Source organism: Vreelandella venusta (assembly GCF_015689495.1).
GTDB classification, from domain to species: Bacteria; Pseudomonadota; Gammaproteobacteria; order Pseudomonadales; family Halomonadaceae; genus Vreelandella; species Vreelandella venusta.
In genome coordinates this window covers 4,135,727-4,251,069 of sequence record NZ_CP065135.1, presented here as the reverse complement: position 1 = coordinate 4,251,069, position 115,343 = coordinate 4,135,727, and the positions used below count along the sequence as shown (strand labels likewise).

At 53.4% G+C, this 115,343-nt stretch carries 102 protein-coding genes and 2 pseudogenes (2 of these 104 running past the window's edge); 46 read left to right on the top strand and 58 right to left on the bottom strand.

Annotation, left to right across the window (positions count from 1 at the left end; translation table 11 throughout):
- The 4 genes from IR195_RS19530 to IR195_RS19515 form a co-directional block, all read left to right on the top strand.
- Window positions 1-1,555, top strand: partial view of a Mu transposase C-terminal domain-containing protein gene (locus IR195_RS19530; protein WP_206048392.1) — the 3' portion only. 281 nt of this gene lie to the left of the window's left edge; the window shows 1,555 of its 1,836 coding nt (coding positions 282-1,836); its start codon lies off the left edge, out of view; it ends in the stop codon at window positions 1,553-1,555.
- A gap of 9 nt (window positions 1,556-1,564) precedes the next feature.
- Window positions 1,565-2,455, top strand: a complete 891-nt coding sequence (locus IR195_RS19525; protein ID WP_206048391.1) for a TniB family NTP-binding protein — start codon at window positions 1,565-1,567, stop codon at window positions 2,453-2,455.
- Window positions 2,456-2,475: 20 nt separating this feature from the next.
- Window positions 2,476-3,537: a TniQ family protein gene (locus tag IR195_RS20635; protein WP_157698055.1), complete on the top strand. Its 1,062-nt coding sequence runs from the start codon at window positions 2,476-2,478 to the stop codon at window positions 3,535-3,537.
- A gap of 524 nt (window positions 3,538-4,061) precedes the next feature.
- The gene (locus tag IR195_RS19515; RefSeq protein ID WP_206048390.1) at window positions 4,062-5,114 is read left to right on the top strand and encodes a hypothetical protein; all 1,053 of its coding nucleotides are present in this window, start codon (window positions 4,062-4,064) and stop codon (window positions 5,112-5,114) included.
- 118 nt (window positions 5,115-5,232) lie between these two features.
- Here the strand turns inward: IR195_RS19515 and IR195_RS19510 are convergent, their stop codons facing one another.
- Genes IR195_RS19510 through IR195_RS19500 form a run of 3 tightly spaced genes read right to left on the bottom strand, consistent with a single transcriptional unit; the run spans window position 5,233 to window position 7,644 of the window.
- Window positions 5,233-5,676, bottom strand: a complete 444-nt coding sequence (locus IR195_RS19510; RefSeq protein ID WP_089040277.1) for a TIR domain-containing protein — start codon at window positions 5,674-5,676, stop codon at window positions 5,233-5,235.
- Window positions 5,677-5,685: 9 nt separating this feature from the next.
- Window positions 5,686-7,116: an SIR2 family protein gene (locus tag IR195_RS19505; RefSeq protein WP_206048389.1), complete on the bottom strand. Its 1,431-nt coding sequence runs from the start codon at window positions 7,114-7,116 to the stop codon at window positions 5,686-5,688.
- A gap of 33 nt (window positions 7,117-7,149) precedes the next feature.
- Window positions 7,150-7,644, bottom strand: a complete 495-nt coding sequence (locus IR195_RS19500) for a toll/interleukin-1 receptor domain-containing protein (protein ID WP_206048388.1) — start codon at window positions 7,642-7,644, stop codon at window positions 7,150-7,152.
- Between the two features lie 301 nt (window positions 7,645-7,945).
- On the opposite strand from IR195_RS19500, the gene IR195_RS19495 reads away from it, so the two are divergent.
- The 4 genes and pseudogenes from IR195_RS19495 to IR195_RS19480 all read left to right on the top strand — a co-directional run.
- Window positions 7,946-8,275: a hypothetical protein gene (locus IR195_RS19495; RefSeq protein ID WP_089040977.1), complete on the top strand. Its 330-nt coding sequence runs from the start codon at window positions 7,946-7,948 to the stop codon at window positions 8,273-8,275.
- A 381-nt stretch (window positions 8,276-8,656) separates the two neighbouring features.
- Complete coding sequence (locus IR195_RS19490; RefSeq protein ID WP_089040280.1) at window positions 8,657-9,658, top strand: DNA-processing protein DprA; 1,002 nt, start codon at window positions 8,657-8,659, stop codon at window positions 9,656-9,658.
- Window positions 9,659-9,698: 40 nt separating this feature from the next.
- On the top strand, window positions 9,699-10,835 hold the full coding sequence (locus IR195_RS19485; protein ID WP_206048387.1) for a hypothetical protein: 1,137 nt from the start codon (window positions 9,699-9,701) through the stop codon (window positions 10,833-10,835).
- Between the two features lie 123 nt (window positions 10,836-10,958).
- Window positions 10,959-11,109, top strand: a pseudogene (locus IR195_RS19480) (transposase); the annotation flags it as partial.
- Between the two features lie 51 nt (window positions 11,110-11,160).
- Here the strand turns inward: IR195_RS19480 and IR195_RS19475 are convergent.
- On the bottom strand, window positions 11,161-11,631 hold the full coding sequence (locus IR195_RS19475) for an antitoxin Xre/MbcA/ParS toxin-binding domain-containing protein (protein ID WP_206048386.1): 471 nt from the start codon (window positions 11,629-11,631) through the stop codon (window positions 11,161-11,163).
- 132 nt (window positions 11,632-11,763) lie between these two features.
- On the opposite strand from IR195_RS19475, the gene IR195_RS19470 reads away from it, so the two are divergent.
- Both IR195_RS19470 and IR195_RS19465 read left to right on the top strand, forming a co-directional pair.
- Entirely contained in the window at window positions 11,764-13,554 is a 1,791-nt protein-coding gene (locus tag IR195_RS19470; protein WP_089040283.1) for an ATP-dependent nuclease, read from the top strand.
- Window positions 13,551-14,813 (top strand): ATP-binding domain-containing protein, encoded by a 1,263-nt coding sequence (locus IR195_RS19465; RefSeq protein ID WP_089040284.1) that lies wholly within the window; start codon window positions 13,551-13,553, stop codon window positions 14,811-14,813. The genes IR195_RS19470 and IR195_RS19465 overlap by 4 nt, the downstream gene beginning before the upstream one ends.
- A 589-nt stretch (window positions 14,814-15,402) precedes the next feature.
- On the opposite strand, the gene IR195_RS19460 is transcribed toward IR195_RS19465, so the two are convergent.
- The 7 genes and pseudogenes from IR195_RS19460 to IR195_RS19430 all read right to left on the bottom strand — a co-directional run bounded on the left by IR195_RS19460 (window position 15,403) and on the right by IR195_RS19430 (window position 25,324).
- On the bottom strand, window positions 15,403-17,190 hold the full coding sequence (locus tag IR195_RS19460) for a hypothetical protein (protein ID WP_206048385.1): 1,788 nt from the start codon (window positions 17,188-17,190) through the stop codon (window positions 15,403-15,405).
- A gap of 86 nt (window positions 17,191-17,276) precedes the next feature.
- Window positions 17,277-18,125 (bottom strand): annotated as a pseudogene (locus IR195_RS19455) (YifB family Mg chelatase-like AAA ATPase); the annotation flags it as partial.
- Window positions 18,126-18,210: 85 nt separating this feature from the next.
- Complete coding sequence (locus tag IR195_RS19450) at window positions 18,211-19,116, bottom strand: ABC transporter substrate-binding protein (RefSeq protein ID WP_206048384.1); 906 nt, start codon at window positions 19,114-19,116, stop codon at window positions 18,211-18,213.
- Between the two features lie 182 nt (window positions 19,117-19,298).
- Complete coding sequence (locus IR195_RS19445; RefSeq protein ID WP_206048383.1) at window positions 19,299-21,425, bottom strand: TonB-dependent siderophore receptor; 2,127 nt, start codon at window positions 21,423-21,425, stop codon at window positions 19,299-19,301.
- Window positions 21,426-21,611: 186 nt separating this feature from the next.
- Complete coding sequence (locus tag IR195_RS19440; RefSeq protein WP_206048382.1) at window positions 21,612-22,586, bottom strand: helix-turn-helix transcriptional regulator; 975 nt, start codon at window positions 22,584-22,586, stop codon at window positions 21,612-21,614.
- A 61-nt stretch (window positions 22,587-22,647) separates the two neighbouring features.
- Entirely contained in the window at window positions 22,648-24,783 is a 2,136-nt protein-coding gene (locus IR195_RS19435; protein ID WP_241006768.1) for a TonB-dependent receptor, read from the bottom strand.
- Window positions 24,784-24,982: 199 nt separating this feature from the next.
- Complete coding sequence (locus IR195_RS19430) at window positions 24,983-25,324, bottom strand: accessory factor UbiK family protein (protein WP_125752888.1); 342 nt, start codon at window positions 25,322-25,324, stop codon at window positions 24,983-24,985.
- Between the two features lie 347 nt (window positions 25,325-25,671).
- On the opposite strand from IR195_RS19430, the gene IR195_RS19425 reads away from it, so the two are divergent.
- The 3 genes from IR195_RS19425 (at window position 25,672) to glnK (ending at window position 27,845) form a co-directional block, all read left to right on the top strand.
- Window positions 25,672-26,010 carry a P-II family nitrogen regulator gene (locus IR195_RS19425; RefSeq protein WP_125752885.1) on the top strand — a complete coding sequence of 113 codons (339 nt, stop codon included), beginning with the start codon at window positions 25,672-25,674 and terminating at the stop codon, window positions 26,008-26,010.
- A 45-nt stretch (window positions 26,011-26,055) separates the two neighbouring features.
- Window positions 26,056-27,303 carry an ammonium transporter gene (locus tag IR195_RS19420; RefSeq protein ID WP_206048381.1) on the top strand — a complete coding sequence of 416 codons (1,248 nt, stop codon included), beginning with the start codon at window positions 26,056-26,058 and terminating at the stop codon, window positions 27,301-27,303.
- 203 nt (window positions 27,304-27,506) lie between these two features.
- Window positions 27,507-27,845, top strand: coding sequence for a P-II family nitrogen regulator (glnK, locus tag IR195_RS19415; protein WP_009098335.1), 339 nt, complete (start codon window positions 27,507-27,509; stop codon window positions 27,843-27,845).
- 128 nt (window positions 27,846-27,973) lie between these two features.
- On the opposite strand, the gene IR195_RS19410 is transcribed toward glnK, so the two are convergent.
- Window positions 27,974-28,750, bottom strand: coding sequence for a ferredoxin--NADP reductase (locus IR195_RS19410; protein ID WP_038479478.1), 777 nt, complete (start codon window positions 28,748-28,750; stop codon window positions 27,974-27,976).
- A gap of 183 nt (window positions 28,751-28,933) precedes the next feature.
- Between IR195_RS19410 and IR195_RS19405 the strand changes: the two genes are divergently transcribed.
- Complete coding sequence (locus IR195_RS19405) at window positions 28,934-29,860, top strand: LysR family transcriptional regulator (RefSeq protein WP_125752879.1); 927 nt, start codon at window positions 28,934-28,936, stop codon at window positions 29,858-29,860.
- 4 nt (window positions 29,861-29,864) lie between these two features.
- On the opposite strand, the gene IR195_RS19400 is transcribed toward IR195_RS19405, so the two are convergent.
- From IR195_RS19400 to phnD, 8 genes are all read right to left on the bottom strand, one after another.
- Entirely contained in the window at window positions 29,865-31,721 is a 1,857-nt protein-coding gene (locus tag IR195_RS19400; RefSeq protein ID WP_206048380.1) for a methyl-accepting chemotaxis protein, read from the bottom strand.
- Window positions 31,722-32,055: 334 nt separating this feature from the next.
- Window positions 32,056-34,179: a methyl-accepting chemotaxis protein gene (locus IR195_RS19395; RefSeq protein ID WP_206048379.1), complete on the bottom strand. Its 2,124-nt coding sequence runs from the start codon at window positions 34,177-34,179 to the stop codon at window positions 32,056-32,058.
- A gap of 10 nt (window positions 34,180-34,189) precedes the next feature.
- Window positions 34,190-36,061 (bottom strand): methyl-accepting chemotaxis protein, encoded by a 1,872-nt coding sequence (locus IR195_RS19390; RefSeq protein WP_206048378.1) that lies wholly within the window; start codon window positions 36,059-36,061, stop codon window positions 34,190-34,192.
- A gap of 105 nt (window positions 36,062-36,166) precedes the next feature.
- The gene (locus IR195_RS19385; RefSeq protein ID WP_038479465.1) at window positions 36,167-36,598 is read right to left on the bottom strand and encodes a host attachment protein; all 432 of its coding nucleotides are present in this window, start codon (window positions 36,596-36,598) and stop codon (window positions 36,167-36,169) included.
- 136 nt (window positions 36,599-36,734) lie between these two features.
- Window positions 36,735-37,544, bottom strand: coding sequence for a phosphonate ABC transporter, permease protein PhnE (phnE, locus tag IR195_RS19380; RefSeq protein WP_125752865.1), 810 nt, complete (start codon window positions 37,542-37,544; stop codon window positions 36,735-36,737).
- On the bottom strand, window positions 37,538-38,347 hold the full coding sequence (phnE, locus tag IR195_RS19375) for a phosphonate ABC transporter, permease protein PhnE (RefSeq protein WP_146942331.1): 810 nt from the start codon (window positions 38,345-38,347) through the stop codon (window positions 37,538-37,540). Before phnE (IR195_RS19375) ends, phnE (IR195_RS19380) begins: the two co-directional genes overlap by 7 nt.
- The gene (gene phnC, locus IR195_RS19370) at window positions 38,334-39,140 is read right to left on the bottom strand and encodes a phosphonate ABC transporter ATP-binding protein (protein WP_206048377.1); all 807 of its coding nucleotides are present in this window, start codon (window positions 39,138-39,140) and stop codon (window positions 38,334-38,336) included. The genes phnE (IR195_RS19375) and phnC overlap by 14 nt, the downstream gene beginning before the upstream one ends.
- A 57-nt stretch (window positions 39,141-39,197) precedes the next feature.
- Window positions 39,198-40,187 (bottom strand): phosphate/phosphite/phosphonate ABC transporter substrate-binding protein, encoded by a 990-nt coding sequence (phnD, locus tag IR195_RS19365; protein ID WP_206048376.1) that lies wholly within the window; start codon window positions 40,185-40,187, stop codon window positions 39,198-39,200.
- A 157-nt stretch (window positions 40,188-40,344) separates the two neighbouring features.
- Between phnD and IR195_RS19360 the strand changes: the two genes are divergently transcribed.
- Entirely contained in the window at window positions 40,345-40,938 is a 594-nt protein-coding gene (locus IR195_RS19360; RefSeq protein WP_206048375.1) for a histidine phosphatase family protein, read from the top strand.
- A 123-nt stretch (window positions 40,939-41,061) separates the two neighbouring features.
- Here the strand turns inward: IR195_RS19360 and IR195_RS19355 are convergent, their stop codons facing one another.
- The 7 genes from IR195_RS19355 to hemE all read right to left on the bottom strand — a co-directional run bounded on the left by IR195_RS19355 (window position 41,062) and on the right by hemE (window position 48,645).
- Window positions 41,062-41,790 (bottom strand): amino acid ABC transporter ATP-binding protein, encoded by a 729-nt coding sequence (locus IR195_RS19355; RefSeq protein WP_009723183.1) that lies wholly within the window; start codon window positions 41,788-41,790, stop codon window positions 41,062-41,064.
- Window positions 41,791-41,876: 86 nt separating this feature from the next.
- Window positions 41,877-42,977, bottom strand: a complete 1,101-nt coding sequence (locus IR195_RS19350; RefSeq protein ID WP_206048374.1) for an amino acid ABC transporter permease — start codon at window positions 42,975-42,977, stop codon at window positions 41,877-41,879.
- A gap of 21 nt (window positions 42,978-42,998) precedes the next feature.
- Window positions 42,999-44,189 carry an amino acid ABC transporter permease gene (locus IR195_RS19345; protein ID WP_125752846.1) on the bottom strand — a complete coding sequence of 397 codons (1,191 nt, stop codon included), beginning with the start codon at window positions 44,187-44,189 and terminating at the stop codon, window positions 42,999-43,001.
- 91 nt (window positions 44,190-44,280) lie between these two features.
- Entirely contained in the window at window positions 44,281-45,306 is a 1,026-nt protein-coding gene (locus IR195_RS19340; RefSeq protein ID WP_125752843.1) for an amino acid ABC transporter substrate-binding protein, read from the bottom strand.
- Between the two features lie 265 nt (window positions 45,307-45,571).
- A complete protein-coding gene (locus IR195_RS19335) occupies window positions 45,572-46,582 on the bottom strand; it encodes an amino acid ABC transporter substrate-binding protein (protein WP_125752840.1) in 1,011 nt (336 codons plus the stop codon).
- Between the two features lie 90 nt (window positions 46,583-46,672).
- A complete protein-coding gene (gene speE / locus IR195_RS19330) occupies window positions 46,673-47,533 on the bottom strand; it encodes a polyamine aminopropyltransferase (protein ID WP_125752837.1) in 861 nt (286 codons plus the stop codon).
- Entirely contained in the window at window positions 47,533-48,645 is a 1,113-nt protein-coding gene (hemE, locus tag IR195_RS19325) for a uroporphyrinogen decarboxylase (RefSeq protein ID WP_125752834.1), read from the bottom strand. The genes speE and hemE overlap by 1 nt, the downstream gene beginning before the upstream one ends.
- 230 nt (window positions 48,646-48,875) lie before the next feature.
- Between hemE and ribA the strand changes: the two genes are divergently transcribed.
- The 3 genes from ribA (at window position 48,876) to IR195_RS19310 (ending at window position 51,390) form a co-directional block, all read left to right on the top strand.
- Entirely contained in the window at window positions 48,876-49,511 is a 636-nt protein-coding gene (gene ribA, locus IR195_RS19320; RefSeq protein ID WP_030071109.1) for a GTP cyclohydrolase II, read from the top strand.
- Between the two features lie 226 nt (window positions 49,512-49,737).
- Entirely contained in the window at window positions 49,738-50,967 is a 1,230-nt protein-coding gene (gene fmdA / locus IR195_RS19315) for a formamidase (RefSeq protein ID WP_206048373.1), read from the top strand.
- Between the two features lie 90 nt (window positions 50,968-51,057).
- On the top strand, window positions 51,058-51,390 hold the full coding sequence (locus tag IR195_RS19310; protein WP_206048372.1) for an FmdB family zinc ribbon protein: 333 nt from the start codon (window positions 51,058-51,060) through the stop codon (window positions 51,388-51,390).
- An 83-nt stretch (window positions 51,391-51,473) separates the two neighbouring features.
- Here IR195_RS19310 and IR195_RS19305 read toward each other — a convergent pair whose 3' ends face one another.
- The 5 genes from IR195_RS19305 to IR195_RS19285 all read right to left on the bottom strand — a co-directional run bounded on the left by IR195_RS19305 (window position 51,474) and on the right by IR195_RS19285 (window position 56,089).
- Window positions 51,474-52,094 (bottom strand): glutathione S-transferase family protein, encoded by a 621-nt coding sequence (locus tag IR195_RS19305; RefSeq protein WP_146942341.1) that lies wholly within the window; start codon window positions 52,092-52,094, stop codon window positions 51,474-51,476.
- Window positions 52,095-52,156: 62 nt separating this feature from the next.
- Window positions 52,157-52,918, bottom strand: coding sequence for a co-chaperone DjlA (gene djlA / locus IR195_RS19300; protein WP_206048371.1), 762 nt, complete (start codon window positions 52,916-52,918; stop codon window positions 52,157-52,159).
- Between the two features lie 29 nt (window positions 52,919-52,947).
- Window positions 52,948-54,873, bottom strand: coding sequence for a 1-deoxy-D-xylulose-5-phosphate synthase (dxs, locus tag IR195_RS19295; protein ID WP_206048370.1), 1,926 nt, complete (start codon window positions 54,871-54,873; stop codon window positions 52,948-52,950).
- A gap of 29 nt (window positions 54,874-54,902) precedes the next feature.
- Entirely contained in the window at window positions 54,903-55,799 is an 897-nt protein-coding gene (gene ispA / locus IR195_RS19290) for a (2E,6E)-farnesyl diphosphate synthase (protein ID WP_206048369.1), read from the bottom strand.
- Window positions 55,793-56,089, bottom strand: coding sequence for an exodeoxyribonuclease VII small subunit (locus IR195_RS19285; RefSeq protein WP_206048368.1), 297 nt, complete (start codon window positions 56,087-56,089; stop codon window positions 55,793-55,795). Before IR195_RS19285 ends, ispA begins: the two co-directional genes overlap by 7 nt.
- Window positions 56,090-56,371: 282 nt before the next feature.
- Between IR195_RS19285 and serA the strand changes: the two genes are divergently transcribed.
- Window positions 56,372-57,616: a phosphoglycerate dehydrogenase gene (gene serA, locus IR195_RS19280; RefSeq protein WP_125752810.1), complete on the top strand. Its 1,245-nt coding sequence runs from the start codon at window positions 56,372-56,374 to the stop codon at window positions 57,614-57,616.
- A gap of 73 nt (window positions 57,617-57,689) precedes the next feature.
- Here the strand turns inward: serA and IR195_RS19275 are convergent, their stop codons facing one another.
- Window positions 57,690-58,379, bottom strand: coding sequence for a pirin family protein (locus IR195_RS19275; protein ID WP_206048367.1), 690 nt, complete (start codon window positions 58,377-58,379; stop codon window positions 57,690-57,692).
- A gap of 223 nt (window positions 58,380-58,602) precedes the next feature.
- Between IR195_RS19275 and trhO the strand changes: the two genes are divergently transcribed.
- The 5 genes from trhO to ybiO all read left to right on the top strand — a co-directional run bounded on the left by trhO (window position 58,603) and on the right by ybiO (window position 64,501).
- On the top strand, window positions 58,603-59,562 hold the full coding sequence (gene trhO, locus IR195_RS19270) for an oxygen-dependent tRNA uridine(34) hydroxylase TrhO (RefSeq protein ID WP_206048366.1): 960 nt from the start codon (window positions 58,603-58,605) through the stop codon (window positions 59,560-59,562).
- Window positions 59,563-59,668: 106 nt separating this feature from the next.
- Window positions 59,669-60,475 (top strand): enoyl-CoA hydratase, encoded by an 807-nt coding sequence (locus IR195_RS19265; RefSeq protein WP_206048365.1) that lies wholly within the window; start codon window positions 59,669-59,671, stop codon window positions 60,473-60,475.
- 117 nt (window positions 60,476-60,592) lie between these two features.
- Complete coding sequence (locus IR195_RS19260; RefSeq protein ID WP_206048364.1) at window positions 60,593-61,414, top strand: IclR family transcriptional regulator; 822 nt, start codon at window positions 60,593-60,595, stop codon at window positions 61,412-61,414.
- A 46-nt stretch (window positions 61,415-61,460) separates the two neighbouring features.
- Window positions 61,461-61,892, top strand: coding sequence for a YqaA family protein (locus IR195_RS19255; protein ID WP_206048363.1), 432 nt, complete (start codon window positions 61,461-61,463; stop codon window positions 61,890-61,892).
- Between the two features lie 227 nt (window positions 61,893-62,119).
- Complete coding sequence (ybiO, locus tag IR195_RS19250; protein ID WP_206048362.1) at window positions 62,120-64,501, top strand: mechanosensitive channel protein; 2,382 nt, start codon at window positions 62,120-62,122, stop codon at window positions 64,499-64,501.
- 110 nt (window positions 64,502-64,611) lie between these two features.
- Here ybiO and IR195_RS19245 read toward each other — a convergent pair whose 3' ends face one another.
- Window positions 64,612-66,222 carry a BCCT family transporter gene (locus IR195_RS19245; protein WP_125752793.1) on the bottom strand — a complete coding sequence of 537 codons (1,611 nt, stop codon included), beginning with the start codon at window positions 66,220-66,222 and terminating at the stop codon, window positions 64,612-64,614.
- Between the two features lie 302 nt (window positions 66,223-66,524).
- Entirely contained in the window at window positions 66,525-67,271 is a 747-nt protein-coding gene (locus IR195_RS19240) for an SDR family NAD(P)-dependent oxidoreductase (RefSeq protein ID WP_125752790.1), read from the bottom strand.
- Between the two features lie 207 nt (window positions 67,272-67,478).
- Between IR195_RS19240 and folK the strand changes: the two genes are divergently transcribed.
- Both folK and IR195_RS19230 read left to right on the top strand, forming a co-directional pair.
- Complete coding sequence (folK, locus tag IR195_RS19235; RefSeq protein WP_125752787.1) at window positions 67,479-67,925, top strand: 2-amino-4-hydroxy-6-hydroxymethyldihydropteridine diphosphokinase; 447 nt, start codon at window positions 67,479-67,481, stop codon at window positions 67,923-67,925.
- Between the two features lie 74 nt (window positions 67,926-67,999).
- Entirely contained in the window at window positions 68,000-68,821 is an 822-nt protein-coding gene (locus IR195_RS19230) for a flagellin N-terminal helical domain-containing protein (RefSeq protein WP_277395554.1), read from the top strand.
- 43 nt (window positions 68,822-68,864) lie between these two features.
- Here IR195_RS19230 and IR195_RS19225 read toward each other — a convergent pair whose 3' ends face one another.
- Together IR195_RS19225 and IR195_RS19220 are read right to left on the bottom strand one after the other, a co-directional pair.
- Window positions 68,865-70,418, bottom strand: a complete 1,554-nt coding sequence (locus IR195_RS19225) for a BCCT family transporter (protein WP_206048360.1) — start codon at window positions 70,416-70,418, stop codon at window positions 68,865-68,867.
- 349 nt (window positions 70,419-70,767) lie between these two features.
- A complete protein-coding gene (locus tag IR195_RS19220) occupies window positions 70,768-71,511 on the bottom strand; it encodes a DUF481 domain-containing protein (RefSeq protein ID WP_206048359.1) in 744 nt (247 codons plus the stop codon).
- Window positions 71,512-71,718: 207 nt separating this feature from the next.
- On the opposite strand from IR195_RS19220, the gene IR195_RS19215 reads away from it, so the two are divergent.
- From IR195_RS19215 to urtE, 10 genes are all read left to right on the top strand, one after another.
- The gene (locus IR195_RS19215; protein ID WP_206048358.1) at window positions 71,719-73,404 is read left to right on the top strand and encodes an ATP-binding protein; all 1,686 of its coding nucleotides are present in this window, start codon (window positions 71,719-71,721) and stop codon (window positions 73,402-73,404) included.
- Window positions 73,405-73,437: 33 nt separating this feature from the next.
- The gene (locus IR195_RS19210; protein ID WP_125752775.1) at window positions 73,438-74,169 is read left to right on the top strand and encodes a response regulator; all 732 of its coding nucleotides are present in this window, start codon (window positions 73,438-73,440) and stop codon (window positions 74,167-74,169) included.
- Between the two features lie 193 nt (window positions 74,170-74,362).
- Window positions 74,363-75,358 carry a Bug family tripartite tricarboxylate transporter substrate binding protein gene (locus IR195_RS19205; protein ID WP_125752771.1) on the top strand — a complete coding sequence of 332 codons (996 nt, stop codon included), beginning with the start codon at window positions 74,363-74,365 and terminating at the stop codon, window positions 75,356-75,358.
- Window positions 75,359-75,464: 106 nt separating this feature from the next.
- Window positions 75,465-75,947, top strand: coding sequence for a tripartite tricarboxylate transporter TctB family protein (locus IR195_RS19200; RefSeq protein ID WP_038479364.1), 483 nt, complete (start codon window positions 75,465-75,467; stop codon window positions 75,945-75,947).
- 49 nt (window positions 75,948-75,996) lie between these two features.
- Window positions 75,997-77,496 (top strand): tripartite tricarboxylate transporter permease, encoded by a 1,500-nt coding sequence (locus tag IR195_RS19195; protein WP_125752765.1) that lies wholly within the window; start codon window positions 75,997-75,999, stop codon window positions 77,494-77,496.
- Window positions 77,497-77,882: 386 nt separating this feature from the next.
- A complete protein-coding gene (gene urtA / locus IR195_RS19190) occupies window positions 77,883-79,235 on the top strand; it encodes an urea ABC transporter substrate-binding protein (protein WP_146942375.1) in 1,353 nt (450 codons plus the stop codon).
- A 241-nt stretch (window positions 79,236-79,476) separates the two neighbouring features.
- Window positions 79,477-81,090 carry an urea ABC transporter permease subunit UrtB gene (urtB, locus tag IR195_RS19185; RefSeq protein ID WP_146942377.1) on the top strand — a complete coding sequence of 538 codons (1,614 nt, stop codon included), beginning with the start codon at window positions 79,477-79,479 and terminating at the stop codon, window positions 81,088-81,090.
- Window positions 81,091-81,093: 3 nt separating this feature from the next.
- Window positions 81,094-82,257, top strand: a complete 1,164-nt coding sequence (urtC, locus tag IR195_RS19180; RefSeq protein WP_206048357.1) for an urea ABC transporter permease subunit UrtC — start codon at window positions 81,094-81,096, stop codon at window positions 82,255-82,257.
- Complete coding sequence (urtD, locus tag IR195_RS19175; protein WP_206048356.1) at window positions 82,254-83,090, top strand: urea ABC transporter ATP-binding protein UrtD; 837 nt, start codon at window positions 82,254-82,256, stop codon at window positions 83,088-83,090. Before urtC ends, urtD begins: the two co-directional genes overlap by 4 nt.
- Window positions 83,090-83,797: an urea ABC transporter ATP-binding subunit UrtE gene (gene urtE / locus IR195_RS19170; protein ID WP_125752753.1), complete on the top strand. Its 708-nt coding sequence runs from the start codon at window positions 83,090-83,092 to the stop codon at window positions 83,795-83,797. Before urtD ends, urtE begins: the two co-directional genes overlap by 1 nt.
- A gap of 69 nt (window positions 83,798-83,866) precedes the next feature.
- Here the strand turns inward: urtE and IR195_RS19165 are convergent, their stop codons facing one another.
- From IR195_RS19165 to IR195_RS19115, 11 genes are all read right to left on the bottom strand, one after another.
- The gene (locus IR195_RS19165) at window positions 83,867-84,787 is read right to left on the bottom strand and encodes a metal ABC transporter permease (protein ID WP_206048355.1); all 921 of its coding nucleotides are present in this window, start codon (window positions 84,785-84,787) and stop codon (window positions 83,867-83,869) included.
- Window positions 84,784-85,878, bottom strand: coding sequence for a metal ABC transporter permease (locus IR195_RS19160; protein ID WP_206048354.1), 1,095 nt, complete (start codon window positions 85,876-85,878; stop codon window positions 84,784-84,786). The genes IR195_RS19165 and IR195_RS19160 overlap by 4 nt, the downstream gene beginning before the upstream one ends.
- A 3-nt stretch (window positions 85,879-85,881) precedes the next feature.
- Window positions 85,882-86,664: a metal ABC transporter ATP-binding protein gene (locus IR195_RS19155; protein WP_206048353.1), complete on the bottom strand. Its 783-nt coding sequence runs from the start codon at window positions 86,662-86,664 to the stop codon at window positions 85,882-85,884.
- Window positions 86,665-86,687: 23 nt separating this feature from the next.
- Complete coding sequence (locus IR195_RS19150; RefSeq protein ID WP_206048352.1) at window positions 86,688-87,656, bottom strand: metal ABC transporter solute-binding protein, Zn/Mn family; 969 nt, start codon at window positions 87,654-87,656, stop codon at window positions 86,688-86,690.
- Between the two features lie 285 nt (window positions 87,657-87,941).
- Window positions 87,942-89,312, bottom strand: coding sequence for a PepSY-associated TM helix domain-containing protein (locus IR195_RS19145; protein ID WP_206048351.1), 1,371 nt, complete (start codon window positions 89,310-89,312; stop codon window positions 87,942-87,944).
- Between the two features lie 84 nt (window positions 89,313-89,396).
- On the bottom strand, window positions 89,397-91,586 hold the full coding sequence (locus IR195_RS19140; protein WP_206048350.1) for a TonB-dependent receptor domain-containing protein: 2,190 nt from the start codon (window positions 91,584-91,586) through the stop codon (window positions 89,397-89,399).
- A 75-nt stretch (window positions 91,587-91,661) separates the two neighbouring features.
- On the bottom strand, window positions 91,662-92,051 hold the full coding sequence (locus IR195_RS19135; protein WP_206048349.1) for a DUF2946 domain-containing protein: 390 nt from the start codon (window positions 92,049-92,051) through the stop codon (window positions 91,662-91,664).
- A 238-nt stretch (window positions 92,052-92,289) separates the two neighbouring features.
- Window positions 92,290-93,405 (bottom strand): molybdenum ABC transporter ATP-binding protein, encoded by a 1,116-nt coding sequence (gene modC / locus IR195_RS19130; protein ID WP_206048348.1) that lies wholly within the window; start codon window positions 93,403-93,405, stop codon window positions 92,290-92,292.
- Entirely contained in the window at window positions 93,395-94,096 is a 702-nt protein-coding gene (gene modB / locus IR195_RS19125) for a molybdate ABC transporter permease subunit (RefSeq protein WP_146942396.1), read from the bottom strand. Before modB ends, modC begins: the two co-directional genes overlap by 11 nt.
- Window positions 94,093-94,881, bottom strand: a complete 789-nt coding sequence (gene modA / locus IR195_RS19120; RefSeq protein ID WP_146942398.1) for a molybdate ABC transporter substrate-binding protein — start codon at window positions 94,879-94,881, stop codon at window positions 94,093-94,095. Before modA ends, modB begins: the two co-directional genes overlap by 4 nt.
- A 92-nt stretch (window positions 94,882-94,973) precedes the next feature.
- Complete coding sequence (locus IR195_RS19115; RefSeq protein ID WP_125752717.1) at window positions 94,974-95,360, bottom strand: winged helix-turn-helix domain-containing protein; 387 nt, start codon at window positions 95,358-95,360, stop codon at window positions 94,974-94,976.
- Window positions 95,361-95,678: 318 nt separating this feature from the next.
- Here IR195_RS19115 and IR195_RS19110 point away from each other — a divergent pair, with 318 nt between their 5' ends.
- The 4 genes from IR195_RS19110 (at window position 95,679) to IR195_RS19095 (ending at window position 98,748) form a co-directional block, all read left to right on the top strand.
- Window positions 95,679-96,563 carry an urease accessory protein UreD gene (locus IR195_RS19110; protein ID WP_206048347.1) on the top strand — a complete coding sequence of 295 codons (885 nt, stop codon included), beginning with the start codon at window positions 95,679-95,681 and terminating at the stop codon, window positions 96,561-96,563.
- A 97-nt stretch (window positions 96,564-96,660) separates the two neighbouring features.
- A complete protein-coding gene (locus IR195_RS19105) occupies window positions 96,661-96,942 on the top strand; it encodes a DUF3649 domain-containing protein (RefSeq protein ID WP_193059649.1) in 282 nt (93 codons plus the stop codon).
- A gap of 19 nt (window positions 96,943-96,961) precedes the next feature.
- Entirely contained in the window at window positions 96,962-98,476 is a 1,515-nt protein-coding gene (locus IR195_RS19100; RefSeq protein WP_206048346.1) for a PepSY-associated TM helix domain-containing protein, read from the top strand.
- Window positions 98,473-98,748: a DUF3325 family protein gene (locus tag IR195_RS19095; RefSeq protein WP_125752704.1), complete on the top strand. Its 276-nt coding sequence runs from the start codon at window positions 98,473-98,475 to the stop codon at window positions 98,746-98,748. The genes IR195_RS19100 and IR195_RS19095 overlap by 4 nt, the downstream gene beginning before the upstream one ends.
- Here the strand turns inward: IR195_RS19095 and IR195_RS19090 are convergent, their stop codons facing one another.
- From IR195_RS19090 to IR195_RS19070, 5 genes are all read right to left on the bottom strand, one after another.
- On the bottom strand, window positions 98,749-99,798 hold the full coding sequence (locus IR195_RS19090; protein ID WP_146942408.1) for a FecCD family ABC transporter permease: 1,050 nt from the start codon (window positions 99,796-99,798) through the stop codon (window positions 98,749-98,751).
- Window positions 99,799-99,801: 3 nt separating this feature from the next.
- The gene (locus IR195_RS19085) at window positions 99,802-100,821 is read right to left on the bottom strand and encodes a FecCD family ABC transporter permease (protein ID WP_146942521.1); all 1,020 of its coding nucleotides are present in this window, start codon (window positions 100,819-100,821) and stop codon (window positions 99,802-99,804) included.
- Window positions 100,818-101,795 (bottom strand): iron-siderophore ABC transporter substrate-binding protein, encoded by a 978-nt coding sequence (locus IR195_RS19080; RefSeq protein ID WP_125752695.1) that lies wholly within the window; start codon window positions 101,793-101,795, stop codon window positions 100,818-100,820. The genes IR195_RS19085 and IR195_RS19080 overlap by 4 nt, the downstream gene beginning before the upstream one ends.
- A gap of 7 nt (window positions 101,796-101,802) precedes the next feature.
- Window positions 101,803-103,947 carry a TonB-dependent alcaligin siderophore receptor FauA gene (fauA, locus tag IR195_RS19075; protein WP_206048345.1) on the bottom strand — a complete coding sequence of 715 codons (2,145 nt, stop codon included), beginning with the start codon at window positions 103,945-103,947 and terminating at the stop codon, window positions 101,803-101,805.
- A gap of 127 nt (window positions 103,948-104,074) precedes the next feature.
- Window positions 104,075-105,010, bottom strand: a complete 936-nt coding sequence (locus tag IR195_RS19070; protein WP_164517122.1) for a helix-turn-helix transcriptional regulator — start codon at window positions 105,008-105,010, stop codon at window positions 104,075-104,077.
- Between the two features lie 374 nt (window positions 105,011-105,384).
- On the opposite strand from IR195_RS19070, the gene IR195_RS19065 reads away from it, so the two are divergent.
- The 6 genes from IR195_RS19065 (at window position 105,385) to ureG (ending at window position 109,741) form a co-directional block, all read left to right on the top strand.
- A complete protein-coding gene (locus IR195_RS19065) occupies window positions 105,385-105,687 on the top strand; it encodes an urease subunit gamma (protein ID WP_009098441.1) in 303 nt (100 codons plus the stop codon).
- Between the two features lie 102 nt (window positions 105,688-105,789).
- Entirely contained in the window at window positions 105,790-106,110 is a 321-nt protein-coding gene (locus IR195_RS19060) for an urease subunit beta (RefSeq protein WP_146942418.1), read from the top strand.
- A complete protein-coding gene (ureC, locus tag IR195_RS19055; RefSeq protein ID WP_146942420.1) occupies window positions 106,107-107,822 on the top strand; it encodes an urease subunit alpha in 1,716 nt (571 codons plus the stop codon). The genes IR195_RS19060 and ureC overlap by 4 nt, the downstream gene beginning before the upstream one ends.
- Window positions 107,823-107,836: 14 nt before the next feature.
- Window positions 107,837-108,370 (top strand): urease accessory protein UreE, encoded by a 534-nt coding sequence (gene ureE, locus IR195_RS19050; RefSeq protein ID WP_206048344.1) that lies wholly within the window; start codon window positions 107,837-107,839, stop codon window positions 108,368-108,370.
- Entirely contained in the window at window positions 108,360-109,067 is a 708-nt protein-coding gene (locus IR195_RS19045) for an urease accessory protein UreF (protein ID WP_206048343.1), read from the top strand. The genes ureE and IR195_RS19045 overlap by 11 nt, the downstream gene beginning before the upstream one ends.
- A 41-nt stretch (window positions 109,068-109,108) precedes the next feature.
- A complete protein-coding gene (gene ureG, locus IR195_RS19040) occupies window positions 109,109-109,741 on the top strand; it encodes an urease accessory protein UreG (protein ID WP_125752677.1) in 633 nt (210 codons plus the stop codon).
- Between the two features lie 61 nt (window positions 109,742-109,802).
- Here ureG and IR195_RS19035 read toward each other — a convergent pair whose 3' ends face one another.
- The 5 genes in view from IR195_RS19035 to IR195_RS19015 are tightly spaced (at most 11 nt apart) and all read right to left on the bottom strand, a layout consistent with a single transcriptional unit that may run on beyond the window.
- On the bottom strand, window positions 109,803-110,057 hold the full coding sequence (locus IR195_RS19035; protein ID WP_146942428.1) for a formate dehydrogenase subunit delta: 255 nt from the start codon (window positions 110,055-110,057) through the stop codon (window positions 109,803-109,805).
- Window positions 110,058-110,068: 11 nt separating this feature from the next.
- Window positions 110,069-110,896 (bottom strand): formate dehydrogenase accessory sulfurtransferase FdhD, encoded by an 828-nt coding sequence (gene fdhD, locus IR195_RS19030; protein WP_206048342.1) that lies wholly within the window; start codon window positions 110,894-110,896, stop codon window positions 110,069-110,071.
- Complete coding sequence (gene fdhF, locus IR195_RS19025; RefSeq protein ID WP_206048341.1) at window positions 110,893-113,784, bottom strand: formate dehydrogenase subunit alpha; 2,892 nt, start codon at window positions 113,782-113,784, stop codon at window positions 110,893-110,895. Before fdhF ends, fdhD begins: the two co-directional genes overlap by 4 nt.
- Window positions 113,781-115,337 carry a formate dehydrogenase beta subunit gene (locus IR195_RS19020; protein ID WP_206048340.1) on the bottom strand — a complete coding sequence of 519 codons (1,557 nt, stop codon included), beginning with the start codon at window positions 115,335-115,337 and terminating at the stop codon, window positions 113,781-113,783. Before IR195_RS19020 ends, fdhF begins: the two co-directional genes overlap by 4 nt.
- Window positions 115,334-115,343, bottom strand: the 3' portion of a protein-coding gene (locus IR195_RS19015) for a formate dehydrogenase subunit gamma (protein WP_146942436.1). The gene runs 485 nt beyond the window's last position; 10 of the gene's 495 nt are visible here — the last part of the coding sequence; its start codon lies beyond the right edge, outside the window; it ends in the stop codon at window positions 115,334-115,336. The genes IR195_RS19020 and IR195_RS19015 overlap by 4 nt, the downstream gene beginning before the upstream one ends.

Genomic DNA, 115,343 nt, shown 5'->3' with positions numbered 1-115,343 from the left:
TAAGGACTATCACGAGGCTGGCCATATTTCAGCATTGATACCAGCCCCGCGAGGCCGCAAGCCAGGTACGAAAAAGCTCGATAAGAAAGTCGAGGCAATCATCGAAGGGGCGATCAATGACTTATATTTGAGTCGGCAACGCTACAAGCCCAGTGACGTTATTGTTACTGTGAAAGCGCATTGCAAACAGGCTGGCTTACCTCTTCCGCACGCAAATACCATTCGTAACCGCATTAAACAGATTTCGACCCGTGAAACGATGAGACGCCGCGGGTTACGAGATAAGGCGCGTGACACCTTTGCTCCTATCAGGGGAGAGTTTCCAAATGCGGATTTCCCTCTTGCTGTTGTTCAAATAGATCATACGCCTGCTGACGTTATTCTAGTTGATGAAGAGCATCGCCTAGCGCTTGGCCGACCGTGGATAACTCTGGCTATTGATGTCTTTTCACGAATGGTGGTGGGAATCGCGGTTAGCATGGAAAAGCCAAGTGCTGTCTCAGTAGGTTTGTGTGTGTCCAATGCCATGTTGCCTAAGCACGAATACCTTGCAAACCTGGAGGTGGGGCTAGAGTGGCCAGTCTGGGGGAAAATGCGTGTTCTGCATGCTGATAACGCAAAAGAATTCCGGGGGAAAATGCTGAGGCGGGCTTGCGAGCAATATGGTATCGACCTGCAATTACGTCCTGTAAAGCGTCCCCATTATGGCGGACATATCGAGCGTTATATGGGCACTGCGGCAAATGAAATACACACGTTACCTGGCACAACATTCTCGAATGTAGAGCAGCGAAAAGGATATGACTCAGAAAAAGAGTCAGCGCTTACCATTCGTGATTTTGAACAGCACTTAGTTGAATTCATCGTTGGGGTTTATCACCAGCGTAAGCATTCTGAATTAAATATGCCGCCAATGCGCAAGTGGCAACTCGGTATATTAGGGGACTCAAAGCAGCCGGGCTTAGGGATGCCTCCTATACCGACTGACCCTACGCGTTTGAAACTAGATTTCCTTCCTCTATATTCGCGCAGCATCCAGCGTTATGGCATCCAGTTAGATGAAATTAATTACTACCATGAGGTGTTGAACCCTTGGATTGGTTCAAAAGACCCCGAAAATCAAACGAAGGCTCGTTCATTTACTATCCGTCGTGACCCACGCGATATCAGTAAAGTCTATTTCTTCGACCCTGAAAGTGAGATCTATTACATGGTCCCTTATCGGGATCCTACTCGCCCAGCGATTAGCGTATGGGAGTTACGGGCAGCAACGCGCCGCATTCGAGAGGAAGGACTGCGGCATGTTGATGAGGATGTGATTTTTGAGACCATTCTCAAGATGCGTCATCGTGTTGAACAGGCCGTCACGAAAACGAAGCAAGCAAGACGTCAGATGGCTCGTATCAATACGACGAAGAAACTCGCTAAGAAGGCTGAACCTTTTGAAAATCAATCACCTGCTGAGAGTTCTTTTCCTGATCCATCTCAAACAGAGGTGCAAAGTGAGATTGATATATTCGCGCTGCCGATAGAACCATTCGATGACGATGCCTAGGAAATGAATATGGCCCATTTTGATCACCTCAAGCCAGAGATTGCTGAGACACTCACCTGGACGACGGAAGACCGCATTTTTTTCGCTCAGCAAAACCATTGGATTTCCTATCCTAGGGCCAAAGAAATCATGACCCGGCTTGAGGATCAGTTAGCACATCCGCGTGTACAGCGGATGCCCAACACACTGCTGGTCGGAGAAAGCGGGAATGGAAAAAGTACGTTAATCGACCGTTTCAGAGAAAAGCATCCGGTGAAGATTCTTCCCTCTGGAGAACCATTAGCACCTGTCATTGTGATGGAAATGCCTTCCGAACCAAATGAAGGGCGTTTTTGGACTGAATTGCTTCTGTCTTTAAAAATTGCCCACAGAGATACGGATCCCGTGCAGCGTAAGGAGAACCAAGCTATTTCGGTATTAACTTACGTACAAGTCAAGATGCTCATTATCGATGAAATCCACAATGTGCTACATGGAAGTGCCAGACAGCAGAGGCATTTTCTAGGAATGCTAAAGAGATTGAGCAATAAGCTACAGCTTCCTCTTGTAGCCGTCGGTACACGTGACTCCATTCTCGCGCTGCACACCGATACTCAACTCTCAAGTCGCTTTGAGCCGCTGGCACTACCTCGATGGCAGTTAGATGTTAGCTTCTTGCGCCTCTTGGCCAGCTTTGAACGCTTACTGCCATTAGCTGAGCCCTCTCAGCTGTCTAGTCAGGATATCGCGATAAAGCTACATAGTATGAGTGGGGGCACCATCGGCGGAGTAGCGTCCGTCCTGAAAAGAGCGACCGTTAAGGCGATCCGAGAAGGTAAAGAACATATAGACGCTAAGCTTCTTGATGACATCGGCTGGGTTAAGCTCTCTGATTATGGCAAGGAGGCGCTCAAACTGTGATCAGAGGGGGCTGGGCTATCATGTTATCACCCGCCAAGAATGAGCTGTTTTCTTCGTGGTTGATGCGTAGCGCCTTTGCTCATGGCCTGACCCCCTATCGGTTTGCTAATTACTGGGCCCCATCTACTCCTATCTGGGACCGTGACATTGATCGTAGTGCCAGTGATGAACTCCTCTATATCATGTCGTGCCACTCTGGCTTTGATGTTGCGTCAGTCGAAAGAATGACGTTACGCTCAATTGAGCAGAGTTTGGTAAAAATTCATCGTCAGGGAAATATCCCCTTTCTTCTGTCCGCGGGGATATCTAATAAGGTGCGTACCCGGCACGGCCTTCAGTATTGCTCCGAATGCTTCAGGGATTATGGGGCCATCTATTATCGTGACTGGCGTTTAGGGTTTATGGTTGTTTGTCCTTACCATGGCGCCATGATGAGCGATGCTTGTCCACGTTGTGATGCGCCATTGATGCCACATCGAAGTACCGTGCAAAGAATGGATCGTTGTACGGTATGTGGGGTGTCGCTTCTTTCTCGCAAGTTACCAACCTTGTGCTGTTCTTCATTAGTGATAGCTTTTCAATCCCAGTTACTGAAGTTAGCGAATGGAACTCCAACTAATTTGCTTCCACAAGCGTCCACCAGTCCGGAAGCTGTGAGTGTCATTCGGGTAATGGCTGGTGTGCTCGCTAATTCGCTACAGCATAATCGACTGAGGCTTCATTACGGCTTGAAGCCCTTCCATTATCCATCAAATCAGCGTTGCTTGTATGAGCTTCAGCGTGTCGCCTATAGGGCTGCAGTTTTGGAAACCTTGGCATATTGGCTTCGTGATTGGCCATCGTCATTTCAAGAAGGTTCAAGTGTGCTTGGTCTAACTCAGAGGACATTCATAAAAAATATAATGCCTGCTTTTTTTGATGAGCAGCTTACATGTCTGCCAGTAGGGGTACGAAGAACGCGCAGCACGAATCAGCTGCCACAAGAGCCTTGTCTAAATCGGTGTCGGCGAACTGAGCTTGTACAGTTTCGCCAGGAAAGAGCTCAACATATATTAAGCTTTTTAGGATACCCCTTTTTGTGAGTCGTAAACCCCACTTGCAGTGTGATGACTGTGGTCGATCCATGCTTAAGGCACATAGGCGCTACAAAGGAAGCGCTTACTGCTCGACATGTTATGCCCGTGAGTTTAAGAAAAAGACTTGCACTAAGTGCGGCGCGTCAGTGAGAGCCCATAAGTATGAACAGAGCCCGGTATGCAGTGAGTGCCTCAGGCTGCACCGCGTCTGCGCACGATGCGAAAAGCCGCTGCCGAAAGCTGATTATGTGATTGGAAATGCTGCATTCTGCAAAAGCTGCTCACCTCATGTGCGAGAAGAGCGTACCTGCGCTCAATGTGGGAATCCTGATAGTAGATGCTCGCCCGCCACCATTGACGGTATGGCGGGGGGTGTCTGTCTGGCATGCGAAAGAAAAAACCGCTCATTTGTAACTTGTGCCGTTTGCCGGCGATATCGCCAGCTTGATCAATATGATGCTGAAGGTCGAGCGGTGTGTAGAGACTGCAGTGGTCCGTATCCAAAGGTTCATTCATGTCCTGACTGTGAGATGAGCACGCCTGGTGGTGGAAGTGCCCCCTGCCCAAGCTGTGCATTAGAACGCAGAATAAAAAAAAGGGTGAACCTGAATCTTGAATTATTCGAAGCTCATTGGTGTAGAACGCTTTTTCTTGAGTTTTGTTCTTGGGATAAACTTCCTAGGCAAGCGGGAAATATGACGATGCGAATAGATAACTATGCGCGTTTTTTTGTCATACTCGAACGGCATACTTTGTCCGTCAGAGGTATTGATCAGCAACACTTATTCAATTTATTCGGAGCTGAAAAGCTCCGCCGTTCTTTTCATGTGGTGAACTTCTTAGTAGAAAAAATTGGCATCGTGTGGGATAACGAAGAGCAAGAGCAATTAATTGAAAATAAAAGAATTAATGATATTTTGCAATGTTGTAAGGAGCAGCCTTGGCATCGTGAGATCGTCACCTATGCAAAAGATTTGGGTGAGAGAATTACTTACAAAGAGACGCCAATCAAACCTTTGACTGTTAGGAACTATTTGCGAGCAGCTATAGAGCTACTGATTTCAGCCAAGGTAACTTCCATTCAGGAACTTCCCGAAGATGCAATCGTGTCTCATGTTAATAATAGGCCAGGGCATCGTGCTTCCTTAACTATTTTTAGAACCTTTGCTAAAGAAAAGTACGCCGTTAATCTAGTGTTACCAGAGAAAAAAAATAAAGGGATAAGTAACAAGCAAAAAGTTAAGAAAATTAAGGCAGTAATAGAAAAACTCGTTTCCACGCCGAACGAGCGTGAGGCTAGAGCTTTAATGCCTGCAGCAATTTCAATGCTTTATCAGTTGCCATTAAAAAAGGTCCTCATGCTTCGCTACGAACACGTGTTGCACTCCAACCGAAAGGTATTCATTACTGTGGATGATGAGCGCTACGAGCTCCTCGGGCCATTGCCTCATTTAATGAAGGAATATCAGTTGGGAGTCGACCCTAAGGCCTTTATCTTTGCCGGCAGAAGCCGTATGCAGCCTATGAGTACTATGACTGTGCGTTATCATATAAGAAAGCTTGAAGCGCTAAAAGGAATGTAAGGTTGAGGGCTTGGCCAAAGTGAGATGATAATTCACATAGGAAGCCCGTAGTGTAAATGGCACTGCAGAGTCTGATGAATCCTATACTTGAGCATAGGGTGTGTCGCCTTAAAATCGTTCAAGGTTTACCAGCAGCCTTGGCAGCTTCTTCGACCCAGACTCCAAGGTTTTCACGACCATTATCTGTATTCCAGCGGTAGTGCTTGTATCCCTTAACCGTCATGCCGCAGAAGGCACTTGTTTGTCTATTGAAATCAGCGATCTTACTAATATCAATAGTCAGCAAGCCGTTTCCACGTTTGATACTCTGCTCTATCTCGTATTTGACCCATTTACTTTTATCAGTATTGGCACCTACAAGTACGACCGTCACAGTCGTGCCGATAAGCTGGGCATCTATCCATGCTTTGACCGTGCTTTCACCTGTGCGTTCTAACTTCTCGAACTCTGCTTTGTCGATGAAGCCAGCTTTAGGGTTGGCATGGATCACGTTACTGTTTCGGACATTCATCGCTCTCTGAACGTCGTCGTACTTGAAGCTGAAGAAAACCTTTCTAGCCATGGGGACTCCTTAGATGAGTCGCAAGAGGAGGAGGATGACTTCTTGAGCGCGTTCAAGCGACGTAGCTTTATCGCCTAGTTCGTGCAACAACGGTGTAATCTTCTTACCATTCTCGTACTGAGATTCTTGATAAGACTTCATAACATCGCTCCACAGTAACTCCGACATCGAGCCTGTGATACCAACAGGAATTACAAAAACTCCTTTCGCTACAGCGATATCGAATTCTTCGCGCATTCCTTCAGAAAGAATTAATTTACCATCTTCCAACTTATTGCCAAACAAAAAAATAGCAACGCCTGCATGAGCGAGCATATTGCGTCGATATTCTGTCCACAGTTCCTTCAGCGGCTTTTCTCCAGTCTTACTCTGTGGAAATGGCCTGAGAATCAACTGATCGTTGTCGAGGCGGCCACCATTCATAACAGTTTGTTCAAGCACACCCGTTATGATCGCGCTCCCTATACCGAGGCCAAACCCTGAAATCACTCGGTACTGTTCTTTGCAAATGGTTCTGCTCAGATGATAAACGAATTGCTCTGATTCGTTCTTGGACCACGGGCTATAGTCATGAGCCGCACCAGAGATGAAGATAGTATTTCTTTTATGACGATGCTCAATGGCACGCAGAATGTCTGTAATTTCAGAAAACTCGTCAACGTAAACTGCTTTGATCCCGACACGGAGCAGCTCTCCTCTGAAAAGCTCTTCCTTGCGTTGGCGGTACTCGAAGTCAGCTAGGTCTTCATTCTCTCCTTTGCTAGCTTTCCTCAGGATGCAGTAGTGCTGTCGTTGATTTCGATTAAACTGAATTCGGACGCGGCTAAGAATATATTCTAGATTAGGGTCGGTGAAACTGAAGCCGAGAAAGAGGAAGGTTTTAGAAACCAGGTCACCGCTTAAAGCGGTAATGAACGGCTGCATATCGACGTGGTAACGCTCATAGTCATCACGGGTCAACACCGCGTCAGCGGCATGCTCGATGTCTCCATGCATCTTATAAACAATTGCATCACGTTTCGGCCGTGTCGTTGCCAATTGCTTGTTGGTATGTTTGATGTCAGCTATCTTTTCGTTTTTTTCAAGAGCTGTTTCAATCAAACGATCGTAATTTGTTGTCCAGTAGGTTGGGATTGGCAGCCTTGCCAGAATCGTGTGGTTCTCTGTGGGCCCCGCCGTCATTGAGAACTCAGTCACCAGTAGCTGGTTGAGTTTTGCTCGGTTAGTCGCATTAACATTTGTGTGGTATTGCGCCAACGTAACCAGGTCCCATTCTTTATCAACGTCTAATTCAAGCTCGTCAGCAATTGGCTTGAGCAAGGACTTCCAGTCGACATAACCTGCTGCTCTCGAAAAGCCTGCACCCGCAAAAATTGCTAGATTTCCTTCTTCTAGCTCTTTTGAAAGGGTGTCAACGAGCCGTAGCTGATCACGTTTCATTCTGAGCTACCGTTTAGGTTGTTGTAGGGAATGTCAAAGATTTCTCAGCCAACGGCCGTTTCCTTGAAGGTCGTATAGCGCTAACCCTCCGTTTGTTGAAGTTTCGATACGGGAATAAAGCTGTAGATATTCATTGCCGTGATGACGACCGGATGAATCGACGGTAGGAACGATAACGATGTTATTGAGGTGCTTCTTTCCATCAGCGTAACCAATCTCCCAAGGGCACCATCGTGATGACATAGAGTTCTCAGTAGCAAGGAAAAGGAACCAATTGGCATTTACAATGGCGTTCTTGATTCGCCTTGCGGTTTCCGCATCAGGGCGTTCCGGCATCTTTTGATCTTGCCAATCGATGTAGAGATCCCATCCTTGTTCAATGAGCATTTGCTGAAGACCTAATGCCAGCTGGTTATCTTTATGGCTATGGCTCAAGAAAGCAGTCGGTTTACCGCTGCTCGGTGATGAAAAAACCCGTTGCTGCCTACGATATGAGGCATTGTTGAGGTCATATTGGTAAATTTCCATACGTTAACATTCCCTACTATTTCTTAGCGTTTCATGAAAAAGTGTCATTATTTTCGTTCATTCGCAAGCTGTTTCTGAGCGTATCCTTATCGCAGGACTGTTCAACGTAATAGGCGGCGATGAAAGGCTTAGTGAATTATGTTGGCCCTAACCGAATGCTGCACATGGGACAGCGGCTACCGAGCTCATTGGGGTTCCATCATTATCTTTTGGTAGGTAGCTAATGGTGTCACCGGATTAGTCAATTCATCAGGTCAATGGGTCTAGGAAATGGATGATTAAATAATGGTGGAGAATCAAAATGAAAATTACTGAAAAGGTGGAAATCGATACCGTTACTGATGTGATGTGCGATGTATGCCTATGTTCCACTCGGGGAGCGAATGATGGGCTTGAGTTTGCTACGCTCCAAGCTCATTGGGGATATGGAGCTAGACATGATGGCGAGCGCTACGAACTACATCTCTGTGAAAGTTGCTTTTTTGGCACAGTGACGTATCTAAAACAGGAGCGACGTATACCAAATTTATTCAATGACGAGGTTGGGAAAGAGGCTGGCGAGCAGAACGACACATTTGGCCTAGTCGCTACAGATGACTACTTTCGTGACGACGGAGGAAGCAAGCTTTAACCGTTATCTGTTCTAAAGTGCTCCAAAAAAGCACCAGGATGAATAGGCTTAATCAACGTCATTGCCTCACCGAATGCGCCTTCTTTGCCTAAGCTGCATGAAATGACTAGGCTGTCTTGCTGTAGCTATGAAGCTACCATCGTTATTTGAAATAGCCCAATGTACGTGCTCATAGTGCTTATGGAATAGGATCATTACTCGCATTCCCGAGAATACCAAAAGTTCTAGATTGACCGAGGAATGTCTTTCAGAGCGCGGTGAAGAAGAAAAAGTGGATGTGAAAGGCGCAGTAGGCGCAGGCAAGTTCTTCTGCGAAAGGCCGGATTCAAGTAGTCTCTGGCTATGGATAACGAAAAAAGCGGCTAACTGGGAATGTAAGGAATGGATCGTGGTTCCGATTTTTGGCGTAATGAAGTCGTAGCTTTTCTTGCGCTATCGACTATCAAAGGGGTTGGGTACTGGACGCTATTTCGTCTGATGTTGCCTGCCGGTGAAGGGTTCAAAGACTTTCTTAAAAATTCACCGATTTCAGTTCTTGAAAAAGAGCTGGAGGTATCACTTCTGCTGGACGAAGAAAGCCCTGAAGAGTGGCAGCATAAAGTCTGGGAAGCTGGCCTTCAGCTGGCTAGGGAGCTGGCCAAACATAGAACACGGCTGGTCTTTCGAGATCAGGAGGAATTCCCAGGTAGTCTCAAAGAGACTGAAGATGGGCCGCGTTGGCTATTTATCCAAGGAGATATTCGAGCTCTTCATAATCGTCCAATTGCTGTTGTGGGCACTCGTAAGCCGTCAAAAGATGGTGAGTTCTTGGCTCGCTACGTTGTTGCAGCACTGGCGCACTCAGAGAGAACAGTAGTATCTGGACTTGCATTTGGCATTGACCAGGTTGCTCATCAAGAATCTCTCAGATATGGCTTGCCCACAGTGGCTGTATTAGGAAATGGAATATTCCTTGATTACCCCAAAGGCTCTCAAGAGATCCGTGAGAAAATTTTAATGAATGGCGGGGCAGTCATAACAGAATACCTGCCACATCAAACCTACTCTGGTCAGAACTTTGTGAGGCGAAATCGAATCCAGGCAGGCCTTTCTGAGTTTGTGATTCCAGTTGAATGGAAAGTTAAAAGCGGTACGGCCCATACCGTTGAATATGCTTCGAAATACCAAAGAAAGGTAGTCAATGTATTTCTGCCAGGAACAGCAAAAGTTCGGCCAGAGCTGGATTTTTCGGAGCGTTCTCGCGGTGCAGTATCGTTTGAAATACCTAGGGAAACCGAGCAGCTTTTAGAGTTACTGGACTTGGATGCTTTCCCAGTGAGATTGGAGACCGAGCAATCAAAGGAAGTCGCGGCCGAACCAGTGCAACAGAGTTTGAAAATTTAGGTGAATCCTTGTCCTTTTTTAACAATATGAAAAGAAGCCTATGTTGATAGTAACCTCTCCCAGTGCGCTGCTAATTAACGGTGACCCCGACTCATCTATTGCGCAGGTGTTGATCGAAGCAGCTAAAGATGGCCATAAGGTTGGAATTGTTTCAAATAATGCAAAACCGAGCTGGTTTGATGAGCTTTTCGCTGAAACCGGCGTAATATTTAAGCAAGAGTTAGGCCGGCAAAATGGAGGAATTGTTAAAAGAACTGCCGAAAAGCTAAAAATTGCGCCGCAAGATGTCTTAGTGTTAGTTGGCTCGCAAGCTGACATTGCCATGGGCAAGAATGGTAAAGCGGTTATGATTGCTGCGGGCTGGTTAAATGATCCAAGAGTGGCTGAGCTCGGCATTCAGGTAAGCTGTGCAAATTCCTTTAAGGAAACCCTTCGATTAACCTTTGAGTGGGATGGTAAGTGGTGGTTTCACGGTGAAGGATCGTCCTATTCTGTTCACGCTTTTTCCGATCTATCTACTTTTGGAAAGGACTTTGATCAAAAACAGTTTCGCTCGCATTTAACGAATACCATAAAACAAGGAGGGCCTCGATTGAATGCTCTGCTTGCCATGGTCGCGAGATCCTTGTTGACTCAAGGTGTCGACTCGTTCCCAAAGCTTTTTTGGGGAGTGTTTCCTTCGTCAGCTAGCGATAACAGTGATAGCGAGGTGCTCAGTGATTTCACGCATCGCCTGAGGACAACCGTATCAACCGTTCGTATGGCGAGAAAGGGAGAGCCCTTATTTATTCGCCATAAGCCTTCTACTAAGCGGTCTACAGCTGGTTCCGGGATAAATCGTCTTGATCCCACCGAACAAGTAGAAACTATTCATTTGAATCCAAAGTACCGCTGCAATCTCATCGGACGTAACGTCATAGTGGTGGACGACTGTACTACCCACGGCGTGTCCTTTGGTGTAGCCGCCGCACTTTTACGCAAAGCAGGCGCTAATTCTGTCACATGTATTGCGCTGGGTAAGTTTGGGCGATCGCTGAGGGACTATCAAATTGATATTACTTCAGATCCATTTCAGCCGCTCAATATAGCGGGAGATGCTGTTCTAAAAGGAAACTCTTTTCTTGATGGGCAGGAAAATGCTTCTGCGCAAGAAGCGCTTAAGGGTTTGCTAGGTTAAAGAGTTTACATCAACGGGTTGTTTGCGGTGGGCACATAAAGGGTCAAGTGAACATGCAGTATGAATCACTCCGGGTTTCTTAGACACCTCCAGACCTTATAATCAAGGTACCCAAAAGGTCCAATGAGCAACCCACGTTATACCGAAGAATTCAAAATTGAAGCCTGTCAAACAGGTGGCCGACCGAGGCCATTCCGTTACCGAGGTTGCTGCTCGACTGGGAGTATCTGGACACAGCTTGTATCCGTGGATTAAGCGCTACTCCAGTGACGCGCATTACGTTAGAGCTGGCACTTGCTTCTTGCAGCTCACGTCAGGATCCGAGCTATGCTACCCCGCCCCAATTCATCGCATGCAGCACCCGGCGGGCCTGCTTAGCACCAATTTCTGTGTCGCACATCATAATAGGAGTCTGCCCGCCCAGTGCCTCATTAGGTCGAGACAGCCAGTCGATCGAGGCCTGTTTGTCTCCGAACATCTCCAAAACGAGCTGACTGGCAGTCGCAATCCGATCAAGGCGCTCAGAGGACACCGAATCCAGTCTCCTATGCTTTCGTAAATAGCGGTCTAGCTTCGTAGTAGATGCGGAGAACAGTAACTTAATCTGCTTATCTTGTAGTTGAAAAGTCACGCGCACTGTTTGGTAAACTCCGACTGAGAATCCATCATGAATACTCTTCAAACGCTGAGATTCGGTGCGTGACCCCTGAGTTTTAATGAATTTCCAGAAATTAGTAGTCTGGATTTTATGCTCAATATTTTTCAGGCTTTTAGGCGATGATTTTGCTTCCGCCATGATCTACCTCATGAAATAGTGATTCAAGTACCGTGAATTATAAAATGTTTAAGGTGTTACTTCTTTGCTAGTGTGGGGGGCGATCCTGCGGCTAGCGTCCTGACTCACAACACCACAACATAAGGGGATTCAATGAGAGTTGCCACACTTAAGCTTGAAAATTTTCGCGGAGTCCGCACTGGATCTATCCACTTTGGAAAGCACCCAGTTTTTGTTGGAGATAACAACACTGGTAAAACAACGCTAATTGAAGCACTTACCCTTCTTTTGGGGCGGGACAGGCTGGTTCGGGAGCTAACCGAGCATGACTTTTACGGTTCATGTCCCCAGCCAGCCGATCGCATCAAGCTTGTAGCCACCATCACTGATTTCCCAAATGACGATCCTGAACAAAGTAGTCAGTGGTTTCGAGAAGGAAGAGCAGTTGTCAAATGGCTGGATGAGGCCACTGGCATGGTACATCCTCTTCGAGAAAGCGAAGCCTATAAGCTATGTTGTCAGATCGCGGTCCAGGCTAGGTTTGATCACGACTCACTCGCAGTGGAGGTGCTTAGGTATTTTCATGACCACGATGAGCCCGTAGATCCATTCGCGGAGGACGCCCCGGCAGCAGTCCCAGGAAAGCTCATCCAGGAACTCAGCTTTTACCTCGTACGCGCAAGTCGTACTTGGGACAAAGTCTTTTCGTGGGGCAATGAGTTGTTCAAGCGCACTGTCCTTGCAGCGGCGGCCCAGCCTGCTGCTGCATTGCTGGCTGAGCGTGATCGTTTAAGGGCCCCCGACCAGCCAATCGATGCTGATCCAGGTATCGAACCGCTGATTCAGAATCTCAACGATGAATTAGCCCTTTCCTTTCCCAATTCGCCTCAGGTCCGCCTTCGGCTGACTAGAACTGATAGTCGCTCTGTAATGGAGGCAGTGTCTGCTCACTTCTCAACTGAAGATGGGTTCAACATACCCGCTGCAAGACAGGGTAGTGGCTTGGTTTCAATGCAAGGATTGCTTTTGCTGCTTGAGTTGGGACGAGCCCGTGCAGCAAGCGGTGGCGAATTTCTGATGGCGTTAGAAGAGCCTGAAGTTCATCTTCCTCCATCGGCTCAGCAGCGGTTGGTACAGCGTGTACAGGCACTTTCGACCCAAACTTTTGTGACCACTCATTCGCCGCTGGTGGCCAGCATGGCCGACCCCACATCTGTGTTGATTTTAAAGAAGCAAGGCGGCGTTCTATCAGCCGAGCCATTTCTCGAGGCCCCTCTCCCAGCTACGGCTCAGAACTGGCAGCGCAAGTTCTTCCAGCATAGCCGGATTGATGTTCTGAGTGCTCTTATGCAGCCGTCCCTGCTTGTTCCTGAAGGCAGATCCGACTTTCAGTTACTTCGATGCATCTTGAAACCCTTGATGATGACCGCTGGCTGGGTCGATTCAATGGCCCGGCCTTTTAGCATTGAGGTTGGCGTTGTTCCAACCGAGGATGCCAAAGTAGTTGAAACCCATCAGTTCATGGCCCGAGTGCACAGTCAAGTATGCTGTCTAGTAGATGGTGACGAGGAGGGACTGCGCTACGTAGATCGATTGCAGGCGACCTCAACACCCCCTGCTACGGTTATTCGATGGAACGATGGGGCCATGATCGAGGATGCGATCGGTTGGATTTTGGCCGCAGACGAAGCTGCAGCTGTTACCGAGCTGAATGCTCTAGGCCACGTAAAGTCTCAGACCGCAACGGACGTCGTGAATTACCTCAAAGCAAAGAAGATGGATATTATTGCTTATGAACTGGTAGCAGAGGCAATTGCAACTACGCCACCATGTAGAGCGCGCGCTGCCGACCTGCTCTCTGGACTTGCTTGCGCTTGTGTTGGGTCTAGTGCGACACAGCGTTTCAGCCAAGATGACAATAAAGTGTGGGTGTTTCAGCCATGACAGTTCATGTATTTACTGGAGGAGCCGGCTGTGGCAAGACGTATCATTTGATGAAATCACTGCGCGATCATCTGGAGGTAACACCTTTGAGCGAGGGGCAGAAGGTCTTGGCATTGACCTTTATGCATGGCTCCCGTCGGCGCCTGGAAGAGCGGCTAGGACAACTGCACCCCCTAAAAGTACGAACGGACTGCTCAACGATCGATAGCTTCGCTTGGCGTTTGGTTCGGCGCTGGTTGTCGCTCGCAAACGCACTTGGATTTGTAGACATTGAATCTGACCAATACGAACGAGTGTGTGATGCTGCCGGAGCACTTTTACGAATCAAGGAAGTCTGCAGTTGGGTGGCAGCCACTTTCCCTATTCTCTTGGTAGATGAAGCACAAGACTTGACGGAAAATCGACTTCACATCGTTGAAAGATTGGCCAGTAGGCTTGAGGTTTTTGCTGCTGCAGATGAGTTTCAATGCCTCAGAGAGGATCTTCGTCCGAATCCAGCCTGCGAGTGGCTCTCTCAGGTGGGTACTGTGAAAGAACTCACTCAACCGAGACGCACAAACGTCCAAGAGCTACTCGATGCGGCTAATGAAATTCGTAAGGGAAAACCTCCTGTATCTGGGAAGGTTTTCAAGGTTTCATTGACTGCGAAACCTCCGCTCGCTGGTGCTTGGATTAATGGAAATCTGCATTGGTACGGTGGAAGAAAGAGTGTTGCAGTGATCACGCCTACACTAGGCACATTCGCGAAGGGGGCGGTGAAATGGGCTGCTGAAAATAAGACTAAAAAGGGTTCCGGTCCTTATTCGATTTTGTGGGAAGAATCGGAGTCCAAGGCTGCATTGAATTTCCTGAGCGAAATTCCTCTGCAGGACGTAAATGATATCTCGTCCGCTATCGCTCTCCTAACTGCCGCAGGTGATCATCGAGCTACACGTGACTTGGCCGATTGGATGGATATGCAAAGAAGAGCTCGAGCAAAGACTTCTTTTTCCAAAAATGAAATTGAATTGGCGATTAAGCAAGGGTTCGCTCAACGACGTCACGCTAGAAAAGATAATGAAAGCGGCTGGAGAGGTATGACGGTTCACGGCGCAAAGAACCGTGAATTTGACAATGTAATCGTTCTTTGGCCTGCAGCTGTTGGTGGAAGCGACGATCAAAAACGTCGACTTTTATATAATGCAGTGACACGTGCGAAAAAGCGATGCTTGGTGCTCGTGCAGGCCAAGTCCTGTCTTGAACAAGCTCCATTTAAATGAACTTTAGATCGGTCAAAGTCGATTTGAAAGACAAGTCCTGTGAGCCAACTAAGCGTGCACCTTGCGGTAGGAGGCTACAATAGCCATGGGCGTAAAAAAACTATGTCAGATCCCCTGGGCAGTGGCTTGTTCAGTTTTTAAACGGTATCCTCTGCTAGATACACATTAGAAAGCAGTGTGCGTAACCATTCCTCAAAGTAATGGTGGTTATTCAATGTGAATGCTCTAAACCCTTGAATGAGTATGTTTTTAAAGATTCTTCATCTTCGATTTTTTGGGCTTTTGTGATCGGCGCTGCAGCTCTAATTTATATAACTTTTATTCCAAGACACGTACTCTAGTTACTAACGAACCACTAGGCACCTTTTTCAGAGCACCAATGTAAACCCTGTTAGTTATTGGAGCGTCGGTTCGTCGTTGAGCGAGTCGGCCAAAATTCTTTGACAGTACAAAAGAGCGGATTTGATTAAAAGGGATAACGGTTGTTGGCAAGGCTACTTGCGTAGCCATTTCCAAAAACCGTACCCTTGTATGCTGTATTATCGGTACGTTTCAACTTAATGGTATGTTGAAAAGGTGCTTTAGTGTTTTAGACACCTGTGAGCGTCTTTAAAGCGTTGGTGAAGCTTACATGGTTAAGGGGCTTTATAAATGAGCTACTATTTTGTTTTTTATAGTATGCGTGTACCCATGTTTTCATATCTAACACTCCCCTGGATGCTCGGATTTTTCTTTCAGCGCTCTTTAAGTTTCCTCGGTAAAATGCAATGTGATTTATAACTCGTTTAATAGTTTCTTGACAGTTGTCTTCTGCTGTTTTAAGCAATAACGTGCAGTATCCACCCTCATTTTCTCTACATTCAATTTCAAGAAGAAATATCTTTTCCGCGTTATATTCAAAATGATAAACTAAAATGCTTCTACGTACTAGACCTGTTAATGTGACCCATTTGCCTCTTTTATGTTCTTTTTGATGCTCGTCTATAACCCTTTTCGGTAATGGCCAAGTCAAAATATTATCTCTAAAAAGACCACCTTGTTGCGGCTGATAGCAATGCAGGTTATTTATTATTTTATTTTCGTGAAGCAGCTCTAACATTCTTCTTAACTGGATAAATCGATAAGGCATGTTTTTTTGAGCTACTTGTTCTGCAGAAACCTCTTTTGTTACTGTTATTCCATGCGTCGTTAATCCAGAAGTACCATGCTTAAAATCCTTTTTTTCAATGGGTGTTACTTTTCCTGAAAGATATTTATAACTAACTTCTTTTTCAATTTTTCTTAGCTCTGGTTTGTTTTTCCAGTCGACTCCTAAAGAGAAAGTTTCATCAAGCCCAGAATTGGCAGCAGGGTCTTCTTTAGAAGATATTGATACTTCATCATCTTTCGAGGCATTGTTATTCTGGTTAGCACTAGACCAAGGCTCACTTTTATCTGATTCTATAATATCTTTTGCCGTATCACCACTGTTGTCACGATGATGGTGGATTGTCAAGTTACTATAGGGCCACGTCGCGGAAATGATCTCCCAGCACAAATGCTTTTTGGGTTCTGATTGTATTTGAACTGAGCGGACTGAAAATCGGAAGTTTTTAACTAAAAAAGGAATGCTTGCATATATATAAGACTCACCAGTTGTCTTTAAAAAATTAGCGTAAATAGCATTGGCCGTTTGTTTGCCATGTTCAGAAATAGTGAGATTCGCTGCATGGTCAGCAAGCCCATCTTTGATTCTCTTTCTTAAAACCACCAACCATTCGTTATCAGAAATTTTTCCAGTTTTTTGGGTGTTAACAATATTTTCCATTGTTGTCGCCCATGGCCCTGTAGTTAGAGCTAGTGCGAACTGAGAAGAAGGCGCCATGAGAGCTCTAAAAACCTCGTGGCAAGGGATTATATAGGTACTTTGTGCTTGCTGAATTACAACGCAGTGGCTGTTGGAAAAGTCTTTTCCAAGACTGTATTCTGACTGCCCTATCCAACGGTATGGGTACTCATCTTTCCACCAACTTGGCCTTTCAAGCATGATGTCTTTTGCTTTAACAATTCTTGTACTTTTATCTGTCAAATCTGCATTAATATGGATGGTTTGAGCATTAGCGCGGCCAATTAGACGCCCATTTTTGTATATGCTACCTAAAACAAGCTCGGGCACCATTCCCGTGTGTACGCGTACTAGGATCTCTTCACTTAGGTTGGCAGGCTTGCAAATTTCTTGTTTGGTTGGATTCGAGCTGACTGGACACAACTTGACGCCAACAGAGGGGGTTGATGTTCGTCCCTCATAAGACAGGTACCCATCTACCCACCGTACCATCCAGTGGCGATCATCGTGGGGAAATTCTTCAAAATTAGTGATTATGTTACGACTAGACATGCAATTATTAGCACCTTTTTTTTCCTAAGTGCAGTATGCCAGTCGTGCAGTTTTTTGTTTAGTCGTTTTTATTAATGTAATTCACAGCCTCCACCTACTAACGCAGCGGCGCTGGCGCTGTGGTGGGGCTGGCGAAAGGGGCGCTGGCCCCAGTCTGCTTCAAGCGGTAGCCCACAGACTGAACGTACAGCGGCCACTTGTAGCGCATCGTCTTCGCAAAGCGGCGGCAAAATGCCTGGTAAGCGGCTGGCGAGCATGGTTTTTCCGGTGCCAGGAGGCCCTGCTAGCAGCAAATTATGGCCACCCGCGGCCGCCACTTCCAGTGCGCGGCGTGCCTGCTGCTGGCCGCGAACGTCGGCTAAGTCGGCAATGGGGGCCGTGGATCTCACCGAGGCAGACAGTTGGTGGGGCGGTATTTTCTCTTGTCCCAGCAAGTGAGCAACGACCTGCCATAGGGTGTCGGCAGGCAAAACCGGTAAGTCGCCCGCCAATGCGGCTTCGTCGGCACAGGCACGGGGAATAATCAGGGCTTTGTTGACGCGCCTAGTGGCGAGAGCAAAGGGCAGTACGCCGGGTACGGCGCGTAGTTTGCCATCCAATGCCAGTTCGCCTGCACACTCCATGCCTTCTAGCGCATCTACTGGAATCTGGCCAGAGGCGGCCAGAATGCCGAGCGCAATCGGTAAATCAAAGCGGCCGCCCTCTTTGGGTAGGTCGGCAGGGGCAAGGTTGAGGGTAATGCGCTTGGTATTGGGAAAATCAAACCCCGCATTGATGAGCGCGCTGCGCACCCGCTCGCGGCTCTCTTTGACGGCGGTTTCCGGCAGCCCCACCAGCGTTAGCCCCGGCAGGCCGTTGGCTAGATGTACCTCGACATGCACGGCGGGGGCTTCCAGTCCAACCCCTGCGCGCGTGGCCACAATGGCTAGTGTCATGGCGCTCACTCGCTAGTTTTTTGTTCCTAACGTAACCCTACGTCAATTGGAACGTTTAAAAATAGCGTGAGCTGAAAAACTGACCTTAGTTAACAGTTGAGCCGGTGACTTGTGCTGGGCTGTCTGCCGATAGTGCAGCAAACAGTTCCCTTGCAAAACGCTGGGCGGAAGGCAGTGCGCCAAAGCTCCATACCGGCGGCAGGCGAACTATCCTGTCATGCCTGACGCTGGGAAGTTGCTGCCACAGGCCGCTTTTTGCAAGTTGCTCTTCGGCTCCGATGGGCAGTGGGTCGATGATTACCAACGTTGCCTCTGGGTAGCGCGCTAGCGCTTCAATTCCTACCAGTGCAAATCCCCAGGAGTTGGTCGGCTGATCCCAGGCATTGGGCAGTTCGAGCTGCTCCAGCACGGCGTTGTATAAGCTGTTTTCCCCAAACACTCGCACGTGACGGGCATCCATAAACTGTACCATCAGCAGCGGGGCAATTTCTGCCTGAGAGAGGGGACGGGATTCGCGCAGCGTGGTCATCAACGTTTGGGTTTCTTCAATAAGCTGCTCGGCCTGGGGCTGGTGCTCGGTTAGCTCGCCCAGCTTACGGGTCAGGGTTTGCATCTCTTGCCAGGTATCGGTGCCGGGGGAGTAGAGCGAGAATAAACTGACAGGAGCAATGCGTTCCAGGCGCGGTTTCAAACCGGTGAACATGGGTGAAATAAGCGTCTGTTCTGGAGGCTCTTGGGCCAGCAGTTCTAAATTAGGCTGGGTGCGTAGCCCCATATCGGTGGCACTGTCGGGTATCTGCGGCTCGCTCACCCACTGGTGATAATCGCTTTGTTGAGCAACGCTGCTAACCGGTGCGTCAATGGCCAGTAGCGTTTCAGCGATTGTCCAGTCGACGGTTGCCCACTGCGCTTTGGCGGTGGAAAAAGCCATTAGGCAAACAGCCAATAGCCCGCAGCGCGTGACTAAGAAGAATAGGTTGGTGTGGCGCATGGTGGTGAGAGGCTATCCAGAAAATAAGAACTGTATTTAAACGATAATCTTTATTGTTTGCAAACCTGTGTTCAAGGAAAAATGCCCAGGCACAGCGGCCTGGGCAGGTGGGGCTACAATAACTTAATAACGCTTAGACAAGGGTTTAGATAAGTGCCTGGAACATCACTTAGTACAAGCGTTTAGAAACGGTAGTGAATACTGGCGGTCACACCGCGCTCGGCGCCGAAGTAGCAATACTCCAGCGAGTTACAGGAGGCCACGTACTCCTTATCCAACAGGTTGTTAACATTGAGGCGTGTTTCCACCCCTGCAACGCCGAGCTGGCTTAGGTCGTAGCCAATGGTGGCATCCACCAGGGTGTAGTCAGGAACGGTTTCAGTATTGGCGCGATCGGCGGCAATATCCGCATAGTGGCGTACCCCGACACCAACATCCACGCCGTTCAGCCAGCCGTCATTGGCTTCGTAATGGCCCCACAGCTGCACTTGGTGGCGTGGAGAGTAAATGGCGTTGTTACCCTGATTGCCGTCGTCACTTTTGGCGTAGGTGATGTCGGTGAAGCTATAGCCTGCCTGAACCGAGAGGGTGTCGGTTAGCTGGGTCTGTGCTTCCAATTCCAGTCCTTGGGATTCAATTTCACCCACCGCGCGATAAGGGTCGGATGGCTGCACCTTGGTCGCGACGTTCTCTTGACTGATATGGAACAGCGCTGCGCTGAATTGGCTGGCGCTGCCGTTAGGCTGGAGCTTTAGGCCGGCCTCCCACTGTTCGCCTTCCATTGGTTGAAGCAGGTCGCCACTTTCATCCACAAAGCTAGTGGGCGTGAAGGCAGTGGAGTAGCTCAGGTAGGGGGCTACGCCGTTATCAAACAGGTAGACCACACCAGCGCGGCCGCTGAACTGGGTATCGCTAAGTGAGCTGGTGTCACCGCTATCTCGGTTGGTATTGTCGATATTCACCCAGTCGTAGCGGCCGCCTAGCGTGAAGCGCCAGTTATCGACGGCGATTTGATCCTGTAGATAAACACCGGTTTGATCAATCTCGTGGCGCTCACGGGTAGGGGCGTAAAATTCAATCGGCCCGCTGCCATAGACAGGATTAAAGGCATTGATGGGATGGAAATACCCAGAAGGCCATGAGACGTCATTTTCCCGCTGTTGATAATCGACCCCGGCGAGCAAGGTATGATCCATAAAGCCGTTGCTGATAGTGGCTTCAAGCTGGTTGTCGATAGTCCAAGCTTCTAAAGATTCATCGCTGCCAGAATAGTAGCGGGTTAGTTCATCAGAGGTAGGCGACGTCCAGCCATAGCCGTAGACTTGATTCAGCACCACATCGGAATTGAGATAACGCAGTAACTGGCGGCCCGTTACGTTGTCGTTAAAGCGATGTTCCAGGGTATAGCCAGCCATACGCTGAGTACGTTCGTAGACGTCGTAGTCGGCTTCGCCATCAAAGAAATTGTTACTAATCTGCTTGCCGTTCCTGGGCACTACCGCTCCTTCATAGGGCACGCCGGAGTGGTAGCCGCCCTCGGGTTCATCCTGTAGATAGGCTTCAACCGTTAGACTGGTGTCGTCGGTGATATCCCAGGTTAGCCGCGGTGCAATGGCATAGCGCTCCTCTTCGGCCGGGCCAAACTGGGTGTCGGCGGTGCTGGCAATACCGGTCAGGCGAAACGCTACCCGCTGCTCTGCGCCAATCGGCCCAGTGAGGTCAAAGGCGGCACTGCGCTGGTTATTATTGCCTACCCGAAAGCGTAGCTCACCACCTTGTTCAAATTCAGGGCGCTTACTGTTTAGCGCCACCACACCACCCGGTGACGCGCGGCCATAGAGCACCGAGGCAGGCCCGCGTACCACTTCAATGCTATCTAAAAACCACGGATCGATGCGCATCGTGCTATGGGAGTTGGCATCGCCCATCACTTTAAGGCCATCTAAGAAAGTGTTGCTCAAGCTGCCGTCAGAAAAGCCCCGTAGTACCAGGTAGTCGAAGCGGTTGGAGGCACCCACCTGGTTGCTGTAAACACCAGGCGTATAGTCAGTGGCGCGCTGAACGGTGTCTACCCCACGGTGATCCATCTGTTCGCGGGTAATGGTAGAAACGCTTTGCGGCGTTTCGATAAAAGGGGTGGTGACTTTAGTAGCCGCCTGCTGGGCGGTTACCGTCACAGTGCCTAGCGCTGTACTTGCCAGAGTACTTTCCTGCGTACTTGCCTGAGCGTGAACCGATGGTGCCGCGAGCGCCGCAATAACAGCGGCACTAAGTGGAGAGCGTAACAAACGGCGAGGCATAAAAGACATGGGGGCGTACCTGCAATGAGAAGCAATTAACTAATGTGTTAATGAGAATTATTGCGTTTAATTGTTTTGAAAAGGTATGCGCTATGCCAAAGAGGTTATGCGCGCTGCCAAAAAATGCAGAGCAGGGGAACTTACGGCAAGCAGTGGTGGGTAGTGCGTTATGGACAGTACGTTATGGACAGTACGTTAGCGACACTTGAAGGCCTCATGCGGCGTGACACCAAAGGCCCGCTTATATGCCGTAGCAAAGTTGCTGGCGTGGCGGTAGCCGCAGGCGTGGGCAGTTTGCTGCACGCTATAACCTTTGCGTAAGTACGTCTGAGCTTGGGTCAGGCGACAACGCCGCAGGTAGTCGAATATCGAGCAGCCGTAACAGCGCTGGAATTTGGTGCGTAGGCTGCTAGGGCTCATGGCGGCATTTCGGGCCAACTGCTCCAAGCGGTAATGCTGGTTGGGATAATGTTCGAGCTGCTGGCGCAAGCGCTCTAGGCGTTGGTGATCGCGATGAGAAAGGCCCAGAGGGGGGCTATCTTGTGTGTGTTGGTCGCCGGGCTCCAGGCAAGCGGCAGGCAGGCCATGAGCTAGTAGCTGGAGCGCGAGCCCTTGCCATAATAGGCACAGCCGTTCTTCTGACCAGTTCGACGTCAGCGCGGTTTCTAGGCTATGGCGCAGGAGTGGCGGTACTTGCCAAGTGTGGAGCAGTGGGGCCGCTGGAGGGGCAACGTTGACGGGTGAGGAAGGAAGCGGTTCGAGGCCATCCAGAATCGACACGTTAAGAGTGCGTAAGCGTTGTGGAGCCGGCTGGAAGACCTCAAGCCCGGTCTGCTGGTTGAAATGCGCACTGAAGGCGTCGCCCGCCTGCAATTGAAATGACTGATGGCCGAGCCCCACGTGGATACAACCCTCAAGTATCACACTGAGAAACCACGGAGCGGTACGACAGGAGGTAGAGGCATAGGCGTGCAGGACATCAAGATCGGAGTGCGTTACGCGTAGGGTCGGGGTGATCTCGATATCCATCACCCGCCCGCGAGCTATGCAAGGCGATGGAGAGCGGTCGGGCGCTTCGGGAAAGCGGTAATCGATCCCGAAGCGCTGACCAAGGGCCAGCAGGTCATTGGTAGTGATTGGCGCGAGTGTGTCGAGAGTCGCCATTCCCATTCCCATTCCCATTCCCATTACCCCGCTTTTGAGCGGCTGCCTGCGAGTAGCGGGGCGGTGCTTAATAGGCCATCGACCAGTTCAGGGTATAGGTACGCCCACGCCCCTGGTAGTCGTAGAGGTATTCTGGGCCGTAGTAGGGCGAATAGAACATAGCGGCCCGCTGGCCCCAGACGGTGGAGTACTGATCATCAAGTAGGTTCTGGATGCCCAGACTCACGGTGCCAAAATCGGTCTCCTGACTGAGCGATAGGTCGAGGGTGGTGTTGCCGTCAATCTCACGATCCGCGTCGTCTTTCAGGTCGAAAGTATGGCTGGCTTGCAAACGCGCCGAACGCACGTAGTCGGTCCAGCCGATAAAGGCCGTTGAAGAGGAGAGCGAAGCATAGCGGGCGTCACGCTTCTCCCACTCCCCTTGGTCGTTCTCCTGCTCGGAGCGCACCAAGTGTAGGGTGCCGCCGACCTCCAGGCCGTTGTCGAAGTAGCGAGTTACCGCGCTCTCGAGGCCAAAGTCGCGCTTCTTTTCGTCCACTACGCTGACGCTCAGATCCTGGGCGTTCTCTACCGCTTTGTCCGACCAAGCGTAGTAGAGTGCCGTTTGAGCCATCCAGTTACCCCCCTGGTAGCGCCAGCCTAGCTCCACCTGGTCTGTCTCGATGGCAGATAGAGGGTTGTTATCGACACTCACCTCGGGGCTCTTGCCGTAGTATTTGGCCGGGTCTGGCAGCTCGAAGCCTTGGCTAAACTGCAGCCAGTTCTGGTGACCGTTGCCGTAATCGTAGAGGGCGCTGGCATTCAATAGCGTGGCTTCGTAATCGTTCTGACCGCCGGGAATACCCTTGAAATCACCCACTTCGACATCCATATGCTGCTGCCGCAACCCTGCGGAGAGCTTAAGCGCCTCGGTAGCTTGCCAGTCACCTTGAACGAAGCCGGAAAGCCCGTCCACTTGATAGCCTGGATAGCGGGGCTCAACGCCCGAAGCCTGCTGCACCAGCCCTCCGGTAGTATCTGATACATCGGTATCGAACAGCATCTGGCTGGCATCGAATTTTTCGCGATCCAGGTCGAGCCCATAGGTCAATGAGATGTCATCACCCAGGCGCGACTCAAACAGCGCTTTAATACCGCTTAAATCAGTATTTTGTTGCGATGCACGAAACTGCAGGCCATCCGAGATAGGGTAAGGAAAGGCCTGGAAGCTGGATTCCTCTTCTCGGTGGAAGGCCTGTAGATAGAAGTTTTGCCCCCACAGATTAGCGTGGTGATAGTTGACGTTGACCAGCTTGCGGTCGGTTTCCGGATCGCGCTGTGAACGGTAGCCGTCGCGAATCTCGGCATCGTTCAAGTTGGGCGTGGCTGCGTCGAGGTTGGGAAAGTAAACCCCCCGGTTACCTTCGTAGCCGGAACGATACAGCTGGGCGCCCAGTTCCAGGCTCTGTTCGTCAGTCAAACGGAACGAGAGGTTGCCCAATACATCAATGCTGCGATTGTCCTGAAGGTCGGTCTGGGCAATATCGGGAAAGATCTCTTGGCCGCCGCCGTCGTAGTGACGGCCGTTGTCCACAATGGAGGTGCCCAGGTAGCCTTGAACCCGCTCGTTGCCGCCGCTGATTGATTGCGACAGACGTCGATCCATATCATCGCTGTTGTTGAAGCCTGTAGTAATGCCAGCTTCGGTGCGCCAGTTCAGGCCTTCTTCGCCTTTGCGCGTAATGATATTGATCAAGCCTCCCGTAGCACCGCCGCCATACAGGCTGCTGGCGCCGGAAAGTACTTCTACACGCTCAATATTGAAGGGATCGATGGCATCGAACTGACGGGAAAGCCCACGCGAACTGTTCAGAGATACGCCATCGATAAGCACCTGTACGCCCCGGCCACGCATGTTTTGCCCATAATTGGTGCGCCCTTGCGGTGCCAGATCCAGCCCTGGCACAAGCTGACCCAATGCCGTCTTTAGGTCTGCACCATTGCGGGTCTGCTGTTGCAGCATCTCTTTGTCAATCACCCATACCGCGCCAGGTATCTGACTGATCTGGGTCGGAGTGCGGGAGCCGACCACCACCAGGGTATCTTCAGCGTTTGCGTTTAGCGTGGATCCAGACGTTGTGTTTTGGGCGAAAACAGCGCCGGAAAAGCCTAGTAATAGACCCGTGCCAATGAGTGTAGCCGTTGAAGAAGACCAGTCAGACATGGTGAACAATCCGCGAGCAGTTAGGGAATAAGAGGCGGAGAGTATCACCACAACAGTCAAAGTCAATGATATTGATTCGTGTTTATTGATTCATGTTTGTTGATTGGGCAGGACGCTCATTACGTCATCAACATCAACCTATTAAGCCACCACTTAGTCGGCAATAGGCGTCGTCAACCTATTGCCGTCCGTTGTGGATTTAGGCGGGCTTGCTATCCTCTGAACCATCACTGCTCGGTTCAGGCGTGGGGGCGGGTGGTGCTTCTGCTTCGATGGGGGATGGGTGCGTTGAGGTAGAGGCTTCAACGGCGGCTTCAAGGCTGGCCACTTGGCGCTCTAAGGCTTCAACGCGTGAGCGGGTGCGCTGCAATACATCCATCAAAATATCAAAGTCTTCCCGTGACACCAGCTCCAGCCTGTCAAAGGCACCGCGTACTACTTGCTGTACGCCTTTTTGAATATCTTCAGGGGCTTGGGACGCGTTCTGTAAACGATCCCCAATTTGCTGGGCTAAACGGCTAATGCGATCTTGAGGCGCCATCGCTCTCTCCTTAAATGACCACGCATAAATGTTCACTGCTTATTAATAAGGATACGCAACCCGCTGCCGATACGCATGCATCGTTTGCAAATTAGCCTCTGGTCTCTCTTTCTCGGCGGCGTGCATCGAAATAGAGCGCCGCGTTTTTATTAATGTTCTTTTATGGTGCAAGCGGGTGGTGGCGGCGACTGCTAAGTCTTCCTTGCCACCGAATAGCCTTCGTTTTTATAAAACAACCTGCTGACTTATAAGAAAAAAAAATTGGGTGGCACGGTATGCGCATTAACGAGATAAGCAGTTAAGTCGGGCGGCATTGCCGCTACCTAATCCAGCAGGGGAGATCCGGGATGAAACTCATCACCGCTATCATCAAGCCATTCAAACTAGACGACGTTCGTGAAGCGCTCGCTGACAACGGCGTTCAGGGCATCACGGTGACTGAAGTTAAAGGCTTCGGTCGTCAAAAGGGGCATACCGAGCTGTATCGTGGTGCGGAGTACGTTGTCGACTTTCTACCCAAAGTAAAAGTTGAAGTGGCCGTAGACGACACCCGGCTAGAGAGCGTATTGGACGCGATCTGTAGTGCGGCTAACAGCGGCAAGATCGGTGACGGCAAGGTGTTTGTGACACCGCTTGAGGACGTTATTCGGATTCGGACAGGCGAACGCGGTGCAGACGCCGTTTGAAGCTGTTTTTTCGGATCATTTCTATAGTTCAACGGGGAACTTAAAATGAATGAGTTGACTGATCTGAGCTACGCGCTCGACACGTTTTACTTCCTAATTTGCGGCGTGCTCGTCATGTGGATGGCTGCTGGCTTCTCAATGCTTGAGGCTGGTCTGGTGCGTTCGAAAAATACCGCCGAGATTCTGACCAAAAATATCGCGCTATTTGCGATTGCTTGCACCATGTACTTGCTGGTGGGTTACTACATTATGTATTCCAGCAGCGCGGGGGGCTTCCTACCCAATCTTGGTTTCTTAATTGGCGCTGAAAACAGCATGGATGCAGTAACCGCAGGCGGTGAGGATGCACCTTACTACTCTATGCGCTCTGACTTTTTCTTCCAGGTCGTGTTTGTGGCCACTGCCATGTCGATTGTGTCTGGTGCGGTTGCCGAGCGCATGAAACTGTGGGCATTCCTGGCCTTCGCGGTGGTGATGACAGCCTTTATTTATCCGGTGTCTGGCTACTGGACATGGGGCGGCGGCTGGTTGTCTGAAGTCGGCTATTCCGATTACGCGGGTTCCGGCATTGTTCACTTAGCCGGTGCCGCGGCTGCCTTAGCGGGTGTCTTGGTGCTTGGCCCACGTAAAGGTAAGTACGGTAAAGATGGCTCTATCCACGCGATTCCAGGCGCCAACATGCCGCTGGCCACACTGGGTACCTTTATCCTTTGGATGGGTTGGTTCGGTTTCAACGGTGGCTCTGAACTGAAAATGTCTGACATCAGCTCTGCCAACAACGTTGCTCAGGTGTTTGTTAACACCAATGCGGCCGCTGCCGGTGGCGTGCTTGCCGCACTGATTCTTGCCAAGCTGTGGTTCCGTAAAGCGGACCTTACCATGGCGCTTAACGGTGCACTGGCTGGCCTTGTCGCGATTACTGCGGATCCTCTGTCACCCTCTGCGCTAGGCGCTGCGGTGATTGGGGCGGTGGGTGGCTTGATCGTTGTCGTTGCAATCGTCACGCTGGACAAGCTGAAGCTTGATGATCCCGTCGGCGCTATCTCGGTACACGGTGTGGTGGGTATCTGGGGCGTGCTGGCGGTTCCGATGACCAATGGAGACGCTTCTTTCGGCGCACAGCTGATCGGTATCGTTGGTATCTTTGGCTGGGTATTCGTTGCCAGCCTAGTGGTGTGGTTGGTGCTGAAAGCGATCATGGGTATCCGCGTTAGCGAAGAAGAAGAGTATGAAGGTGTCGATATTGCTGAGTGCGGTCTTGAAGCCTATCCCGAATTTAGCGTTAAGAAATAAGCTTACGCTAATTAAATGAGCTGGCGTGCTCTTTTGGCCTCCCCTAGCGGGAGGCCTTTTTGCCTTCGGGCATTGTTACAATCCATTGGCGCTGATTTTTTATTCTCTGCCTGTAGCGGTGTATGCTTAATGCTAACGGGCTTGGCTATCAGCAGTGTCCCGCCAACCTTTAATAAAAGGCCACCAAGCTAGAGGATGTCGCAATGAAATTGATCTCAGCCATTATCAAGCCGTTTAAGCTTGATGACGTACGCGAATCGCTCTCTGATATCGGCGTGCAGGGCATTACGGTAACGGAAGTGAAGGGCTTTGGCCGTCAGAAAGGTCACACAGAGCTGTATCGTGGTGCCGAGTACGTGGTGGATTTTCTGCCCAAAGTGAAGCTAGAAGTTGCGGTGGATGACGATATGGCGGAGCAGGTTATTGATGCCATTACGCAGGTTGCCAATACCGGCAAAATCGGCGATGGCAAAATCTTTGTCATGCCGCTGGAGCAGGTGATTCGTATTCGTACCGGCGAAACCGGCAAAGACGCGGTTTAATCGCGACGGGTGTTCGCAGCTTAAGGTTACCAAAAGCCCCGCTAAACTATCGGTTTAGCGGGGCTTTTTACCATAGCTTAGCAAGTGATTTTCCTGCCTTCGACTTGCTACTCTTTACCGTTGACGCCTTACTTCTCAACAAAGGCGCGTTCAATCACGTAATCACCCGGCTCGCCCATCCGCGGGGAAATATTCAGGCCCAGTTCGTCTAACAGTGCGCTTGTGTCGTCGAGCATGGCGGGGCTGCCGCAAATCATCGCGCGGTCTTGGCGCGGATCAATCGGCGGAAGACCGGTGTCTTCAAACAGCTTGCCGCTGCGAATGTGATCGGTCAGTCGTCCCATGGTGTGGAATTCTTCACGGGTAACCGTGGGGTAGTACACCAGCTTTTCGGCAATCTCTTCGCCTAAATATTCGTGAGCAGGCAGCTCTTTGGTAATAAAGTCGGCATAGGCAAGTTCAGATACTTCGCGCACGCCATGCACCAGTACCACTTTTTCAAAGCGCTCGTACACTTCTGGGTCTTGGATCAGACTCATAAACGGTGCAAGGCCTGTTCCGGTGGAAAGCATGTAAAGGTTGCGGCCAGGCAGCAGGTCATCGCATACCAGCGTGCCCGTAGGCTTGCGGCTGACCATAATTTGGTCGCCAACTTGAAGATGCTGCAAGCGCGAAGTGAGTGGGCCATCGGGTACTTTGATGCTGAAAAATTCCAGGTGGTCTTCGTAGTTGGGGCTGGCAATGGAGTAAGCGCGCATCAACGGTTTGCCGTTCACTTCCAGGCCAATCATCACAAACTGACCGTTTTTGAAACGTAGGCTACGCTCGCGAGTGGTGCGGAAGCTGAACAGGGTGTCGTTCCAGTGGTGAACGCTGAGGACTTCTTCCAGGGCAAACTTGCTCATGCTAACTCCTCCAATGGGCAGAGTGGCCTAAGCCTTGTCTGCCATATTCTAAAAAAGCATAAAAAATAGCTAAATATGTTGCTACCAATTCTAAATAAACCGCAATATATCTGTTAAGCAAATTATACTGATAACACTTATCTAAAAAATAGATATGCTGTCAAAACAACAGAGGTTGCCTCTATGCATTACACCCTGCGCCAGTTGGAGGTTTTTGTAGCCGTCGCCCAGCATGAAAGTGTTTCTCAGGCGGCGCGTGCCCTCGCTATGTCCCAATCTGCTACCAGTACGTCGCTAGCGGAGCTTGAGCGTCAATTTGACTGCCAGCTTCTCGACCGCATGGGAAAACGACTGAAGCTTAATGCGCTGGGCTTCCAACTGTTGCCAAAAGCGGTGGCCCTGCTGGACAGAGCCGAAGAGGTAGAGGAGCTGTTGCGTGGTCAGCAGGGCGTAGGTGCGTTGGATGTGGGCGCAACGCTCACCATTGGCAACTATCTAGCCACTCTGTTAATCAGCGATTTTATGCAGCGCTATCCCGGCAGTCGGGTGCGGTTGGCGGTGCGTAACACGCGCCACATTATTGAGAGCGTGCGCCAGCACTCGCTTGATTTAGGGCTGATTGAAGGGCAGTGCGACGACGATATGATTATTAGCCAGCCATGGGTAGAGGATGAGCTGTGCGTCTTCTGCTCGCCGCGCCACCCGTTGGCAGGCCGTGAGCATCTGGAACTGGATCAGCTGCTGCGAGAAGACTGGATTATGCGCGAGGAGGGCTCTGGCACCCGCATGACTCTTGAGCACGCTGCCAGGCATCGGCGTAGTCGGTTTAATACCCTGTTGGAGCTTGAACATACCGAAGGTATTAAGAGGGCAGTAGAATCAGGCCTAGGGATTGGTTGTGTGTCCAGGCTAGCGCTACGCGATGCTTTCCGGCGTGGCAGCTTAGTGCCTCTGCCCACACCGGAATTAGACTTAAAACGTCAGTTCACTTTCATCTGGCACCGCCACAAGTACCTTACCACGGGGATACGAGAGTTCTTGCGACTTTGCCGAGAGATGACCGCAGGTGCCAAGCGCAGCGACGATATTCCACTGCCGCCGATTCCTTAGTCACTCAATACGATGGCAAAGCGCTGGTTGAGCTGATGGTTAGAGGAGCCGAGGGGTGTTGAGACAGCTTAAAGCTGCTGATGGTGCCCTTAAGGTGATCAGCTTGCTCTTTCAGTTGTTCAGCGGCAGTGGTTGACTCTTCCACCATGGCAGCGTTCTCCTGGGTCATACGGTCAAGCTCAGACACGGCGATATTGATCTGTTTGATGCCATCGCTCTGCTCACTCGTGGCGGAGTTGATTTCCTCTAACACATCGGTGACGCGAGTGATATGAGCAACGATATCCTGCATGGTTGCGCCCGCGTTTTGCACTAATACAGTGCCGTTATTCACTCTGCTTTGTGAGTCTTCAATGAGCTTTTGAATATCGTTGGCGGCTTCACTACTGCGTCCTGCTAATTTGCGTACTTCATCAGCAACGACCGCAAAACCACGGCCATGCTCCCCTGCCCGGGCGGCTTCTACGGAGGCGTTAAGGGCCAGTAAGTTGGTTTGGAAGGCAATACTGTTCATTAGCGTGACGATTTCGCCAATTTTATGGGAGGCCTGGGAAATATCTTCCATCGTGGTAACCACATTGGCGACCACTTGCCCGCCTTCCTTAGCTACGTTCGTGGCCGTTTGAGATAGCTTATTGGCTTCTTGGGCCGATGCGGCAGTGTGCTCCACGGTGCTGGTGATCTGTTCTATTGAAGCCGAGGTCTGCTGCAGGCTAGAAGCCGCATTATCGGTACGGCGGGATAGATCCTGGCCGCCCAAGGCAATTTCATTCGCGGCATGGTGCACCGAGTCACTGCTGGTGCGTACATCGACCAATACCGCTTCCATTTTGCCCACAAAGCGGTTGAAAGCACCGCAGATCTGAGCCACTTCATCACTGCCCTGTTCGGGAAGTCGGCGGGTTAGATCGCCTTCGCCGCTGGCAATGTCATCCAGAGCATCACGCGCCCGCTCCAGGCCAGCGAAAGCACGCTTGAGCCACAAGCTCAACAGCAGAGCCGTGACAGCAATGATGACGATTAGCGTCAACAATGAAGACTTGAGAATGGCACGTAACCCGGCAGTGGCTTCATGCTCGTCGAGTGCCACGCCGAGTTCCCAGTCGGTTCCTGCGATGGGAGTCACCGAGAGTCGCTTATCCAGGCCATCGACGTTGATAGGCTCCCACGTGTCTGGCGCAGCACTTAGTTGTTCGATGGACGCAGGGGATAGGGTATCGCTAATTCGACTCAGCGGTTTGAGCTTCAGCGCCGCGTCGGGGTGAGCAATGACTGTTTCGCCGCCGCTACTTAGAAAGGCAAAACTCGAGGGCGTTGGCCGAATAGCGTTGACCTGACTGACTAGGTTGTCGATGACGACATCGCCGCCGATTACCCCATACAAACGGCCATTACGCTTGACTGGCGTAGCAAAGCTAACCACAAGCTGATTGCTATTAGCGTCCACGTAAGGCAGCGAGACGATCGTACGATCCTGCTTTGTTGCTGCTTGGTACCATTCGCGCTGGCGTGGATCAAAATCACTGCCTGGTACCCAGCCATCGGACGAAAGGTGGCGTCCATCGGATTGGCCGAAAAATGCCGTTAGGAAACCGCCTGACTCTGCTAACTGGACAAGTGGCGCAAGCGGATCATTATCGATCACGGGTGTGCGAGCTGCTTCTAGTATGGCGACTCGGGCATCAACCCACTCCTCAATGGCCAGGGCGTTACCCTGTGCAATAGAGGCCAGCTGCTGAGTTACCTGCTGGTCATTATGTGTTTGCAGGGTTAGGTAGCTGACTGAGGCATTAATAGTCAGTGCTAGCGTAATTACCATTAACGTGATGATAAGAATACGCAAGCGTAGGGACGACAGCATGAATATAGTCTCGCTAGTTAGGAAAGCTAAGGCCTAAAACAGGCCACTTTTTAGGTACTATCTTTTACGTACTATCTGTTACGCACCATCTGTTGCGTACTATCTGCAGCCCTACTATCGGCACCAATGCCTACGACTTTAGGCGTATGCTTAAGATTGTGTTGTTATAAGCTCGCAACGGGGAAGACATGCTCTGGAGTAAACTGAGCTAAGGCAGGATGGATAACGAGGTGAGCCTCGCAATGAGACCGGGCAGGATAATGACCGCCGAAGTTCAGCAGAGCGATAAACCTGCGCTACTGCCGATCTCCTGGCGGTCTGGTTGAATCGCCGTTTAGTACTGTGACTGTGCCAGCATTGGCGCAGGCAGTGTGTGCTGGCTCTGTGTATGGCGGCTGTCATGTGCTTCAAGGGTGAAGCCACCCACCAGTGCATCGAGCCGATCCGCCTGATCTTTTAGCTGTTCGGCGGCGGTGGTGGACTCCTCCACTAGGGCTGCGTTTTGCTGAGTCATCTGGTCTAGATCGGTGACGGCAATGCTTACCTGACTAATACCATCGTTTTGCTCGCGCGCGGCCGTGCTGATATCGCCGAGCATTTGAGTAACGCGCGTCACGCTTTGAGCCAGTTCATGCATAGCCGCTTCGGCATCACGCACCATTTGGGTGCCGCTTTCTACCTTGCCTGCCGAGGCATCGATACGTTGGCGAATATCTTTGGCGGCGTCGCTGCTGCGCGAGGCGAGTTTGCGTACCTCATCAGCCACGACGGCAAAACCACGACCATGCTCCCCTGCACGTGCAGCCTCTACGGATGCGTTTAGCGCCAACAGGTTAGTTTGAAAAGCGATGCCATCAATAACACTGACAATGCTCTGAATTTCATCAGAGTTGGTGCGAATATCCGTCATCGTAGCGACCACCTGCTCAAACGCACTGTCAGTACGAGATGCTAGCTCCGAGGCGGTTTGGGAAAGCCCGCTGGCTTCCTGAGAGGCATGGGTGGTGTGGCCAACGGTACTGCTGATCTCTTCCATGGCTGAAGAGGTCTGCTGCAGGCTGGCGGCGGCCTGCTCGGTGCGCCGAGATAGGTCTTGCCCTCCTTGGGTAATCTCATTGGCCGCATGGTTTACGGCTTCGCTGCTGCGCCGTACATCCAGCAAAATGGTTTGGATTTTCTCTGCGAAGGCATTGAACTGTTCTGCTACCGCTGCGCTCTCGTCGCGGCCATGAACTGGCAAGCGTTGGGTAAGGTCTCCATGTCCGGTTGCGATCTCTTCCATCCGGTTGGCCAGGCGTTTAAGAGGGCGTGCGATTCGTCCACCAATCCACCACAGTGCGCCGACACCGATAGCTGCCAGTAATAAGCCCACCAGCGTCATGCCCAGCGTGTTTTGCTGACGCTGCTCGCTGAGCACGTCTTGCAAGGCGTTCAGTTCGGCCAGTACCACTGACTCGGGAAGCTGCAGTACCAGCACCCAGGGCTGATCGGTATTGCCAAGGGCAATAGGCTGATAACGCTGGAACATACCGTCGGCCATGCTGCTGTGTAGGCTGCCCTGCGTTGTGGCCTGCTCAATACCTGCCAATAGCGTGTCACTTAGCGAATCGCTAGCGGGTAAGCCCAAGGCTTCTTTGCCAGCGGTATCTGCTACCAAGCCGCCACGTCCTGCCACCAGTGTCATCCGGCCAGCGCCATTATAAAGCGCCTGGTTGGCGTCGTTTAACAGGGTTTGGATAAAGTTAAGCGCCAAATCAATCCCTGCCACACCACGAAATTCGCCATCTACCAAGATCGGCGCGTTGAACGAGGTGACTAGCTGGGTTTCACCGCCGAAGTCGTAAGCTGCGGGGTCGATAATACAAGGAGCTAAGGTTTCCTTCGGACACAGGTAGTACTCACCTTCGCGCACGCCGCTTGCCAGGAGTGCTTGGCTCTCGATGTCCTCACCTAGCGGTAGTATCGCCAGCTCACCATCATCAGTGCGGTACCACCAAGGCATAAAGCGGCCGCTGCCGTCATGGCCGTAACGCTCTTCACCCGCGTAGCGAGCGTCATCTCCAAAAGCGTTGGGCTCCCAGCCAATATAGGCATCCAATAGGTCAGGGTTGTCGGCGACGGTTTGGCGTACAAGGTTTGATAGCTGCCGGCGGCTTAAGTAGAGCGCGCGTTGGCCCTCTGCATCTTCCATGCCCATCAACGCATTGGTTGTGGCTAGCTGGCTGGCCAGCGTCATCGCTTTGCCCAGCTCGCGCTGAATGCGCTGGCCTTCCGCTTCGGCAATAGCATTTAGGCGGGCATCCAACGCGCTTTCCATAAGCTCACTGGTGTGGTCATCCACGGTTTGTTGGGTGTGAGAGGCGGCTACCAGGTTATACACCACTAGGGCGGCCACAATGGCTAACAGGCAAGGGCCTGCTAATGCCACGACAAAAGAGCGTAACGAGCGAAAATGCATAGTGTAATCCCTAGGCGATGTGGAGACGTTGGCTGTTAGGTGCTTGGTAGGGCACTTGCAAAGCAGGCGAAGCAGTATGGGACAGTTTAAAACTGCTGATAGTCCCCGCGAGATGCTCCGCTTGTTCTTTCAGCTGTTCGGCGGCGGTGGTGGACTCTTCAACCATGGCAGCGTTTTCTTGGGTCATACGGTCCAGCTCGGCAACGGCAATATTGACTTGATTAATGCCGTCGCTCTGCTCGCTAGTGGCTGCGTTAATTTCCTTCAATACATCGGTAACACGGGTGATATGGGCAACAATATCCTGCATCGTTGCCCCCGCATTTTGTACCAGAGAGGTGCCATTGTTGACTTTGCTTTGTGAGTCTTCGATAAGCTTTTGAATATCGTTGGCAGCTTCGCTGCTGCGGCCCGCCAGTTTGCGGACCTCGTCGGCCACTACCGCAAAGCCACGGCCATGCTCGCCTGCGCGGGCCGCTTCTACTGAGGCGTTGAGTGCCAGCAGATTGGTCTGGAAGGCAATGCTGTTCATCAGCGTGACAATCTCACCAATTTTATTAGAGGCTTGAGAAATGTCTTCCATTGTTGTGACGACATTGGCCACCACTTGGCCGCCTTCCTTCGCAACGTCTGATGCTACATGGGAGAGCTGGTTGGCTTGTTGGGCGGATGCGGCAGTGTGTTGAACGGTGCTAGTGATTTCCTCGATTGACGCAGATGTTTGCTGCAGGCTTGCGGCAGCGTTATCGGTACGGCGTGATAAATCCTGACCACCCATGGCAATTTCGTTGGCCGCGTGATGAACCGCTTCACTGCTCGTGCGAACATCAACCAATACGGCTTCCATTTTGCCGACAAAACGGTTGAACGCGCTGGCAATTTGGGTCACTTCATCGTTGCCTTCTTCTGGCAAACGTAGGGTTAAGTCGCCATCTCCCGAGGCAATGTTATCCATCGCGTTGCGCACGCCAAGCAGTCTACGCAGCATCAATGAAAGCAGGATTCCAAATATAACGGCGGTGATGGCCGCGACAATCAGCAAAGTGATAATCGAGGTAGTCGCAATGGCACGCAGGCCAGCGGTGGCTTCGTGCTCATCAAGCGCTACGACTAACTGCCAACCACTGCTGCCGCCCACTGTGCTGCCCATCAGCAGCTTGCCACTGTTTTGCAGTTCAAGCGCCTGAGGCTCTTCGGCCTGGATAATCTTAGCTAAGCTGTCGTTGGTTAGATCGCGGCTCAACACTGAGGACGGCTCAAGCGTTAACGCGGCGTCGGGATGCGCGACGAGCGTGCCATCTTGTGTTGCCAAGAAACCAAAGCTTGAAGGTGTCGGGGCGATACTGTCCACGATATCAATGACATCCTCAATGGTGATGTCTGCGCCAATGACCGCAGCAAGCTGCCCGTTACGGTAGAAGGGGCGTGCAAAGGTAACGATTAATCCCCCTGTTTGGGCATCGACATAAGGCGTTGTGATAATGGTGTCTTTGGCGTTGGCAGCGTCTTGATACCAGGGGCGTTGGCGAGGGTCATAATCACTAGGTGGCTGCCAGTTATCAGAAAAAATAGCATCGGACGTAGAGGGATAAGCTAGATAGGCAGTCATGAAGCTCCCAGAATCCGCCAACTGACGCAATGCGGCAAGCGGGTCGCTGCTGCTAACCGCATCGTCCATGCTGGCCAGCATGGTATAGCGAGCGTTAAACCACTCATTAATCGCCTGGGTGTTACCGTTAACGACGGCACTGAGATTGCGACTTACTTGTTGATTATTATGATGCTTGACGGTGGTGTAGCTGGCTATGCCATTAATGATGAGGGCTACAATAATGGCCGTGAGGGCGGCTAGTAAGATGCGGGCTCGTAGGGAGGAAAACATGGTCGCTCTCTAAATCGTCAGGGGTCTGACGACTATCGGCAAGAACGACCACTTCTTTAGTAGAAAAGCGTGCTTAATAGCGCAACATGAGTGACGTAGAGAGCATTAGCGTAGGTCGCTAACGGCGTTTTGAATATCGGCCAGGGAGGCTTTACTCAAATCTTTTGAAAGCGTGTGAATAACCAACTTGTGGGTGGTGTTATCAAGCTTCTCTCGCAGTAGCCCAAGAAATTTCGGCGGCGCGACCATAATAAGCTTTTCCATGCTGTTATCGACGCGTGCGTCATATAAGCGCTTGGCAACTTCTTTGGCAAACAGCTCATTTTCATGCTGCGAGGCGGCACCCTCCTCTCCTGACGAGCGCGATGAGGTTGACGTAGATTCATGAACATCGGCACCGCGGCGGTCGGTGATTAAATCACCTTCGTGCAGCCTGCCTGCTGCGTGTACAAGGCTCTCATGCTCAGTGAGATTCAACGCATCACGGGTGAAAATACGTGCGCGGGCGGCGTCAGCTACCACGATATAGGTGGTCATCGTCGTACGTCCTCCTTGTCGTTAGTTACTCTCTAACCATGGCAAGCATTTGCCGTTTGGTCAAACACTTGCGTAGCGTTAGAGCATCTCTGGGAGCGTTAAAGTACGGTGTTAAATTTAAAGCACTGTGTGGTGTTTAAAGTACCCTGCTGCGTAACAGACTCGTAATGGCTTCGCCAATCAGTACTAAGATGATAATCGCGATCAAAATAGTAGCGACTGTCGGCCAAGCAAAGGTGTCGATAGCGCCTTGCAGAATCACGCCTATGCCACCTGCGCCAACGAGCCCCAGCACCGTGGATTCCCGGATGTTGATATCCCAGCGCAGAATCACAATGGCAAAAAAGGCTGGCATCACCTGGGGCACAATGGCGTAGGCGACCACTTTTGCTTTTGAAGCGCCGGTGGCTTCCATCGCCTCTACCGGCCGGCGGTCAATTTCTTCAATGGCTTCACCCATTAATTTGCCAATAAAACCGACTGAGCGAAACACAATCGCCAGAATCCCTGCTAATACGCCGGGGCCAAAAATAGCCACGAATAACAGCGCCCATATAATCGTATTAACCGAGCGGCTGGAGACCAGAATAAAGCGCCCCAGCCATAGGCAGGCACGATTGGGGGTGGTGTTCTGGGCGGCGATATAGGCGACCGGCAAGGCGAGAAAAATAGTCAGAAATGTGGCTAATGTCGCGATATGCACGGTTTCCAGTAGCGCGTTCAGAATGTTGCTTAACCCGGCAGTGCTGGGTGGCCACATGCGCCCAGCCAAATTAGACATTTGATTGGGCGCATCCCAAACCCAGGGCCAGAAAATATCAATATCGCGAACCGCCCAGAACACCAGCATCAGTGTGCCTAGCAGTACAGCGTAGCGGATTAAGCGTTCTTTACGGTCGTAGCGATGCCAAACACGGTCGGCAAGTTGCTGAGCGTGATCTACCATATTTTTTTCCTCACCCAGCCGCTGATGCCTTCACTCAGTAAAATAACCGCAATAATGACCAGTAGAATCGCAAAGGCGAAGTCGTAATCATAGCGGCCAAAGGCATTCATTAATGTGCCACCAATACCGCCTGCACCGACGATGCCGACTACCGCAGAGGCGCGTAGGTTGCTATCAAGCTGGTACATCGATAGGCCGACCTGGCGGGGCAATATTTGTGGAAAGACGGCGTAATAAAGCGTGGCAATGTAGCCTGCTCCTGCCGCGCGCATGGCTTCTACCTGCCCCCAGTCAATCTCTTCGATCTCTTCTGCTAGCAGCTTTCCAACAAAACCGATGGAGTAGAGCGTCAGCGTTAAAATACCTGCCAGCGGTCCAAAGCCAACGGCCGCCACGAATAAAATAGCCACGATAACGGGGTGAAAGCTGCGCGAGATAATAATGACCGCGCGGCCAATCACGTAAATGGGCATCGGGGCAATGTTACGAGCGGCCATCACCGCAAAAGGAATCGATAAAAAAACGCCTAGCAATGTGGCGAGAATGGCAATTTGGAAGCTCTCTTTAAAGCCTGTCAGGAGTAGCTCGTAACGTTCCAGACTGGGGGGAAAGCCGCCGCTAAAGATACGCGCTGCCCGTGGTAAGCCTTCTGAAATGCGCGCCCAGTTAAACGGCAAAGAGCCGAAAGCCCACACCAGATAAATCGCAGCGACAATGAAAATGCCGTAGCGGATGATGGGGTTGGCAATGAATGGCGGTTTTTTCCAGGTGCGTGGGGGAGACGGGGCGTCAGACGGCGTCATGTCGTGGCTCCTCAGCATGGTCACCGGGCTGCTCAGTAGTAGCGTCATCAGGCGCTTCAATACCACCATAAATGGCATCAAGAGCGTCTTTGTTGAAGTCTGCAGGCACTCCATCAAAAATCATTTTGCCGTGGCGTAAGCCGACAATGCGCTCAGTGTAGGTTTTTGCCTGCGCAACGTTATGAATATTGATCAACACCGGTAGCGAAAGCTCACTGGCAAGGCTCTGCAGCAGTATCATTATTTGCTCGGACGTGCGCGGGTCGAGTGATGCCGTTGGTTCGTCGGCCAGCAACAGGTCGGGCTCTTGCATCAATGCCCGCACCACCCCGACACGCTGGCGCTCACCGCCAGAAAGCTCATCGGCACGTTTATTGGCGTAATGAGCAATCCCAACGCGCTCCATAAGGGTAAATGCGCGCTCTATATCGGCTTGAGGGTAGCGACGCGAGATTGCTTGATAGAGATTAACGTAGCCAAGCCGCCCGGCCAGTACGTTCTCCATAACGGTGAGGCGATCAAGTAAGTTAAACCCCTGGAAAACCATGCCAATTTTGCGCCGGGCACGGCGTAACTCAGCGCCTTTCACATTCACCAGTTCGGTGCCGTTGAGTTTGATAGAGCCCGATGTAGGTTCTACTAAGCGATTGATGCAGCGAAGCATGGTGCTTTTACCGGCACCGGATGCGCCGACAATCGAAACAACGCTGTTGCCCTCTACTTTAAGGTCGAGTCCTTTCAGCACTGCCTCGTTGTGGCCATAACGCTTGACCAGATTGGTAATTTCCAGCATGTAATTGTTTCCATCGAAAGGCGAATAATCGCGCCGCCGGAGGCGGCGCAATCGCTATTACTCTAGGTTTTCTCGTGTATAGCTCACGTCATTAGCTGCCTGGATGGTACGAATCACTTGCCAGTTATCTTGGTAATTAATCGGAATAAACTTTTCGACGCCTTCAAACTCTTCGCCAAGCTCGGTGCCGACGAAATCGAAGGTAAAGAAGGCTTCCTCGATTTTTTCTACAAGATCCGGGTGTAGGTTATGGGCGTAGTTATAGGAGGTCGTGGGGAATCGATCAGATTCGTAGATCAGACGTACATCCTCCTCATCGTAAAGGCCGCGTGCTGCCATACGTTCGACCACTTCAGAAGCCACCGGCGCGGCATCGTAGTCTCGTGCGACGACGCCCAGCATCGATTGGTCATGGCTGCCCGAGTAAACGATTTCGTAATCCTCTTCGGGGGTGATGCCAAGCTCTGGCAGTAAGGCACGCGGCGCTAGATTGCCGGAGTTGGATGTAGGTGAGGTGTGGGCAACACGCTTGCCCTTGAGGTCTTCCAGGCTTTCAATGTCTGAATCTGCGTGGGTAAAGAGCTGCAGGGTGTAGCCGAACTGACCATCATCAGACCCCATCAGTGCGAAGGGCACCGCGCCTGCCAAGTTAACGGCAAAAGGCGTCGGGCCGGTCGAGAAGCCAGCAATGTGTAAGCGCCCGCTGCGCATGGCTTCGACTTGTGCGGCGTTAGATTGAACAGCAAAGAAACGCACATCGCGTTCGGTGACCTCGGATAGATGATCAATAAAGGGCTGCCAGATATCCGAATAAATGGCCGGGTCTTCTACCGGGGTATAAGCAAAAATAAGCGTGTCTGGGTTCGCCCATTCAGACTCGTCACTTGGCCGATCAGCCACCATGTCGCCGTTTTCATCGCAGTACATTGGGTCCAGGTCGCCACGCTCGCACTCTGCTAAAGCATGGGTAGAGAGGAGTGCGAAGGGGAGCAGTGATGCAGCCGCTAGCATGGCAAGCGGGCGCTTGCAGAAACGTGATGTTTCCATAGTTAGCCTCTTATGTGCGTTATTTTTGTGTTGTGCTATCCACTATCGAATTCAGCGCTTCTTTTACTGCGCGTACGTTTCGCAAGTGGACATTTGTAGCGCTAGATGTTTATTTTTCGAAAACGATCTCTTTCAATCTAGGGTTTATTACGAAGATATGTCAAACACTTTCACAGCCGCCTTCTACCATTGGCGAAATCGCTATCTGTTGATGCGCCATGGCCATAGCCAAGCGAACGAACAAGGCCTCATTATTAGTTCGCCTGGGCGTGGTCTTTGCGACTTCGGCTTGTCGCCTCTGGGCGAAGAGCAGCTCTCAACAGTCGTTGCACAATGGTGTTGGCCGACGCCCACCAAGGTGCTGCACTCAGACTTTTTGCGGACAACACAAACCGCTGATCGAGTCGCTGCAGCGTTTGGCTTAACGCTGGAAAAAGAGGAGCGCCTTCGTGAGCGTTACTTCGGTGAACTCGATGGCCAATCGGATAAGCATTACCCTGACGTCTGGGCGTTAGATGCCCAAGATGCTGACCATCAACAGCGTCAGGTGGAGGCGGTTAGTCACGTCGCCAAGCGGATGTGTGCAGTGATTGAGGAGCTAGAGCGCCGCTGTGAAGGCGAGACGGTACTGGTGGTGAGCCATGGCGATCCACTACAGATACTGCTCACAGCTCTCGCCAATAAACCACTCATGCAACATCGCGAGCAACCTGCCCTGCAGCCTGCCAGTATCACTCCGCTGGGCAGTTAGTCAGTTTCTGGTGCGGTTGGCAGTGGTTATGGGAGAGCGGGCAATGAATCGGCATCGTTGCAGATAACAATGGGCCTTCGCTGAGGCCCATTGCTTTATTAACTACTTTACCAATTGCGTTACTTAGTGCCCCAGAATCTGGCTTAAGAATAGCTGGGTACGTTCTGACTGCGGGTTATTGAAGAACGGCTCAGGCGCGTTTTCTTCGATGATTTGCCCTTGGTCCATAAAAATCACCCGGTCGGCGACGGTTTTGGCAAAGCCCATTTCGTGGGTCACACACAGCATGGTCATGCCTTCATTGGCAAGCTCGACCATGACGTCTAGCACTTCCTTGATCATTTCTGGGTCAAGGGCCGACGTTGGTTCGTCGAAGAGCATGACGTCAGGGTGCATGCACAGTGAGCGGGCAATGGCGACCCGCTGCTGCTGGCCGCCGGAAAGCTGACCCGGGTACTTAAGCGCCTGTTCGGCAATACGCACCCGTTCCAAGTACTGCATGGCCATTTCTTCCGCCTCGCGGCGTGGCTTTTTTTGCACCCACATGGGCGCGATACAGCAGTTTTCCAGCACGGTTAAGTGAGGAAAGAGGTTGAAGTGCTGGAATACCATGCCCACGCTACGGCGAATTTGCTCGATACGCTTAACGTCTTGGGTAAGCGGTACGCCGCCTACCACGATATCGCCTTGCTGATGCTCTTCCAGGTGGTTAATACAGCGAATCAAGGTTGATTTGCCCGAGCCTGAAGGCCCGCAAATAACGATACGCTCGCCGCGTTTTACTTCCAGGTCGATATCGCGCAGCACGTGGAAATCACCGTACCATTTATTAACGCCGCGCATTTCAACCATCAGATCCGAAGTCGGGGTGCCAGAGATGTCGGTAGCTGCTTGAGTCATGTCTTTATCCTGCTAAAAAATCGTTAATAAAAGCGGCGTTAGCGCTTATGACCGGTGTGTAGCTTGCGCTCTAAATACTGGCTATAGCGCGACATGCTGAAACAGAAGACCCAGAACATGAAGGCGGCAAAGACATAGCCTTCCAGCGAGAAGCCCAGCCAGCGTGAGTCGGCTAGTGCCGCTTGCACGATCCCCAATAGGTCAAATAGCCCGATGATCATGACCAGGGTGGTGTCTTTAAACAGCGAAATGAAGGTATTGACGATGCCAGGAATCATCATTTTCAGCGCCTGGGGAAGCACTATCAGCCCCATGCGCTTCCAGTAGGTCATACCGAGCGCAGCAGCAGCTTCTTCCTGGCCCTTTGGAATGGCTTGCAGGCCACCACGAATAACCTCGGCCATGTAGGCGCTTTGGAATAGCGTTAGGCCGATCAGTGCCCGCACTAAACGGTCTACATTCATCTCAGAAGGTAGAAAAAGCGGCAGCATTACCGAGGCCATGAATAGCACCGTAATCAGCGGTACCCCACGCCAGAACTCGATAAAGACGACGCAGAAGCTTTTCACGATGGGCATGTTGGAGCGTCGCCCCAACGCCAGCACAATACCGATAGGCAGTGCGCCCACCATACCGACGGTCGCCAGCAGCAGGGTTAGCAGCAAGCCACCCCAGCGATGTGTAGGCACGCGAGGCATGTCAAAGTAGCCGCCGTGCAGCAGCACATAGGCAACGATGGGGAAGCCGATAAGAGCGAATATCGCCACCCAACGTTTGAGGGGCAGGCGTGGAATGGCGAGCCAGGCTATCAGCGTAAAGAAACCAGCAAAGACGATGTTGGCTCGCCAGATTTCCTCACGGGGATACAGACCGTAGATAAATTGGGTTAAGCGTGCATTAATGAAGACCCAGCAAGCCCCTTCCCGAGAACAGTCATCTCGTGTGGTACCGATCCAATCGGCATTCAAAAACGCCCACTGAACGGTGGGAACGACAAGCAAATAGAGTATGTAAAGCCCGATAAGAGTAAGGAGGGTATTGATCGGACCATTGAACAGATTGGCACGCAGCCAAGCAACTGCCCCAACAGAGCTACTGGGAGCTGGCCGCCCTTTAATGATTATTTGATTATGGATCATGGAAATATCCTCACCGTCGGCCTAGCGTTCAACCAGTGCCACTCGGGCGTTGAACCAGTTCATAAACATGGACACCAGCAGGCTGATGGTTAGGTAGACCGCCATGGTCATCGCAATAACCTCAATGGCTTGGCCGGTCTGGTTCAGCGTGGTACCTGCAAATACCGAGACAAGGTCGGGATAACCGATGGCGGTTGCCAGCGACGAGTTCTTAATCAAGTTCAAGTACTGGCTGGTTAGCGGTGGAATAATGACGCGCAGTGCCTGAGGAATAACCACCAGACGAAGTACCAAGTTGCGTGGCAGGCTTAGCGCCTGGGCGGCTTCTGTTTGCCCGTGCGAAATTGCCTGAATACCAGAGCGGACAATTTCGGCAATAAAGGAGGCGGTATAAATCGAAAGTGCCAGCCAAAGTGCGAGGAACTCAGGGATCACCGTAATACCGCCACGGAAATTAAAGCCGCGTAGTTCCGGCATTTCCCAGGTAACCGGCACGCCAGTAGCAACGAGCACTAATAGCGGTAAGCCAAAAATCAGCACAAATGATATCCAGTAAGCCGGCAGGCGTTTACCGGTGGCTTCGTGGCGACGCTTGTTCCATATCACCAGGGCAATACTGGCAACAATGGCGATAAGGAAGGTAAGCGGGATCAAGCCAAAGCCAGACTCAAACAGCGGTTGGGGTAAATACAGTCCGCGTACGTTGAGAAAGATGACTTCACCAAATGCCAGGCTATCTCTGGCGCTTGGCATCGTGCGTAATACCGCAAAGTACCAGAAGAATATTTGCAGTAGCAGCGGGATATTGCGGAAAGTTTCGATATAGGCAGTGGCTAAGCGCGCTAGCAGCCAGTTAGGCGACAGGCGGGCGATGCCCACAATAAAGCCAATGATGGTCGCGGCCAATACCCCTAGGCCACCCACCAGCAACGTATTCAGTAAGCCGACCAAGAAGGTGCGGCCATAAGTGCTTTGAGATGAGTAGTCGATCAGACTCTGCACAATCCCAAAACCTGCGGTGTTGCCCAAGAAACCAAACCCAGTGGTGATACCACGTGCGGATAAGTTGTCTTGGACATTACCGACAATGTAGAACAAAAAGGCTGCCACAGCGGCGACGAGGAGTAGCTGGAAAATAAGCGCACGTTTGGCGCGATCTCGCCAAAACGGCGGCTTGTGGCCAGCGGGACGAGTGTTAGGACTTACGGACATGGAAGGCGTCTCCGCGATACGGACGGTCAATCAAATGGCCCGCCGATGCCCTTGGAAGCATGGAGCGGCGGGCCGGGGTCAAACGAGACGCTTAGCGAATCGGCGGTGCGTACTGGAAGCCACCTTGGTTCCAGAGGGCGTTAACACCACGTTCAATTTCAAGTGGAGAGCCCATGCCGACGTTGCGCTCAAAGCTTTCGCCGTAGTTACCGACTTGGCTGAGGATGTTGTAGGCCCAATCGGCTTCTAAGCCCATGCCTTCACCATAGTTGCCATCTTGGCCAAGTAGGCGGGCAACATCAGGATTCTCAGAGTTGAGCATCTCTTCGGCATTTTCACTGGTGACGCCATACTCTTCGCCGTTAATCATGGCGAATAGCGACCACTTCACGATGTTAAACCATACATCGTCGCCTTGACGTACAACAGGGCCCAGAGGCTCTTTGGAAATAATGTCGGGTAGAATGACCGCGCTGTCCGGGTCATCTAGCTGAATACGCAGTGCCGCCAGCTGAGAGGTATCCGAGGTCAATACATCACAGCGCCCAGACTGGAAGCCGCCCACGGTTTGTTCAGAGGTATCAAATACAATGGGGTCGAACTGCATATCGTTGGCGCGGAAGTAGTCGGCTACGTTGAGTTCGGTCGTGGTGCCAGACTGAATACAAATAGCGGCACCATCCAATTCGCTGGCACCACTAAGCCCCAGATCGCGGTTAACTAGGAAGCCGATACCGTCGTAAAAGGTCACGCCAGTGAAGTTAAGGCCCAGGGTAGTGTCACGAGTGGTGGTCCAAGTGGTATTACGTGATAGTACATCGACTTCGCCAGACTGAAGGGCTGTAAAGCGCTCTACGGCGTTCAGGGAAATATAGTTCACCGCATCAGCATCACCGAGAACGGCGGCGGCAACGGCACGACATACATCAACGTCGAGTCCTTGCCAGTTACCTTCATCGTCCGGGGCAGAAAAACCTGGCAGGCCATCGCTGACGCCGCACTGAACAGCGCCGCGTTCCTTCGTGTCTGCTAACGTATCAGCCTGAGCAGTGGCGACACCGGCCAGCGTGATAGCACCCGCGGAGGCCAGCAGTACCAAGTGTTTCTTATTCATCATGGTCTTTCCCCTTACTCGATTTAATGTCGTTATGCATGCAGATGCATGACACTAAAAGCTAGCAAGGAAGGTGCCAGAAAGGATATGTCGTCAAATTCAGCGCTTTTCAACGCAAAATCCCTGCTGTATACGAAAGTATTGGTGCAAAAAGAAACATTAGCGACTAGTGATTGCTCTATTTTAATGCGTAGTCGCTAATGTGACTGCTAGCTTAAAAAAAGGTAGCTCAGCGTTATGAATTAACGAGCTTAAAGGATGGACAAGATTAACGAATAGGCGGTGCGTATTGAATGCCACCATCTTTCCACAAGGCGTTTAAGCCTCTGGCAATCTTGAAGTCGGAGTCGGCACCAACGTTTCTATCAAAGATATCGGCATAGTTACCCACCTGCTTGATGATTTGGTACGCCCAGTCAGAATTGATACCCATTGGCTCGCCGAAGTCACCATCTTGGCCAAGCAAGCGCATGACATCAGGGTTTTCCGAATTAAGCTGTTCATCTACGTTAGCTTGTGTAATGCCCAGCTCTTCCGCATTTAGCATGGCAAACAGCGACCACTTCACAAGATTGAACCATTGGTCATCATTTTGACGAACGGCTGGGCCCAGCGGCTCTTTCGAGATAATTTCAGGGAGCACGACCGCCATGTCGGGATCAGCAAGCTGCATCCGCTGGGCATACAGCTGGGAAGCGTCAGAGCTTAAAACATCGCAGCGGCCCGCTTCAAAGCCGGCAATCGACTGCTCGGGCGCATCAAAAACGACAGCATCATAAGTCATACCGTTGATGCGGAAGTAATCAGAAAGATTGAGTTCGCTGGTGGTGCCAGACTGGGTGCAAACTGCTGCGCCATCAAGCTCTTTGGCGCTTTGCACGCCTAGATCGCTGGCCACCATAAAGGCTTGGCCATCGTAGTAACTCACGCCGGTAAAATTCATCCCCATTGTTGTGTCACGGCTTGAGGTCCAAGTTGTGGTGCGTGATAGCACATCGACTTCGCCAGACTGCAGCGCGGTAAAACGCTCTACTGAGTCGAGCGGCACGAAATCTACTTTTGTCGCGTCGCCAAGCGCCGCGGCGGCAATAGCACGGCACACATCAGTATCCAGGCCTCGGTATTGGTCGTCGTCATCTAATGACGAAAAGCCTGGCTGGGCAGCGTTAACGCCACAGCGCACGCTGTCGCGCTCCTGAACGGTTTCCAGCGTGCTGGCCATAGCCATCGCCGGTACTAAAACACCAATTCCTACTCCCAACCAACGAACGGTTTTCATTTGTTATTCCTTAACGTGAAAGGGCTAGTAAACGTAAGCATATAAAAAGCCGAGCAATGCTCGGCTTTTTGGCTATGCGCAGACGCACTGTTATGCGAAGGCTTTACGCATAAAAGGCGGCAGCGATAGTGCACCACGGTGAGCATCACTAGTGTAGTACTGTAGCGGCATTTGATGCTCAGCGGCAGCCTGTTCGCGGAAGCTTTCAACGCTGGTCGCTTTACCGGCCAACGTGACACTCCACCAGCCTGAAGGGTAAACCGGCTGGGGGAAGGGCAGTGTGGCCACGCTATCAAAGCCCGCCTCACGCATGTCGTTACGCAGTTCACGAATGATAGAGCCGCTGTGGTAAAGCGGTGATTCGCTCTGCTGCACCATCACGCCGCCGCTTTTAAGAATGCGGTGGCAGCGCTTCAAAAAGTCGGTTTTGAACAGGCCTTCTGCAGGGCCGACCGGGTCGGTAGAGTCGATGATCAGCACGTCGATGCTCTCGTCGGCTGCGTCGTCTACCCACTTCACACCATCCGCAAACAGCAGCTCGGCACGTGGGTCACCGTTAGCTTCTACCAGCGCGGGGAAGAAGCGCTCGGCGGCCTTTGTCACTTCCTCATCGATGTCAATTTGCGTGACTTTCTCAACGCCCGGATGACGCAGCACTTCCTTCAGCGTGCCGCAGTCGCCACCGCCAATAATCACTACCCGCTTGGGATCTTGATGAGTGAACAACGCCGGGTGGGCAATCATTTCGTGGTAGAGGAAGTTGTCGCGATCGGTCAGCATCACGCAGCCATCCAGCACCATCAGGTTGCCGTAGGTCTCGGTGGCGTACACTTCCAAGTGCTGGTAGGGGCTTTGCACATCCAGCAGCTTCTCAGTGACTTTCAGCGAGAAAGCGCTGCCGTGGCTATCAAATACTTCGGTAAACCACTGGTCGTCGCGTAAATCGCTCATTACTTTGCTCCTGGGCACGGGGCGTCTGTTTGGGTAGGAATGCTTTGATGATACTGCGGGCTTAAATCGTGCAGCGCCTCCATAAAGGCGGTGACGTGATCCGGATTAGTGAACTGGCTGATGCCATGGCCCAAGTTAAAGACGTGGCCAGGACCGTGCCCATAGCTTTCCAACACCCGTGCGACTTCCGCGCGGATGGCAGAAGGACGTGCGAACAACACATTGGGATCGAGGTTGCCTTGCAGCGCTACTTTATGGCCTACCCGTGCGCGGGCGTCGGAAAGTTCGGTGGACCAATCGATACCTAGCGCATCGGCTCCGGCACAGGCGATGTGCTCCAGCCATTGGCCGCCGTTCTTGGTAAACAGAATAACCGGCACATGGCGACCATCGTGCTCACGAATCAGGCCAGAGACAATTTGCTCCATGTAGCGCAGTGAAAATTCCAGGTAGGCGGGGGTTGAAAGTGCACCGCCCCAGGTATCAAAAATCTGTACTGCCTGAGCGCCGGCGCGAATCTGCGCGTTTAGGTAGTCGGTTACCGACTGCGCCAGGGTATCCAGCAATTGGTGCATGGTGTCTGGCGTATCGTAAAGCATGGTTTTCAGGTGGCGGAAATCTTTGCTAGAACCGCCTTCCACCATGTAGGTGGCTAGCGTCCAGGGGCTGCCCGAAAAGCCGATCAACGGCATGCGGCCGTTCAGCTCACGACGAATGGTCGATACGGCGCGCATCACATAATCGAGGTCGCGCTCGGCGTTGGGCACCGTTAACGCTGCAACCTCTTCTGGAGTGCGCACAGTTTTTCTGAATTTCGGGCCTTCACCGGTTTCGAAATAAAGCCCTAGCCCCATCGCATCTGGGATGGTGAGGATGTCGGAGAACAGAATGGCGGCATCTAGTGGGTAACGCTCAAGGGGCTGTAGCGTTACTTCACAAGCTAGGTCATGGTTGCGACACAGATCCATAAAACTGCCCGCATCGGCGCGACTGGCGCGATATTCTGGCAGGTATCGGCCTGCTTGGCGCATCATCCACACCGGAGTGCGGTCGACGGGCTGGCGAGCCAGCGCACGAAGAAAACGGTCGTTTTGCAAAGGTGTGGTGGTCATAAACACTTGCTCTTGAGAAGTTTGCCCGCATTGTAAGGGAGTCATTGTACTTGAAGATAACGGTACTTGAAGATAACTGTGTCTGAAGGCGGCAATTGTACTGAAAAACGTACTTAAAAACGCCTCTCCCTGTTGAGACCGTGAGGCTACCGCTGCTTCCTGGTAGAATGTTTTCTTATTTTTCCAACACCGGTGTGGTTAGCTGGTTTGGTTAATCGACGAGGTAACCTGTGACCATTCGCTTCATTGCCGCTTCCCGGCTGCCCACCCCTTGGGCCACATTCACCATGCACGGCTTCGAAGACGAAGCCACGGGTAAAGACCATATCGCCTTAACGCTAGGTGATGTGAGCGGCGGCGAGCCAGTACTGGGGCGCGTGCATTCTGAATGTTTAACCGGCGATGCGCTGTTTTCCATGCGCTGCGACTGCGGCTATCAGCTACAAGAAGCGCTCAAGCGAATTGCCGAAGAAGGTCGTGGCGTGCTGTTCTACCTGCGCCAGGAGGGGCGAGGTATTGGGCTGCTGAATAAAATCCGCGCTTATCATCTGCAAGACCAAGGTGCAGATACGGTTGAAGCCAATGAGCAACTTGGTTTTGGTGCGGACATGCGTCGCTACGACCTGTGTGTGCCGATGCTTAACCACTTGGGTATCACGGCATTAAAACTGATGACCAACAACCCTCGTAAGGTGGATGCCTTAACCCGGGATGGCGTGAACGTGGTTGAGCGCCTGCCAATTACCACCGGCCTGAATCCCCATAATGAGCACTATCTCTCAACCAAAGCGGGCAAACTTGGCCATATGATGGCGCTGGACGATTTTACCCAAGCCAGCGACGTCGATATCGAACGTAAAGGGTGACTAAGCCCTTTTGTCACCCTATTGAACCGCTCTTCTGTCTGAATGCTTCTAACGCCCGCTCTCCTGAGTATTTGTTGAGCAGATACTCGGCTGAGTTTGGTTAAGGCTGCGTAATAGTCGAGATGTAATTAGCTTATAACTGCCTGAGTGACTATTTTGCATAGTGGGGTAGGGGAAACGATCTTCTCTACGCTGACTATCCTACGTTACGTGACAGAGGTTTGTTATGGCTGAAACAATTATTAAAATTGACCTTAAACAATCACCTTACGAGAACGAACAGATCCATAATCGCTGGCATCCCGATATACCCATGGCCTGCATGGTAAAGCCTGGTGACGACTTTATCGTTGAGTGTCATGACTGGACTGGCGGGCAAATTCATAACAATGACAGCGCCGACGATGTACGCGATGTTGACTTAACCCAGGTTCACTTTTTATCAGGTCCCGTAGGCGTTGAAGGTGCTGAGCCTGGCGATTTGTTGGTAGTCGATATTCTTGATATTGGTACCTTTGAGGAGAGTCAGTGGGGGTTCAATGGCTTTTTTTCTAAACAGAATGGCGGTGGTTTTTTAACCGAGCATTTCCCAGAGGCACAAAAGTCGATCTGGGACTTTAATGGCATGTTCACTAAATCCCGACATATTCCTGGTGTCGAGTTTGCTGGTTTAATCCATCCGGGCTTGATTGGTTGCTTACCGTCAAAAGAGATGTTGGCTGAATGGAATAAGCGGGAAAAAGCACTTTACGATACTGAGCCTGACCGTATCCCCCAGTTAGCCGCGCTTCCCTACGCCGATACGGCGCATATGGGTAAATTGTCAGGCACTGCAAAGCAACAAGCTGCCGCTGAAGGCGCGCGAACAGTACCGCCCCGTGAGCATGGTGGTAATTGTGATATCAAAGACTTATCGCGTGGGTCGACAATTTATTTTCCTGTGTACGTTAAAGATGGTGGTTTGTCGGTAGGCGACCTGCACTTTAGCCAAGGTGATGGAGAAATCACCTTTTGCGGTGCTATTGAGATGGCGGGCTGGATCCACTTGCGGGTTAACCTGATCAAAGGTGGAATGGAGAAGTACGCCATCAAGAACCCTATTTTCAAGCCAAGCCCTGTCACGCCGAAATACGATGATTACCTAATCTTTGAAGGGGTATCGGTCGACGAACAAGGTAAACAGCACTACCTGGATGTGCACGTGGCTTATCGTCAGGCCGTTCTCAATGCGATTGAGTACCTCAAAAAATTTGGTTACACCGGTGCCCAAGCCTACTCGCTGCTAGGCTGCGCCCCCGTACAAGGGCATATCAGTGGCGTTGTCGATATTCCCAATGCTTGCGCAACACTTTGGCTGCCAACGGATATTTTTGATATTGATGTGAAGCCGAATGCCAATGGGCCTGGAGCGCAAGTCGCCCAGGGGGCTGATCTGCCGCTCTCCAAGGATAAGTAGAGCGCCTAGCTATAGCTGCATTGAGAAAGGCAGCGACACGTCAGTATCGCTGCCTGTTACAAGGGATGCTAACAATAAGGAGAAAGCGGTATGCCTCTCTATGACTATAAATGTGCTACCCATGGCTTATTCCACGAACTGGTTCCACTGAGCGAGGTAGGTGATGCTTGCGCTTGCCCAACTTGTGGAACGTTGTCACCACGAGTACTGCTGGTCGCCCCTCAGTTATTAACAATGGACCCAGCACGGCGTAGTGCCTTTGCGCGGAATGAAAAAGCCGCACACGAGCCCAGGCATGGCAACCAGCAGAGTGAGCGCGAAAAAGGCTGTTGCCATCAAGCGCATCATAAGCCCCAAGTATTTTATACGGCGGAAGGTAATAAAATGTTCCCTTCCGCACGTCCTTGGATGATAAGTCATTAAGCGTTAGGTCACTTTGCCTGCGCTATCCACGCCAGCGGTGTAGACAGCGAGTGCCTGGGTAGCGTCATTTGTGGCTAAAAATACTAAGCCGCTGCCGCTTGCTCTTTTTCCATGGCACGGGCTAGCGCCGGGCGCTCAGCGTGACGTGCACGGTAGACCGCTAGGGGTTCAGGCAGCCGGTGTTTCATGCTGGCTGCCCACGTTAGCGTATGAGTAAGGAAGAGATCTGCCAGGGTAAATGTCTCGCCGACTAACGTCTCCTGGCCCTGGTAACGGCGTTCTAGTGCTAGCAGTGCCCGCTGAAATTCCCAGGCGGCGGTGGGCAAGACTGAAGGCACGCGCTTATCTTGGGGGAGGGCAAATTTATGCTTGGCCTGAAGCCACAGCGGTTGCTCGATTTCGGTGACGATAAAGCTTAGCCACTGGTCGACCTGCGCTCGCTCAGCGACGCTTTCTGGCAGAAGGCTGCCATCACCGTATTGCTCGGCTAGATAACGGCAGATAGGTGCCGATTCAAACAGCGTTAGCTCGCCATCTTCAATCACTGGCACCTTGCCGTCTGGATGGCGGGCTAGGTGCTCAGCAGTCTGTCCTTCGCCTCTATCCAATGCGACATGTTGGCAGCGGTACTCCAGGCCAAGTTCTTCAAGTGTCCAGGTAACCCGCAGCGAGCGAGAGTTCGGAAAACTATAGTTCGTTATCATTAGGCGGCTCCTAAGCAGCGCGGTGAGTTTTTACTCTAGCGAGTGCTTAGAAACCTGTCGAGCTACCGGTCTCGGGCGCTACGGATGCGTTCGTATGCGTTGCCAATTTCGCTGGTGCGCGCCTGGGCCACTTCACGCATGCTTTCAGGCAGCCCTTTGCCTGCGAGCTTATCGGGGTGGTTTTGGCTCATCAGGCGGCGGTACGCTTTTTTGATTTCGGCGTCGCTGGCATCTTCACTCACGCCCAGTACTTGATAGGCGTCTTTCAATGCCTCTTCGCTGGAGCCCTGCGAATTCGCGGCGGCACCGTGAAGCATGGCTTCGATTTGCTGCACTTCGGCGTCGCTACAGCCTACGCCGCGGGCCACGCGCAAAATCATCTCGTGCTCGGCAGGATGCAGCACGCCGTCGGCCGCAATGGCGGTTAACTGAACTTGCAAAAACACTTGGCGTAAAACCGGTTGGCGCTGGGTCAATCGGTTAACGTTCGCCAGCTCTGCATCGAGGTCAAAGCCGTCGGCGCGTCCGCGCTCGAAGGCCGCTCGCGCCTTGGCACGCTGTTCGCCCTGAAGGTGCATTTGGTCGAACAGTTTTTCGGCCACGCCCAGCTCGCCATCGGTGACTTTACCGTCGGCTTGGCACAAGCAACCCATTACCGAGAAGATCGACTCTAAAAAGCCTTCTTGGATTTGTGTGCGGGCAGCGTTTAAGCGGCGGCTAATGCGTCGCCCTAGCCACCAGCCCAGCCCACCACCGACCAGCAGGCCAATGGGGCCGCCGGCAGCAAGGCCAATCAGGCCAAACAAAATAATCAAAAATAGCATGGTGTTCTCAGCCGTTGAAAAGTGAAAAGTTACGGGAGACGAGCGCGAATAGCGCGCTCGATACCGTCGGCATCCAGACCGCAGTCACGTAGCAACTCTGCGGGGGTGCCGTGCTCAACAAAGGTGTCAGGTAGGCCTAAATTGAGCACCTCGATTTGTACCCCTTCCGCGTGCAGTAGCTCGTTCACAGCGCTGCCTGCACCACCGGCGATCACATTCTCTTCCAGAGTGACCAGCAGCTCATGTTCATCGGCAGCATGCAGCACGGTGTCCCGGTCCAGTGGCTTGATAGAGCGCATATTGATATGCGTTGCGTCGAGCTTTTCGGCAACCTCTGCGGCCGCGCCGTTGACGCTACCAAACGCCAGCAATGCAATGCGCACACCTTCAGCTCCAGCGTCGCGGCGTAGCTGTGCTTGGCCGATGGGCAGTGGCTCTAAGTGCTCAGGAATAGCTGCGCCAGGGCCTGTACCACGCGGGTAACGAACCGCTGCTGGGCCTGGGTGATGATAAGCGGCGCTAAGCATGGCGCGGCACTCTGCTTCATCAGCAGGGGCTAGAATCACTATGCCCGGAATGCAGCGTAAAAAAGACAAATCCATGCTGCCGTGGTGCGTTGGCCCGTCTTCACCTACAAGGCCTGCGCGGTCAATCGCAAAGGTTACGTCTAGATTCTGGACGGCAACATCGTGAATAAGTTGGTCGTAGCCACGCTGTAAGAACGTGGAATAGATCGCCACAACAGGCTTCATGCCCTCGCAGGCCATGCCCGCAGCGAGCGTCACGGCATGCTGTTCGGCGATCGCGACATCAAAATAGCGCTCGGGATACTGCTGGGAGAAGCGAATTAAATCCGAGCCTTCGCCCATCGCGGGGGTTATTCCCATCAGCCGTGAATCCGCGGCTGCCATATCGCACAGCCAGTCGCCGAACACGTTGCAGTACTTTTTCTTAGCCGGGGCCTTGGGCGCTGCCGTGGGCTTCACCAGTGGCGCATTGGCGGTGGCACTGGGCTTTTCTAGCTTAGTGATGGCGTGATAGCCAATCTGGTCCGCTTCGGCGGGCAGAAAACCTTTACCCTTGACGGTTTTGATATGCAGAAATTGAGGGCCGTCCAGGTCGCGCAGGTTACGCAACGTTTCGGTGAGCGCCTCAAGGTCGTGGCCATCGATCGGGCCGATGTAGTGAAAGCCCATTTCTTCAAATAGCGTAGCAGGGCTCACCATGCCCTTCATATGCTCTTCGGTGCGCTTGGCAAGTTCGAGTGCGCCCGGCAGATGGGAGAGCACTTTTTTGCCTTCTTCACGCATCTTCAGGAAAGGCTGACTAGACAGCACACGGGCTAGATAGGTCGCGATGCCGCCCACATTTTCCGAGATCGACATCTCATTATCGTTCAGCACCACTAGCATATTGGCGTTAACGTGGCCTGCATGGGCCAGTGCTTCAAACGCCATTCCCGCAGTGAGTGCGCCATCGCCAATAATGGCGCACACACGACGCGGGTCGTTTTGCGCCTGGGCGGCTAAGGCCATCCCCAGGGCGGCCGAGATCGACGTGCTAGAGTGGCCTACGCCAAAGGTGTCGTAATCGGACTCTGCGCGGCGGGGAAAGGCTGCTAGTCCGCCATGCTGGCGAATGCTGAGCATCGCTTCGCGTCGCCCAGTTAAAATTTTATGTGGGTAGGCTTGGTGGCCTACGTCCCACACCAAGCGGTCTTTGGGCGTATGAAAGGCGTGGTGTAGCGCTACGGTCAGTTCTACAACGCCCAGGCCTGCACCGAAGTGGCCGCCTGTCACACCCACGCTGTATAGCAAATAGGCACGTAGTTCGTCAGCCAACTGGGCAAGCTGCTTAGCATTCATGGCCCGCAGCGCAGCGGGATGATCAAAAGAGTCGAGCAGCGGCGTTGCTGGGCGCTCGCGGGGAATCTCGTCGAACAGCTTCATAGGCATGTTTTCATGGACAGGGTCATGGACATCGTTTAGTGGTCGCGCTCGATCATATAGTGGGCAAGATCGGCCAGTGGCGCGCCTTGCTCGCCAAGCGGGGCGAGGGCGGCAATGGCCTCTTCAATCAGCATATTTGCTTTGCGCTGTGCGCCGGAAAGTCCCAGTAAGCTGGGGTAGGTCGGCTTGGCACGTGCAGCATCAGCGCCAGAGATTTTACCTAGCGTGACGGTATCGCCCGTCACATCAAGGACATCATCATGAATCTGGAAGGCTAGACCAATGGCGCGGGCGAAGCGAATTAGCGCGGTCAGCCGGGGGTCGTTTTCATCCACCGCGACTAAGCCACCTAAGCGCACGGCGGCCACAATCAGCGCGCCGGTTTTGTGGGCATGCATATGCGCTAAGGCATCCACGTCCGGGTGGCCACCGACGGCGGCTAAGTCGAGCGCCTGACCTGCGACCATTCCGGCTCGGCCAGAGGCAACGGCCAGCGTGGTGACCATGCTGCCAAGCCGTGGATGGGGCTGGCTGGCAAGTACTTCAAAGGCCAGTGCTTGCAGCGCATCGCCGGCTAAAATCGCGGTAGCTTCATCGAACGCTTTATGCACCGTGGGTTGGCCGCGACGCAGGTCGTCATCGTCCATAGCTGGCAGATCGTCATGAATCAATGAGTACGCATGAATCAGCTCAATGGCTGCTGCAGGGGCATCCAGCGCGTCTTCCGGCGCTCCTAGCGCGCTACCTGCGAGGTAGACCAGCAGTGGCCGCAAACGTTTGCCTCCTACTAATAAACCGTGACGCATAGCGGCTTCAAGGCGTGGCGCGACGGCTGTTTGGGAGTCAAACAAAGCTGAAAGGGTGGCATCCACCCGTGTGTTACTCGCATGGCGCAGCGTCGCCAGTTGAGAAGCATTAGCTGTTGTTACCATGGCGGCGTTTCCTCGCTGTCGTTGCCGTGATCTGTGGCATTGTCCGTTTCTGGAACCGTCGCGAAAGAGGTAATGTCAAGCTTACCATCGCGGTCTTCACTTAGTGCGCGAACTTTTAGTTCGGCGTTGTCGAGCCGCTGCTGGGCTTCACGCGTGAGTCGCACGCCTTGCTCAAACGCGGTCAGAGCGTTCTCCAATGAGAGTTCGCCGGATTCAAGGCGTTCCACAATGGTTTCAAGCTGCGAAACCGTTGCGGCGAAATCTTGCGCTGGTGGAGTATTATCGCTCATTGGGTAAGGCCTACTATTTTGCTGGCGCCCTGACGCTGATTAGGGCGGCGAATGTGGCTATAGCCGTGTTATCAAAAAATAAACGCCCAGTATACACCGAGCTAAGGGGGTGGCGTCTGCCCTCATACTGGGTCAATTCTGCTACTTGCGTCTGGTTCATCTTGTAAACGCACACTTTTCATCATCTCAAGACGCCGAGAGCGGCTGTGGTTGTGCTACTATATGCGCCTCCCGTGAACCGATACACGGCGCATGCCGCCGACCATAGAGGTTGATTCAGCCATGGCCAAAACGTCCCTGGACAAGAGCAAGATCAAGATCCTGCTGCTCGAGGGCGTCCACCAAAGCGCGGTGGACAATTTTCACAACGCAGGTTATGAGAACATCGAGCACCTGCCGACATCGCTAGATGAGGCGTCGCTGATCGAAAAGATTCGCGATGTGCACTTCATCGGCATTCGTTCGCGTACGCAGCTCAATGAGCGCGTATTTGACGCGGCAGAAAAGCTGGTGGGCGTTGGCTGTTTCTGTATCGGCACGAACCAAGTTGATTTAACGGCAGCCCTTAAGCGCGGTATCGCGGTATTTAACGCGCCATACTCGAATACCCGCTCGGTTGCAGAACTGGTACTGGCGGAAGCCATCATGCTGCTACGTGGTATCCCCGAGAAGAATGCTCGCGCCCACCAGGGTGGCTGGCTGAAATCGGCGAAAAACTCCCACGAAGCGCGGGGCAAAACCCTGGGTATCGTTGGTTACGGTAGCATCGGTGCGCAGCTTTCCGTGCTGGCAGAATCGCTTGGTTTCAACGTTATCTATTACGATGTGATCACCAAGCTAGGCATGGGTAACGCGAATCAGGTAGCGAGTCTGGAGCAACTGTTAGCACGCTCTGACGTGGTCAGCCTGCACGTTCCTGACTTGCCTGCTACGCGCTGGATGATTGGCGAGAAAGAGATCGCAACCATGAAGCAGGGCGCCATTCTGATTAACGCAGCTCGTGGTAGCGTTGTTGAGATTGAGCCTCTGGCCGAGGCGATTAAAGCGGGCAAGCTTAACGGTGCCGCCATTGACGTCTTCCCGGTAGAACCGAAGGGCAACGATGAAGAGTTCCAAAGCCCGTTGCGCGGCCTGGATAACGTGATTTTAACCCCTCATATCGGTGGTTCTACCCTGGAAGCTCAGGAGAATATCGGTATTGAAGTGGCTGAAAAGCTGATTACTTATTCGGATAATGGCACCACGGTTACCTCTGTTAACTTCCCCGAAGTAGCGCTGCCCGCTCACCCGGATAAGCATCGTCTGTTGCATATTCATGACAACGTGCCGGGCGTGTTATCGCAAATTAACCGCGTACTGTCTGAGAACGGCATCAACATTTCAGGCCAGTACCTGCAAACCAATGACAAAGTCGGCTACGTGGTCATTGATGTCGATAAAGCCTACGGCCCACAGGCCCTAGAAGCACTGAAGAAAGTTGAGCATACGCTGAAAATTCGCGTGCTGTACTCGGCGCATAACGGTTAACCACTGCTGTCAGCGTGATCATCTAAAACGGCCCCTGCTTGGGGCCGTTTTGCGTTTCAGGGCTGAGATTGCGCTAGGCTAGGTCAAACAACAGCACTTCGGCTGCTTGTCCGCCGGTTACGCTAAACGTCTCACCCGGTTGAAAGGCGGCGGCATCTCCAGAACCAAGGGCTTCGCCGTTAACCTCAATCGTGCCTTTTACCACATGCAGCCAGGCATAGCGTGACGGTGGGGCAGCCGCTTGGTCGCCAGCGTCGAATAAGCCAGCGTAAAGATTTACGTCTTGGTTAACGCTCACCGAGCCTTCGCGACCATCTTGAGAAGCGACTAAGCGCCACTGTCCCTGGCGTTCAGCGGTTGGAAAGGCTTTCTGCTCATAACTAGGGGCAATGCCGCGTTTGGCAGGCTCAATCCAAATCTGCAGGAAATGCAGCCCGTTCTCGTTAGAATGATTAAATTCGCTGTGCAATACGCCAGTACCTGCGGACATACGCTGTACATCACCTGGGCGCATGACTTCCCCGTTACCCATATTATCGCGATGCTCCATTTCCCCTTCCAGCACATAGGAGATGATCTCCATATCCTGGTGAGGGTGGGCGCCAAAGCCATTGCCTGGGGCTACCCGATCTTCATTAATTACCCGCAGCGCGCGAAACCCCATATGGTTAGGGTCCATATAGTTGGCGAACGAAAAGGTGTGAAAAGAACGCAACCAGCCGTGGTCGGCATAGCCTCGCTGGTTAGAACGACGGATGTGCATGGTGTTCTCCGAAAGCGTTGTAAGGAATAACGCCAATATACGCTCGCTCGGCTGGCGCGTGGGGTGAAGCTTTTGAGAGGGTTAGATCGAATAAATCGACGATTGATCTACGCCCCCCTAGTCATCGTCAGGCAGAGCAGCACTTTGCCGGAATTATTTGCTAAACTATGCGCGTTTATTGACCCGGTCCGCCCTTTGCGAGGGCGACTACCAGGAGTATTCCATGACGGAAACCACCCAAATGCCGCCCATTGTGGTTGCGGCACTGTATAAGTTTGTCACTCTGAACGACTTTGAAGCCCTGCGTGAGCCACTGCGTCAGACAATGGTCGAGAACAGCGTTAAAGGCACGCTGCTGTTGGCGAAAGAAGGCATTAACGGCACCGTGGCGGGTACTCGCGAAGGCATTGATGCCTTGCTGGCTTGGCTGACCGCTGATCCTCGCTTAAGCGATATCGATCATAAAGAGTCCTACTGCGACGAAACGCCGTTTTACCGTACTAAGGTGAAACTGAAAAAAGAGATCGTCACCTTGGGCGTGCCGGGTATTGATCCCAACGATACCGTTGGAACCTACGTGGAGCCGGAAGATTGGAATGCCGTGATTTCCGATCCGGACGTGTTGGTGATTGATACCCGCAATGATTACGAAGTGGCGATTGGTAGCTTTGAGCGGGCGATTGACCCGAAAACGACCACCTTTCGTGAGTTTCCTGAGTATGTGCGTGAGCACTACAACCCAGAAAAGCACAAGAAAGTCGCGATGTTTTGTACCGGCGGTATCCGCTGTGAAAAGGCCTCTAGCTTTATGCTAAAAGAGGGCTTTGAAGAGGTCTATCATCTTAAAGGCGGTGTACTGAACTACCTCGAAAAGGTCCCGGAAGAGCAGTCTTTATGGCGTGGTGAGTGTTTTGTGTTTGATAACCGCGTCACCGTGCGCCACGACCTTAGCGAAGGCGAACATGAGCAGTGCCACGCTTGCCGTATGCCTATTTCGCTTGAGGATATGCAGTCGTCAGCTTACGAGCCGGGCATCAGTTGCCCTCACTGCATCGACTCACTCCCCGAAAAAACCCGTGCTGCCGCCCGAGAGCGCCAACGCCAAATCGAGCTGGCAAAGGCGCGCGGTGAACCCCACCCCCTAGGCTATAACCAGCGCCAGGGCAAGCTCGCAAATACATAACCCACGAGGCCTCCTGCTCTTCAGGAGGCCTCTTTGGTCGTATCTCGCCAACATTAGCCTTTGTACGCGCTAGACTGAGCAACACTCGACTGTCTAGGAGCTTTCTATGTCTGCCTCTTCAGATGCGCCACTGGCGTCTTTAGATCTGCTGCAACGTAATGACTATCAAGGGGTTACGACCCTTACTCTAAACCAGCCTGAACGCTTTAATGCGTTGTCTGAGGACATGTTGACGGCGTTGCAAGATGCGCTTGATGACATTGCTCAGGACGAGCAGGTGCGCTGCGTGGTGTTGGCTGCGAACGGCAAGGCATTTTGCGCAGGGCATGACTTAAAGCAGATGCGTGCGAATCCTGATAAAGCCTACTACCAAGCACTGTTTGCTCGTTGCGGCGCGGTGATGCAGAGCATCGTTAACTTACCTGTCCCTGTGATTGCTAAAGTTCAGGGCATTGCGACGGCCGCTGGCTGCCAGCTCGTCGCTAGCTGTGATTTGGCGGTGGCCGCTAGCAATGCCCGATTTGCCGTGTCAGGAATCAATGTGGGGCTGTTCTGTTCGACACCTGCAGTAGCACTGTCGCGTAATGTGGCGCGAAAGCGAGCGATGGAAATGCTGCTGACCGGCGAGTTCATCAGCGCCTCCCAGGCCGCGGACTGGGGGCTTATCAACCGGGTTGCCGAAGAGAGCGAGCTGGATAGTGCCGTGGGCGAACTCACTGCGAGCATCTGCGCCAAGAGCGCAGTGGCGGTGCGCACTGGCAAAGCCATGTTCGCACGGCAGCTAGCGATGCCGTTAGAGGAAGCCTATGCGTTTGCTGGCGAAACCATGGCGTGCAACATGTTGGCAGACGATGCAGCTGAGGGGATTGATGCCTTCATTGCCAAGCGCCCACCTCAGTGGCGCCATCGCTAGCAACTCTTGAAATATCATTGGTGGAATTTGTTTCCGTAAACGCGACAGCGGGCCCGCTGGCGCGTTATCCTCCCTCACTTTATGCCTTCAGGAGAGGCGCTTTCAGGAGAAAGTAGGGTGAGTGAAGTAAAGCGTAGGTCAGTCGGACGTCCGGCGGGGGCCACCAAGGCGAGCGGTGGGCACAGCCAATCATTAGTACGTGGCCTCACGCTGTTAGAGCATTTGTCGGCAAGTCCATTAGGGTTGGCTTTATCGGAGTTGGCGGAAATGGCGGATCTTGCGCCATCCACCACTCATCGATTGCTGCAAGCGCTACAAAGTCAGGGGTTCGTGACGCAAGAGAGTGAGCAGGGACTTTGGCGCATTGATGTTAAAACCTTCCGCATTGGTAATAGCTTTTTAGAAGCACGTGATGTCGTCGCGCAAAGTCGGCCCTTTTTACGCCGTTTAACCGCAGAAACGGGGGAAACGGCGAATTTGGGGATTCGCGATGGTGCGACGGCGGTATTTCTTGCCCAGCATGAGTCGCCGCAGATGATGCGGATGATTACTCGCCTAGGCTCGCGAGCGCCGCTGCATGCTTCTGGGGTGGGCAAAGCTCTACTGGCTTGGATGAGCGAAGACGAGCGTGCTGCGTTGCTGAAAGGTTACGACCTTGCGCGAGTGACTGAAAATACTTTGCATCAATCCGATGAGCTGTTGATCGAAATGGCGACTATTCGTGCTCAGGGGTTTGCCTGCGACCGTGAAGAGCATGCCGTGGGGTTACACTGCGTGGCCGCCTGTATTCACGATGAGCACGGCACGCCGCTGGCAGCCATTTCAGTCTCTGGACCCATGGCGCGTATTCCTGAAGAGCGCCTATTGGCACTAGGTGCGTTAGTGCGCACCATCGCCGACGAAATCACCCTTCAACTGGGTGGCCAACTTCCGCGATGAGCGGTGCCTTGCGCCCTTGCAGTAACTGACAAAGACGGCACTCATTATGTTTAGCCTCTTCTGGGTGGCGCTGGCTAGCGCCACCTTACTGCCTGGCGGCTCAGAAGTATGGCTGGCACGGTTGTGGTGCCTAGGCGAGCCCGCCTTTGGGCTCTGGCTCGTCGCAACCGCTGGCAACACCCTGGGCAGTATGATCAATGTGGCGCTGGGACGTTATGCTCGCCAGTTTCAACATCGCCGCTGGTTCCCCGCGTCGCCCACTGGATTAGCACGTGCAGAGCGTTGGTATAAACGTTTTGGTGAAGTGAGCTTGCTGCTTTCGTGGGCGCCCGTGCTGGGTGATCCCCTCACCGTACTCGCAGGCATCTTCAAACTACCCTGGTGGCGTGCACTGTTTTGGATTGTGGTGGCCAAAGGGGCGCGCTATGCACTGCTGTTGGCGCTAGCCCACCACTGGCTGGCACCGCTGTGCGGATAAATCTAGAGATGATGCTAATTGCCGTAGCGTTGACATAACGAATATTGACGCGGCGAGTGGCGAGCCAGGCTCTTTTTCTCATGTTACCCTGTTTATCAGTTATACAAATCTTGCACTCGCCTAGAGTGCAATATGAATAGCGTGCACTATGATGTGCATGGAACGATGTGCATAAACGAGTTAGCAATGACATTGAGTAAAAGATTCACCCAAAGGGAGGTTTAGGTGTGACGCCATTACGTTTATTCCCCTGGCTAGGCGTCTGGTTATTGATGCTATTCGCCTTGTTAACAACGCCTGCACTCGCACAAACCACGATGAGTGCGGGAAGCGAAGACACCGCTAACGCAGAGCAGCAGCCCTCGTATTCGGCTCTTGCCGACCTGCTGGAGGATGAGCAGGCGCGCCAAGAACTGATTGAGCTGTTGCGCAATCAAGCGTCAGCGTTACCCAATGAACTGGCCAGCGAGTTATCGCCGGAAGCTGCCGCCCAAGGGAGTGAGCTTGCCCCTGAAGATGTATCACTGCCCCGTCAGCTGGCAGAGCTAACCAGTCGTGTGGTTGGCGATGTCGGCGGGCAGATCGAACAGGCCGTGGCCGTGGTAGGCGACCTGTTTACTGGCCAAGGCGCTAGCTCGTTCGACATGGCCGCGTTTGTTAGTGCGGCGATTAATCTAGGCGCCGTGATTGTTGCGACATTCGCGATATTTTTACTTTTCCGCCGTTTGGTTAAACCGCTATTTACTAAAATCAGCGGTTGGTCTCAGCAGGGCAGTGGCTTAACACCTGTGCTGCGTTTGGTGTTATGTGTGGCCATTGCGGCCGTCGTAGATGTGTTGCTGGTGGCGTTTGCCTATGTTGGCGGCAACTTGATTGCGACGTTTGCGGTGGGTGAAACCGGCGAACTCTCTACTCGTGCTTCGTTATTCCTAAACGCTTTCTTGGTGATTGAACTGCTGAAAGCGGCTATGCGTATGCTGTTCTCTTCACGCTATGAAGGGCTGCGCCTATTGCCTATTTCTGCGCAAGAAGCTTCCTACTGGAATCGCTGGTTAGCACGTTTAATTGGCATGGTTGGTTATGGCTTGATGGTGGTCGTGCCGCTGGTCAATTTCTATATTGCGGCAACCCTAGGCCAAGCCGTAGGCACCTTTATTATGTTGCTGGCCTTCATCTACGCGGTTGGCGTTGTGCTTAAAAACCGTGTGCGCCTGCGTGATAACCTTAACCAGATGGCAGCGCGAGCGACGATGACCGCCAGCCGTGTGTCGCTGAGCTTGTTTGCTCGGACTTGGCACTTGTTTGCGTTGCTCTACTTCCTAATGGTGTTTGTGCTTACCTTGTTACGTCCAGGGGATGCATTACCGTTTGTGCTGTTTGCCACCTTGAAAACATTGGCAGCCGTAGTTATCGGGCTTTTGTGCTCGGCGTTCCTTACTCAGACGATTGGCCGTCGTATTCGGCTATCCGATGATCTGCGCCGTAAACTGCCGATGCTGGAAGTGCGCTTAAATAGCTATGTGCCCAATGCCCTACGTGTGCTGCGCACCGTGATATTAGTAGCGGTCGTTATGGTCGTCTTGGATGCCTGGGGAGTGTTTAACTTAGCGGCATGGTACGCCTCCGATCGTGGCGCAAACCTTGTCGGGAAACTTACCAGCGTCACCATAATCTTGGTCGTTGCGTTCGCTGTGTGGCTGGGGTTAGCGAGTTTGATCGAGCATAAGCTCAACCCCGAAACGGGACATGGCGAACCTTCTGCGCGCGCTAAAACACTGCTGAGCCTGTTCCGGAATGCCTTAGTGATTGCCATGGTGACAATTACCGGCATGATCGTGTTGTCGGAAATAGGCATTAATATCGGGCCGCTTATCGCTGGTGCTGGTGTGCTAGGTTTAGCGATTGGTTTTGGTGCTCAAAAACTGGTTCAGGACGTTATTACCGGTATCTTCATTCAGGTAGAAAATGCCATGAATACCGGTGATGTGGTGACGGTAGGCGGTATCACTGGTACTGCCGAGCGATTGAGTATTCGTTCGGTAGGCATACGCGATTTGTCAGGTACTTATCATATCGTGCCGTTCTCCAGCGTTGATACTGTGTCGAACTATATGCGCGAGTACGGTAACCACGTCGGTGAGTACGGTATCGGCTATAACGAAAGCATTGATGAAGCAATTGAGCAGCTGCAGTTGGCGTTCGAAGACCTGAAAGCAAGCGAAGAGCATAGCCATAAACTGCTGGCTGACCTGACCGTTGCAGGCGTTACGGCGTTGGCCGACAGCTCTGTCAATATTCGTGTGGTGATCAAAACGACACCGGGCGACCAGTGGGGTGTTGGACGTGCCTATAACCGTTTAGTGAAGTTGCGCTTTGATGCAGCAGGTATCGAGATTCCATTCCCGCATACCACGCTCTATTTTGGCGAAACGAAAGGCGGCAAAACACCACCCGCCAATGTGCGCGTGTTGGACTCCACCGCTGAACGTAAACAGGTAGAAACATCGCCAATCCATCAGGAAAGCGAACAGCCACCGGATCAGTCAATTCAGGACACCGATGAGTCGGATCACCTAAAACCTGATCATGGTGATGTAGACAGTGTGTAATAGAGTGCCGGTTATTGACACGGCTAACTAAACAACAGTGCCGCCCAAAAGGGCGGCACTGTTGTTGAAACATCCGTTGTAATTCATGTTCGTCAGAATATTAGAACCCTTTATAGGTTATCCAGTTCGGGCGCTTCTTTGGGGCGCACGATTTTGATCTTCTCCTTCATCAGCGCCTTCATGAGTGCAAACACCATCGCGAATACCATAATGAAGATAGGCAGGCCGATGACGGTAATCACTTGCTGTAGCGCTACTAGCCCCGCATCCCCTGCGAGTACGATCAGCATGGCTGCAACGGCACCTTCCGAGACGCCCCAGAATACCCGCTGATGAATTGGGCCGGGGTCCGTATCACCGGTGCATAGTAAGTCGATGACCAGCGAAGCGGAGTCCGATGAAGTAGCAAAGAAAATCGCCACGATAACGACGGCAAGTCCTTGAATCAGTGTAGCAGCGGGGAAATTCTCAAAGAATGCAAACATTGCTAAGGGCACGCTCTCCATGACAGCGGCTGTCATCATGCCGGCTTGGTCGCCTAGCTGTGCGCGTGCAGCCTCACCGATGCCGTCTATCTCCATGGCCGACCAGCCAAAAATAGCAAACCACACCAGCGTAAACAGCGAAGGCGCAAACAGCACACCAAGGACAAACTCACGAATAGTGCGACCCCTGGAGATGCGTGCGACAAACAAGCCGATAAAGGGAGACCACGTCACTGTCCAGGCCCAGTAAAAGACCGTCCAGTTACCCTGCCAGCCCCAACTGCCTTCTTCACGAGTGTATTGCGCTAGCGTGTCGTTCCAGAACGACAAAGGCACGATATTGGAAATATAAATGCCGAGGGTTTCGATAATGCCGCGTAGCAGAAAGACGGTTGAACCGGTAAACAAGACAAACAGCATTAACCCTACGGCCATGCCGATGTTGACGTTGGAAAGCAGCTTCACGCCTTTATCTAGCCCACCTGCAATGGAGGCTACGGCGACTGCCGTTAACATAATGATGATAATGACTTTAGTGGTCACGCTATCAGCAATGCCAAAAAGTTCGCTTAGCCCTGCATTAATTTGCGAGGTGCCTAGCCCGATAGAGACGGCCACCCCAAATAGCGTTCCGAGTACCGCAAAAATATCGATTGTTTTACCAATTGGGCCGTAGATACGCTCCTTGAGCAGCGGATAGAACACTGAGCTGACGCGTACAGGGAGGTCGTAGCGGTAAATAAAGTAGGCAAAGGCTAGTCCTGGCAGAGTGAAAATAGTCCAGGTATGCAAGCCCAAGTGGTAAAGCGAAAAGCCCATCGCTTCACGGGCAGCTTCTACTGTATGTGGCTCAATATCGCCGTGGGGAGGGTTGGAAAAGTGGAAAATAGGCTCGGCGACTCCCCAGAACATTAATACCGTGCCGATACCGCCAGCAAATAGCATCGTGAACCAGGAAATATTGCCGTACTCCGGGCGATCGTCTTCGCTGCCCAAGCGAATATTGCCGTAGCGGCTGAGTGCTATCCACAGTAGGAAAACCAGCCAGAAACTAACCCCAAAGATAAAGAACCAGCCAAGATTGGTAACCACCCAGCTGCGGCCGGTGGCGAAAATGCTTCCTATCGTTTCAGGGGCAATGATTAATGCCACTAGGAACAGCAACATCAATCCTGCAGAGACAAAGAAAATAGTTGGGTCCGTGCGCAGCCCCAGTCGTTGCGCGAGTTTTTCCATGAGAATTTCCTTTTTATTGTTGGAATAGTCGCCTAGATGGGTTGCATGCCAGCTGAAATAAGGCGACTTTCACGAGTCTACAGACAACTATTCTGTCCATGGAAGGTGGGAAATGTGACCTTTAATTAAATCGTCAAGGGCTTAACGTAGCATCAACGAAAACTGCCGAATGCACTTAATTAGCATCGGCAGCGTATGGCATAAAAGGACGTTGAAGACAGATTTGGAAGCTAGGTTTGCAAGCCAAGCCAGGTTTGAAAGCCAGGTTTTAAAGATAGGCTTAAAGCTAGTTTGGAATACTTTCAGCCTGGATAGTTTTCGGAGTGTTGCCCTTCAAGATTGATCGACTCACCCCCGTCAACAAAGAGAATTTGCCCAGCAACAAACTCATTGTCTAATAAATAGTGCAACGCTTGTACAAGATGGCTGGGATCTCCCTGGTGTTTAACGGGTATACCTTCGATTCGCCATTGAATATAGTCGCTGGTACGTTGAGAAGCGGGCAGTACTACGCCGGGAGCAATCCCATTAATACGCAGGCGTGGTGCAAACTCTAGGGCTGCCATACGCGTCATATCAGCAAGGCTCTTTTTCGATAGTAGATACGCAGCATACGGGTACTGATGATAAGCCACTTTATTATCAATAATATTAATGACCTGTCCTTTATCAACGGCGTCTGCAAAGTAACGAGTGAGCAGCAACGGTGTAAACATATTGACCCTGAATTGCGCTTCCAGCATGGCCATGTCGGTGCCTGAAATGGGAGCAGGTTCGTATGCAGAGGCACTGTTAAGAAGCACATTTAAGTTTGGGAAGTGCTGCTTGGCGGCTGTCACAAGTTCTTCAAGAGAGTCGCTCAGGAAATTGCATGGCAGTATTTCGCAGCGCTGGCCTTTGGCGCGAATCGTCTTGGCAACGTCCTCGGCTTCACCCCGTGAGCTATTCACATGTAAGGCAATATCATAGCCCTTAGCCGCTAGAGCTTCGGCGAAATAGCGTCCCAAACGTGTTGCGCCGCCAGTGATCAGTGCAGCTGATGAACTCATGCAAAGCTCTCCCACAGTGGATTAACGTTAGCGTTGAGCATGACTTTCTGCGTGAGCGTAGCGTTTGTCAATATCTTGTACATAGCTTGAACAAAATAACAGGCAAGCTAGTCTTACGTATCATCGATATGACCTGACTACCATCTTCGCGCTTTGACGCTAAGCGCAGAGTTTCTAGAGCAGGGTCTACAGGATTAGGATGCAGCTATGCCACTCTCATCGTTAAACACTACGCCAGATACGGCCCTCCATGAATGCTTAATCTCTCTCGGTACCAACATTGAGCCGGAACACCACTTTCACGAAGCACTGACTATTTTACGCAGCGAGTGTGAATTGATTGCCAGCTCAGAAGCGATTCGCACAACGCCGGTTGGCTACCAACACCAGCCGGATTTCCTGAATGCAGCCTTACTTGTGCGTACATCTCTTGATCACGACGCTTTTCGCGCTTACTTAAAAGAGGTGGAAAATCGTCTCGGACGTGTGCGAGGCCCGATTAAATCAGGGCCGAGAACCATGGACTTGGATATTGTGGCGTGGGATGGCGAAGTCATCGATGAGGGGTACTACCAGCATAGCTACGTGCGTCGCCCGGTAGATGAAGTGCTGGCTGCCAGCCGCCGGACACTTAAACAACGAGCATGCTCATGATTTTTGCGTTGCGGCCGATAATAGCAGTGTAGCCTCCTACTGTTGGGCAGGCTGACCTGCCTCGGAGACGAGCGTTGCTAAGCCTAAACACCAATCTGATGTCTCTTATCGTGCAGAATAATCTGCGTAGCAGTCAGCAATCGATGCAGACCGCTATGGAGCGTCTTTCTTCTGGGCTACGTATCAATAGTGCCAAGGATGACCCGGCAGGTCAGGCGATTGCCAATCGCATGGGGGCTCAGCTGCGTGGTATGGAGCAAGCCATTCGCAATACCAATGACGGCATTTCCATGGTGCAAACAGCAGAGGGTTCGCTCAATCAAATTAACGATAACTTGCAGCGTATTCGTGAATTGAGTGTTCAAGCGGCTAACGGTACTAATGCTCCCGATGATCTTGACTCAATTCAAAATGAGATCAATCAGCGCCTAGATGAGATTGATCGTCTTGCCGAACAGAGTAACTTCAACGGCATTGGCTTGTTTGATAGTAGCAAAGCGGTAAATATTCAGGTGGGGGCTAACGATGGCGATAGCATTGCGGTGCGCTTCGCAGCCATGAATAGGCAGGCATTGGGGCTGGAAAGCTTTAGTGTTTTAGATGATGGTAGCGCAACGGATAACCCGCTAAAGGCGCTAGATGGCGCCATTAAACAGGTGGATCGCCAGCGGAGTTATTTAGGCGCGGTACAAAATCGCTTCGAAAGTGTGATCGATGGACTCAATACCAACATTATTAATACGTCTGCTGCTCAGTCGCGCATCCAAGACGCGGATTATGCACGTGAAATTTCTAATCTAATTCACGCGCAAATTCTGCAGCAGGTCGGTATCGCTATTTTGGCTCAAGCCAACCAGCAGCCGCAGATGATTCTGCGTCTGCTGGAAGGTCTATAACATTAGGGCTATAACATCAGGGCTGCATAAGGACTATCAACCGTTACTCGATAATGCCCTGTTCGCGCGCCATGGCATAGGCTGCCTGGGGGCCATTCCACAGCGATGGCAGTAAAATCAGTGAAACGGGAATCGCGGTAATCACGATAAATTGCTGTAAGGCACCAATTTGTCCTGCTCCCATATACAGCAGCACCGCCGCCATTAGCGCCATGGCAATCCCCCAGAAAGCACGCACGTATGGGCTTGGGTCATCATGGCCAGCGCCTACTACGGCAATGGCATAACTCATCGAATCACCTGTGGTAGCCACAAAAATTGTCGTCAATAACAAAATTGCCAGTGCCATCCAGGTGCCGCCGGGGAGCGCTTGGGCCACGGTAAGCGTCGCGACATCAAACTGGAAATTATTCAGTGCTTCTGTCAGATCAATGACGCCCGTGAGCTGATAATAAATGCCTGAGCCGCCCAGCAGAGTGAACCATACGGTCGTCGCAATAGGGGCGAGTACCGCCACGGCAAGAATCATTTCGCGAATACTGCGTCCGCGTGAAATACGCGCCACGAAAATCGCCATCAGCGGTGCATAGCCAATAAACCAGGCAAAGAAAAAGACGGTCCACCACTGCATCCACCAAGCGGGAGCGGTGTCGGCGGTCATGGTTGCCATGGTGAAAAACTTACTAATGTAAGCGCCCATGCTCGACATATAAGTGTTGACCAAAAACAGCGTAGGGCCAAACACGATGATCACCGCGCCAATGGCAAGTGCCAGCAGTACGTTAAAGCGGCTAAGTAGTTGAATGCCTCTATGAACACCGCTCATCGAAGAGAGCACGTAAATGCAACCTAGTACCGCAAGGATAATAAGCTGCCCGAGGTAGCCGTCGGGAAGACCGAACAGCTCATGCAAGCCAAAACTTACCTGAGTCGCTAGAAATCCGATGGGGCCGACAGTACCTGCTACCAACGCAATCACGCAGCAAGCGTCTAGCACGCTACCTAGCGGGCCACGCATAAGCCGCTCGCCAAAAACCGGGTAAAGCAGTGTGCGTGGTTGCAGTGGCTGGCCTTTCACATAGTGAGCGTGGGCAAGCACCACCGCGGTTAGCGAGCCAAGTACCGCCCAGGCCAAAAAGCCCCAGTGCATGAACGATTGGGCAAGGGCGCTTGAGACGGCTTCGGCGGTGCCCGCTTCGGTGTCAAAGGCAGGAGGCGTTACCACAAAATGATAGACCGGCTCTCCGGCGGCGAAGAAGACCCCACCTCCTGCCAGCAATGTGCACAGAATAATCGATAGCCACTTAAAGGTACTCATTTCTGGTGCATCAAGATTGCCAATCTTGGCTTTTGCCGCTGGCGTAACTGCTAGACCAATGGCAATAAAAAAAGTCAGTAACAGTAACAATTGAAAGTAGCTGCCTAGCACCAGGGCTGTCCAAGCAAAGCCGGCGCTGATTGAGTTGGCGACAAGATCAATGTCATAAAAGGAGAGGGCAAGAAACGCCACGATGAAACCGATGCTAAGCACCAGTACGATGGGATCGCCGAGGGAAAACCGCGTAGTGCCCTCGCTTGTCTTGGCAGGGTGGTTCATTAAGAACACCTATGTTTAATCAGGAGTATGTTTAATCAGGGGATGGGTAAGCAGAGCATTGAGCTTAACTAAACCGTGCGTGAGTAGGCGTAATGCCTGAAAGCATCCGATTTTCGAAACAAAAAAAAGCGCCATTCAATGAATGGCGCGAGGACAGGAAACTGTGGACAGTATACCTGGTGTATAGACCAAAGTCTAATGCCCGGGGAGGATTGCATAAAAATAGTGCGAAAAATAAGCGAGATGCACCATGATGAATAGGTTAATGGCAGCCACAATTGGTTGGCGTTTTTTGTAAACCACTGATAATAAAAAATATTTCTTTGTGTGACAGGAAAGCAGCGGCGCGCTACCAGTGATAGAGCAGTGATGCGCTGGTGGTGCTGTCAGTACGTTCGCTAGTATCCTCAGGCGGCTGCGAGTTGTGTTTGATTTCATGGGAAAGGCGTAGCGAAAGTCGTGAATTTAGTCGAGCCGTTAGTGCCGTTAATGAACGCGCTGTAGTGTTCTGACGGGTATATTCCACCGACATTTCTTGAACGATATCCGCATAATCTGAGAAGCCAAATTGATAGTCGAGTGCTGTATAAGCAACTGCCAATTGCTCATTATCAGCGCCGCGTAATCGGTCATTACGATAGCCAGGGCCTGCTTCTAACGATAGTGAATGTTGTTCACCCGCTAGCAATTGCCTCCCATAGCCACCAATGGCAGAAAGCTGCTGGTCGTAGCCGGCAAAGCGGTCTTTTTCCCAGCGGGCAAAGCCAAACAGATAGTGGGGGCCGCTAAAATCAAAACGCTCCCTGCCTGCTACTAAATATTGCTCAGCGCTGGTTTCTCCGTTTTTACTCACATTGCGGACTTCACCGCGCAGCGAATGAGTGAAATCCCCCGTCAGCCAAGTCAGCCGTGTCTTGCCGATCAATGTTTGGCTATTGGTGTTGCCGGAAAGGTGGGTAAAACCAAGTTCGGCATCGCCGCTAAACACCGGCGTATCATCTTGTGGCGGTGGTGGGGCGTAAAACGGATAAGCAGCGGCGGAAGTTGCCCACAGCGACAAGCTAGCTAATAAGACATTTTTTAATAACCTCAACACGTAACTCCTCCGTGAGTGTCAGTCTTTGTGAGCGGCTGCGATGTTGCAGGATGAGAGTTCGTCATGCACGCTTTAAAAGCGCTGAGTATATCGATAAAAAAAATCAGTGGCTGCTAAATAAGCAAACAGTCGAAAAAGCGCCATGGCTAACGCCACTTGGCGCTGCATGCCATAATGACGCTGTCGCGCCTAGTGAGTTCCTTTATGACCGCCCCACGCCCCCGTACGCTAGCCGAATTACAGCGTTGGCGCCGTACGCGCGCCAAACGACGCTGGTACACGCGAAGCTTTCGCCTGCAAGTCATGCTGCTGGTCGGCTTTCTGCTGGCGGGGATGTTGCTAGCGCAAGGCACCTACTTGAACCACCGTAAAGCAGAAATTATCACCCACCAAATGGGCGAACGGGCATTGGCAGTGGCCAAAACCGTCGCGGGCATGCCGCAAATTGTTAATGCTTTCTCGACCCCCGACCCTTCGCTGATTATCCAGCCGCTTGCTGAACGCGTTCGCCATGAAACCGGTGCCCGTTATGTGGTGGTGGGGAATGCCCAGTCGATTCGCTACTCGCACCCCGTGCCTGAGCGTATTGGTCAGCCAATGGTGGGCGGGGATAACGATCAGGCGCTGATTTACGGTCAGTCATACGTATCGGAAGCTACCGGAACGTTAGGCACCGCCATGCGCGGCAAAACGCCTATCTGGGATGAAGAGGGTAATATCATCGGGGTAGTTTCGGTGGGCTTTATGCTAGAACGAGTCGATATGGATGTGGCTCGCTATACCAGCCTGGGGTGGGCGTTAGTGGCGCTGATGATTTTGCTAGGATTTGCCGGGGCCTATTGGCTGTCGCAGCACCTTAAAAAAGTCATCCTTGGTTTAGAGCCTTATGAAATAGCCCGCTTGGCCATGGAAAAAGAGGCCATCTTGCAATCTATCCACGAAGGTATTCTGGCGGTTAACCGCGATGGCCAGATCACCTTAGTGAATCAGCAGGCCCGCCGTTTTCTAGGGCTATCGGATGAACAGGTCTTGCTGGGGCAACCAATTCGTGAGGTGGTGCCCAACTCGCGCTTGATCGAGGTGTTAAAGCACGGCGAGCAAGAGTTTGACCAGGAAATGTGGCTGGGCGACCATCCTGTGGTGGCTAATCGAGTGCCCATTCTGCACGAAGGAGAGATCGAAGGCGCCGTTGCGACATTTCGCAGTCGCCGGGAAATTATTGATCTTTCCCAGGCACTTACCCGGGCAAGCCGTGATGTGGATATGCTGCGCGCCCAGGCCCACGAGTTTTCCAACAAGCTATACACCATTTCTGGTCTCTTGCAGCTTAATCGCGTTGATGAGGCGCTAGCGTTGATTCATCACGAAACCGAACGTGCCCAGGCGCAAATGAGCTTTTTAATGCGTCACGTAGCTGACGCGGTACTCAGCGGCATCTTGTTGGGTAAATTGACGCGAGCAAGGGAGTTGGGAGTTGCGCTGGAAATTGATGAGCAGAGCTCGCTCTCTTGCCCACTGACGGTCACTGGGCAGGAGGTCATGATTAGCGTTGTGGGCAACTTATTAGATAACGCCTGTCATGCAGCGCTTAATGGTCCAAACAGTGACACACCGAAAGTTCGCCTGTTCTTTACGGATCTGGGCGAGCAGCTGTTGATTGAGGTAGAGGATAACGGCTCAGGTGTGCCCGGCGAGCATGCGGAGTCGATCTTTCAAGATGGGTTTTCTACCAAAACCGGTAAACATCGTGGCATTGGATTAGCACTGGTCGCGCGGTTGTGCCGTCAACATGGCGGCGAGGTGACATTAGAAGAGAGCGAGTTAGGCGGCGCGTGCTTTATTGCCGTGCTGGATCGTTCGCTTTGCGACCAAGTCGCCACAACGCCTTAAATCATAATAACGACGCCAGGAAGAGGAAACACTATGTCTGCGGCGCAGTACGGTATTTTGGTCGTCGAAGACGATTTTCGCATTGCTGATATCCATAAGGCTTTTATTGAGCAGAGCGACGGCTTTTATGTGGTGGGGCTGGCACGTAACGGCAGTGAAGCAAAAGCCCTGATGGCCCAGCATGCTGATGCTGTTCAGCTCATCTTATTAGATGCTTACTTGCCTGATGTAGAGGGTCTGGAGCTGCTATGGGCGATTCGCCGCGACTATGTGCATGTGGATATCGTCATGGTGACAGCCGCCCGCGAAGTAGAAACCATCAGCGAAGCGTTGCGTGGTGGCGTCTTTGATTATCTGATTAAACCGATTGAAGCGGCGCGTATGACACAAATGCTGACACGTTTTCGTCGCGAGCGAGAGGCATTGGCGAACCGGGCTGAAATGAGTCAAGACGAGCTGGATCAAGTGCTTGCTCGCTTACAGCCAGGTGAATCTGCGCGGCAAGCTACGCGCACGCTGCCGAAAGGCATTGACCGTTTGACCCTGCGTCGTGTGGTGGAGTCGCTGGCAGCCGAACATGATTCCCAAACGGCGATGCAGGTAGCGCAGGCAATGGGCGCAAGCCGTTCAACAGCGCGGCGTTATTTGGAGTTTTTAGTGGCTGAACAAGCGGTTAATGCAGAAATTGGCTATGGCGATGTCGGTCGCCCTGAGCGGCGCTATCGGCTACTTGAGTCTTCCTCAACATGGCTGGAATCACTGTAAACGAGCCGTTATAACCGGCCGTGAACAAAATGAACAAAACGCACAAAAAGCACTTTTTGCCATTAATGGTCATAAGCTTGTCGCGAGGAGTAGCGGTCTTCTAATGTGCAGGGCGTAACCACACAAAGATACGTAGATAACAACTATCTATAACACAGCCAATATAACAACATAGCTAATGTGGAGAACGCCCATGACCATGCTTCCCCTAAAGCGCTTTGCCGTGCTTGCTTTACCGATGGCAGCCTTTGCCATGACAACGTCCGCCAGCGCCCAAGAGTGGACACCGAGCCGTTCGATTGAGTTTGTTGCACCGGCCAACCCCGGTGGCGGCTGGGATACGCTAGTGCGCACCATGTCCCGCGTTATTCAGCAAGAAGAGCTGGCCGACGAAAGCTTCGCAGCCATTAACGTACCTGGCGGCGGCGGTGCAGTTGCCTGGGCTCAGGTAGCCCGTGATAGCGGCAATCCGCATAAACTTTTCGCTACCAGCCCGCCGATGATTTTAGTTCCCCTGGCAGGCGCATCGCGTTACGACCACACTGATTTCACCCCGATTGCGCGCATCAATACCGACTATTCGATTATTTTGGTGGCGGCAGACTCCGAGTATCAAAACCTGGATGATCTTTTCGCAGCGCTCAAAGAGAACCCTAGTTTAAGCGTGGGTGGCGGTAGTGCGCCGGGCTCGATGGACCACATCTCGGTTGCCGGTCTTGCTTCCGCGGCGGGTATGGAAGCCTCCTCGGTCAACTACATTCCCTTCTCAGGTGGTGGCGATGCCATGACTAACCTGATGGGTGGCCATATCGAGGCAGTTATTGGCGGTGCCGGTGAAGCGGTAGGTCAGCTGGGTGAAGGTAGCCAGCTACGCGCGCTGGGCGTGTCTTCCGCAGAGCGTCTGGGCGGTGGACTGGCCGATGTACCCACTTACCAAGAGCAGGGTTACGACTACACCTTCGATATTTGGCGTGGCGTAATGGGCGCGCCGGAAATGCCTGAAGAGGCGGTTGAATACTACGAGACGCTCTTCGCCGAAATGCTCGAAACGGATGCATGGCGCGAAGCAAGCGACCAGCTGGGCTGGATCGATGCCTACCAGGATAGCGACGCCTTCGCTACCTTCCTGGATGAGCAACAAGAGCAGTTTAGCAGCGTGTTGACCGACCTGGGGCTGATGCGCCAGTAAGCGCTCGTCCCAAAGGCTCCCCCGGTGGCAGCGTGCCACCGGGATCTTCCGTCTGATACCGCAAGGGTCTTGCTGTTCAGCAATGACGTCTTCGGAGAGCTTTCCCATGACTCGATTCAATACCAACCAATGGCTAGCGCTTGTGTTGGCGTTAGTGGCGGCTGCCTATCTGGCAATGGCCTGGCAAATCCCCAACTTTCCGCTGCCCCGCCCAGTGGATTCTGACCTATTTCCAAAAGTGTTAGGTGTTTCTCTGCTATTACTGTCGGCGTGCTTGTTTTTTGAGCGTCCGGGGCCTATTGCGGGTGCCGATCAGATTGATCAAGCCGAAACCCAGGGACCGCTACTGCTAACGCCTTGGGCGCGGGTGATCGTCACCGCCATCGCCATTGCGGCCTACGCGTTCCTGCTTGTGCCGTTAGGCTTTGTGCTGGCTTCAACGCTGCTGTGTGTTGGCCTAACCGCTTACTACGGCTACCGCCGCCATGGGGTCAATCTGGCAACATCGCTTGGGGTGGTGTTAGCGCTGTATTTGACCATGACGCGGGTAATGGATGTTTACCTACCCACTGGCGTGCTGCCGTTTTAACCAGGCCGCGCTTGCCCACTGTTAGCGGGTTTAAAAGAGAGACACTCCCATGGATGCCTTTAACAATCTAATGTACGGCTTTGGCATCGCGCTTGAGCCTATCAATATCGCTTACGTCTTTGCCGGTGTCTTTGCTGGCACCATTATCGGCATGTTACCCGGCCTTGGGCCGATCAGCGCGTTGGCGCTGATGATCCCGATTACCTTTGCTATGGAACCCTCTTCAGGGCTGATCTTGATGGCTGGGGTGTATTACGGCGCTATTTTTGGCGGCTCCACCTCGTCTATTTTGCTGAACGCCCCCGGTGTGGCGGGAACGGTTGCGACCTCTTTTGACGGCTATCCGATGGCCAAGCAAGGGTTGGCAGGTAAGGCGCTGGCGATTGCCGCTTACTCCTCCTTTGTTGGCGGTACCATCTCCGTTGTTTTCTTGATGTTAATTGCGCCGCTGCTCTCCAAAGTCGCGGTGAGTTTTGGCCCGGCTGAATACTTCGCGTTGATGGTGCTAGGCTTAACCGCGGTTGTGTCGCTATCCGATAAGTCGCTGGTTAAAGGCTTAATTGCCGCTGTTATCGGGGTGATGATCTCGATTGTCGGGATTGATATGCAAACCGGCACCGAGCGCTTTACCTTTGGCTCTATTCACCTGCTCGACGGTATCGACTTTCTGGTCGTCGCGCTGGGTATCTTCGCGTTAGCCGAAGTGTTCTACATGTTGCTGCGCGGAGGGGGTGGTAAAGAAGCGCCACGTAACGCGATCGGGTCGTTGAAATTGTCCCGTGGTGAAGTCAAGCAGATAGCAGGCCCTGTTAGCCGCAGTTCAGTATTGGGCTTCTTTACCGGTGTGCTGCCGGGCGCTGGCGCAACCATCGGCTCGTTTCTTGGCTATAGCATGGAAAAACGCATTGCCAAAGACGGCGATACCTTTGGTAAAGGCAACATCAAAGGCGTTGCTGCGCCAGAAGCGGCAAATAATGCGGCGTGTACCGGTTCGTTTGTACCGCTGTTAACCTTGGGTGTGCCGGGGTCTGGCACCACCGCCGTACTGCTTGGCGCACTGTTGGTGATGGGCGTTAATCCTGGCCCGATGATGCTTGAACAGCGTCCTGATGTGTTCTGGGGCGTGGTCGCCAGTATGTATATCGGCAATATCTTCCTACTGGTGCTTAACCTGCCGCTGATTCCGCTGATTGCCAAGATTCTCGATCTGCCCAAGCCATTGTTGCTGTCACTGATTTTGATCTTCTGCATGATCGGTGTATACGGCATGAGCTTCAGCGTGTTCGACTTATTACTGCTGCTTGGTTTTGGCTTGGTTGGTTTGGGAATGCGCTTATTCGGCTTCCCCGCCGCGCCGCTGATTCTGGCGCTCATTCTTGGCAACATCATGGAAGAGTCCATGCGTCGCGCGCTGCAGATCTCCGGTGGGGATTGGACGACCTTTATCGACAAGCCGATTTCACTGTCGTTACTGGTCATCGCTGTGCTATCGCTTGGTTTACCGCTGCTGAAAAAGCGCCGCACTAAGCGTTTGAACACTGCTGAATAGAGCACCGGCATGCGTGTAAAGCGTCCTAGGGTTTCCTAGGGCGCTTTTTTTATGCAAGCAATGGGGCGGGATTAATCGCCGTATGCAACGCAAAGCGCACTATTGGTGCGAGGTGTCGTTGTGGTGCATAAACAGCGTGCATGTTTTGGATGTTGGCGCGCCACGGTAGTGCGGCCAGTGAAAAAGGAACTACTTTTTTTAAAACTAACTTTTTGATTTTAATATTTTTAGTGTTTCTTTTTGTCGTGTGGCGCAAACCTTGCAGCAGCTAGGAGCTAGTGGATGCACCAAGCCCCGTAATAATCGTTCCCACGTTACATAACGGGAGTCCTTGGCCGCGAAGCTCAAATAACGAGCCCCGTCATAAGGGGCGCAAGGAGGTTCAAGTGACCACATTGCAGCGCAAGACACACCCTCGTACTGCTGGCCGTTTCGCTACTGCCTTAATGGCCGCCGCCGTCATGGGGGCCAGTACACAGGCCATTGCCCAGGATGATGATCCAATCAAGGTCGGTATCCTTCACTCACTCTCCGGCACCATGGCGATCAGTGAGACGGTGCTTAAAGATACCGTTGAGATGCTAATTGAACAGCAAAACGACGCGGGTGGCTTGCTGGGTCGCCAGCTTGAAGCAGTGGTTGTCGACCCTGCCTCTAACTGGCCGCTATTTGCCGAGCGTGCTAGAGAGCTACTGGCACAAGAAGAGGTCGACGTGATCTTCGGCAACTGGACCTCCGTTTCCCGTAAGGCAGTACTACCGGTAGTGGAAGAGCTTAACGGCCTGCTGTTCTACCCGGTGCAGTATGAAGGTGAAGAGTCCTCGGAAAACGTCTTTTATACCGGTGCCGCCCCCAATCAGCAGGCGATTCCTGCGGTTGAGTATCTGATTAACGAAGTCGGCATCGAACGCTTTGCGCTGGTCGGCACCGACTACGTCTATCCGCGCACCACCAACCGTATTCTCGAAGCGTTCCTCAAAGATGAGCATGGCATCGCTGATGAGGACATCATGATCAACTACACGCCGTTCGGCCATTCAGACTGGCAGAATATCGTGTCAGAAATACGCCGCTTTGGTGAAGAGGGCAAACCCACGGCGGTTATTTCGACGATTAACGGCGATGCCAATGTGCCGTTTTACACCGAACTCTCTAACCAAGGCATCGATGCTGCCGATATTCCGGTCATCGCCTTCTCTGTGGGCGAGCAAGAACTCACCGGCATTGATACCGGCCCGTTAGTCGGCCACTTGGCGGCCTGGAACTACTTTATGAGCGTCGATACCGATGACAACTACGACTTTATCGACGCCTGGATCGACTACACCGGCGACGAAGAGGCCGTCACCAACGATCCCATGGAAGCGCACTACATTGGCTTTAACATGTGGGCCGAAGCGGTGCGTAAAGCAGGCACTACCGACGTGGATGCGGTGAAAGACGCGATTATCGGTGTTGCCGTGCCTAACCTTTCCGGTGGCTATGCGGCGATGATGCCCAACCATCACATCACCAAGCCGGTGCTGATTGGTGAAGTTCAAGACAATGGCCAGTTCGATATCGTCTGGCAAACGCCTTCTACCGTAGCGGGCGATGCCTGGTCTGACTACTTGCCTGGCTCACGTGATTTGATTGCCGATTGGCGCAAGCCCATGGAGTGCGGCAACTTCAACGTGGTGAACGGCTCGTGTGGCGGCAGCACCGCCGCAGAAGAGGCTGAAGCGGCTCTCGCTGAGTAAGTAAAGCGATATATAGCAGGGAAATGACCGCTGTTAACGCTGTGGTGTAAGGACAGGTTGAAGCGAGGGTCTTTCGCCATGGCCGGAAAATGCTCCTGGCTATTCCGGCATTTCCGCCATCCATGGCGGTCAGATGGCGAAAGTAGCGCCCATGGATGGGTTCACAGCGCCCTCGCGGAAACTTTTTCTTGGCACCGTTATCTTCAGTTCCCCCCTTTTTGTTAACCAAAGGAAGAACCCCATGAGGCGTTTCTTTTCCTTAGGGTTGCTGTGTCTGCTGTTGTTAAGCGTCACAGTCACCGCCCAGGCACAAACAAGCGCCACCGTTGAGGCTGATGACGCAGCGGCGCTTGAGCTACTAAACGCGCTGGACGTGCGTTCCTATTCCGCCAAAGGCGAAGCGATCAACGCTATTTTGCAAAGCGATGATGAGCGCGCGCGTGATTGGCTGCAGTCCTTGTTGGACGGTCGCTTGCAGCGCACTGACGACGGTCGTTTTGTGGTGGTGCTCGACAATCAAGGTCGCGATTGGCCAGTTGCAGATGCGCTGACCAATGAACCGCTGGGGGAGATGTCCCGCCGCGACCTGGATCGTATAGGCATTAATAACAATCTACGCAATCAGCTACGCAGCGCTATTGCCGTAGTGGACTTGTATTCGCCAAACGTTGAGCGCCGGCGTACTTCCGCCAGCCGCTTACTGGGCGAGGTCGATGAGGAGCTGGCCGAACCGCTCAGTCAACTGATTGCTGACGAAGAAGACGCTGAGGTAGTGCGCAGGCTGACCCAGGCGCTGGCGATTTACCAAGTTGAAAGCGGCGAGCTTGAAGGCGTTGAAACGCTGCGAGGCAGTTTGCATCCACGTGTTCGAGTAGCGCTTAGTCGCGCGGCGAATAGCGATGACCCCATGATTGCCGATGCCGCCAATGAAGCGCTGAGCAGCATCGAGCAGAATCTCAAAATTAACCGTGGCCTGGAAACACTCTACTTCGGGCTTTCGCTTGGCTCGGTACTGGTGTTGGCGGCGATTGGCCTGGCCATTACCTTTGGCGTGATGGGCGTTATCAATATGGCTCATGGTGAGCTAATCATGCTCGGCGCTTATACCACCTGGATGATGCAGCAGCTGTTGCCCGGCCAGCCAGGATTGGCGCTAATTCTGTCGATCCCTGCGGGCTTTATGGTGGCCGCGCTGGTGGGCATTGCCATTGAGCGGGGCGTTATTCAGTTCCTGAAGGGGCGTCCGCTGGAAACGTTGCTGGCGACGTTCGGTATCAGCCTGATTTTACAGCAGCTGGTGAGAACGGTGATTTCACCGCTAAACCGTACGGTCATAACGCCCGAATGGATGAGCGGCTCATTAGTGATTAACGATGCCCTGTCACTAACTCTTAACCGCATGTTTGTACTCGGTTTTGCCCTGGTAGTGTTTGCTGCACTGATGCTGATTATGCGCCGCACGCGGCTAGGGCTTGAAGTGCGCGCTGTGACCCAAAACCGCGCCATGGCACGCTCCATGGGTATCCGTGCCACGCGGGTCGATATTATGACCTTCGCATTAGGGTCTGGCGTCGCTGGTTTGGCAGGCGTTGCGTTATCACAGCTGACCAACGTCGGCCCCAATCTGGGCCAGAACTACATTATTGATTCCTTTATGGTCGTCGTTTTCGGCGGCGTGGGAAATCTATGGGGCACTCTAGTGGCTGGGCTTTCCCTGGGCATTATCAACCAAGTGTTGGAACCCTGGGCGGGCGCCGTGCTGGCCAAGATTATTGTCCTGGTGTTCATCATTCTGTTTATTCAAAAACGCCCGCGTGGACTCTTCCCGCAGAAGGGCCGGGCTGCGGAGGGCTAAGCGATGTCATCAACGATCTCATTAATGACGCAATCATCTTCACGCCAGTTTTGGCTAACCCGCCCGTTTAGCGAACGGGCCACGCAGATTTTTCTTGGCGTGCTGTTTGCCGCCCTGCTGCTGGTTACGGTGCTCCATTTAGCGCTGCCCCAAGGCCACCCGCTGCACGTTAATGCTTATACCGTGAATCTGTTCGGTAAGTACTTAAGCTACGCGCTGCTGGCAGTGGCGGTGGATTTGGTATGGGGCTATTTGGGCATTCTGAGCCTGGGCCACGGGGCGTTTTTTGCCATTGGCGGTTACGCCATGGGCATGTACCTGATGCGCCAAATCGGTGATCGCGGTACTTATGGTGACCCGGTACTGCCGGATTTTATGGTGTTTCTCAACTGGGACAGCTTGCCCTGGTACTGGCTCGGTTTTGATATGGCCTGGTTTGCGTTTGCCATGGTGCTGTTAGCCCCTGGGCTATTGGCACTGGTCTTCGGCTTTTTAGCGTTTCGCTCGCGGGTCACTGGGGTGTATCTGTCGATTATTACCCAGGCGCTGACTTTTGCCCTGATGCTGGCATTCTTCCGCAATGAGATGGGCTTTGGTGGCAACAACGGGCTGACCGATTTTCGCGAGCTGCTGGGCTACAACCTACGCAGCAACGACACCCGCTTAGGGCTGTTTATTGCCACCGGCGTTGCGCTGGCGCTGGGCTACATCCTGTGTCGAGCGATTGTTACCAGCAAGCTAGGCCGAGTGTGCGTGGCAACCCGGGACGCTGAGGCCCGCACGCGGTTTATTGGCTATCGGGTCGAACGCTTCCAGCTGTTTGTATTCGTGGTTTCCGCCATGCTGGCAGGCTTGGCTGGCGCGCTTTATGTCCCTCAGGTAGGGATTATCAACCCCAGTGAGTTCTCGCCAATTTTCTCGATTGAAGTTGTGCTATGGGTGGCACTGGGTGGCCGCGCCACGCTATATGGAGCGGTTATCGGGGCAATCTTAGTCAACTATGCCAAAACCATCTTCACCGGCGTGATGCCCGATGCGTGGCTGTTTGCCTTAGGCGCGCTGTTTGTTTTGGTCACCGTGTTGCTACCCAAAGGCGTAGCAGGGTTATTGCGCCACCTAAAACGCCGCCAAAAATCCGCTGCCTTGCCAGAGGAGGCTACCGCATGAGTTTGTTGCAATCGCTAACCACGCGGGATCGGGTGTTTGAGTTTATGGCTCCTCAGGCATCACCGGTGGATGTGCGCCATGGACCGATTCTGTATATGGAAGATGTCTCGGTGAGCTTCGATGGCTTCAAGGCAATCAATAACTTAAACCTGACCATTGATGATGGTGAACTGCGCTGCATTATCGGCCCCAACGGGGCCGGTAAAACCACCATGATGGATATCATCACCGGCAAAACACGCCCCAACGCAGGCAGCGTGTGGTTTGGCAGTCGCCATAATCTACTGCAAATGAACGAGCCGGATATCGCCAGCTTGGGAATTGGCCGTAAGTTTCAAAAGCCCACGGTCTTTGAAGCGCTAAGTGTGTTTGAAAACCTGGAGTTGGCGATGGCCGCTGATAAGCGCATTTTTCCCACGCTGACTGCCCGCATGAGCGGTGAAATTAAAGACCGCATCGATGAAGTGCTTGAAACGATTGGCCTGACCGAGCTGCGTTACCAGCCAGCAGGGATTCTTTCCCACGGCCAAAAGCAGTGGCTGGAAATTGGCATGCTGTTAATGCAGCGCCCGCGTTTACTGCTGGTAGATGAGCCGGTTGCCGGAATGACGGAACAGGAGATGGAGCGTACCGCCGAGCTGCTGACGGGCCTCGCCGGTAAGCAGTCGGTGGTTGTGGTCGAGCACGATATGGGCTTTGTACGCTCCATTGCCCGTAAAGTGACCGTGTTGCACCAAGGCAGCGTGCTGGCGGAAGGCAGTATGGATCAGGTATCAAGCGACCCCAAGGTGGTTGAGGTGTATCTGGGTGCGGACGATGAGGAGGCTGCCTAATGCTGACGATTGAAAAGCTTAACCAGTTCTACGGCGAAAGCCATACCTTGTGGGATCTAGACCTCGATGTGCCTGAAGGCCAGTGCACTTGCGTAATGGGCCGCAACGGGGTGGGTAAAACCACCTTAATGAAAGCTATTATGGGCGAAGTGGCCGTAAAGAGTGGCCAGCTGCGCTATCAGGGGGAGGGCAGCGACATTGAGCTGACCCAAAAAGCCGTGGAAGCGCGCTCTCGTTTGGGTATTGGCTTTGTCCCCCAGGGGCGGCAGATTTTTCCGCTGCTCAGCGTGGAAGAGAATTTACGCACCGGCTTGGCAGCGCGCCGTGATGGGTTGAAAAAAATCCCCGAGCGTATCTATGAGCTGTTCCCGGTTTTAAAAGAGATGAAGCACCGCCGTGGCGGTGACTTATCTGGTGGTCAACAACAGCAGCTCGCCATTGGCCGCGCGCTGGTAATAGAGCCCAAGCTGCTGATTTTGGATGAACCCGGGGAGGGCATTCAGCCCAATATTGTGGCGCAAATCGGTCAGGTGATTCGCCAGTTGATCAAAGAAGATGGCCTAACGGTGCTACTGGTCGAGCAGAAGCTACCCTTTGCGCGTAAATACGCCGACCGCTTTGTGATTATGGATCGTGGCCGTCCGGTGGCCAAAGGCGAGATCGCCGAGCTTTCCAACGAACTGATCAAACAGCACTTGACCGTTTAAGTTATCCACACCCGGTTGGGAGTCTCCGTTTGTGGTGATTGCATAAAACGCCTCTGTTGAATCGCACTGCTACGGCAACGAACTTGGCGCTTCTGGTGTTTCGCGGGCGCGGCGGCGTTTCATGTGCTGAGTAATCACGCCGTAGCGTGGGCCAGCGAGGAAGGCGAGGATTAGGAAAACGCCGGTCATTATCGCCATCATACCGCCAATGGAGACGTTGAAATACACGGCGAGGTAGTAGCCAGAAATACTTGAAGCGATCGAAATTAGCGCACCGATGATAAACATCATCCACAGCCGGTCGGTCAATAAATAGGCGGCGGAAGCGGGCACAATGGCAAAGGCGATAAACAGTACTGCCCCCACGGCATCAAAGGCCGCTACGGCGGTTGAGCTAGTTAGCATTAGCAGCACATAGAAAAGAATCGAAGGCATAAAGCCGAACGTTTTGGCCAGCGCTGGATCGAAGGTGGCCAGTTTCAGCTCCTTATAAAAGAGCCCGATAAACGCGTAATTGATCAGTGTCATTACGCTCATCGATACTAGCGCCTTGGGGATGGGTAGACCGAAAATGTCGAGAGTATCCAACCAGACAAAGCCGATTTCACCGAGCAGCACAGTATGCGTGTCGATATGCACATCGTTGGCGTAGACGTTAAGTAACAGCACGCCGATGGAGAACAGCGCCGGGAAAACCAGGCCGATGGCGGCATCCTGCTTTACCCGCTTGGTGTTGGCCAGGGCCTCGGTAAGTAACACGGTTAATAGCCCGGTTAATGCGGCGCCTATTAGCTGCACCGGCCCGCTTTGCTGTTTGGTCAGTAGCCAGACAATCACAATGCCAAACACAATGGAGTGGCTAATCGCATCAGTGAGCATGCTGTTGCCGCGCAGCACCAGGAAGGTACCCACCGCCGAGGAGGCAATGCCAACCATGGCACCTACCAGAATAATGGGCAGCGCCGTGTTGGTTAGTAATTCAGCAATCATGTCACGACCTCTTCAAAGGTGGCGACCACCTGTTTGGCTGCCTTTTCTCCCAGTGATGTTAGCGCCCATCCGGCGCCGCCGTCAGAGGAGCGTATAAGGTAGCCTTGGCGCTTAAGTTTACTCAGCACCATGCGTGCGCTAAATGTTGCACGGTAGTGTCGGGAGGCGTCGGGGTGCTTGTAAAGCGTGTAGAGTAACTGCTGCTTCTGCAGCGCTTCTTTTTGGCGATAATGCTTGATGAAGCCCCACAGCAGGCCACGTCCGGGAGCAAGCGCCAGCGAGATGATGACAATAACCGTTGCAGTGAGAATCACCAGCGGGCCGGTTGCCAGACCACGGGACAAGGTACTGATGGTTGCTCCCGAGACCCCACTGACAACACCGATGCCAGCGGCAATAACCAGCATCCCCCCCAAGTGACGACTCCACTGCCGGGCCGCAGCGGCTGGCGCCACGATCATGGCGGCCATTAGTATCACGCCAACCATTTGCAAGCCGACCACCACGGCGAGCGCCACCATAGCGGTAAGCGCGGCTTCGATGGCGTTGACGGGCATGCCGAGCGAGCGGGCGTATTGCCCATCAAAAGTGACCAGCTTGGCTTGTTTCCAGAAGATAGCGAGCAGCGTGAGAGTGACAAGGGTGATGCTGCCCATTACCCACAGATCCGAGCGTAGCGTAGCGGCGGCTTGGCCGAACAAAAAGGCTTCTAGCCCCCCTTGGGAGGCGTTGTTGGTACCCTGGATATAGGTCAGTAACACGATGCCTATAGCAAAGAAAATGCTTAGGCAAATGCCGAGGGCAGCATCGGTTTTCAAGCGGCTTTTGCGGGTCAGCAGCAGCATCGTCAGCGCGGCTAACGAGCCAGTGGCCAATGAGCCAATGATAACGCCGCCCATATCCCGACTGCCGGTGATGATAAAGCTTAAACACACGCCGGGCAGCGCCGCGTGGGAGATGGCGTCACCGAGCAGGCTCTGGCGGCGTAACACCGCAAAGCAGCCCAGTGGGCCGCTGATCAGCCCCAGTAGCGAGGCACCAATCACCACGTTTTGAAAGGTGTAATCAGAAAGAAGGTCAAGCCACTGCATGGGTTATTTCACCTTCGAAGCAGTGAACATTAGGGCGTCGCTATCGTTCAACAGGGCAATCTGGCCACCGTACGCCTGACGCAGATAGTCAATATTAAACACCTCTTCAGCCTTGCCGCTGGCAATCACACGGACGTTAAGCAACAACAGCCAGTCGAAGTAATTACGTACGGTTTGCAGGTCATGGTGGACAACAATCAGCGTTTTACCCGCATCACGCAGGCGGCGCAGAATGTCGATAATAGCTCGCTCAGTGGTGGCATCAACCCCGGCCATGGGCTCATCGAGAAAGTACACATCGGCCTGTTGCACCAGTGCGCGGGCCAGAAACACTCGCTGCTGTTGGCCGCCGGAAAGCTGGCTGATCTGGCGGTCAGCGTAGGCGCTCATTCCCACCATCTCCAGGGCTTCCAGTGACTCGTTACGCTCCTTGCGCCCTGGGCGCCGGAGCCAGCCCAGGCGACCGTAAAGCCCCATGGTGACCACATCCAGCGCGGTGGTCGGGAAGTCCCAATCGACGCTGGAGCGCTGCGGCACATAGCCAACGCGTTTGCGCTGTGAGGCGTAGGGGCGGCCATGCACCATGACCTCGCCGGAAAGCGATGGTACAAGCTCCAGCAGGCTCTTGATTAGCGTGCTCTTACCCGCCCCGTTAGGGCCGACAATGCCTGCCATCACGCCGGTAGGAATCTCCAGGTTAATATCCCAGAGAACGGGCTGATTATGATAGCTGACGGTCAGGTTCTGAATGCTGAGCGCCGTGTCGGTTGTTGCGGGTGTCGCCATTGTTGCAGTGCCTTATTGAATGATTAGTGAGCGAGCTTCCACTCGGTAGCCCAATCGTTCATTTCTTCGGGAAGCGGTGCCAGGGTACCGCCAAGCGCTTCGACAATATGCTGGGTGTTGCGGTAGATCATGCCCATATAAGTGCCATCGACCGTGTCCGGGTCACCCATGGCATCGGAGTAGAGTTCACCGCCAATTTCGACAACCTGGCCCCGTTGTTGGGCGGCATCAATAACTGCCTGAACCGTGCGCGGGTTAATGGTGCTCTCGATGAAAAGGGCCGGAACTGCGCGATCCACCACAATATCTGTCATGTTGCGAATATCAGCAATACCCGTTTCCGTTTCTGTGCTAATGCCTTGTATGCCTTCCACGTCGATATCGTAGGCGCGGCCAAAGTAGCCGAAGGCATCGTGAGCGGTGACCAGAATGCGTTGCTCATCGGGAATGCTGGCGATACTGTCTGTCACCCATTCGTGCAGGGCAAGCAGTTGAGCCTGATAACGCTCGGTATTGGCATCAAACGTCGCGGCGCAGTCGGGGCGCGCTTCACTCAGCGCAGTATTGAGCGTGGGCAGTGTTTGTGCCCATAAAGAAACGTCCATCCACAGATGAGGATCGATGCCGTACACATCCTGTGAGGTAATCAATGATGCGGGGTCAATCGAGGCAGGGGCGACGGCAAGCGTAGGTGTGCGCTCGGAGAACCTTTCCAGTACGTCGCCTAGCTGGCCTTCCAGCGAATAGCCTGAGTAGAAAATCTGTTCTGCGTTTCGCAGCGTTGCCACATCGCTAGCGCTTGCCTGATACAAATGGGGATCTACGCCTGGGCCCATCATGGCTTCCACATTAACGCATTCGCCGCCAACTTCCTGCGCCACATCGGCAATCATCCCAATCGTTGCCACCACGTTTAAGGGCGTCTCATCGGCAGTTGCCAACGCACTTAAAGGCAGCGCTCCCAATAGAATCACGGCATGTTTTGTTGCCATTATTTAGCTCCAGACTCGTCATGAGGTAGATGGGGTTAAATTGCTTTGTGTAAACTGATTGTCTTAAGGAAAGAAGTATAGCCTTGGCTAAGTTTGTGGCGCGATTCATCCAATGTCAAGCGGATAAACGGCGTTGAAAAGAGCTGAGAGGTGAGCTTGGGTGAGGGTGGGAATAAACATAAGGCGCATGGGAAAATGGTGCATTGGTGGAAAGGCACCATTTTCCCAGCTCCTCATTAATTAGCGCATAGGATTGATGATAAGGAACGAGTTGTTGAGCAAGGCTTAGGCAGTTTGACTAGCTAAACGGCGTTCCTGTAAGCGTTGAACGACAAACCAGTCAACGATAAGCATAAAGATCAAGGAAGCGCCGACGAGCGGAAAAATAACTCCCCCTATCACCAGCATGACAGTCAGGCCACGAAACACCCGTTTATCGCTCGGTAGTGGTGGGACTCCCATCGCGCCCGAGGGGCGTCGCTTCCACCACATCACCGCCGCTGACACTGCCAGCAGAATAATGGCTAGGCAGACCGCCAAGAACAAGAGTTGATTGAATAATCCAAACTGCTGACCCATATGCACGTTAATACCAAATTCCAACCAACGGCCCAAGGGTCCATAGTCGGCATAGCTCATGTCGATCAAGCGCTCGCCAGTGTACTGATCAAGGTGGACCACGCGCTGTTGGCTAAGGTCATTGGGATAGACCGAGCCGGTGTACACACCGGTTGCCGTAGTCGGCAGGCTGACGGCATAGCCATGATGTAATCCCAGTTCATTGAAAATGGCGACAGCACCGTCAAGGCCGATGCTCTCTGCCTGACCTGGCTGCTGTGAGGATTCTGGGAGCTGTGCCTGTTCGAGTGACCAATTGGTTGGGCTTTGCTCGTTTAAACGTGCCTCCGACATGGGCACTTCAACGCGCACACCGGCGGGGTAGCCAAAATTGTTACCGTTGGCCCACTGGTTAACCTGCCCGCCCCACACGCCTGACCAGGGCATGCCCGTGATCGCCAGAAAGACGATAAAGGCGCCGACAAATAGCCCGGTAACCGCATGCAAATCGCGCCAGAATACCCGGCTTTTCGGCTTGCCACGTACGCTAACCACGCCGCCTGCGCCTTTACGCCGTGGCCACCACAGGTAGATGCCGGTGAGCACCAGTAGAATTGACCAGCCGCCAGCTATTTCAATCAGTTTGCGCGCCGTTGGGCCAAAGTATTTCAAACTGTGTAAATAGCGAACGGTCCACATGACTGTACCGCGGTCATCCAGTGCTCCCAGTACATTAGCCGTGTAAGGGTTAACGTAAACCGCTAATCGCTCGCCCTCCGCTGTGTTAACCGTGATCTCCGCGGAGCTATCCGGCGTCGCGGGGTCGGTGAATTTTACGGCGGTGCCGGGATGAGCCGTCAGCGCTGCACTTACCAGCGCAGAGGGAGGCAGCGTGGCCTCTTGAACGGCCACGCGCTTAACATCAGCGTGTATCAGCGCGTCCAGTTCGTCTTTGAATAAATACAGCCCGCCAGTGATCGCCAGACTAATCATAAACGGCAGCACCAAAAGGCCAGCGTAAAAATGCCAGCGCCAAACGGCGCGATAAAGATCGAAGGTTTTGCGTTTACCTTCTTGTGAGGAGGACGCGGTCGTCATGTAGTGTCTCCAGACCACCAGGCAACGAGCCTGCTGGTTTAATGAGTCGGGGGAAACAGGTGCTCAGTAGAGCACCTGAGTGAATCAGAAGCTGAAGTCGGCCCGTGCCCACACCATCCGGCCAGGCTCGTTAATACCGCGATCCAGATCAGCGGGGTAGCCAAAAGCGGCGTTACCCGCTAGGTTCAGGTGCTCGGTGTAAGTGGTGTCGAAAACGTTATCCACACCCACACTCAAGGTTAGGTGGTTGCTTGCGTGATACGCGCCATTAAGCGAGAACAACCCGAAACCTGAGGATGATTCCAGGTCTTGGCCGACGACATTGCCTTTTTCGAGCGCAGTGCGGTTTTGTGCCGCGACGCCACGCCATAGGCCGCCCACGGAGTAAGCGTCGCGTGCATAGGTCAAGCCAACATTAGCTTCCAGCGGTGGGATTTGAGGTAAGGCTTCATTGTCGTCGGCATTACGTCCCCAGGCATAGGCCAGGGATGCATTGCCCACCCAGTTGTCGGTTATTTGATAGCTGGCGCCCACTTCGGCACCTGCAATCTGGGCATCAATGTTATCGATTTGAGTAGTGCCCATGCCCGCTGTGTTGTAATCAAACAGAATAAAATCGTTTACATATCCTGCATATCCGGACACCCACGCGCTCAAGCGCTGGTCGTTGTACTGAGCACCGATATCCAACTGGGTGGTTTTTTCGGCTTGAACGCCATCGAAGGCATTCAAGCTGCCGGCCGGGCCCGCTTTGTTGGAACTTAGCTCCCAATAGTCAGGAAAGCGTTCCACATGCCCAACACCGGCATACCAAGTGATTGGTGCTGAGGCTAAATCTTGCTCGTAGCGGACAAAGGCACTGGGCAGAGTGTCACGGCGGGTAAGGCCTGCGGTAGCCGTATCCAGGCTCTCGTCACTGACGCGATAGCGGTCTACCCGGGCACCACCAATCAGGCGGTCACGTTCACCTATATACTGGGTGACCTCGCTGAAGGCGCCGAACTGGGTCTGCTTGTAATCGGGTTGCCAGCGCTCTCCATCCAGGTTGCGGTGTACCTGATGTTCAACGTCGACGCCAGCGATCCAGCTGGTGTTTTCCCACTCCCAGGTGGACGCAGCGCGCGCACTTCGAGTACGGCGATCAACTCGCATGGCCATGCCGTTACTCATATCCATGCCGCCGCCCATGTCCATGCCACCGCCCATGTCCATGCCGCCGCCCATATCCATGCCGCCGCCCATGTCCATGCCGCCACCCATGTCCATGCCGCTGCCCATATCCATGCCGCCACCCATGCTCATGCTGCCCGGTGAACGAAGGGTAAAGTTATCCATAATATGGTCGGCGTAGGCATAGTTGGCCTGCATTTCCAGGCGTTTCCAGTGCTCGCCTAAATTCTCGCGCTGAAAACGTATGCCCACGGTTTCGCGCAGAAACTTACTGCCATCCATGCCCCGTCCGGCATAGCGCGCTTCACCGTCTCCTCGGCCAGCGGTGACTTCAAGCCAAGTGTCGTCGTCGGGTGTCCAGCCTATGGCCACGTCGCCGTTCCATTTATCCCACTGAGAGGGCACAGCGTTGCCGTCGCCATCTTTATAGTCGTTGGCCTCTGATTGGTTGCCAGTAATGCGCAGATAGCCTGCTTGATTACCCACTGCGGCATCAACGCGGCGATCAAAGCGCCCATAGGTGCCCAGCATGACGCTGCCATCTACACGTACGCCCGCTTCATCGAACTCTTCTGGGCCGCGGTCAAAGCGCACCGTTGCCGCTGAGGCACCTGGCCCCCATAGCACCGACTGTGGCCCTTTGGTGACGGTGAGGCTGTCGTAATTTTCAGGTGAGATATAAGACGTCGGCGCATCCATGCGCGCCGGGCAAGCACCTAGCATTTGGCTGCCATTGGTCAGCACCCGTAGACGCGAGCCAAACATGCCACGGAAAACCGGGTCACCGTTGGTGCCGCCGTTACGAATGGCAGAGAACCCCGGAATGGTCTGAAGGTAGTCGGCACCGTCGCTGGCAGGGGCCGGTTGGCGCGGTATGCGTGGGTCAGTTTCCACCGTAAGTGGCGAGCTTAGCGGTACATCGGTGACGACCATGGTGTTGAGCGCATGATGATGGTCGTGGTGAGCGGCAGGCGACTGTGCCCATGTGCTTTGAACAGCCACGCTCGATGCCGCGGCGATGCTTAATGTTAGTGCGTGTCGTTGAAAACGGTTTTTTAAACGGGCAGGCGTAACGACGCCATGCCCAGTAGCTAGATGCGACATGATGATCCCTTTTTTTGATGTAGACAGCCACTCGCCTGAAGCGAGCTTCAGGCTGAAAGGGCTGACGATGTGGCGTTATACACGTCGCAAAAAGGGCGGAGCTCGCGTTAGCGCGTGGGGGTAGTTATCACAGGACCGCATCGCCTGTGTCGGTTGCGTCAGCAGTTGCCCGTGCGTGATAAACGCTTGCTGGCTGATCGCGGGAAGAGCGGTTGGTGTCGTTGGAAACTGTTGCCAGACGGTGCAGTAGCCACATTGGTGAAACCAGTTGAATATCGGCTCTACCGCTTCAGCATGGCCTGCAGAGTGGTGATGTTGACTTGCTTGCGGGGCCGCGTGCTGATGATGGTTTCCATTCTGGTGACTTGATGAATGGCTAGAAGAGTGGTCAGTGCCGTGGTTAGAGTGATGTTGCCCACCTGCTTGATACTGCGAAATTAGCGGCCCGCCCAGTAGGAGATGCATCGCCACAAACGCCATATAAAGCGCTATGCGATACCAAAGAGTCCCTACTGAACGTGATAAGTGCATTTACTCGATACGCTATTTGGGCCGTGTTATGTTGTTTCATATAGAGCGCTTGGCAATTTTAGCTGAAATTTCCTTATGAAAATGTGAGGGCGGTGCGGTCAATTGACACGTAGGGACTATTGGCGTCGGATAAAACGAGTGCTAAATCAATTCATAGCTCCGTCGTTGTGTATTAGTAATGCAAGATCGATACACTGCGCACTAGCGCTGTCACCTGCTTACCTACAGCGAGTTTCATTTCATCTGAGGACTTGCGAGTTAAGCGTGACCTAAGGTGAATAGAACCGAGGCTCAACAGCAGCTCCACCGAGTGTGGGCTGGTGGGCAACGTTTCCATTTTTTTAATAGTAGCCGCGAGCTGATTACGGTAGCTGGTGTCCTTTGTCGGTGAGAGTGCCAAGGCAATATCCCGTGCAAAGATGCGTACGCGCAAACGGCTGCCGATGGGCGCTGATATACCCGGTATTATTAATTGGTGACACTTATCAAGCGCAAGATGGGTTAGCTGATATACATCGTCATGTTCGACAACTCGACCTTCGATAATCGAGGCGGCATCGAACCCTCCCAGCTCCTCGGTTAAATCAAAGCGCTGCAAAAGATCATGCAATGGATCGCTAGCGATAACGTGCCCCGCTTTCATCAGTACGAGATGATCAGCAATTGCAGAGATCTCTTCGGGGTCGTGGCTGACGTAAATCACCGGGATTTGAACTTGGCGAGTCAGTCGCGCAATGAAGCGCAACAGCTCTTGCTTACGTGGCCCATCCAATCCGGAGAGTGGTTCATCCATTAGCAGTAGCTGAGGATCGCTCAGTAGTGCCCTGCCTATGGCGACTCGGCGAGCTTCGCCGCCCGAAAGCGTGCCTGGTATCCGCTCAAGTAAATGCCCGATGCCAAGCAATTCGACAATCTCATCGAAGCGGTGAGTTGCTCGTTTAGGCATGCCGTAGGTGAGGTTGCCTCGCACTCGGTAATGAGGAAAAAGACGCGCCTCCTGGAACACAACGCCAATGCGCCGTTGATGGGCGGGTACATTCTGGCGCTGTTGGGTGTCTAGTAGCACCTGGTCGCCGAGCTGCAGTTTGCCTACGTCGGGTTTGTCCAAGCCTGCAATAATGCGCAGTAGGCTGGTTTTGCCGCTTCCTGATCTGCCAAAAATACCGGTCACACCGCTAGCGGGCAGCGTGAGCGATGCTTGCAGCTGGAAGTTACCAAGACGCTGTTCAACAGAGAGCGATAGCGATGAATGGGAAGAGGCGTCGGGGGACGTTGGGTTAGTAGGCATCACGTTCCTGTAAACGCTGTTGGGTGCGGCGCGCTAGCCATTCAGAGGCAATTAACGAGAGCAGGGCAATAATGATGGCGAGAAAACATAGCCGTGCCGCAGCGGCTTCCTGACCGGGTGTCTGAATTAGCGTATAGAGTGCTAGGGGTAAGGTGCGCGTTTCACCAGGGATATTAGAGGCGAAAGTGATAGTGGCACCGAACTCGGAAAGCGCGCGAGCAAAAGCCAGCACGGTACCTGTTAGCAGGCCGGGGATCGCCAGCGGCAATGTGATGGTGGTGAATACCCGCCAGCGACTAGCGCCTAGCGTGCTGGCAGCCGCTTCGAGTTTGGGGTCAACAGCCTCAAGAGATAAACGCAGAGCCCTCACCAGTAACGGAAACGCCATTACGCCGCTAGCAACGGCTGCCCCTTGCCAAGTAAATGGCAATGATACGCCTAAGTTGCTGTAAAGCCATTGACCAAACATCCCTTGCCTGCCCAAGCCAATTAACAGTAGATATCCCACAACCACGGGCGGCAGAACCAGTGGCAAGTGTATCAAACCATTGACCAATGCTTTCCCGCGAAAATGATAGCGGGCTAGCCACCAAGCGACGGCAATGCCTGGGGGCAATATCCATGCAACCGCCGCTAAGCCGATCAGTAAGCTTAGGCGAATAGCCTCCCACTCCGCTGGAGAAAGCGTCACGGTGCACTGATGCTTGTGTCAAAGCCGTGCTCGGCAAAGATAGCGAGGGCTTCTTCACTGGCTAGCCACTCTCGTAGCGCCACGGCAGCAGCGTTTTGCTCGGCATCAATCAGGGCGATGGGGTACGTAATGGGGTCGTGGCTGGCGGCTGGGAATAACCCAAGTACCCTGACGGCCTTGCTGGCAAAAGCATCCGTTTGATACACCACACCGATGGGTGTTTCTTCACGCTCTACCAGCGCTAATGCAGCGCGCACATCACTGCCACGGGCTAGGCGCGGCGCTAGAGCTTCCCATTCGCCCAGTGTCTCCAGTGCTTGCTGGGTATAGATACCGGCCGGTACATGGTCTGGGTCTCCCACGGACAGTCGGTCGCGCTCGCCTAATAGCGTTTCAATAGCGATGCCTTCCCCCGGGGTGAACTGCATTGGCACGCTATCGCTGGCACTAACAAGCGCCAATCGATTTTGCAGTAAATCCCTACGTTGCTGCACATTGATATGCTGATCTTCAAGCCAATCCATCCACGTCACATTTGCGGAAAGAAATAGCTGCGCGGGACTGCCGCTGGCGATTTGTCGAGCAAGGGTAGACGACGAAGCATAAATCGCGGTCACATCAACGTCATTATGTGTTTCATAAACCGCAATGGCATCGTTTAGCGCATCGGTCAGCGACGCAGCGGCTGCAACGTGCACATTGTCGCTCGCGAGCGCTGATGCCGTCGGAAGGCTAAATAGAATAACGCTGGCAAGCAGGCGATTGTTCACACCGAAGTTAAGCATCGTTTTATTCCGCTATTTCCACATGGATATAGCGGAGATTAGCGAATACTCAGCGCGTGTTCAATGACAAATAACGCGTGGCTGGATGGCGATCAATCATTGTCGCGCTCGGCATCATCAGAAGGTGACAGAAGCGCTAGCAGTGCTTTGGCATCGTCAGGCGTTGCCATCACAAACTGCTTTTCCAGTGCTCGATAGTGGGTAAGTACTTGTTTGCCCATCTCTGTTAGGTGTGCTCCACCTCGTGCATTTCCACCGGAACTTGTGACTACCAGCGGTGATAAAAAGTAGCCGTTCATAGTTTCGAGCAGTTGCCAGGCTTTTTTATAACTCATGTTCAGCGCGCGGCCCGCCGCAGAAATTGAGCCGGTTTGATCAATCATTTCCAACAGGTCAGCCTTACCAGGGCCAATTACCACGTCGTGGTTTAACGCTAAGCGCAACTGGAAGGTAGGGGAAGGGTGATGGGTGCGTGTCATTATTGAACTCTGCTGATGACTATGTGCGTATCAGTTTAGCAACGATACAGTCCCCAACGCTTACCATTTAGTGGTTGGCGAAGAAGCGTTCCCAGCCTAGGTTAACAAGGCTTTGGCCTTCTTCTAACAGCGTTGAAGGTTGCTCCAACGTGGTGCGCTTATCCATTTTGACGCTCTTTTTTGGTGCTCAAGACCGTTATTGGCTAACAATCTCAAGGCTTAAGTTATTGTGTCGACAAAGAAACGTGGTTTTTCACCATTTTGGCGCACTCCTTGCATTTCAAGTTGAAATATTGACCAACTGGAAGCGATAGCGCCATGACTCTGTGTGAACTTGCGACACCTGCCGCTAGCTCAGGCCATCGCTTTGATGGCGAGCGCCACTGGGCGGCATCGCTGGGGCTGCGTTTTGCTAACCGTGAGGGCTCAACCCGATTGGTGCAGGCTCGTCACCAAGGGCCGCTACGAGTACAGCGGCCGTTTTACCCAGAAGGCAGCACGGAAGCTTGCCATGTGTACGTGCTGCATCCACCCGGTGGTTTAGTCAGTGGCGATGCCCTGACGATTCGCGCCCACATCGAGCGTGATGCTCATGCGCTGCTCACCACCCCTGCGGCTAACAAGCTTTATAAAGCTGACAGTCAGGGCGTTGCCTGGAACCAACAGACTGAGCTTAACGTGGAAGATGGCGGCATCCTTGAGTGGCTTCCTCAAGAAACGATCGCCTTTGATGGCTCCAAAGGCGCTCAGCGAACGCATATTGCGTTGCATGGCAGTGCCCGTTGCTTGGGCTGGGAAATCATGGCGCTGGGCCGCCCCGCCAGTGAACTTCCCTATGTAACAGGCCGCATTGAACAGCACTTTCGTTTAACCCTAGATGGCAAGCCGCTGTGGCTTGAACGCCAACCGTTGGATCCTGCACATCCGCGTTTTAACGGGCGCTGGGGGCAGGGGGGCGCCACGGTGCAAGCCACGCTATGGGCGGTGGGCTTAGAAGATACCGGTGTGGCGATTGAGGAGCTACGCGAAGCGCTGCCGGATAACCCGCGCTGGGCGGTTACCGTTCGCCAGGGCGTGCTGTTATTACGTTATCTCGGAAACTCACGCAATGAAGCCTGGACGCTGTGTGAGCAGGCGTGGCATGTACTGCGCCCGCACTGGATCGCTCATGTCGCCCACACACCGCGCATTTGGTTAACCTAAACGTTGTGCAGCAGGTGCTAAATAAGTTATTTTCACTAATGCAAATGAAAACCTTTTGCATTAAAATGGTGGTCTGTGACCTGCACCGAGATGCACCATGCTGCTCAACGTCTTATCCTCTTCCTATTGGCTGCTGATATTACGCATCCTGGCCGCGACGCTTGGCGGCTATATCGTTGCTGCACTGTTTTCGGTGGCAGCGCTTGGCTTACCGTTTGATACCATGATGTCTCTGCGTATCGGCATGATGGGAAGCTTCATTATTTGGGCGGGCGTGGCGATCTGGTCGTTTATCACGCCGAGTTTGATACGTCTTTGGGGGGCTATCGGTCTAGCCATTGGCGGCCTTCTAGTGGTGGCTAACTATGGCGTCCACTAAGCGCAGCGTGAGGCGTAATATGGCCCAGCTGCACACATGGTGCGGCTTGTTGGCTGCTTGGCTGCTATTTGCCGTTTTTCTGACGGGCACTCTGAGTTACTTCAAAGAGAGTATCTCGTTGTGGATGCAGCCCGAACTTCCGAGTGTCGCCACGAATGCTGAGTGGGACAATCGACGCCTAGCGGATTACTGGCAGCACTATCTTACTGAACATGCTTCCTCAGCGAGAAGCTGGCAGATCACCTTCCCTAATGAGCGCGAGGCTGTTTCGACAGCCGTCTGGTTTGGGCAGGATGGGAGAGAGCGGTCGATACTTGACCCAACCACTCTGACGTTGGTTACCCCGCGAGAAACGCGTGGGGGGGATTTTTTCTATCGATTCCATTTCCAATTGCATCATCTGCCCGCCATCTATGGCCGCTGGATCGTTGGTATCGCCACCATGATGATGTTCGTGGCAATCATTAGCGGCGTGATAACCCATAAAAAAATCCTGCGCGACTTTTTTGCTTTCCGGCCCCAAAAGGGCGCGCGCAGTTGGCTTGATGCGCACAATGCATTTTCGGTGTTAGCGCTACCTTTTCAGTTAATGATTACCTACACCGGCTTGATAACACTCATGTCGCTCTATATGCCTTGGGGAGTAGAGCGCGCGTTTCCCGATGCTGACGCGCGTCGCCAAGCGACCAGTGAGCTGCATGCCTTTCCACTCTCCGGCCCGGCTACGGGGCAGCCTGCAGCGTTATATGCCCTTAGCGAAATGGTCGGTGATGCTGAAGCGCATTGGCAGAAGCCGGTGCAGTCCTTAAGGATTAGCCACCCGGGGGATGCAGGTGCGCGTGCCGTGGTTTGGCAAAGTACCCACGAGGCATTATCCGCGCACCGCCCACAACGTATCTATGCGGCCAGTTCGGGCGCATTGTTAGCAGAGACTCAGCCGCAACGCATGGATGAACAAGCACATGGCATTATGGTGGGGTTACATGCCGGCCGTTTTGCCGACTGGGGCATGCGCTGGATCTATTTTGCGTTAGGGGCTGCTGGGTGTGGCATGGTGGCAACTGGGCTACTGCTGTGGACGTCAAAGCGTAAGCATAAGAAGGGCGGCGTAGTGGGGATGTGGTGTGTCGAGCGGCTTAATATAGCCACGTTGGCTGGCATGCCGATTGCCGTATTGGCCTTTTTCGCCAGCAATCGACTTTTACCGGTGGCGCTTAGTGGGCGCGCCCAATGGGAAATCCATTTTTTCTTTGCCGCCTGGCTACTGGCGCTGCTACACGCTGCCTTAAGACGCTCGGCCTCGCAGGCGTGGCGGGAGCAGTTAATTCTGATCGTTATCTTGTTGCTGTGCCTGCCAATACTTAATCTCTTGGTGCCTTCCTATCGTGTTCTAGGTGAGCTGACCGCAGGTAATTGGCAGCGTGTCAGCGTTGACCTGATCTGCTTGGTCAGCGCGCTGATCATCGTCTGGCAGATGAGGCGAGCCGCTAAAAAAACGCTTCCGCGTGTGCCACCTATTCAGGTGGCGTCATGATGCTGATCACGCTGCTAGCACTCGGTACGCTGGGCTTTGCCTTAATTGCGCTGTCGGATAGCCGCCACCGACGCCGTTGTGGCCTTAAGCCTGCTCAACAAAAACCTTGGCTCTGGGCGGGCGGCGCGATACTCGGTTGGCCGCTTTGGTTGGCGATGGAAACCTGGAGCACTGGGCTGGCAATAACGCTATGGTTGGGCTGTCTAAGTATCTCGGCGGGAGTGGTATTTCTTGGTTTGGCGATGTTTGAGCGCTTTCTCCAGCAGCGGTAGTTATCCCCGCCGCTGGCGATTTAATAAATAAACCAAATAGACGCCGCCCAGCCCGGCTGTTAAAACCCCGACGGGTAACGCCCCAGACGGTAATGAGTACTGAGCCGCTAAGTCTGCCGCTAAAAGGAGCAGGGCTCCAACTACGCCCGCTGCTAAGGGGAGAGGTCCCGGTTTTCGCCACAGGCGTAACGCCAACTGGGGGGCGGCAAGTGACACAAACGCAATCGGCCCTACCGTCGCGACCGCGCCACCTGCTAGAAAAGCCCCCATTAAGGCACTTAATAAGCGTGAGGCTGCCAGATTAACGCCGAGGCTTTTGGCGACGGGGTCGCCAAGCGCCATCAGACGCAGCCGGGGAGCTATCAGCACAACACCGGGCAGTAACAGCAAACACAGGCCAAGCATTGGCCAAAGATCGTGCCACTGGCGTCCTGCTACGCTACCGCTAAGCCAAATCATCGCGTCTCGCGCTTGCTCTTGACCCAGCCAGGTCAAATTTAGCTGCACACCTGCTAGAGCCAAGGCATTGATAGCGATGCCAGCAATAATCATTGAAGAGGGGTGGCGAAAACCACGCCCAGAGCCGCTATAGACCGCCAGTGTGCCGATGATCGCACCTAGTGCGGCTCCTGTCGTGGTAGACATAATGCCCACCAACCAGCTGCTTGCCAGCAGTGCTCCCAGGCTAGCGCTGGCAGTAAGGCCGATAATATCGGGACTGCCTAACGGGTTGCGGGTGATGCCTTGAAACAGAGCGCCCGATACACCCAGCGCAAAGCCAGCACACAGCGCGACGAATGCCCGTGGTAAGCGCAGCGTAAACGCCTGCCACTGTTCAAACGGTGTCGCATTACCTTGGATAAGGTGCCCAAGCGCTTCCTTGCTAAGCCCTTGGCTTCCTAGCATGAGAGAACCCAGTAATAGTCCTAAAGCGACGATACTGGCCAACACGTAGGGGGCTAAAGCACGGGGTGGCAAAAGACAGGGCGGCAAACGCCAGGGGAGTAAAAGACGGGAGGCTGGCAGTAACGTATTAAAGCGTTTCATCATAACTCACACACCGCGCTGGTTAATGCGCACAGCGACTAACAGAAATGGCGCGCCTAGCAGCGCTGTCAGGATCCCTGTCATGATTTCAGCAGGGCTTAGCAAAAGGCGGGCGAGCAGGTCTGCCACGATCATCATAAGGGGGCCCATCACTAGGGCGATGGCAAGTTGCCAATAAACGTAATGACCGGCAATTTTTTTGGCCAATAACGGCACGGCTAAGCCCACAAAGGCGATAGGGCCCACCGTGGCGGTTGAAATCGCCGCTAGCAGCGCGCTACCGCTAAGCACCGCCAGCCTCAAACAACCCGCATTCAGCCCCAGCGCTTTGGTCACGCCGTCACCCATTTGCAGGACGTGCAAAAAGCGCGGGAGGATAAACGACAGCCCTAGTCCGACCGTTATCCAGCCCAATAGTCGCTGAGCCTCATCTAACGTATGCCCATTGATGGACCCAACGATCCAGAAGCGATAGTTAGCAAATAAGGCGGGGTGGGTAAGGGTAACGGCTTGTACGTAGGCAAAGAGAACGGCGTTAAGCGCCGCCCCTAACAGCAGCAGATGTGCTGGGTCATGCTGGCGGTAAGCGCTCTGAACGCCGACTAAAACAGCCACGCAAAGCGCGCCAGGTAGCGCTAACCAAAAAGCGCCTGCAGGCAGCGAGCCAAGCACCAAGCCAGCGGTTACCAGAGATGCGGCTGCGCCTGCATTGATGCCCAGCAGCCCAGGCTCGGCTAGCGGGTTGCGAGTTAAATTTTGTAGCAGTGTACCGGCGACAGCAAGTGCCGCGCCGGTGGCGATGGCGAGCAGTGTGCGTGACAGGCGAGCTTCCACTAAGTCGTTGGCGTAGCTAGTGTCTAGCGCTTGAAGTGCCCGCCATACTTGATAAGGGGAGAGGTGTTCTGCTCCGACTGAGAGATTGATCCAGCCAAACAGCAGTACCGCTCCCATTAGCCCAACCAGCCAGCGTGTTCGTTGCCGTAAAGAGGGAAATAGGCCGTTCTCCATACCCGCTTCAGCATTCATCGCTGTTCTGCTGCCTCGGCAAGACGTGGCAAGAGCCGCTCGATCATCCATTGAGTCGCTAGTGGCGAACCAGCAGAGCTAGCCACGATTAATGGCTGATCGGTCAGCGCCAGATAGCGGCCATCTGAAATGGCTGGCAATGAGGCAAACAGCGGTAGCTCAGCGACTCTATCGCGCTGCTCTGCGCTGTGATACCAAGAGACCACTAAATCGACATCTTCGAGCATGGGCAGATGTTCAAACCCTAGGTAGTGCGCAAAGTGATTACCGCTTGGAGAAAGGCCTTCAACCGTTGGTGACAAGTGAAGTCCAAGGCCTGTCAGTGTGCCAACGCGAGGGTCGTCTGCTAAATACACAGAGACGTTTCCGGAGGCTGGGTCGGGCCGCACATAGGCAAAAGTGGTGTCCGCAAGACTTGGATAAGACTCGCCTGCAGTCCTCAGCGATGTGTCGAGATGACGTATTAAGGCAGCGCCTTGTTCCGGCACGCCAAGCGCTTGTGCAATACGTTCAATCTGCTCATCAACAGAGGTGAGGTAAGGACGCTCTGGGTAAGCGACAATGGGCACCAGTGGCGACAGCAGATCATAAATAGCGTCTGGAACACCACTGGAAGGTGCCAGAATGACATCCGGCTCCAGCGCGAGCAGTGCTTCAACATCCAGTTCGGGGTATTGGGTAATCGTGGTGGGGAGCGGCATTGCCTGTGCTTCTAGAGCGTCTCGTACCCATGGCCAATAGCCATCTTCATCGCCGCCCCACTCCGCACGGCTGACCCCGACCGGCACCACGCCAAGTGAAATGGCAATATCATCAGCACCAACGCCAAGGGTGACGACGCGCTGCGGTGGCTCGTCAATGGTGGCTGTTCCCAGTGGGCTTGGGATGACAACGGGAAACCGATCGGTATCAGCCACTGCCCCCGTCATGGGGGCAGCCGCAATTAACAGGGTGATTAATGAGCGTAACAGCATCAGCTTCTCACCAATCCCAGTTGATCGACATAACGGCACTACGAGATTCGCCAAGCCAGTACTGGCTGTAGAAACCAATTTGCTCGTAGTAGTCCTTGTCAAACACGTTGTTGATATTCAATTGCGCGCTCAATTGATCGTTGAAGCGGTAGCGTGCCATCAGATCAGCAACGGCGTAAGCGTCTTGCCCAACCTTAACTTGGCCATTGGGACTAGATGTGTTCCGCCAAATATCGCTTTGCCAACGAGCCCCGCCGCCCAGTGTTAAGCCACTCCATGCACCCGGTAGTTGGTAAGTGGTAAACAGTTTGACCTGTTGGCGCGGATGGGTTGTGTTAGTCCGCTCGCCGTCGGAGTTTTCTGCATTGGCTAGTGTGTAGCTGGCGCTTAAATTCCAGCCTGAGGCCACTTCACCAATCAATTCGACTTCAACGCCATTGACCTGATTACCATCAACGCTGCGGTGGGCGGACGTACCCGGCTGGCCGATCACATCAACACCCGGAATGGCTTCTGCCACACCGTTTTGCTCCGTTCTAAACAGTGCAATGCTGCTATCCAAGTGGCCGTTCAGAAGGGTTGCCTTAGCCCCCAGTTCATAGCTGCGGCCCTGAATAGGATCAAGCAGAGAGCCATCCTCACGGCGGGCATTCTGAGACTGGAAAATCTCGGTATAACTCGCGTAAACAGAGGCGTAGTCATTAATATCGTAGATAATGCCTGCATAAGGCGTTATTTCGTTGCTATATCGGTACTGCCGCTCAGATCCATAATAAGTCTGATCCAATTCCCAGTCGCTTAGGCGTGCACCGAGAATAAGATTCAGCGGATCACTCAACGAAAAGCGCGACACCATAAAGCCGCCGCTTTGCGTTACCTGCATATTATCTGAGCTGTTGAACTGCCCCCATTGGGGTTTAGCCACCACGCTGTCTCGCCAATTAAAGTAACTGCCCACGGAAGGCGGTGTACCAACTGGCGTGGCCAGCTTTATCTCGAAGTCATCTTCGTTATGCATCCAGCCAAAGCCCAGCTCGTGCTGGCGGCCAAATAAGCTGAAATCACCTTCGGCCGTCACGTTCACGGTTTGTTGAGTGCGGTTGCCGCGGTAATTTAAGAAAGAGCTGGACATACCAAGGCCAGTTTCCCTGTCTGGGAAGCCGCCGCGATAAAGGTACTCTAGGCCATAGTTACCATCGTTATGACTAACGGCGGCGCGTAACGTCCAGCCGTTATCCAATTGGTGGCTAAGATCAGCGAACACGCGAGTGGTCTCGTTGTAAAACGTTGACCAGTCGGTGTTGTTAGAGGCGCTGCGGTCAAAGTCCGTTCGGCTGCCATCAGCATAAAAAGCCGGGACACTGGCCCCTGCGCCGAGCGTCTCGTTGTGCTGATATTCAACCCCTACGGTTAATTGAGTCGCGGGGGTAAGCTCGCTACTGATAACACCGTAAAGCGTCTCATGGTCATCTTCGAGATGAGAGATAAAACTATCGTTCTGGTCTTTGGCGACGACAAAGCGGGCCCCTGTCGTGCCATCGCTGCTTAATGGGACAGACACATCCGCGGTGACGCGGCGCCGGTCCCAACGGCCGAGGCCTGCGGAAACAGAGGCAGCCGCTTCGGACAACGGGCGTTTGCGAATAAAGTTAACGCTTGCCGAAGGTTCGCCAGCGCCGGTCAATAAACCGGTTGCCCCGCGCACTACTTCAACACGGTCATAAATCGCCGCATCCCAGTCGGTATCGCCAAAATTCCAAAAACCGCTGAGCGGAATACTGAGTCCGTCAAACTGCACGCTACGGATTGAAAAACCACGTGCGGCATAGCTAATCCGGTTACTGTCAGCTCGGCTTGGCGAAACACCGGGTACTTGGGCTAAAACATCACCGCCTGACTGAGCCGCGCGGTCGTCGATCTGCTGGCGAGTAATAACACTTGTGGATTGGGGCGTCTCGCGCGGTGTTAATGACAGCCCGACCGCACTGCGGCTAGCGGGAACTGTATAGCGTTGAGTGCCTTCACTGCTGGTGCTGAGGCGCTCACCGGTCACTAACACATCATCGAGTGTTTCGTCAGGAGCTTCAGCAAAGGCAAGCAAAGGGTAGGCAAGAATAAGCGCAGTGCATGTTGATCGATATAAAAATGGCATGGAGCGGTTTTCCAAAGTGGATGTTGCCAATAGTTAATGTTTTATAATGAGAATTATTCCACTTATGCCGGGCGAGCGGTTATGCCCGCCGCGCAATTGATTATGCGCAAACGTCAGCCGCATCGTTTCAGGAGCGCTCAAGGGAACTTTCTGTCAAAGCCCCCGGTGAAATGCCGTAGTTTTTCTTGAATGCAGTAATAAAGTTGCTGGCATGACGGTAGCCACTTAAATGTGCCGCTTGTTGAACGCTGTGGCCGCTCAGCAGCAGCTCGCGGGCTAACGCAAGCCGGCGTTTTCGCAAATAGTCGATAGGCGCTAGGCCGTAAGCCATCTTGAAATGCCGCATTAACGTACTTGGGCTCATAGCCGCGCGATCCGCTAAGCGTTGCAGCGTGTGGTCAAACGACGGCTCTTCATCCAGCCAGCGGCGTACTAGCGCCAAGCGCTGTCGATACAGTGCGCCACTGTCAGTCGTATAGGGGGAACGGCAGTCCAGCCCCTGGGCGATGATTTGAAGTGCCAGCCCTTGAAAGCGCATACGCTGCGACTCAGCGCTACTGGAAGCACAGCACGCTTCATCAATGGTGAGCTGTAATCCAGGACTGAGTTGCCAGACATGGGGGGCAGTCGATGAGATGTAAGAGCCGTACCAAGCCTGCATAGCTGGTGCGTCGAGCGATAGGCATAGCGTGCGAAGCCGTTGATTAGCAGGATGAAAAGCGCTGAGCGTTAAACCTGTATCTAATCTTAGCCAGCAAGCTTCCCCGGCCGTTATCCAGCGCTTTTGGCCATCAATATCGAAATGTGCGCAGCCCTCTAACATCACCACAATCAGCAGGTCGGTATTGCCCTTAGAGAATGATTGATAGGGGCGCAGTACGTCCAAGTCGGAAATAAAAAGCTCCACACCAGCAGCTAGGCTAACTTCTTCTACACGCCCTTGGGCGATTGATGTTTTCGGCGTACAGGCAGTGTTGGAAGCAATGGGAAAGCGGTAATCGATACTGTATCGGCGTCCGTAGCCCAAAAAATGATCAACTGTATAGCGGGTGCTGATGGTCACGTGGTGTGTCTCAACCTGGTGTAGAAATAGAGGCTCAAAAAAAGCCTTATTTAAATGACGCATATAAATAGTAATAGGTTTTATTACTATTTGATAGTTAATGCTAAGTAGGGCGTTTTAATTGCACTTCTTTGGTGCGAGGAAGGGTCTGGCTGATTAGCATGGTGCATTTTTGGTGCGAATAAGAGAAAGTCGATATTTTTCAAGCTATTGAATAATAATAACTATTTTTTATATTCACCATTTTGGTACGGCGGTTGCGCTGCATTGCTTCAAATAGGCGTGCTCGGTTTCGATAGTCGGGGAGCGTTGCTCTAAATCCTGCACTGACGTTGCTGTTGAGCGCTGCCACTGATTGAGCCAATGGAGCCCCCATGGAATTGACCCCGCGAGACAAAGATAAGCTGCTGCTGTTTTCTGCCGCCCAGCTTGCCGAGCGTCGCAAAGCACGTGGCCTAAAGCTTAACTACCCCGAAGCCGTCGCGCTGATCAGCTTTGAAATTATCGAAGGCGCCCGTGACGGCCGAAGTGTCGCCGACTTAATGAGCTACGGCCGTGAAATCCTTAGCCGTGATGACGTCATGGAGGGTGTGGCGGAAATGGTTGATGAGGTTCAAGTAGAGGCTACCTTTCCAGACGGCACCAAGCTCGTGACCGTGCATACCCCCATTGTTTGAAGGGTAAGTGGTGAATAGTGAGGTGTGAGAAGAGGTTGTTACTCCTCTCACCTTACGACCCACCCCTCACCCCTCTCAGCACCGCGACGCAGGAGCAAGCAGATGATTCCCGGTGAGTATCAGTTAAAAGACGGTGATATTGAGCTATGCGTGGGCCGCGAGCGGATTAGCGTCGACGTGGCTAATACCGGCGACCGCCCTATTCAGATCGGCTCTCACTATCATTTCGCTGAAGCCAACCCCGCGCTGGTATTTGATCGCAGCAAATCCCGTGGTTTTCGCTTAGACGTGGCAGCGGGTACCGCAATTCGCTTTGAGCCTGGCCAGACCCGCAAGGTCACGCTAATTCCCTTCGTTGGTAAGCGCGAAATTTACGGCTTCCGCGGCGATGTGATGGGTGCGCTCGATGGAGATAAACAATGAAACCGGTTAACACAATCAGCCGGCAAGCCTACGCCGATATGTATGGACCCACGGTAGGCGATCGTGTGCGCCTGGGCGATACCGAGCTGTGGATTGAGGTAGAGCAAGACGCTACCCATTATGGCGATGAGGTGAAGTTTGGTGGCGGTAAAGTCATTCGCGACGGTATGGGGCAAAGCCAGCGTAACGACGCTACGGTGATGGATACGGTGATTACCAATGCGCTGATTTTAGACTGGTGGGGCATTGTTAAAGCCGATGTCGGCCTGCAAAGCGGGCGTATTGCCGCGATTGGCAAGGCAGGCAACCCCGACACTCAGCCCGATGTAGATATAGTGATTGGCCCCGGCACTGAAATTATCTCAGGTGAAGGCAAGATTCTCACCGCTGGAGGGATTGACGCTCATATCCACTTTATTTGCCCCCAACAGGTAGAAGAAGCGCTGATGAGTGGGGTGACTACCATGCTTGGCGGTGGCACCGGTCCGGCGACTGGCTCCAACGCCACCACTTGCACCCCTGGCGCCTGGCATATTGGCAAAATGCTGCAAGCGGTGGACGACCTGCCGATGAATATTGGCCTGTTGGGCAAGGGCAACGCCAGCTTGCCGGAAGCGTTGGCAGCGCAGCTGGAAGCCGGTGCTATGGGGCTCAAACTCCACGAAGACTGGGGCACCACGCCTGCTTCCATTGATACCTGCCTCAGCGTGGCAGAGAAGTACGATGTGCAGATTGCGATCCACACCGACACACTCAACGAATCCGGTTTTGTGGAAGACACCCTGGCGGCGTTTAAAGAGCGCGGTATTCATACCTATCACACCGAAGGGGCTGGCGGCGGTCACGCGCCGGATATCCTGACCGCCTGCTCAAAACAGTACGTACTGCCGTCTTCCACTAACCCGACGCGGCCTTATACGGTTAACACCATCGATGAACACCTGGATATGCTGATGGTCTGCCACCACTTGGACCCCAACATTCCCGAAGACGTGGCCTTTGCCGACTCACGTATTCGCCGTGAAACCATCGCTGCTGAAGATATTCTCCACGACTTGGGTGTGATCTCGATGATTGCCTCGGATTCCCAAGCCATGGGGCGAGTGGGCGAAGTGGTCTGCCGTACCTGGCAAACGGCTCATAAAATGAAGGTGCAGCGCGGCTTATTGCCCGAAGATGAAGCCCAGGGTGCTGATAACCTGCGCGCCAAGCGTTATATCGCTAAATACACTATTAACCCCGCGATCACCCATGGCATTGCCCATGAAGTAGGTTCTATCGAGGTTGGTAAGCTGGCTGATTTAGTGCTCTGGAAGCCGGCATTTTTCGGCGTAAAACCCTCGCTGATTTTAAAAGGCGGCATGATTGCGGCAGCGCCCATGGGCGACCCCAATGCCTCTATCCCCACGCCCCAGCCGGTGCATTATCGGCATATGTTCGGGGCCTTTGGCCGCGCCGCCAGCCAAACACGGCTCAACTTCGTGAGCCAAGCGGCGATTGATGCGGGCATTAAAGAGCGACTGGGCCTGCAGAGCTCGCTTTCTGCCTGTAAAAACGTACGCGGCGTGCGTAAAAAAGATATGAAGCTCAACGACGCCTGCCCAGAGCTCACCGTTGACCCGCAAACTTATGAAGTGCGCTGCGATGGCGAGCTACTTACCTGCGAGCCCGCCACCGAGCTGCCGTTAGCCCAGCGTTATCACTTGTTTTGATTAAAGGAGCCCTTATGCTGAAACTGATAGAACGTTTAGGGCCGATAGACGAAAGCGCCGCCAGCGACACGTTAACGCTGCCCTTCGAACTGCGCATTCGTGGCCGTTTGAAAGCCGAGAGCGATAGCGGTCGCGAGCTGGGCCTGTTTCTGGATCGCGGCCCGGTGCTGCGCGATGGTGAGGGCTTGAAGGCCGAGAGTGGCGAGGTTGTCCGCGTGTGTGCCGCTATCGAACCGGTCGTCACCGCGCGGGTGAGCACTGGCTTACCGCTGGCGAAGCTTGCCTACCATTTAGGCAACCGCCATGTGCAGCTGGCGCTGGGTGAAGATGAACAGGGCGGCTGGGTGCGTTTCCCACCCGACCACGTGCTCGAAGAGCTGGCCGAGCTTTTGGGCGCGACGCTTGAGCACCACAATGCCACCTTCGATCCAGAACCCGGCGCGTACAACCAAGTGGGCGGTGGGCATTCGCATAGCCACGGGCATACTCATTCCCATGGGCACGACCACGACCATTCACACAGCCATGAGCACCACCATGCCCACTGAGCGTGTCGCGCTAGACAGCCATGACTTAGCCCTGCTAGGGCTAATGCAGCTGGTCAGCCCCGCGCTACCCATTGGTGCCTTTGCGTTTTCCCAAGGGCTGGAAAGTGCCTTTGAGCTGGGCTGGGTAAGTGATGAACAAAGCCTTTCTGAGTGGCTTTCCGGCGTCCTGGAAGATGGCCTAACTCGCTGTGAACTGCCGCTGATTGCGCGCTTTTACACCGCCCTTGAGCAGCGGGACAGCAATGCAATTGCTCAGTGGGACGAGTGGTTGGCGGCCACCCGCGAAACCGCTGAATTAGCCGCTGAGGATAGCCGTTTGGGCGCTTCACTCAAGCGCCTGCTGGGTAGCCTGGAGTTATTGCCAAAAGGCGCTGGAAATCCGCCTTTACTTCCGTCTCAAGCGGGCTATGTCACCCTATTTAGTTACGCCGCCTACAGGCGGGGCGTACCCCCGCGCCAAGCGCTATTAGGGTTTGGCTGGGCATGGTTGGAAAATCAGCTGGCAGTGGCCTGCAAAGCACTACCCCTAGGCCATACCGCCGCCCAGCGGGTAATTGAACAGCTGCGCGGGGAGCTGGTGGCGGCCGTCGATCAAGCCCTCTTGCTAGAAGATGATGCTCTTGGCCCGATACTGCCCGGGGTGGCGCTGGCGAGTGCTCTGCACGAAACACAGTATTCACGCTTGTTTAGAAGTTAAACGCTTAGCTATTTGAAACACTTATTAATTCGGAGATAACCATGACGCACTGTTTACGTGTAGGGGTGGGCGGCCCGGTGGGGTCTGGCAAAACGGCACTGCTTAAGCAGCTTTGTTTGGCGCTACGGGATTACTACGATATCGCCGTGGTCACCAACGATATCTACACCCGCGAAGACGCCGATTTCCTGCTCAAACATGATGCGCTACCGGCGGATCGTATTCTGGGCGTAGAGACCGGCGGCTGTCCGCATACCGCCATCCGCGAAGATGCTTCGATGAACCTGGCGGCCATCGATGAGCTACATGCCCGCCATCCAAGATTAGAGCTGGTGCTGGTGGAGTCTGGTGGCGACAACCTCTCTGCGACGTTTAGCCCCGAGCTTTCTGATCTTACGCTTTACGTGATTGACGTCTCCGCAGGCGATAAGATCCCCCGTAAAGGCGGGCCGGGTATTACCAAGTCAGACCTGCTGATTATCAACAAGATCGATATTGCCGAGCAGGTACACGCCTCGCTTGAGGTGATGGAGCGGGACTCGAAGAAAATGCGCGGTGAGCGCCCCTTTGTGTTTACCAATCTCTACGATGGCGTTGGCCTTGAAGAGATCATCCGCTTTATTCTCGATAAAGGCATGTTGGATGAGCGTCGACCCCAGGCAGCAGCAGTATAGTCGTTAGCAAGTGACGGTAATAAAAAGCGCTCGCAGCAGTGGCTTGCCAAGCGGCAAGCCACTATGTTGAGCGGGCTTGTCGCTCAGCCAACAGTCGCTCAGCCAACAACAACGCAGCGCGCCGTGCCAACGGTGACAGTTCATCATCCTCCCGCTCCAACGAGGCCACCAGACGTTGTTTCATTGGCCTTGCCCAGAAGGTTTCTAGGTGTCGACAAATGGCTGCTGCAGCCGTTTCCTCGTCGTGGCCGCCGCGCAAGTTCACGGCGATTTGATTAATCATGTGAATCAGATTCTTATCGTTATGCGTCGACATTGAGTGTCTCCTTAGCCGTGGGCAATCGCCGTTGTAATGGGGCGGTGGTAGATTAAGTGGCGGCCAGACCGGGCAAAGCCCGCCAGAAGTAGGCCTGACGCTTGGGCCTGCTCCACGGCCAGCGCAGTGGCCGCCGAAACCGCCACCAGTGCGCCGATGCCCGCGCTAGCGCACTTGTGCACCATCTCGTAGCTGGCGCGGCTGGTGACTAGCGCAAACCCTTCTTCTAGAGGGGCAGCCTCGCGGGCGAGGGCGCCGATCAGTTTGTCCAACGCGTTGTGGCGGCCAACATCTTCGCGTAGTCGTTGGATGCGACCCTGGGGATCGCACCATGCGGCACCGTGGCTAGCGCCAGTGGCTGCCTGCAGCGGTTGATGAGAGGCCAATTCCTGCAGCGAGCGCTGAATGGCGGCATCGCTAAGCGACGGTGCCACGACAGAAGGAATCGGACGAATAGCCTGTTCCAGGGCCTCGGTGCCGCACAGGCCGCAGCCGGTACGCCCTGTCAGGCTGCGCCGCCGCTGTTTGAGCTCAGCCACCCGTTGGCTGGCAATAGTAAGATGAACGGTGTGGCCTTGAGGCGCTTCGCGGATTTCGAGGTCATAGCACTCGGTGATATTGGCCAGGATACCTTCGGAAAGGCTGAAGCCAAGAGCAAAGTCCTCAAGGTCGACGGGACTTGCCATCATCACCGCATGGGAGATGCCGTTGTAGACCAGTGCTACTGGCCTTTCTAAGGCCAGTAGATCCTCCTGGGTATCGGTGTACCAGCCGTTAGCACCACGACGCACCTCCACCGGCTGGCGTACTACCGCATCGCGTGGGTGGCGGGTACTCATGGTGCCTCCTGATGCGCTTTGGCCAGGTGGTCTCGCTGGATCAGGTCGAACGTGTTAAAGCGCTGCTGCCAAGCGGAGGGTTGGCTGACTTTTTCCACCTGCACCGCCGTGACTTTATATTCAGGACAGTTGGTGGCCCAGTCTGAGTTATCCGTCGTGATAACGTTAGCGCCGCTGCCGGGGTGATGGAAGGTGGTGTAGACCACCCCCGGCTGCATGCGTTCGCTGAGTCGTGCACGTAGCACCGTCTGGCCCGAGCGGCTGGTAATACCCAGCCAGTCACCGTCGCGTACGCCGCGAAGCTCGGCATCAGAGGGATGCAGCTCCAACACATCCTCGTCGTGCCAGCGTTGGTTGTCGGTACGCCGGGTCTGGGCGCCTACGTTGTACTGACTGAGAATCCGCCCAGTGGTGAGCAGCAGTGGGAAGCGGCGATTAGCGCGCTCTTCAGTGGCCACGTACTCGGTAATCGCAAAGCGTCCCAGGCCAATGGGGAAGTCAACTTCATGCATGGTCGGCATGCCCAACGGGTACTCGGCGTTGCAGGGCCACTGCAGGCTGCCGCGCTCCTCTAGCTTAGCGTAGCTAACGCCCGTAAAGCTTGGCGTTAACTGGGCGATCTCGTCCATGATCTCGGACGGATGGGTGTAGTGCATCGGGTAGCCTAACGCATTGGCCAGATCCTGGGTGACCTCCCAATCTTCCTTGCCAGCCAGCGCAGGCATTACTTTGCGTACCCGGTTGATGCGCCGTTCGGCGTTGGTGAAGGTGCCGTTTTTCTCGAGGAAACTGGAGCCGGGCAGCAGCACGTGGGCGAACTTGGCCGTTTCATTGAGGAAAATATCTTGCACAATCAGGCAGTCCAACGACGTGAGCGCCGCCTCGACGTGCTGAGTGTTGGGGTCGGATTGGGCGATATCTTCGCCTTGCACGTAAAGCGCTTTAAAGGTGCCTTCAATGGCGGCATCGAACATATTAGGAATGCGTAGCCCCGGCTCGTCGTCGAGCTTTACGCCCCACACGGACTCAAAGCGGCCGCGGGCGATGGGGTCGGCCACGTGCTGGTAGCCCGGCAGCTCGTGGGGGAAGGAGCCCATGTCACACGAACCCTGCACATTGTTTTGGCCGCGCAACGGGTTCACGCCCACGCCCTCGCGGCCAATGTTACCGGTGGCCATGGCCAGGTTGGCAATGCCCATCACCATGGTGGAGCCTTGGCTGTGCTCGGTCACCCCCAAGCCGTAGTAGATTGCGCCATTAGCTGCTTTAGCATAGGTGCGCGCCGCTTGACGTACGGCTTCGGCGGGCACGCCGGTGATTTCTGCGCTGGCCTCGGGGGAGTGGCGAGGCTCACTGATGAAGGCGCGCCAGCGGTGATAGGCCTCGGTATCGCAGCGCTTCTCTACGAAGGCTTTATCTTCAAGACCTTCGGTCACTACCACGTGGCCCAGCGCGTTGATCAGCGCCACATTGGTACCTGGACGCAGCGGCAGATGTTGGGCCGAACTCATGTGCGGAGTCTTTAAAAGGTCGATGTGACGTGGGTCAGCGACGATTAGCTTCGCGCCTTGACGCAAGCGCTTGCGCATCAGCGAACCAAACACCGGGTGAGCGTCGGTGGGGTTAGCGCCAATTACGATAATTGCATCGGCCTTCATGACTGAGTCAAATGTTTGGGTGCCGGCGGACTCGCCCAGCGTGGTTTTCAAGCCATAACCGGTGGGCGAGTGGCAGACCCGCGCACAAGTATCCGTATTGTTGTTGCCGAAGGCCGCGCGGATCAGCTTCTGCACCAAGTAAGTCTCTTCGTTGGTACAGCGCGATGAGGTGATGCCGCCAATGCTCTCGCGGCCATGTTCAGCCTGAATTGCTTTCAAACGGCTGGCGGCAAAGCCGATGGCTTCTTCCCAGCTGACTTCACGCCAGGGTTGGTCGATGCTGTCGCGAACCATCGGTGAGGTCAGGCGGTCCGGATGGGTGGCATAGCCAAAGGCGAAGCGACCCTTGACACAAGAGTGGCCATGGTTAGCGTCACCGCCTTTATAGGGCACCATGCGCACTAGCTGGTCACCTTTCATTTGCGCTTCAAACGAGCAACCCACACCACAATAAGCACAAGTAGTCACAACGCTGTGTTCGGGAACACCGTGGTCGATGACACTCTTTTCCATCAGCGTGGCTGTCGGGCAAGCCTGAACGCAGGCACCGCAGGAAACACAGTCTGAATCCATGAACGAGTCGGCCTGCCCCGCCGACACCTTGGATTCAAATCCACGGCCATCGATAGTCAGGGCAAAGGTGCCCTGTACCTCTTCGCAGGCGCGCACACAGCGTGAGCAGACGATGCATTTGCTAGGATCGAAACTGAAGTAGGGATTGGTTTCGTCCTTGGCGGCTTCAAGATGATTCTCACCCTCGAAGCCGTAGCGCACTTCGCGCAGCCCCACGCTACCGGCCATATCCTGAAGTTCGCAGTCGCCGTTGGCGGGGCAGGTCAGGCAGTCCAGCGGGTGGTCTGAGATGTATAACTCCATCACATTACGCCGCAGCTTGGCCAGACGTTCGTTTTGGGTGGTCACCTTCATACCTTCAGCCACCGGTGTGGTGCAGGCCGCGGGCATGCCTCGTCGTCCCTCGACTTGTACCGCGCACAGCCGGCAGGATCCGAAAGGCTCCAGACTGTCGGTAGCGCAGAGCTTGGGGATATTAATATCCGCCAACGCGGCGGCGCGGAGTACCGAGGTGCCCTCCGGCACGCTGATGGTCACGCCGTCGATATTGAGGCTCACCAAGGCAGCGTCAGCAGCCGAGGCTGGGAAAGGCGTACCGAGGTCTTTGTTGTACTCGACGCTGCTAGAGTGCTGACGGGGGTCGAAATGGTTGATCATGAGTTATCTCCGTTCGCCGTCCGCTGAAAATCATCAGGAAAATGCGCGAGGGCGCTTTGCACTGGAAAGGGAGTCATACCACCCATGGCGCAGAGCGAGCCATCCACCATCGTTTCGCAGAGGTCATGGAGCAGGGCGAGGTTGGCCTCGCGGTTTTGGTTGGCGCGGATACGATCAATTACCTCCACGCCACGGGTTGAGCCAATACGACAAGGGGTACATTTGCCGCAGGACTCAACCTTGCAGAATTCCATTGAGAAGCGCGCCTGTTCAGCCATATCGACGCTTTCGTCAAACATCACTACGCCACCGTGGCCCAGTACGGCGCTCTCAGCCGCAAAGGCTTCGTAGTCCAGCGGTAAGTCCCACTGAGATTCCGGCAGGTAGGCACCTAGCGGGCCACCCACTTGCACGGCGCGTAATGGTTTGCCGCTTAGCGTGCCACCACCGAACGTCTCCATCAGGGTGCGCAGGGTGGTGCCAAACGCCAGCTCTACCAGCCCGCCGTGCTTCACGTTGCCCGCCAGTTGCAGTGCCAGCGTGCCTCGTGAGCGGCCCATGCCATGGGTGGCGTAGGCCTCGGCACCTTCGGCAAGAATGAAAGGTACGGCAGCCAGCGAGAGTACGTTGTTGACCACGGTGGGACGGCCAAATAGTCCTTCAATGGCGGGCAGTGGTGGCTTGAAGCGCACCAGGCCGCGCTTGCCTTCTAGGCTTTCGAGTAGGGAGGTCTCTTCACCGCAGATATACGCGCCAGCGCCCAGGCGCACTTCCAAGTGAAAGTCGCGACCGCTGCCCCGTAGGTTATCACCCAGATAGCCGGCTTGTTCGGCGCGGGCAATCGCCTCGTCAAGCACCTCCTTAGCAAGCGGATACTCAGAACGCAGGTAGATATAGCCCTGGGTCGCTTGCACCGCGAGCCCGGCAATCGCCATGCCCTCGATCAGCATGTAAGGGTCGCATTCCATTACCAGCCGGTCGGCGAAGGTACCGGAATCGCCCTCGTCGGCATTGCAGACGATATATTTCTGATCGGCAGGGGTGTCGAGCACGGTCTGCCACTTGATACCGGTCGGGAAGGCGGCCCCGCCGCGCCCGCGCAGGCCGGAGGCTTTGACTTCCTCGACGATGTCCTGGGGCTCGCGCTGCAGCGCTGCTTCCAGGCCGCAGAAGCCGCTGTGGGCGCAATAATCCTCAATCGACAGCGGGTCAGTAATGCCGATACGCGCGAAGGTCAGCCGCTGTTGACGGGCGAGGTAGTCGATCTCCTCCGTGGGCCCCAACGCCAGGGGGTGGCTGACGTTACCCTCTAACAGGCCGCTGTCGAGCAGCGCCGAGACGTCGTTGACGGTGACGGGACCATAGGCGAACCGCCCAATAGGCGTCTCAACTTCCACCAGTGGCTCAAGCCAAGCAAGCCCGCGGGAGCCGTTACGCACCAGAGAAGTCGACTGGCCTCGGGCGGCTAGCTCTTTTTCCAATCGGTTGGCGACGGCATCAGCGCCCAGGGACAGTGCGGTGGTATCGCGAGGAACGAATATGCGGATGCTCATGCGATT

Excerpts from the sequence above, each read along its gene's own strand:
- IR195_RS19440 (WP_206048382.1), bottom strand. The coding sequence starts at position 22,586 with ATGGGAATGGCGACTCTCGACACACTCGCGCCAATCACTACCAATGAC.
- urtE (WP_125752753.1), top strand. The coding sequence starts at position 83,090 with ATGCTGACGATTGAAAAGCTTAACCAGTTCTACGGCGAAAGCCATACC.
- fmdA (WP_206048373.1), top strand. The coding sequence starts at position 49,738 with ATGGCTGAAACAATTATTAAAATTGACCTTAAACAATCACCTTACGAG.
- urtB (WP_146942377.1), top strand. The coding sequence starts at position 79,477 with ATGAGGCGTTTCTTTTCCTTAGGGTTGCTGTGTCTGCTGTTGTTAAGC.
- IR195_RS19390 (WP_206048378.1), bottom strand. The coding sequence starts at position 36,061 with ATGTTTTCCTCCCTACGAGCCCGCATCTTACTAGCCGCCCTCACGGCC.
- phnD (WP_206048376.1), bottom strand. The coding sequence starts at position 40,187 with ATGGAAACATCACGTTTCTGCAAGCGCCCGCTTGCCATGCTAGCGGCT.
- IR195_RS19085 (WP_146942521.1), bottom strand. The coding sequence starts at position 100,821 with ATGAATGCTGAAGCGGGTATGGAGAACGGCCTATTTCCCTCTTTACGG.
- IR195_RS19385 (WP_038479465.1), bottom strand. The coding sequence starts at position 36,598 with ATGACCACCTATATCGTGGTAGCTGACGCCGCCCGCGCACGTATTTTC.
- IR195_RS19285 (WP_206048368.1), bottom strand. The coding sequence starts at position 56,089 with ATGAGCGATAATACTCCACCAGCGCAAGATTTCGCCGCAACGGTTTCG.
- IR195_RS19195 (WP_125752765.1), top strand. The coding sequence starts at position 75,997 with ATGGATGCCTTTAACAATCTAATGTACGGCTTTGGCATCGCGCTTGAG.
- IR195_RS19240 (WP_125752790.1), bottom strand. The coding sequence starts at position 67,271 with ATGAGTTCATCAGCTGCACTGATCACTGGCGGCGCAACACGTTTGGGA.
- IR195_RS19450 (WP_206048384.1), bottom strand. The coding sequence starts at position 19,116 with ATGCGCCACACCAACCTATTCTTCTTAGTCACGCGCTGCGGGCTATTG.
- ureC (WP_146942420.1), top strand. The coding sequence starts at position 106,107 with ATGAAACCGGTTAACACAATCAGCCGGCAAGCCTACGCCGATATGTAT.
- IR195_RS19110 (WP_206048347.1), top strand. The coding sequence starts at position 95,679 with ATGACTCTGTGTGAACTTGCGACACCTGCCGCTAGCTCAGGCCATCGC.
- ureG (WP_125752677.1), top strand. The coding sequence starts at position 109,109 with ATGACGCACTGTTTACGTGTAGGGGTGGGCGGCCCGGTGGGGTCTGGC.
- modC (WP_206048348.1), bottom strand. The coding sequence starts at position 93,405 with ATGCCTACTAACCCAACGTCCCCCGACGCCTCTTCCCATTCATCGCTA.
- fdhF (WP_206048341.1), bottom strand. The coding sequence starts at position 113,784 with ATGATCAACCATTTCGACCCCCGTCAGCACTCTAGCAGCGTCGAGTAC.
- IR195_RS19265 (WP_206048365.1), top strand. The coding sequence starts at position 59,669 with ATGTCTGCCTCTTCAGATGCGCCACTGGCGTCTTTAGATCTGCTGCAA.
- IR195_RS19360 (WP_206048375.1), top strand. The coding sequence starts at position 40,345 with ATGTCAAACACTTTCACAGCCGCCTTCTACCATTGGCGAAATCGCTAT.
- IR195_RS19515 (WP_206048390.1), top strand. The coding sequence starts at position 4,062 with ATGAGCACGCCTGGTGGTGGAAGTGCCCCCTGCCCAAGCTGTGCATTA.
- IR195_RS19200 (WP_038479364.1), top strand. The coding sequence starts at position 75,465 with ATGACTCGATTCAATACCAACCAATGGCTAGCGCTTGTGTTGGCGTTA.
- IR195_RS19475 (WP_206048386.1), bottom strand. The coding sequence starts at position 11,631 with ATGGCGGAAGCAAAATCATCGCCTAAAAGCCTGAAAAATATTGAGCAT.
- IR195_RS19400 (WP_206048380.1), bottom strand. The coding sequence starts at position 31,721 with ATGCTGTCGTCCCTACGCTTGCGTATTCTTATCATCACGTTAATGGTA.
- IR195_RS19245 (WP_125752793.1), bottom strand. The coding sequence starts at position 66,222 with ATGGAAAAACTCGCGCAACGACTGGGGCTGCGCACGGACCCAACTATT.
- IR195_RS19495 (WP_089040977.1), top strand. The coding sequence starts at position 7,946 with ATGAAAATTACTGAAAAGGTGGAAATCGATACCGTTACTGATGTGATG.
- IR195_RS19410 (WP_038479478.1), bottom strand. The coding sequence starts at position 28,750 with ATGAGCAAGTTTGCCCTGGAAGAAGTCCTCAGCGTTCACCACTGGAAC.
- IR195_RS20635 (WP_157698055.1), top strand. The coding sequence starts at position 2,476 with ATGTTATCACCCGCCAAGAATGAGCTGTTTTCTTCGTGGTTGATGCGT.
- IR195_RS19350 (WP_206048374.1), bottom strand. The coding sequence starts at position 42,977 with ATGATCCATAATCAAATAATCATTAAAGGGCGGCCAGCTCCCAGTAGC.
- IR195_RS19115 (WP_125752717.1), bottom strand. The coding sequence starts at position 95,360 with ATGACACGCACCCATCACCCTTCCCCTACCTTCCAGTTGCGCTTAGCG.
- ispA (WP_206048369.1), bottom strand. The coding sequence starts at position 55,799 with ATGGTAACAACAGCTAATGCTTCTCAACTGGCGACGCTGCGCCATGCG.
- ureE (WP_206048344.1), top strand. The coding sequence starts at position 107,837 with ATGCTGAAACTGATAGAACGTTTAGGGCCGATAGACGAAAGCGCCGCC.
- IR195_RS19510 (WP_089040277.1), bottom strand. The coding sequence starts at position 5,676 with ATGGCTAGAAAGGTTTTCTTCAGCTTCAAGTACGACGACGTTCAGAGA.
- IR195_RS19470 (WP_089040283.1), top strand. The coding sequence starts at position 11,764 with ATGAGAGTTGCCACACTTAAGCTTGAAAATTTTCGCGGAGTCCGCACT.
- dxs (WP_206048370.1), bottom strand. The coding sequence starts at position 54,873 with ATGCCTATGAAGCTGTTCGACGAGATTCCCCGCGAGCGCCCAGCAACG.
- IR195_RS19155 (WP_206048353.1), bottom strand. The coding sequence starts at position 86,664 with ATGGCGACACCCGCAACAACCGACACGGCGCTCAGCATTCAGAACCTG.
- IR195_RS19310 (WP_206048372.1), top strand. The coding sequence starts at position 51,058 with ATGCCTCTCTATGACTATAAATGTGCTACCCATGGCTTATTCCACGAA.
- IR195_RS19105 (WP_193059649.1), top strand. The coding sequence starts at position 96,661 with ATGCTGCTCAACGTCTTATCCTCTTCCTATTGGCTGCTGATATTACGC.
- glnK (WP_009098335.1), top strand. The coding sequence starts at position 27,507 with ATGAAATTGATCTCAGCCATTATCAAGCCGTTTAAGCTTGATGACGTA.
- IR195_RS19095 (WP_125752704.1), top strand. The coding sequence starts at position 98,473 with ATGATGCTGATCACGCTGCTAGCACTCGGTACGCTGGGCTTTGCCTTA.
- IR195_RS19275 (WP_206048367.1), bottom strand. The coding sequence starts at position 58,379 with ATGCACATCCGTCGTTCTAACCAGCGAGGCTATGCCGACCACGGCTGG.
- folK (WP_125752787.1), top strand. The coding sequence starts at position 67,479 with ATGCCACTCTCATCGTTAAACACTACGCCAGATACGGCCCTCCATGAA.
- IR195_RS19045 (WP_206048343.1), top strand. The coding sequence starts at position 108,360 with ATGCCCACTGAGCGTGTCGCGCTAGACAGCCATGACTTAGCCCTGCTA.
- IR195_RS19465 (WP_089040284.1), top strand. The coding sequence starts at position 13,551 with ATGACAGTTCATGTATTTACTGGAGGAGCCGGCTGTGGCAAGACGTAT.
- IR195_RS19020 (WP_206048340.1), bottom strand. The coding sequence starts at position 115,337 with ATGAGCATCCGCATATTCGTTCCTCGCGATACCACCGCACTGTCCCTG.
- IR195_RS19345 (WP_125752846.1), bottom strand. The coding sequence starts at position 44,189 with ATGTCCGTAAGTCCTAACACTCGTCCCGCTGGCCACAAGCCGCCGTTT.
- IR195_RS19445 (WP_206048383.1), bottom strand. The coding sequence starts at position 21,425 with ATGTCTTTTATGCCTCGCCGTTTGTTACGCTCTCCACTTAGTGCCGCT.
- IR195_RS19335 (WP_125752840.1), bottom strand. The coding sequence starts at position 46,582 with ATGAAAACCGTTCGTTGGTTGGGAGTAGGAATTGGTGTTTTAGTACCG.
- IR195_RS19065 (WP_009098441.1), top strand. The coding sequence starts at position 105,385 with ATGGAATTGACCCCGCGAGACAAAGATAAGCTGCTGCTGTTTTCTGCC.
- IR195_RS19490 (WP_089040280.1), top strand. The coding sequence starts at position 8,657 with ATGGATCGTGGTTCCGATTTTTGGCGTAATGAAGTCGTAGCTTTTCTT.
- IR195_RS19145 (WP_206048351.1), bottom strand. The coding sequence starts at position 89,312 with ATGACGACCGCGTCCTCCTCACAAGAAGGTAAACGCAAAACCTTCGAT.
- IR195_RS19165 (WP_206048355.1), bottom strand. The coding sequence starts at position 84,787 with ATGATTGCTGAATTACTAACCAACACGGCGCTGCCCATTATTCTGGTA.
- IR195_RS19160 (WP_206048354.1), bottom strand. The coding sequence starts at position 85,878 with ATGCAGTGGCTTGACCTTCTTTCTGATTACACCTTTCAAAACGTGGTG.
- IR195_RS19305 (WP_146942341.1), bottom strand. The coding sequence starts at position 52,094 with ATGATAACGAACTATAGTTTTCCGAACTCTCGCTCGCTGCGGGTTACC.
- phnE (WP_125752865.1), bottom strand. The coding sequence starts at position 37,544 with ATGGTAGATCACGCTCAGCAACTTGCCGACCGTGTTTGGCATCGCTAC.
- IR195_RS19500 (WP_206048388.1), bottom strand. The coding sequence starts at position 7,644 with ATGGAAATTTACCAATATGACCTCAACAATGCCTCATATCGTAGGCAG.
- IR195_RS19060 (WP_146942418.1), top strand. The coding sequence starts at position 105,790 with ATGATTCCCGGTGAGTATCAGTTAAAAGACGGTGATATTGAGCTATGC.
- IR195_RS19255 (WP_206048363.1), top strand. The coding sequence starts at position 61,461 with ATGTTTAGCCTCTTCTGGGTGGCGCTGGCTAGCGCCACCTTACTGCCT.
- IR195_RS19225 (WP_206048360.1), bottom strand. The coding sequence starts at position 70,418 with ATGAACCACCCTGCCAAGACAAGCGAGGGCACTACGCGGTTTTCCCTC.
- phnE (WP_146942331.1), bottom strand. The coding sequence starts at position 38,347 with ATGACGCCGTCTGACGCCCCGTCTCCCCCACGCACCTGGAAAAAACCG.
- IR195_RS19090 (WP_146942408.1), bottom strand. The coding sequence starts at position 99,798 with ATGATGAAACGCTTTAATACGTTACTGCCAGCCTCCCGTCTTTTACTC.
- IR195_RS19135 (WP_206048349.1), bottom strand. The coding sequence starts at position 92,051 with ATGCATCTCCTACTGGGCGGGCCGCTAATTTCGCAGTATCAAGCAGGT.
- phnC (WP_206048377.1), bottom strand. The coding sequence starts at position 39,140 with ATGCTGGAAATTACCAATCTGGTCAAGCGTTATGGCCACAACGAGGCA.
- IR195_RS19405 (WP_125752879.1), top strand. The coding sequence starts at position 28,934 with ATGCATTACACCCTGCGCCAGTTGGAGGTTTTTGTAGCCGTCGCCCAG.
- IR195_RS19420 (WP_206048381.1), top strand. The coding sequence starts at position 26,056 with ATGAATGAGTTGACTGATCTGAGCTACGCGCTCGACACGTTTTACTTC.
- fdhD (WP_206048342.1), bottom strand. The coding sequence starts at position 110,896 with ATGAGTACCCGCCACCCACGCGATGCGGTAGTACGCCAGCCGGTGGAG.
- IR195_RS19395 (WP_206048379.1), bottom strand. The coding sequence starts at position 34,179 with ATGCATTTTCGCTCGTTACGCTCTTTTGTCGTGGCATTAGCAGGCCCT.
- IR195_RS19100 (WP_206048346.1), top strand. The coding sequence starts at position 96,962 with ATGGCCCAGCTGCACACATGGTGCGGCTTGTTGGCTGCTTGGCTGCTA.
- IR195_RS19355 (WP_009723183.1), bottom strand. The coding sequence starts at position 41,790 with ATGGTTGAAATGCGCGGCGTTAATAAATGGTACGGTGATTTCCACGTG.
- IR195_RS19340 (WP_125752843.1), bottom strand. The coding sequence starts at position 45,306 with ATGATGAATAAGAAACACTTGGTACTGCTGGCCTCCGCGGGTGCTATC.
- hemE (WP_125752834.1), bottom strand. The coding sequence starts at position 48,645 with ATGACCACCACACCTTTGCAAAACGACCGTTTTCTTCGTGCGCTGGCT.
- IR195_RS19430 (WP_125752888.1), bottom strand. The coding sequence starts at position 25,324 with ATGGCGCCTCAAGATCGCATTAGCCGTTTAGCCCAGCAAATTGGGGAT.
- IR195_RS19210 (WP_125752775.1), top strand. The coding sequence starts at position 73,438 with ATGTCTGCGGCGCAGTACGGTATTTTGGTCGTCGAAGACGATTTTCGC.
- IR195_RS19485 (WP_206048387.1), top strand. The coding sequence starts at position 9,699 with ATGTTGATAGTAACCTCTCCCAGTGCGCTGCTAATTAACGGTGACCCC.
- IR195_RS19505 (WP_206048389.1), bottom strand. The coding sequence starts at position 7,116 with ATGAAACGTGATCAGCTACGGCTCGTTGACACCCTTTCAAAAGAGCTA.
- serA (WP_125752810.1), top strand. The coding sequence starts at position 56,372 with ATGGCCAAAACGTCCCTGGACAAGAGCAAGATCAAGATCCTGCTGCTC.
- IR195_RS19080 (WP_125752695.1), bottom strand. The coding sequence starts at position 101,795 with ATGCTGTTACGCTCATTAATCACCCTGTTAATTGCGGCTGCCCCCATG.
- IR195_RS19140 (WP_206048350.1), bottom strand. The coding sequence starts at position 91,586 with ATGTCGCATCTAGCTACTGGGCATGGCGTCGTTACGCCTGCCCGTTTA.
- djlA (WP_206048371.1), bottom strand. The coding sequence starts at position 52,918 with ATGCTATTTTTGATTATTTTGTTTGGCCTGATTGGCCTTGCTGCCGGC.
- IR195_RS19425 (WP_125752885.1), top strand. The coding sequence starts at position 25,672 with ATGAAACTCATCACCGCTATCATCAAGCCATTCAAACTAGACGACGTT.
- IR195_RS19215 (WP_206048358.1), top strand. The coding sequence starts at position 71,719 with ATGACCGCCCCACGCCCCCGTACGCTAGCCGAATTACAGCGTTGGCGC.
- IR195_RS19205 (WP_125752771.1), top strand. The coding sequence starts at position 74,363 with ATGACCATGCTTCCCCTAAAGCGCTTTGCCGTGCTTGCTTTACCGATG.
- modA (WP_146942398.1), bottom strand. The coding sequence starts at position 94,881 with ATGCTTAACTTCGGTGTGAACAATCGCCTGCTTGCCAGCGTTATTCTA.
- speE (WP_125752837.1), bottom strand. The coding sequence starts at position 47,533 with ATGAGCGATTTACGCGACGACCAGTGGTTTACCGAAGTATTTGATAGC.
- IR195_RS19435 (WP_241006768.1), bottom strand. The coding sequence starts at position 24,783 with ATGTCTGACTGGTCTTCTTCAACGGCTACACTCATTGGCACGGGTCTA.
- IR195_RS19525 (WP_206048391.1), top strand. The coding sequence starts at position 1,565 with ATGGCCCATTTTGATCACCTCAAGCCAGAGATTGCTGAGACACTCACC.
- IR195_RS19150 (WP_206048352.1), bottom strand. The coding sequence starts at position 87,656 with ATGGCAACAAAACATGCCGTGATTCTATTGGGAGCGCTGCCTTTAAGT.
- IR195_RS19035 (WP_146942428.1), bottom strand. The coding sequence starts at position 110,057 with ATGTCGACGCATAACGATAAGAATCTGATTCACATGATTAATCAAATC.
- urtC (WP_206048357.1), top strand. The coding sequence starts at position 81,094 with ATGTCATCAACGATCTCATTAATGACGCAATCATCTTCACGCCAGTTT.
- trhO (WP_206048366.1), top strand. The coding sequence starts at position 58,603 with ATGACGGAAACCACCCAAATGCCGCCCATTGTGGTTGCGGCACTGTAT.
- urtD (WP_206048356.1), top strand. The coding sequence starts at position 82,254 with ATGAGTTTGTTGCAATCGCTAACCACGCGGGATCGGGTGTTTGAGTTT.
- fauA (WP_206048345.1), bottom strand. The coding sequence starts at position 103,947 with ATGCCATTTTTATATCGATCAACATGCACTGCGCTTATTCTTGCCTAC.
- IR195_RS19460 (WP_206048385.1), bottom strand. The coding sequence starts at position 17,190 with ATGTCTAGTCGTAACATAATCACTAATTTTGAAGAATTTCCCCACGAT.